Source organism: Serratia sp. FGI94, assembly GCF_000330865.1.
Lineage (GTDB): Bacteria > Pseudomonadota > Gammaproteobacteria > Enterobacterales > Enterobacteriaceae > Serratia_B > Serratia_B rubidaea.
This window is the reverse complement of sequence record NC_020064.1, coordinates 1,666,040-1,781,382: the sequence shown is the minus strand read 5'-3', so window position 1 is coordinate 1,781,382 and position 115,343 is coordinate 1,666,040. Positions and strand designations below refer to the sequence as shown.

At 58.4% G+C, this 115,343-nt stretch carries 91 protein-coding genes and 1 tRNA gene (2 of these 92 running past the window's edge); 32 read left to right on the top strand and 60 right to left on the bottom strand.

What is annotated here, in order from left to right; all coding sequences use genetic code 11:
- The 15 genes from D781_RS08125 to D781_RS08055 form a co-directional block, all read right to left on the bottom strand.
- Positions 1-47: the 5' portion of a PAAR domain-containing protein gene (locus tag D781_RS08125; protein WP_015671830.1), read on the bottom strand. The gene continues 211 nt to the left of window position 1, outside the view; the window shows 47 of its 258 coding nt (coding positions 1-47); it begins with the start codon at positions 45-47; its stop codon lies off the left edge, out of view.
- Between the two features lie 13 nt (positions 48-60).
- Positions 61-2,502, bottom strand: coding sequence for a DUF2235 domain-containing protein (locus D781_RS08120; RefSeq protein WP_015671829.1), 2,442 nt, complete (start codon positions 2,500-2,502; stop codon positions 61-63).
- The gene (gene tli1 / locus D781_RS08115; protein WP_015671828.1) at positions 2,490-3,017 is read right to left on the bottom strand and encodes a T6SS immunity phospholipase A1-binding lipoprotein Tli1-KP; all 528 of its coding nucleotides are present in this window, start codon (positions 3,015-3,017) and stop codon (positions 2,490-2,492) included. Before tli1 (D781_RS08115) ends, D781_RS08120 begins: the two co-directional genes overlap by 13 nt.
- A gap of 71 nt (positions 3,018-3,088) precedes the next feature.
- Complete coding sequence (tli1, locus tag D781_RS08110) at positions 3,089-3,616, bottom strand: T6SS immunity phospholipase A1-binding lipoprotein Tli1-KP (protein WP_015671827.1); 528 nt, start codon at positions 3,614-3,616, stop codon at positions 3,089-3,091.
- 71 nt (positions 3,617-3,687) lie between these two features.
- Positions 3,688-4,215: a DUF3304 domain-containing protein gene (locus tag D781_RS08105; RefSeq protein WP_015671826.1), complete on the bottom strand. Its 528-nt coding sequence runs from the start codon at positions 4,213-4,215 to the stop codon at positions 3,688-3,690.
- Between the two features lie 78 nt (positions 4,216-4,293).
- Entirely contained in the window at positions 4,294-5,058 is a 765-nt protein-coding gene (locus D781_RS08100) for a DUF4123 domain-containing protein (protein ID WP_015671825.1), read from the bottom strand.
- Positions 5,059-7,437 carry a type VI secretion system Vgr family protein gene (vgrG, locus tag D781_RS08095; protein ID WP_015671824.1) on the bottom strand — a complete coding sequence of 793 codons (2,379 nt, stop codon included), beginning with the start codon at positions 7,435-7,437 and terminating at the stop codon, positions 5,059-5,061.
- A gap of 2 nt (positions 7,438-7,439) precedes the next feature.
- Positions 7,440-10,079, bottom strand: coding sequence for a type VI secretion system ATPase TssH (tssH, locus tag D781_RS08090; RefSeq protein ID WP_015671823.1), 2,640 nt, complete (start codon positions 10,077-10,079; stop codon positions 7,440-7,442).
- 273 nt (positions 10,080-10,352) lie between these two features.
- Positions 10,353-10,844, bottom strand: coding sequence for a type VI secretion system effector Hcp (gene hcp, locus D781_RS08085; protein WP_015671822.1), 492 nt, complete (start codon positions 10,842-10,844; stop codon positions 10,353-10,355).
- A gap of 1 nt (position 10,845) precedes the next feature.
- On the bottom strand, positions 10,846-12,558 hold the full coding sequence (locus tag D781_RS08080) for an OmpA family protein (protein ID WP_015671821.1): 1,713 nt from the start codon (positions 12,556-12,558) through the stop codon (positions 10,846-10,848).
- Positions 12,555-13,229: a type VI secretion system protein TssL, short form gene (tssL, locus tag D781_RS08075; protein WP_015671820.1), complete on the bottom strand. Its 675-nt coding sequence runs from the start codon at positions 13,227-13,229 to the stop codon at positions 12,555-12,557. Before tssL ends, D781_RS08080 begins: the two co-directional genes overlap by 4 nt.
- Positions 13,226-14,566: a type VI secretion system baseplate subunit TssK gene (gene tssK, locus D781_RS08070; RefSeq protein ID WP_015671819.1), complete on the bottom strand. Its 1,341-nt coding sequence runs from the start codon at positions 14,564-14,566 to the stop codon at positions 13,226-13,228. The genes tssL and tssK overlap by 4 nt, the downstream gene beginning before the upstream one ends.
- A 12-nt stretch (positions 14,567-14,578) precedes the next feature.
- Positions 14,579-16,126 carry a type VI secretion system contractile sheath large subunit gene (gene tssC, locus D781_RS08065; protein WP_015671818.1) on the bottom strand — a complete coding sequence of 516 codons (1,548 nt, stop codon included), beginning with the start codon at positions 16,124-16,126 and terminating at the stop codon, positions 14,579-14,581.
- Between the two features lie 33 nt (positions 16,127-16,159).
- Positions 16,160-16,657 carry a type VI secretion system contractile sheath small subunit gene (gene tssB / locus D781_RS08060; protein ID WP_015671817.1) on the bottom strand — a complete coding sequence of 166 codons (498 nt, stop codon included), beginning with the start codon at positions 16,655-16,657 and terminating at the stop codon, positions 16,160-16,162.
- An 825-nt stretch (positions 16,658-17,482) separates the two neighbouring features.
- Positions 17,483-17,570, bottom strand: a tRNA-Ser gene (locus D781_RS08055).
- A 227-nt stretch (positions 17,571-17,797) separates the two neighbouring features.
- On the opposite strand from D781_RS08055, the gene yccA reads away from it, so the two are divergent.
- Complete coding sequence (gene yccA / locus D781_RS08050; RefSeq protein WP_015671816.1) at positions 17,798-18,454, top strand: FtsH protease modulator YccA; 657 nt, start codon at positions 17,798-17,800, stop codon at positions 18,452-18,454.
- 70 nt (positions 18,455-18,524) lie between these two features.
- Here yccA and D781_RS08045 read toward each other — a convergent pair whose 3' ends face one another.
- On the bottom strand, positions 18,525-19,610 hold the full coding sequence (locus D781_RS08045) for an NAD(P)-dependent alcohol dehydrogenase (protein WP_015671815.1): 1,086 nt from the start codon (positions 19,608-19,610) through the stop codon (positions 18,525-18,527).
- Positions 19,611-19,785: 175 nt separating this feature from the next.
- On the opposite strand from D781_RS08045, the gene tusE reads away from it, so the two are divergent.
- On the top strand, positions 19,786-20,115 hold the full coding sequence (gene tusE, locus D781_RS08040) for a sulfurtransferase TusE (RefSeq protein ID WP_015671814.1): 330 nt from the start codon (positions 19,786-19,788) through the stop codon (positions 20,113-20,115).
- A gap of 11 nt (positions 20,116-20,126) precedes the next feature.
- On the opposite strand, the gene yccX is transcribed toward tusE, so the two are convergent.
- Positions 20,127-20,405 carry an acylphosphatase gene (gene yccX / locus D781_RS08035; RefSeq protein WP_015671813.1) on the bottom strand — a complete coding sequence of 93 codons (279 nt, stop codon included), beginning with the start codon at positions 20,403-20,405 and terminating at the stop codon, positions 20,127-20,129.
- Positions 20,406-20,643: 238 nt separating this feature from the next.
- On the opposite strand from yccX, the gene rlmI reads away from it, so the two are divergent.
- Positions 20,644-21,834 (top strand): 23S rRNA (cytosine(1962)-C(5))-methyltransferase RlmI, encoded by a 1,191-nt coding sequence (gene rlmI / locus D781_RS08030; RefSeq protein WP_199557154.1) that lies wholly within the window; start codon positions 20,644-20,646, stop codon positions 21,832-21,834.
- Positions 21,835-21,911: 77 nt separating this feature from the next.
- On the top strand, positions 21,912-22,229 hold the full coding sequence (hspQ, locus tag D781_RS08025; protein WP_015671811.1) for a heat shock protein HspQ: 318 nt from the start codon (positions 21,912-21,914) through the stop codon (positions 22,227-22,229).
- A 54-nt stretch (positions 22,230-22,283) separates the two neighbouring features.
- On the opposite strand, the gene D781_RS08020 is transcribed toward hspQ, so the two are convergent.
- Positions 22,284-22,697 carry a CoA-binding protein gene (locus tag D781_RS08020; protein WP_015671810.1) on the bottom strand — a complete coding sequence of 138 codons (414 nt, stop codon included), beginning with the start codon at positions 22,695-22,697 and terminating at the stop codon, positions 22,284-22,286.
- A 292-nt stretch (positions 22,698-22,989) separates the two neighbouring features.
- Here D781_RS08020 and D781_RS08015 point away from each other — a divergent pair, with 292 nt between their 5' ends.
- Together D781_RS08015 and D781_RS08010 are read left to right on the top strand one after the other, a co-directional pair.
- A complete protein-coding gene (locus tag D781_RS08015) occupies positions 22,990-23,544 on the top strand; it encodes a DUF2057 family protein (RefSeq protein WP_015671808.1) in 555 nt (184 codons plus the stop codon).
- 128 nt (positions 23,545-23,672) lie between these two features.
- Complete coding sequence (locus D781_RS08010) at positions 23,673-24,131, top strand: methylglyoxal synthase (protein ID WP_015671807.1); 459 nt, start codon at positions 23,673-23,675, stop codon at positions 24,129-24,131.
- A gap of 35 nt (positions 24,132-24,166) precedes the next feature.
- Here the strand turns inward: D781_RS08010 and helD are convergent, their stop codons facing one another.
- Positions 24,167-26,221 (bottom strand): DNA helicase IV, encoded by a 2,055-nt coding sequence (helD, locus tag D781_RS08005; RefSeq protein ID WP_015671806.1) that lies wholly within the window; start codon positions 26,219-26,221, stop codon positions 24,167-24,169.
- A 159-nt stretch (positions 26,222-26,380) separates the two neighbouring features.
- Here helD and D781_RS08000 point away from each other — a divergent pair, with 159 nt between their 5' ends.
- Both D781_RS08000 and yccS read left to right on the top strand, forming a co-directional pair.
- Positions 26,381-26,833, top strand: coding sequence for a YccF domain-containing protein (locus D781_RS08000; RefSeq protein WP_015671805.1), 453 nt, complete (start codon positions 26,381-26,383; stop codon positions 26,831-26,833).
- Between the two features lie 26 nt (positions 26,834-26,859).
- Positions 26,860-28,995 carry a YccS family putative transporter gene (gene yccS, locus D781_RS07995; RefSeq protein ID WP_015671804.1) on the top strand — a complete coding sequence of 712 codons (2,136 nt, stop codon included), beginning with the start codon at positions 26,860-26,862 and terminating at the stop codon, positions 28,993-28,995.
- Between the two features lie 44 nt (positions 28,996-29,039).
- Here yccS and D781_RS07990 read toward each other — a convergent pair whose 3' ends face one another.
- Positions 29,040-29,645, bottom strand: a complete 606-nt coding sequence (locus D781_RS07990) for a TfoX/Sxy family DNA transformation protein (RefSeq protein WP_015671803.1) — start codon at positions 29,643-29,645, stop codon at positions 29,040-29,042.
- 230 nt (positions 29,646-29,875) lie between these two features.
- Between D781_RS07990 and sulA the strand changes: the two genes are divergently transcribed.
- The gene (gene sulA, locus D781_RS07985) at positions 29,876-30,388 is read left to right on the top strand and encodes an SOS-induced cell division inhibitor SulA (RefSeq protein WP_015671802.1); all 513 of its coding nucleotides are present in this window, start codon (positions 29,876-29,878) and stop codon (positions 30,386-30,388) included.
- Positions 30,389-30,749: 361 nt separating this feature from the next.
- Entirely contained in the window at positions 30,750-31,817 is a 1,068-nt protein-coding gene (gene ompA / locus D781_RS07980; RefSeq protein WP_015671801.1) for a porin OmpA, read from the top strand.
- 111 nt (positions 31,818-31,928) lie between these two features.
- Here ompA and matP read toward each other — a convergent pair whose 3' ends face one another.
- Positions 31,929-32,387 (bottom strand): macrodomain Ter protein MatP, encoded by a 459-nt coding sequence (gene matP / locus D781_RS07975; RefSeq protein WP_015671800.1) that lies wholly within the window; start codon positions 32,385-32,387, stop codon positions 31,929-31,931.
- A gap of 208 nt (positions 32,388-32,595) precedes the next feature.
- Here matP and D781_RS07970 point away from each other — a divergent pair, with 208 nt between their 5' ends.
- Positions 32,596-34,344 carry a Lon protease family protein gene (locus D781_RS07970; RefSeq protein WP_071823823.1) on the top strand — a complete coding sequence of 583 codons (1,749 nt, stop codon included), beginning with the start codon at positions 32,596-32,598 and terminating at the stop codon, positions 34,342-34,344.
- Positions 34,345-34,412: 68 nt separating this feature from the next.
- Positions 34,413-34,931, top strand: coding sequence for a bifunctional 3-hydroxydecanoyl-ACP dehydratase/trans-2-decenoyl-ACP isomerase (gene fabA, locus D781_RS07965; RefSeq protein WP_015671798.1), 519 nt, complete (start codon positions 34,413-34,415; stop codon positions 34,929-34,931).
- A 92-nt stretch (positions 34,932-35,023) separates the two neighbouring features.
- On the opposite strand, the gene D781_RS07960 is transcribed toward fabA, so the two are convergent.
- The 7 genes from D781_RS07960 to rlmKL form a co-directional block, all read right to left on the bottom strand.
- Positions 35,024-35,512 (bottom strand): hypothetical protein, encoded by a 489-nt coding sequence (locus D781_RS07960; RefSeq protein WP_015671797.1) that lies wholly within the window; start codon positions 35,510-35,512, stop codon positions 35,024-35,026.
- A gap of 392 nt (positions 35,513-35,904) precedes the next feature.
- A complete protein-coding gene (rmf, locus tag D781_RS22605) occupies positions 35,905-36,072 on the bottom strand; it encodes a ribosome modulation factor (RefSeq protein ID WP_004964703.1) in 168 nt (55 codons plus the stop codon).
- A 274-nt stretch (positions 36,073-36,346) separates the two neighbouring features.
- Complete coding sequence (gene pqiC / locus D781_RS07955) at positions 36,347-36,907, bottom strand: membrane integrity-associated transporter subunit PqiC (RefSeq protein ID WP_015671796.1); 561 nt, start codon at positions 36,905-36,907, stop codon at positions 36,347-36,349.
- Positions 36,904-38,550 carry an intermembrane transport protein PqiB gene (pqiB, locus tag D781_RS07950; RefSeq protein WP_015671795.1) on the bottom strand — a complete coding sequence of 549 codons (1,647 nt, stop codon included), beginning with the start codon at positions 38,548-38,550 and terminating at the stop codon, positions 36,904-36,906. The genes pqiC and pqiB overlap by 4 nt, the downstream gene beginning before the upstream one ends.
- The gene (gene pqiA, locus D781_RS07945) at positions 38,537-39,850 is read right to left on the bottom strand and encodes a membrane integrity-associated transporter subunit PqiA (RefSeq protein ID WP_015671794.1); all 1,314 of its coding nucleotides are present in this window, start codon (positions 39,848-39,850) and stop codon (positions 38,537-38,539) included. The genes pqiB and pqiA overlap by 14 nt, the downstream gene beginning before the upstream one ends.
- Before the next feature lie 74 nt (positions 39,851-39,924).
- A complete protein-coding gene (locus D781_RS07940) occupies positions 39,925-41,829 on the bottom strand; it encodes an ABC transporter ATP-binding protein (protein WP_015671793.1) in 1,905 nt (634 codons plus the stop codon).
- Between the two features lie 5 nt (positions 41,830-41,834).
- On the bottom strand, positions 41,835-43,955 hold the full coding sequence (gene rlmKL / locus D781_RS07935; protein WP_102025006.1) for a bifunctional 23S rRNA (guanine(2069)-N(7))-methyltransferase RlmK/23S rRNA (guanine(2445)-N(2))-methyltransferase RlmL: 2,121 nt from the start codon (positions 43,953-43,955) through the stop codon (positions 41,835-41,837).
- 103 nt (positions 43,956-44,058) lie between these two features.
- Between rlmKL and D781_RS07930 the strand changes: the two genes are divergently transcribed.
- A complete protein-coding gene (locus D781_RS07930; RefSeq protein WP_015671791.1) occupies positions 44,059-45,162 on the top strand; it encodes a YcbX family protein in 1,104 nt (367 codons plus the stop codon).
- Positions 45,163-45,164: 2 nt separating this feature from the next.
- On the opposite strand, the gene D781_RS07925 is transcribed toward D781_RS07930, so the two are convergent.
- Together D781_RS07925 and pyrD are read right to left on the bottom strand one after the other, a co-directional pair.
- Positions 45,165-45,713: a cell division protein ZapC gene (locus tag D781_RS07925; protein ID WP_015671790.1), complete on the bottom strand. Its 549-nt coding sequence runs from the start codon at positions 45,711-45,713 to the stop codon at positions 45,165-45,167.
- Between the two features lie 235 nt (positions 45,714-45,948).
- The gene (gene pyrD / locus D781_RS07920; protein WP_015671789.1) at positions 45,949-46,959 is read right to left on the bottom strand and encodes a quinone-dependent dihydroorotate dehydrogenase; all 1,011 of its coding nucleotides are present in this window, start codon (positions 46,957-46,959) and stop codon (positions 45,949-45,951) included.
- A gap of 310 nt (positions 46,960-47,269) precedes the next feature.
- Here pyrD and ssuE point away from each other — a divergent pair, with 310 nt between their 5' ends.
- Genes ssuE through ssuB form a run of 5 tightly spaced genes read left to right on the top strand, consistent with a single transcriptional unit; the run spans position 47,270 to position 51,586 of the window.
- On the top strand, positions 47,270-47,842 hold the full coding sequence (gene ssuE / locus D781_RS07915) for an NADPH-dependent FMN reductase (protein WP_015671788.1): 573 nt from the start codon (positions 47,270-47,272) through the stop codon (positions 47,840-47,842).
- 35 nt (positions 47,843-47,877) lie between these two features.
- Complete coding sequence (locus tag D781_RS07910) at positions 47,878-48,846, top strand: sulfonate ABC transporter substrate-binding protein (RefSeq protein ID WP_015671787.1); 969 nt, start codon at positions 47,878-47,880, stop codon at positions 48,844-48,846.
- A 16-nt stretch (positions 48,847-48,862) separates the two neighbouring features.
- Entirely contained in the window at positions 48,863-50,011 is a 1,149-nt protein-coding gene (ssuD, locus tag D781_RS07905) for an FMNH2-dependent alkanesulfonate monooxygenase (protein ID WP_015671786.1), read from the top strand.
- A gap of 10 nt (positions 50,012-50,021) precedes the next feature.
- Positions 50,022-50,816, top strand: coding sequence for an aliphatic sulfonate ABC transporter permease SsuC (gene ssuC, locus D781_RS07900; protein ID WP_015671785.1), 795 nt, complete (start codon positions 50,022-50,024; stop codon positions 50,814-50,816).
- Positions 50,813-51,586, top strand: coding sequence for an aliphatic sulfonates ABC transporter ATP-binding protein (gene ssuB / locus D781_RS07895; RefSeq protein ID WP_015671784.1), 774 nt, complete (start codon positions 50,813-50,815; stop codon positions 51,584-51,586). Before ssuC ends, ssuB begins: the two co-directional genes overlap by 4 nt.
- Positions 51,587-51,665: 79 nt before the next feature.
- Here the strand turns inward: ssuB and pepN are convergent, their stop codons facing one another.
- On the bottom strand, positions 51,666-54,281 hold the full coding sequence (pepN, locus tag D781_RS07890; RefSeq protein ID WP_015671783.1) for an aminopeptidase N: 2,616 nt from the start codon (positions 54,279-54,281) through the stop codon (positions 51,666-51,668).
- A gap of 422 nt (positions 54,282-54,703) precedes the next feature.
- Here pepN and D781_RS07885 point away from each other — a divergent pair, with 422 nt between their 5' ends.
- The 5 genes from D781_RS07885 to D781_RS07865 all read left to right on the top strand — a co-directional run bounded on the left by D781_RS07885 (position 54,704) and on the right by D781_RS07865 (position 62,311).
- Positions 54,704-56,404, top strand: coding sequence for a GGDEF domain-containing protein (locus D781_RS07885; protein ID WP_015671782.1), 1,701 nt, complete (start codon positions 54,704-54,706; stop codon positions 56,402-56,404).
- A 258-nt stretch (positions 56,405-56,662) separates the two neighbouring features.
- Positions 56,663-57,868 carry a nicotinate phosphoribosyltransferase gene (gene pncB / locus D781_RS07880; RefSeq protein ID WP_015671781.1) on the top strand — a complete coding sequence of 402 codons (1,206 nt, stop codon included), beginning with the start codon at positions 56,663-56,665 and terminating at the stop codon, positions 57,866-57,868.
- Between the two features lie 205 nt (positions 57,869-58,073).
- Positions 58,074-59,474: an asparagine--tRNA ligase gene (gene asnS / locus D781_RS07875; RefSeq protein ID WP_015671780.1), complete on the top strand. Its 1,401-nt coding sequence runs from the start codon at positions 58,074-58,076 to the stop codon at positions 59,472-59,474.
- Positions 59,475-59,776: 302 nt separating this feature from the next.
- Positions 59,777-60,874 carry a porin OmpF gene (gene ompF / locus D781_RS07870; RefSeq protein WP_015671779.1) on the top strand — a complete coding sequence of 366 codons (1,098 nt, stop codon included), beginning with the start codon at positions 59,777-59,779 and terminating at the stop codon, positions 60,872-60,874.
- A 246-nt stretch (positions 60,875-61,120) separates the two neighbouring features.
- On the top strand, positions 61,121-62,311 hold the full coding sequence (locus tag D781_RS07865; RefSeq protein WP_015671778.1) for an amino acid aminotransferase: 1,191 nt from the start codon (positions 61,121-61,123) through the stop codon (positions 62,309-62,311).
- Between the two features lie 75 nt (positions 62,312-62,386).
- Here D781_RS07865 and D781_RS07860 read toward each other — a convergent pair whose 3' ends face one another.
- The 7 genes from D781_RS07860 to cmoM form a co-directional block, all read right to left on the bottom strand.
- On the bottom strand, positions 62,387-63,034 hold the full coding sequence (locus tag D781_RS07860) for an MBL fold metallo-hydrolase (protein WP_015671777.1): 648 nt from the start codon (positions 63,032-63,034) through the stop codon (positions 62,387-62,389).
- A gap of 65 nt (positions 63,035-63,099) precedes the next feature.
- The gene (locus D781_RS07855) at positions 63,100-63,648 is read right to left on the bottom strand and encodes a YcbK family protein (protein WP_015671776.1); all 549 of its coding nucleotides are present in this window, start codon (positions 63,646-63,648) and stop codon (positions 63,100-63,102) included.
- A gap of 185 nt (positions 63,649-63,833) precedes the next feature.
- On the bottom strand, positions 63,834-65,645 hold the full coding sequence (gene ldtD / locus D781_RS07850) for a L,D-transpeptidase (RefSeq protein ID WP_015671775.1): 1,812 nt from the start codon (positions 65,643-65,645) through the stop codon (positions 63,834-63,836).
- A 211-nt stretch (positions 65,646-65,856) separates the two neighbouring features.
- Positions 65,857-70,311: a chromosome partition protein MukB gene (gene mukB / locus D781_RS07845; protein ID WP_015671774.1), complete on the bottom strand. Its 4,455-nt coding sequence runs from the start codon at positions 70,309-70,311 to the stop codon at positions 65,857-65,859.
- Positions 70,308-71,036, bottom strand: coding sequence for a chromosome partition protein MukE (gene mukE / locus D781_RS07840; RefSeq protein ID WP_015671773.1), 729 nt, complete (start codon positions 71,034-71,036; stop codon positions 70,308-70,310). The genes mukB and mukE overlap by 4 nt, the downstream gene beginning before the upstream one ends.
- Positions 71,017-72,339: a chromosome partition protein MukF gene (gene mukF / locus D781_RS07835; protein ID WP_015671772.1), complete on the bottom strand. Its 1,323-nt coding sequence runs from the start codon at positions 72,337-72,339 to the stop codon at positions 71,017-71,019. Before mukF ends, mukE begins: the two co-directional genes overlap by 20 nt.
- The gene (gene cmoM, locus D781_RS07830; RefSeq protein ID WP_015671771.1) at positions 72,336-73,121 is read right to left on the bottom strand and encodes a tRNA uridine 5-oxyacetic acid(34) methyltransferase CmoM; all 786 of its coding nucleotides are present in this window, start codon (positions 73,119-73,121) and stop codon (positions 72,336-72,338) included. The genes mukF and cmoM overlap by 4 nt, the downstream gene beginning before the upstream one ends.
- A gap of 151 nt (positions 73,122-73,272) precedes the next feature.
- Between cmoM and elyC the strand changes: the two genes are divergently transcribed.
- Positions 73,273-74,040 carry an envelope biogenesis factor ElyC gene (gene elyC / locus D781_RS07825; protein WP_015671770.1) on the top strand — a complete coding sequence of 256 codons (768 nt, stop codon included), beginning with the start codon at positions 73,273-73,275 and terminating at the stop codon, positions 74,038-74,040.
- A gap of 80 nt (positions 74,041-74,120) precedes the next feature.
- Here the strand turns inward: elyC and kdsB are convergent, their stop codons facing one another.
- The 5 genes from kdsB to D781_RS07800 form a co-directional block, all read right to left on the bottom strand.
- The gene (kdsB, locus tag D781_RS07820) at positions 74,121-74,870 is read right to left on the bottom strand and encodes a 3-deoxy-manno-octulosonate cytidylyltransferase (RefSeq protein WP_015671769.1); all 750 of its coding nucleotides are present in this window, start codon (positions 74,868-74,870) and stop codon (positions 74,121-74,123) included.
- Positions 74,867-75,049 carry a Trm112 family protein gene (locus D781_RS07815; RefSeq protein WP_015671768.1) on the bottom strand — a complete coding sequence of 61 codons (183 nt, stop codon included), beginning with the start codon at positions 75,047-75,049 and terminating at the stop codon, positions 74,867-74,869. Before D781_RS07815 ends, kdsB begins: the two co-directional genes overlap by 4 nt.
- Positions 75,050-75,353: 304 nt before the next feature.
- Positions 75,354-76,580: a winged helix-turn-helix domain-containing protein gene (locus D781_RS07810; RefSeq protein WP_015671767.1), complete on the bottom strand. Its 1,227-nt coding sequence runs from the start codon at positions 76,578-76,580 to the stop codon at positions 75,354-75,356.
- 217 nt (positions 76,581-76,797) lie between these two features.
- Complete coding sequence (locus D781_RS07805; protein WP_015671766.1) at positions 76,798-77,019, bottom strand: cold shock domain-containing protein; 222 nt, start codon at positions 77,017-77,019, stop codon at positions 76,798-76,800.
- Between the two features lie 221 nt (positions 77,020-77,240).
- Complete coding sequence (locus D781_RS07800) at positions 77,241-77,450, bottom strand: cold-shock protein (protein ID WP_015671765.1); 210 nt, start codon at positions 77,448-77,450, stop codon at positions 77,241-77,243.
- Between the two features lie 546 nt (positions 77,451-77,996).
- Between D781_RS07800 and D781_RS07795 the strand changes: the two genes are divergently transcribed.
- Positions 77,997-79,403, top strand: a complete 1,407-nt coding sequence (locus D781_RS07795; protein WP_015671764.1) for a VOC family protein — start codon at positions 77,997-77,999, stop codon at positions 79,401-79,403.
- Between the two features lies 1 nt (position 79,404).
- On the opposite strand, the gene lpxK is transcribed toward D781_RS07795, so the two are convergent.
- The 10 genes from lpxK to D781_RS07745 all read right to left on the bottom strand — a co-directional run bounded on the left by lpxK (position 79,405) and on the right by D781_RS07745 (position 94,398).
- Positions 79,405-80,385, bottom strand: coding sequence for a tetraacyldisaccharide 4'-kinase (gene lpxK, locus D781_RS07790; protein ID WP_015671763.1), 981 nt, complete (start codon positions 80,383-80,385; stop codon positions 79,405-79,407).
- Positions 80,385-82,133 carry a lipid A ABC transporter ATP-binding protein/permease MsbA gene (gene msbA, locus D781_RS07785; protein ID WP_015671762.1) on the bottom strand — a complete coding sequence of 583 codons (1,749 nt, stop codon included), beginning with the start codon at positions 82,131-82,133 and terminating at the stop codon, positions 80,385-80,387. Before msbA ends, lpxK begins: the two co-directional genes overlap by 1 nt.
- Before the next feature lie 35 nt (positions 82,134-82,168).
- The gene (locus tag D781_RS07780; RefSeq protein ID WP_015671761.1) at positions 82,169-84,424 is read right to left on the bottom strand and encodes a ComEC family protein; all 2,256 of its coding nucleotides are present in this window, start codon (positions 84,422-84,424) and stop codon (positions 82,169-82,171) included.
- Positions 84,425-84,713: 289 nt separating this feature from the next.
- A complete protein-coding gene (ihfB, locus tag D781_RS22600; RefSeq protein ID WP_015671760.1) occupies positions 84,714-84,998 on the bottom strand; it encodes an integration host factor subunit beta in 285 nt (94 codons plus the stop codon).
- Positions 84,999-85,061: 63 nt separating this feature from the next.
- Positions 85,062-86,735, bottom strand: coding sequence for a 30S ribosomal protein S1 (gene rpsA / locus D781_RS07770; RefSeq protein ID WP_041411759.1), 1,674 nt, complete (start codon positions 86,733-86,735; stop codon positions 85,062-85,064).
- 192 nt (positions 86,736-86,927) lie between these two features.
- Positions 86,928-87,617 carry a (d)CMP kinase gene (cmk, locus tag D781_RS07765; protein WP_015671758.1) on the bottom strand — a complete coding sequence of 230 codons (690 nt, stop codon included), beginning with the start codon at positions 87,615-87,617 and terminating at the stop codon, positions 86,928-86,930.
- 265 nt (positions 87,618-87,882) lie between these two features.
- A complete protein-coding gene (aroA, locus tag D781_RS07760) occupies positions 87,883-89,169 on the bottom strand; it encodes a 3-phosphoshikimate 1-carboxyvinyltransferase (protein WP_015671757.1) in 1,287 nt (428 codons plus the stop codon).
- A 110-nt stretch (positions 89,170-89,279) separates the two neighbouring features.
- Positions 89,280-90,365 (bottom strand): 3-phosphoserine/phosphohydroxythreonine transaminase, encoded by a 1,086-nt coding sequence (serC, locus tag D781_RS07755; protein WP_015671756.1) that lies wholly within the window; start codon positions 90,363-90,365, stop codon positions 89,280-89,282.
- A 341-nt stretch (positions 90,366-90,706) separates the two neighbouring features.
- Positions 90,707-91,753: an L-asparaginase 2 gene (gene ansB / locus D781_RS07750; protein WP_041411758.1), complete on the bottom strand. Its 1,047-nt coding sequence runs from the start codon at positions 91,751-91,753 to the stop codon at positions 90,707-90,709.
- Positions 91,754-91,980: 227 nt separating this feature from the next.
- Positions 91,981-94,398, bottom strand: a complete 2,418-nt coding sequence (locus D781_RS07745; protein ID WP_015671754.1) for a membrane-bound PQQ-dependent dehydrogenase, glucose/quinate/shikimate family — start codon at positions 94,396-94,398, stop codon at positions 91,981-91,983.
- A gap of 528 nt (positions 94,399-94,926) precedes the next feature.
- On the opposite strand from D781_RS07745, the gene ycaO reads away from it, so the two are divergent.
- The 4 genes from ycaO to pflA all read left to right on the top strand — a co-directional run bounded on the left by ycaO (position 94,927) and on the right by pflA (position 101,331).
- Positions 94,927-96,690, top strand: coding sequence for a 30S ribosomal protein S12 methylthiotransferase accessory factor YcaO (gene ycaO, locus D781_RS07740; RefSeq protein ID WP_015671753.1), 1,764 nt, complete (start codon positions 94,927-94,929; stop codon positions 96,688-96,690).
- Between the two features lie 423 nt (positions 96,691-97,113).
- Positions 97,114-97,971: a formate transporter FocA gene (gene focA / locus D781_RS07735; protein ID WP_015671752.1), complete on the top strand. Its 858-nt coding sequence runs from the start codon at positions 97,114-97,116 to the stop codon at positions 97,969-97,971.
- Positions 97,972-98,022: 51 nt separating this feature from the next.
- Positions 98,023-100,305: a formate C-acetyltransferase gene (gene pflB / locus D781_RS07730; RefSeq protein ID WP_015671751.1), complete on the top strand. Its 2,283-nt coding sequence runs from the start codon at positions 98,023-98,025 to the stop codon at positions 100,303-100,305.
- A gap of 285 nt (positions 100,306-100,590) precedes the next feature.
- On the top strand, positions 100,591-101,331 hold the full coding sequence (gene pflA, locus D781_RS07725; protein WP_015671750.1) for a pyruvate formate lyase 1-activating protein: 741 nt from the start codon (positions 100,591-100,593) through the stop codon (positions 101,329-101,331).
- Positions 101,332-101,383: 52 nt separating this feature from the next.
- Here pflA and D781_RS07720 read toward each other — a convergent pair whose 3' ends face one another.
- The 7 genes from D781_RS07720 to lrp form a co-directional block, all read right to left on the bottom strand.
- Positions 101,384-102,535 carry an MFS transporter gene (locus tag D781_RS07720; protein WP_015671749.1) on the bottom strand — a complete coding sequence of 384 codons (1,152 nt, stop codon included), beginning with the start codon at positions 102,533-102,535 and terminating at the stop codon, positions 101,384-101,386.
- Between the two features lie 262 nt (positions 102,536-102,797).
- On the bottom strand, positions 102,798-103,214 hold the full coding sequence (locus tag D781_RS07715; RefSeq protein ID WP_015671748.1) for an NUDIX domain-containing protein: 417 nt from the start codon (positions 103,212-103,214) through the stop codon (positions 102,798-102,800).
- 268 nt (positions 103,215-103,482) lie between these two features.
- Positions 103,483-104,775, bottom strand: coding sequence for a serine--tRNA ligase (serS, locus tag D781_RS07710; RefSeq protein WP_015671747.1), 1,293 nt, complete (start codon positions 104,773-104,775; stop codon positions 103,483-103,485).
- A 109-nt stretch (positions 104,776-104,884) separates the two neighbouring features.
- Positions 104,885-106,171, bottom strand: a complete 1,287-nt coding sequence (locus D781_RS07705; RefSeq protein ID WP_051032620.1) for a replication-associated recombination protein A — start codon at positions 106,169-106,171, stop codon at positions 104,885-104,887.
- Between the two features lie 67 nt (positions 106,172-106,238).
- Complete coding sequence (lolA, locus tag D781_RS07700; RefSeq protein WP_015671745.1) at positions 106,239-106,850, bottom strand: outer membrane lipoprotein chaperone LolA; 612 nt, start codon at positions 106,848-106,850, stop codon at positions 106,239-106,241.
- Positions 106,851-107,038: 188 nt separating this feature from the next.
- Positions 107,039-110,665: a DNA translocase FtsK 4TM domain-containing protein gene (locus D781_RS07695; protein WP_015671744.1), complete on the bottom strand. Its 3,627-nt coding sequence runs from the start codon at positions 110,663-110,665 to the stop codon at positions 107,039-107,041.
- Between the two features lie 120 nt (positions 110,666-110,785).
- Positions 110,786-111,280, bottom strand: coding sequence for a leucine-responsive transcriptional regulator Lrp (gene lrp / locus D781_RS07690; protein WP_004928318.1), 495 nt, complete (start codon positions 111,278-111,280; stop codon positions 110,786-110,788).
- Positions 111,281-111,944: 664 nt separating this feature from the next.
- Here lrp and trxB point away from each other — a divergent pair.
- From trxB to cydC, 3 genes are all read left to right on the top strand, one after another.
- Positions 111,945-112,916, top strand: a complete 972-nt coding sequence (gene trxB / locus D781_RS07685) for a thioredoxin-disulfide reductase (RefSeq protein WP_015671743.1) — start codon at positions 111,945-111,947, stop codon at positions 112,914-112,916.
- A 188-nt stretch (positions 112,917-113,104) separates the two neighbouring features.
- Complete coding sequence (gene cydD, locus D781_RS07680; protein WP_015671742.1) at positions 113,105-114,871, top strand: cysteine/glutathione ABC transporter permease/ATP-binding protein CydD; 1,767 nt, start codon at positions 113,105-113,107, stop codon at positions 114,869-114,871.
- A gap of 2 nt (positions 114,872-114,873) precedes the next feature.
- Positions 114,874-115,343, top strand: partial view of a cysteine/glutathione ABC transporter ATP-binding protein/permease CydC gene (gene cydC, locus D781_RS07675; protein ID WP_015671741.1) — the start only. The gene runs 1,267 nt beyond the window's last position; only the first 470 of its 1,737 coding nucleotides appear in the window; the start codon lies at positions 114,874-114,876; its stop codon lies beyond the right edge, outside the window.

The following is a 115,343-nucleotide window of genomic DNA, read 5'->3' as shown; positions in this document are numbered from 1 at the left end:
CCGCCGTATTCCCGCAGCCGGTCCCCTTTACGGATGACTTTATTCATCGACAGCTCCTTCTCAGGCGATCGAGGTCAGGACTTGCTCAAGCCAACTGGCCGGGATCGCGGCCTGCGCCCGCGCCAGCTGCTGTTCCGCCACCAGTGCTTTTTGCTGGGCGACCACGACGCCCGGCTCCCGGGTAAATGCCCGCAGCCGTTCCCCGCCCGGCAGCTGCGGCACGGGTTCCCGGGTGATCCGATCCAGTACTTCAACCTGCAGCGCCCGCACAGCCCCGGTTGCCGCCAGTCCTGACAGTTTGCCGCTCAGGCTCTTTTGTTTGAAGCTCAGCACCACGCCGGTGGTCAGGGTGGCAAACCCTACCAGGTTGCCGGCGATCACCAGCGGCGACAGCGACTTATTACACTTGTCGCTGAAGTAAATCATGCGGTAGCGGAAGTAGCCGCCCCACATCTCGCGCGAACCCAGCGCGGCGTGCATAAACCAGGCGCGCGAGTCATGCACCTGATCGTCAAACAGCGCCCTGACCAGCCCGGCAGGCTGCTCCGCGTTGCTGGCCTCACCGGCTTCGGGGAACAGGATAGCCACGCGGGCCTCCCCGGCTGCCTTCATCCGCCGGTATTCCTGCGGCTCATCATCGGTATTGAGCACAAAAATCATCGGCTGCAGCACGGTATCCAGCACCGCCTGCGCCAGATTCTCCGGAATGCGGTAACCGTCAAAGTAATCCTTGCCAAACTCCTTCGCCGCTTCAAACAGCTGGGTCTGCGCTATGTCCGGGTCGAAATCCTTGACGCCCGGATAGAGCACCAGATCGTCCATCTGGTCGGCGGGCTGTTTTGCAATCTGATCGTTGCGTAATTCAATAATATCTTGCTGTTTTTTATTCCGTGCCTTTTCAGCCGCCTTACGTACGGCAGGCAACGCTTCGCTGTTCGTGGCGCGCTGGTAAAATGGCGTTTTCAGCATCGTTCCTCTGGCATAGCGGTCGATACGCCAGGCGGTGAGCCAGGCAATCTGGTTTTCGACCAGGCTTTCCAGACTGCCGCTGGCGCGCGGCGGATCGTAGCTGGCGGCCTCTTCAGGGGAGACTTTTTCTGGCGTGGTCAGATTCAGGGTGAGTTCGCGCCAGGCATTGAAGCGTTTAATTAGAATTTCATCAATAAAGAATTCGTCCAGTAAATCTAATGGCATTTTCCGCCAAAAATCTCTTTTAAAATCATCAGGAAAAAAGTCTTGAGGCACTTTTAATGGTGCTCCAGCACCAAACGCAGCGGCATACATATCATTCAGAGGGATCTGTGATAGCAATAAAGCATCATCTTTCCCTCTAGCCTTCCCTTGATCACCTGGCGGATAGCCCCCTCCCAGATCCGAGTGCATCCCCGGGTACACCACTTCGGTAGCATAAGGCGGGTACTTGCCGTTACCCCGGCGCACCGAGTCCATCGGAAAGCAGAGGCGCTGTTCATGGCCGGACACCAGATGCAGGCATTTTTTTATCAGCCCCGGGTAGGTTTCATCGCTCGGCAGCTCCATCGTGCCGTCCGCCCAGGACATATGCCCCTCGGCAATCGGCACCACGTGCGCCACCCCGACCGAGGCCACGGTGTCCAGCAGCCCGAGAAACTCCACGCTGATGGGCAGCTGCATTTCACCAATCTGCAGACACTGCGGGGGATTTTCCCCTGCCGCCGCCGGCGGCGGCAGCAGCTCGCTCAGCCAGCGCACAAAGGCGCGCGCCGCCGCCGCGCCGCGGGAAAAACCATAGACGTACAGCTTGATCCCTAACAGCTTCGGTTTGCCCGGCTCCGGCTGGGTCAGCAATGGCCTCAGCTGCGGGGCTAGCTCATTCAGTAAACGACAAAACTCCTCGTAGCGGTTATGGCTGCCGCCAAACCATAGACGGTCCCAGCTGGTGCCCATGTTGCTGATAGACCGGCGACTCTCCGCAGTGGTCAGCCATTTTTCAGTGGCAGTAAACTTCAGCACATCAATAATACGCAGCAACGCCCAGTTAATGCGCTCTTCCCCCTTGGTTGCGGCCACCAGCCCGAAGAGGGAATAATCCGGGTCGTTCACTTCCGGGAACGGGGTGCCCACGCCGGGCATATAGAACTTAAAATATTTCCCCTCACCGTCTTGCGCCCCATCCAACAGCGCGTGCTGATCGTCGAGCGGCACTCCGCCAGCCGTACCGGTCCCGATAGTGGCGCGAAACAGACGGGCAATATTGGTCGGATGCTTGGGATCAGACAGAAGCAGGTCATTATTCAGGTTATTGCCGGTGCCGTCGAAAAACAGGCTGATATGCAGCGTTTTACAGCACGGCGGCTCCACGCGTCGTGCTGTGGACAGACACAACTCCTGCCGGTAGAGCCGTTCGGCGCTGTTCTGCTGATGGCAGTTCTGCCCGACCTGCAGCGCCTGGGTCGGCAGGCGTCCCTGCGCCGGAAACGGCGGCGGCACCCAGGCCAGATCGATTTCTGTTACCTCGGACATACTTTCGGCTCCTTCATCCTGATGGGCTCTTTTATCGGGTAGTTGGCATTTCTCGGTGACCAGCAACTGGTCGTCACCTTCACCTCGTCGCACGGCAAAAAGTGCACAGTAATACCGCAGACATCCTGGCCGTTATAGTCGGGAACCGGCACGGTTTTGCTGTGTTGGCGCTTTTGCGCATCAATGTTTTTTTTCCAGGCAAGATATTTTTTCCTGTCCTGATAGCCAGGAAAATCCATGGAATACCCCACTCCAGTTTCCCAGTCAATACGCACCGTCATGCCCGGCGTCCAGCGGGCGGGTACGCTGTAGCAGCAGCCGCCACCGCCGCCCTGATACGGACCGATAATGTCGATGCCCGACTGGTGATTGACGCTGAAGTGGTTAATCGCCCATTTGGTATGGTTGATGGCGTCAATGGTGCCGCCCCCGCCGCCGGCCTGCGCGGCGGGCTGTGAGCAGCCGGTTAACAGCAGCAGACCCGCCAGCAGCGGGCTTAACAGTGAATGTTTCATCTGACTTTCCTTGTATCACGCGTGCAGTCACGCTGAAATGAAGACGGACGCCCAGTCCGGAGCAGTTTCCGTTACCTCGGACAGACTTTCGGCTCCTTCATCCTGATGGGCGCTTTTATCGGGTAGTTGGCATTTCTCGGTGACCAGCAACTGGTCGTCACCTTCACCTCGTCGCAGGGCAAAAAGTGCACCGTAATACCGCAGACATCCTGGCCGTTATAGTCGGGAACCGGCACGGTTTTGCTGTGTTGTTTGTTGTTTTTTTTCAACTTGTCCCTCCATTCCCTATATTTTTTTGAATCAGAAAACCCAGGGAAACCTTCAGTCGATGCCTCCCCGCTTTCCCAGTCAATACGCACCGTCATGCCCGGCGTCCAGCGGGCGGGTACGCTGTAGCAGCAGCCGCCACCGCCGCCCTGAAACGGGCCGATAATGTCGATGCCCGACTGGTGATTGACGCTGAAGTGGTTAATCGCCCATTTGGTGTGGTTGATGGCTTTGATGGTGCCGCCCCCGCCGCCGGCCTGCGCGGCGGGCTGTGAGCAGCCGGTTAACAGCAGCAGACCCGCCAGCAGCGGGCTTAACAGTGAATGTTTCATCTGACTTTCCTTGTATCACGCGTGCAGTCACGCTGAAATGGGGGGAGATTCCCAGTCCGGAGCAGTTTCCGTTACCGCGGACAGACTTTCGGCTCCTTCATCCTGATGGGCGCTTTTATCGGGTAAGCGGGGCTGCCGTAGATGTAGCAACTGGTTGTCACCTTCACCTCGTCGCAGGGCAAAAAGTGCACCGTAATACCGCAGACATCCTGGCCGTTATAGTCGGGAACCGGCACGGTTTTGCTGTGTTGGCGCTTTTGCGCATCAATGTTTTTTTTCCAGGCAAGATATTTTTTCCTGTCCTGATAGCCAGGAAAATCCATGGAATACCCCACTCCAGTTTCCCAGTCAATACGCACCGTCATGCCCGGCGTCCAGCGGGCGGGTACGCTGTAGCAGCAGCCGCCACCGCCGCCCTGATACGGACCGATAATGTCGATGCCCGACTGGTGATTGACGCTGAAGTGGTTAATCGCCCATTTGGTATGGTTGATGGCGTCAATGGTGCCGCCCCCGCCGCCGGCCTGCGCGGCGGGCTGTGAGCAGCCGGTTAACAGCAGCAGACCCGCCAGCAGCGGGCTTAACAGTGAATGTTTCATCTGACTTTCCTTGTATCACGCGGGCAGTCACGCTGAAATGGAGACGGACGCCCAGTCCGGAGCGGCTTCCCTTCGCCATCAGGCCGTTTCTGCTGCACCAAGCCATTTTTGCATCACCCAGGCTTCACGCGCATCATCCAGAATAATGCCCTGATTGGTAGCCTCCACCATGCCCTGGTAGCAATCAGAAAACAGCGCCTGCCGCGATGCATAAACGCCCGCTGGCGGTGCGCGGTGCGCCAACAACACCATGACATCACAGACGCACATCAGGTACTCCAGTTGGCGATCGCTGAGATCGATTTTATGGTTTTTTTCATCGCGAGCCTGAGGCGTGCCGCAACCTTTTATGCCCCTCGGGTGACCATCCATATCCTGCCATGCCCAGAACAGGGCCGGGCGCAACAAAGGCTGCTGTTGCTCCTCACTGAGGATGTGTGTAAAAAGCAGGGGAAATATCCGCGTATCGTAAAATCGCAAAATGCCGCCCCTTCCCTCCTGCAACACGTCCATGCACTGTGTTAACCAGGCCGTCAGGGCAGAGAACGGCCAGGGTGAACATAGCAGCAGCAACGGTGCCTGTACGGCAACCTGCCGGCTAATTTCCAGCAGCCACTGCTGCTGCTGGACATTATCAAGCGTTATGCGCGCAATCAGCGGAGCATCATCGACAATAAACGCTTCCGGCAGCCCACGGTACAGCGATTGCCACTCTACCGACAGCGCGTTCAGTGCCGGGATAACACTAAAATCCAGCCCGGCCTGATCAATGATCATATCCAGATAATCGGTTCCGGATGCCCGACAGGCAGCGGCTACTTCCTCAATCCATGGCGTAGTCATTTATGCCTCCCTTGGCACGAAGCCCTGCGCCAGCTGCTGCGCTTTTTTCAGACACTCTTTACACACCGATGCCGGGAGCTCAGGCAGGGGAAACGTCTCACTGGCTGGCCCCTGCAGATCGTGCTGACCTTTCAGGCTGATTAATCCCGGACCGTGAATTTCCACCACGCCCTGCGGCGTGAGGCGAATATAAGCCCCGCCGCAGCCCAGAGTGATGCCATTTTTAGCCGTCAATTGCAGGTGTCCCTGCGTAGACTGGACGGTAATCTCTTTCAGGGAGGTCAGCGATAAGATATCGCCATGTGACTCCATCTCCAACGGGCCCTTGGCGGATACCAGCCGCATACCCTCGCTCTGCGCCAGCAGCGAGACGGCCTGACTGGCGTTTGCCGACAGGCGCTGTGCGCTGGTGAGGTTTACTTCGCCAAGGCTCTGCATATACAAACCGTTACCGCTGTGCAGCAACATCGTTTCAGGGGTCATGGCGCCCAGCCCTTTCGGCGCGCTCATTAGCAGTAACGGATCTTTCAGTTTGTCTGCGCTGTCCGCCAACTGTTTCAGTCCGCTGACCGCAGGGCTGTGGCTACGGTGGATCTGCGTAATACTGCCCCACTCGGCGACCTGATGCAGCGCGCCTTTCAGCAGGCTAATCACAGGCTGCATCGCCAGCACTTCGCCCTGCGCCTTTGGCTGGCCGTCGGCGCTGATGAACAGCCCCTTCTGCGCCCGGATGGCGCCCCAGCTGTCGGTGCGCAGCTCAAAGCCCTCGCCGCGCTGCTGCTTTTCCGCATCGACCAAATGACCGAGGTTCAGCTGGCTCTTGCCGCCGTACTCGGTGGAGACCTTGATATGCTCCTGGCCCCGGCTGTCGTCCAGGCGGATTTTGTTGTTCGCCGGCGTGCGCAGCACGTTGCGTTTGTAGTTGCGGATGGTGACCGGGTCCGGGTGCGCCGAATCATGCAGCACGCCGGCAATGTACGGCCGGTCCGGGTTGCCGTCCTCAAAGCCGATCGCCACCTCGGTGCCCGCCAGCAGCGGCAGGTGCAGGCCGTAGGTCTCCCCGGCGTAGGGCCGCGACTGGCGCACCCACAGGCTTTCAAAGCCGGTTTCCCAACCCGCCCGGTCAAACAGCATGTTGACCCGGTAGCGGCCGTCGCGGTCGATATGCCCGTAGCTGTCGTTCTCGGTGGTGCTGGTGACCCGCGCCGGCAGCGTGCCGGCCATCACCGGCCGCAGCGGCGCGACCGGTCGGTAGGCATAGTCCGCATCGTCCGGGATCGCCTCAAAGCCGATTTCCAGGCTCTTGTCGCGCCGCGCCGTGCTGATCGTCCGGACGATCGCCACGCCCCGGCGGAATACCTCCGCCACCTCCGCGCCGCCGCTCACCCTGATGACTTCGCCCGGCACCAGCGCGACGCTGCTGCTGACGCCGAACAGCCGGGTCTGACGGTTCAGGTAGCGTTCATGGCGGATGCGGGCATAAAACGCGCCGCTCTCTGCGGCCGGGGTACGCCCGTCGCCGCTGCCGGCCGTCAGGTAGTTATCCGCATAATGATAGGCATCGCCATAGGTGGTGCCGTCGCCGGCGCCAATCTCCGCCTGCGCATCCATCGCCTCCAGCGCCTGCCGGTAGTTGTAATCCCGCAGGCTGACCTGTTTTTCCACCACCTGATGGCGGCTCTCCAGCCCCCAGCACGACTCTACGCCCTCGTCATGCTGGCCGGAGGGCGGCACCGACGGCAGCGTCAGCCCCGCGCCGTAGCCCTGACGACCGTCGCAAAACTCCACCACGTCGATATTCAGCCGGGTGTCGGCGGTAAAGCGGAACCAGATGCCCAGCTCCCCCAGCAGCCGGGTGATAAAACGCAGGTCGTCCTCACCGTACTGCATCACCTGCTCGCGCCGCGGGTAGTCCTGCGTCAGCGAGAACAGGAAATCCTGACCGCGCATGCCGTGGCGCTCGCGCAGGATTTTCTCCACGATCTGCGGCGCAGACATATCCTGATAGATGGCGTTCTGCCGGCTGTGGGCCAGCAGCGCCAGCCGCGGCGACAGGGTCAGCGCGTAGCGACTCTCATCGTTGGTCGTTCCCAGACGCTCGAAGCCGGTGACTACGCCCTGGATCACCCGCAGCGGCTGCTGCAGTTTAATCGCGGCGCCCTGATTGAACGGCGCCTGCAGCGTCAGCGACGCCGCCTTCATCAGCATCGCCTGCCGATGAATACCGTGATCGGCGCTGGTAAATTCAATCCGGTAGCTGAACGGTTTACTTAGTTCCTCCTGCCCCTCAAAGGCCAGCACGTCCAGCAGCGCGTTGCAGTCCGCCACCTGCAGCAGGTGGTGGCTGTGGCTGAAAATCACCGCAAGCGGATTTGCCATCATCACTCTCCCTTGTTGTTATCAAACGCCAACACAATCCCTTCCTCGTCATGCCAGTCGAGGGTCAGAGCCTGCGGTTTCCGCTTCGCCGCCATCTGGCTTAACAGCTGCTGGCTGAGCACCGGCAGCAGCTGCTGGTTAAGCAGGCTGTCGACGTTGCGCGCGCCGGTATCCGGCAGCAGGCAGGCGGCGGTCAGCGCGTCGTACAGGCCGTCGCCGATCTGGGTGGCGAGACCGTAGTGGCGCTGCAGCCGCCGGCTGACCTGCTCCAGCTTCATCTGCACGATGGTGCGCATCGCCTCCGCCGCCAGCGGCCGGTAAATCACCGTCTGGAAACGGGCCAGCAGCGCCGGCTGGAAGTGGTCGCGCAGCAGCGGCCGCAGCAGCTCCTGCAGATCCGCCTCCGTGGCCTGCGGCTGTTCGTCCAGCAGCTGCATAATGTGGTCGCTGCCGAGGTTGGAGGTCATCAGGATCACGGTGTTGCGGAAGTCGATTTCGCGTCCCTCGCCGTCGCGCATAAAGCCGCGGTCGAACACCTGATAGAACAGGTTCATCACGTCGCGGTGCGCCTTTTCCACCTCATCCAGCAGCACCACGCTGTACGGCCGCTTGCGCACCGCCTCGGTCAGAATACCGCCCTGGCCGTAGCCGACGTAGCCCGGCGGCGAGCCTTTCAGTTGGGAAACGGTGTGCGGTTCCTGATATTCGGAGAGGTTGATGGCGATCAGCGATTTTTCACCGCCGTACAGGCAGTCGGCCAGCGTGAGTGCGGTTTCGGTTTTACCGGTGCCGCTCGGTCCCACCAGCAGGAACACGCCCTGCGGCCCATTTTCGCTGGTCAGGCCGGTTTTGGCGGCGCGCAGCCGCTGGGCAATGGCGTACAGCGCCGCATCCTGCCCGACCACCCGCCGGCCGATTTCCGTCTCCAGACTCAGCAGTTCGTTCTGCTCGTCCTTCATTAAGGAAGAGAGCGGCACCCCGGTCCAGTCGGCGATCACGTTGGCCACGCTGCGGGCGTCAACGTCCGCCGTGAGCAGCGCCTGCTCGAGGGGCAGCGCCGCCAGCGCCTGCTGGACAGTCGCGATCTCCGCCTGACGCGCGCCGTCCGTACGGCACGCCAGCAGTTGACCAATCAGTTCCTGCTCCTGACGGTACTGGCCTTCCAGCTGCGCCAGACGCTGGTTCAGTTCCGCGGTCTGGGCGGCGATGGCCGCCAGCCGTCCTTCTTCTGCCGGGTTGCCGACGGCGATATCCGCCAGCAACGCCTGCTCTTCCAGCGCCAGCGCGGTAACGGCGGCCTGTGCGTGGACGATCGCTTCCGGCACGGTGTCCAGGCTCATGCGCACCCGCGCGCTGGCGGTATCCAACAGATCCACCGCCTTATCCGGCAGCTGGCGGCCGGTGAGATAGCGGCGGGAGAGCGTGACGGCGGTGCGCACCGCCTCATCGGTGATATGTACGCCGTGGTGCTGCGCATAGCGGGATTTCAGGCCGCGCAGCATCAGGCAGGCGATGGCGTCGTCCGGTTCGTCCACTTTCACCATCTGGAAACGACGCTCCAGCGCCGCGTCGCGCTCGAAGTACTGTTTGTATTCGCTCCAGGTGGTGGCGGCGATGGTGCGCAGTTCGCCGCGCGCCAGCGCCGGCTTCAGCAGGTTGGCGGCATCGGCGCCGCCGGCCTGATTACCGGCGCCGATAATGGTGTGGGCCTCGTCGATAAACAGCAGCACCGGCGTCGGCGACTGCTGCACCGCATCGATAATGTTTTTCAGCCGCTGTTCAAACTCGCCCTTCACGCCGGCGCCGGCCTGCAGCAGCCCGAGATCCAGCGTACGCAGGGTGACCGGCTGCAGGCTGGCCGGTACGTTGCCCTCGGCAATGCGCAGCGCCAGCCCTTCCACCAGCGCGGTTTTCCCCACGCCCGGTTCGCCCACCAGGATCGGGTTGTTTTTACGCCGGCGGGAGAGAATGTCCACCATCTGGCGGATCTCGGTATCGCGGCCGAACACCGGGTCGATCGCGCCGGCCCGCGCCTTGGCGGTGACGTCGAGGGTGAATTTATCCAGCGCACCCTGTAGCGCCGGGGAGAGTTCGCCCGCCTTTAGCTCGGCGTCCGCCGCAGGCTCCGCCACCTCGGCGCAAGTCTGCGCCAGCCCGGCCTCCTGCTGCACCTCCGGACGCTCTTCCGACTGCGCATCCAGCAGCGGACGCAGGCGCTCCAGCTGGCTCTGTCCCAGCGTTAGCAGCGGCCACAGGCCGTCGCAGCGCGCCAGCGCGGGCTTGCCTACCAGCGCCGTCAGCAGGTGAACGCTGCGGATCTGCGTCTCGCCGGCCAGCGAGGCCAGCAGCCAGGCCTCCTGCAACAGCGTCAGCAGGCTGTCCGCCAGTTCCGGCCGCCCACGCACCGAGCGCGGCAGGCCGTCCAGCCAGTTCAGCAGCGCCTGCCAGATCTCATCCATATTCCATTCGTAACGCCGCGCCAGTACCGTCAGATCTCCCTCGCCCTGCTCCAGCAGCTTCAGCAGCCAGTGCTCCGGCAGGATCTGCGCATGGGCGCGGGTCTGACACAGCGACGCCGCCCCTTCCAGGGCGCGGGCGCAATAAGGATTAAGACGGCGTAACAGGACGGCTGAATTTTCCATAATTCTCTCTCTTGATTAATCGGTTCCCGGGCACGCTACCGCCCATCGCTATTCCTGGTGGTCAGGAGCCAAAGCGCATCAGGTCAGATTGCCGGATTGTGATCTCTTTGCTGAACGCCCGGATGCCGGATGCTCAGGAAAAAAGCGGACAGGAAACCTGTCCGCACAGGCTGTTAGCCTCATCATTCCTGTCGCAGGAGACGGTAGGTTTACCCTGTGACCGGAGTCAGCAAACGCTGTCAGTACGCCTGCGGCGCGAAGTATGACGGGGCATTACGCGGTAGCGCGTTCGTTCCAAGAGTCGGAATGAATGATGTTGCCGTCTTTGTAGGTCCAGGTGATTTTTTCGTAACGCAGCTCGATCTGCTCGAGGTGGTTATGCTTTTCAAACGACGGATCCTTGATGTCATGCATCAGCGGATTCACTTTCACCACCTTCACGTTCTCCAGTTTGGTGTTGAAGTACTCCACTTCCTGACCGGCATCGTTAATGCGGTACCATTTGAACTCCGCCGACTTCAGGGTCTGGCCGGTGGTGACCGCCTTGTACAGGTACGGGCTGGAGGCATCGATTTCCTTGGTAAACAGGAACGGCGTATGGATACGGGTGCCGGTCAGCTTGCCGGTGTTGTTATCGGTCGGGATGTACAGGTTATGTTCCTGCGCCACCACTTCGATGCTGCCGTCGCGATCTTGAACGTCCACCGACCCTTTGATGTCCGCGCCGCCGTCGTCTTTCAGCCAAAGATAAACAGGAATTGCCATTTCATTTTCTCCACTCGTTGTTATCAACGCCGTCACCTTCCAATGATGACGGCGGGGTTGCGTCCGGCAGCCGGCAGGCGTCCGCCTGCGGCACCAGACTGATTTCGACACGTCGGTTAAGCGCACGGCCTTCCGACGTATCGTTGTCGGCGACAGGGCGGCTTGCGCCGTAGCCCTGCACCGCAAAACAGCTTTCCGGCACGTCGCCGGTATCGCGCATCCAGTTGCGCACCGCCTCGGCGCGCTGCAGCGACAGCCGCTGGTTCAGCGGCGCCTTGCCGGTGTTGTCGGTATGGCCGCTGACCACAATCAGCCAGCCCGGTTTGGCCTTGATGCCCACCAGCGAATTGACCAGCATTTTGGTCGAGCCGGCTTTCAGCTCCGCCTTGCCGGAGTCAAACAGCGACATGCTGTCGAGGCGGACAATTTTCGGCACCGGCGCCTGCGGTTTGACTTCTGGCGGCGGTGGCGGGACATATGACCGAATGGCATCCAGCAGCGGTGCACGCAGGCGTTCGCCCCGATACAGCCCCAGCCCCAAACGCTGCGGTTCGCCGTTGCGCGCATAGTCGTCCAGCCGTGCGGCGTTCAGACGCAGCCTGGTTACCGCCTCCGCCTTCGGCCCGTAATCGTCCATAGCGATGCGGTGATAGTGGCGGATATCAAAAGCCAGGCGCTTGAGCAGCAGCGCGTTATTCCAGGCGCTGCCGCACAGCGCGACGGCCGCCGCCAGGGTAAAAATCGTCAGTCCGCTGCGCCATGCCCGCTGACGCGGCGTTAATCCCTCGCCCGCAGGCAGTAAAGGCAGAATAAAATCGGGCAGTGGCATGCGCACCGGCTCCGCGGCTGCCGCAGGCTGCCAGCCGTCGACCTGGCTTAGCGCCGTATGGCGGCGTAACCACTCGCCCCACAGCGATGCCGGCAGCGCGCCGTCAACCGACGGCCCCAGCCCCCATAAGACAGCCATCGGCGTAACGGCGGGCGCGTCCGGGTTTTCATGGGTAAATACCGCCGTCACAGACTGTTCAAACCACGCCATCAGGCTGTTGAGTACAATCTGCTGCCGCGCCGCCATCTCACCGCCGTTGTTCATCCAGGCGGCAACCGCAACGGGCGCCGACGATTCCCGCCATACGCGAACGGGCTCACCCGTCATTGCCGCCTGCCAGAGCGGCTCGGGCGACATGACGCAACCAGCCTGCGCATGCAGCACCAGCGGTATGGTATGGCGGGTCTGTTTGCGCAGTTGGCTTATCTGCCAGCGCAGCGCCAGCAAATGACTGGTCAGGCGTTCCGCATCGTTATGCCGCTGCGGGCACAGGGTAACCATCACCGCAAGCTGACGCCCCCAGGCCGGCCGCATCTGCAACAGCAGGCGGGCGGTCTGCAGCAGCTCCTGATGCGACTCAATCCGGATCCAGCAGCCTTCCGCCATCGTCAGCACCGCTGATGCTGCCGGCCATTGCCGGGGCAGATCGCCGCACACCAGCACCACCGGATGCCGCCAGCTCGCCTCGGGCAGATTCTCCAGCGAAGCGGCGATCTCCGGCGGCGAATGACGACGCGTCAGCCAGAGCGCCAACAGCAGGACGCCGCCGACCAGCAACGTCAGCAGGAGCGCGACCGGCCAGGAGACGGGTAAAAAGACCAGGCTCACGATCGCGGTCAGCAGTACGCACCACAGCGCCAGCCCCCGCCGTAGCGCGGAACTCATTGCACCGCTCCCGGCAGCAGCGTGGTCAGCAGCGTATCCAGCCAGTGGTCAAGCCCCCACCACAGTACGGCCAGCGCCAGCTGCGCGCAGCCGATGCGCACCGGCCAGGCGGCGAACCAGTCGCTCATCCTGCGGCCGCCTTTAACCCCGGCCAACACCGGCGCCGTCTGCGGATAGCCAAACGGCGGGACACGATCGTGCAGCGCCTGCAGCAGCTTCTCCCGCTCGGGATCGTTCAGCGAACGGTATCCGCCAAGGAACCCCAGCAGCATCACCCGGTGGAAACAGGTCAGCACCGCGCTGTCAGGCGCTGGCTCACGCAGCACATCGCGCATCCGGTCGCACAGCGTGTCGCCGGCATCGATGGTGCCGAGAAAATGCCCCTGCAGCGGCATGTCATACCACTGTACGCACGCATCATCCTGCACGCCGCGCCCTTTAACTGCCTCATCAATCAACGCGCACTGGGCATAGAGAATATGCCGGCGGCTGGCCTCGTCGCAGCCGGCCTCACGCAACGCCTGCTGCACCTGCTCCACGTCCGCCACGCAATGCTCCCACAGCACGCGGCCGTCCCCATCGTTAAACGCCGGTCCATGGCGCAGGCTGATGACCTGCAGCCAGCTGTTCTGCAACAGCGCATCGATGTCGCACTCTTGTTTTTCACTCATGTTCTCAGCACCGCAAACAGTTCAAGCTCAGGCTCGCCCAGCGTGCCCGGGACGTAAAACATACAGCTGCCGCTGGCCAGCATCTCCTGCGCTGCGGGATGAGCCAGATCGAGCGAGAAGTACTGGTTCTCCAGCCGCAACGGGATAGCCGCCGGCACATGACTCAGCGGTTTCAGCGGGATCCCCTGACGGGAGCTATTTACCAGGCTGGTCACATAATCGGGGCTGCCCACTTTGCACTGCCGCGGAAACTGCTCCTGCAGCTGCGCCGCCGGCAGTGGCGAACGCACGGAAAGGTAGTAATCCGCCCCTTCATGCAGACGCGGCTCCTGCAAGCGCGCCTGCCACTGGCGCAGCCGTTTGTCGTGCGTCAGCGCAATCGCCATCACCCGCGATGGCAGGCTGGCTTCCAGCAGCTCGCCGAGCAGCGCGAACAGCGGCGGAAACACCTCATTCAGCTGTTCATGCCGCCAGGCAGGAATGGCGCTGAGCTGATGATCCAGAGAAAAAGTCAGCAGGCTGCCGGCCAGGCGCGCCAGCTCCGGATAAAGTCGCTCCGGCGCGCTCTGTGGGAAATGCTGAAACTGCCCCAACACCGGTTCCGCGCTGTTCAGGGCATTGAGCAGCCAGAACAGCGAGACGTCCGCCACGGCAAAATCCGCCATGCGCTCGTTACTCTCCCGACGCATGGCCATCAGGCGGGTCAGACGGGCACGTAATTGCGTCATCAGCAGTTCCAGTTGGGTCATCAACCAGCGGCTGCCCCGCATCGCTAACAGCGGCGGCAGATACGCTTCGTCAATTACCCAGTTTCCCTGCGAATCCTGCAACAGGCGCGCCACCGGGCAGGTCAGGTAATCGCCGTTGTTCTGATGGGCGAAGCGCAGAGTAAGCTCCGCCTGCATCACGGCGATCTGGCGATCGTCATCACCATATTGGTTACGCACGTCACGCCAGCGCTGGCGGTAGCGCACCGGGCGCTCCGCCGTCTCATCGGGCTTCAGGCAATTGCCGCCATTGGCGCGCAGCAGCGGCAGAGCCAGCACCACCACCACGTCCTGACGTTCGCCGTCAAGCGTAAGCGCCGGCGGCAGCGGATCGGCATGCGCCGTGTCAACCAGCGTGCCGTCCTGAAAACGTACGTGTAAATGCTGGGCCTGCAGGCGGCCCAGCTTCAGCATATCCGCGTCGAATGCGGCCTCGAACACCCCCCATGGGTGATTCAGCCCCATCTGAGCAATACTTTCAGCGCTCCAGGCCGCATGCGCCGCCTGCTGTTGAAAATGCTGGGGCGAGATCATGATCCCCCGCCCCCATAGCGGCTGTTCAATCTTCACCGGTTAACCGCCTTATGCTTTCGCCTTCGGCATCTGGGATACCAGCGACAGGTTGACGTCCATCCCTTCCACCTGGAAGTGCGGCACCGCATACAACTTCACGCGGAAGAAGCCCGGGTTGTCTTCGATATCTTCCACCGCCACCCTGGCGTCGCGCAGCGGGTGCGAGGCCTGCAGCTCGTCGCCCGGATCGGTCATTTCGGTCACCAGGCTGCGCACCCAGGTGTTCAGCTCCAGCTCCAGCAGGCGGCGATCCTTGGTGGTGCCGATGTTTTCACGCTGGATCAGCTTCAGGTAGTGCGCGATGCGCGACAGCAGGAAGATGTACGGCAGACGCGCGTTGATGCGGCTGTTGGCGGTTGCGTCCGCGGTGTCGTACAGCGCCGGCTTCTGGGCGGAGTTGGCGGAGAAGAAGCACGCATAGTCGCGGTTTTTGTAGTACGACAGCGGGATAAAGCCCAGGTTGGCGAACTCAAACTCACGGGTTTCCGGGATCATCACTTCCGACGGGATTTTCACCTGGTTGCCGGTGCCGAGATCGTAGAGATGGATCGGCAGGCCCTGCACCGCGCCGCCCGCCTGCGGGCCGCGGATCTGCACGCACCAGCCGTTGTTGATAAAGCTGCGCACCATATTGGCGGCGAACGCGAAGGAGGCGTTGGTCCACAGGTATTTATCGTGGTCCGGGCCTTTGACCTCTTCCACATAGTTAAAGCTGCGCACCGGCACGGTGTCCGGGCCATACGGCAAGCGGCCCAGCACGCGCGGCATCACCAGGCCGATATAGCGCGCGTCATCAGTTTCGCGGAAGGCTTTCCATTTAATGTATTCGGCGCGGTCAAAGTAATTGCCGATATCCTTAATGGCGGCGACGTCTTCCATGTTGTCTTTCAGGAAGAACTTCGGCCCGGCGGAGCCGATAAACGGCATGTGCGCCGCGGCGGACACCTTGGAAATATTGCGCAGCAGCGCGATATCCTGCGCGGAGGCGTCGAACTCATAGGCGGAGATCAGCGCGCCGATCGGCTCGCAGCCCGGGGTGTCGTATTCGGCAACGTAGGTCTGCAGGTAGAGGCCGCTTTGCACGATTTCCGGCGCGTCCTCAAAATCCTGCCGCAGGTCGTCCTTCGACAGATCCAGCAGCTCGATTTTGACGTTCTGACGGAAATCGGTTTTGTCCACCAGCGACTTCATGCCGCGCCACAGGGATTCAACGCGTTGGAAATCCTCGTGGTGCATCACCGCGTCCAACTGGCGGCTGATCTGATGGTCCAGTTCGGCAATGTGGTGATCCAGCAGGGTCTTGTCGAGTTTTTCCACCTTGTCGCCCGACTGCTTCAGACGCTCCAGGAAGATCTGCATCGCGGCGGTGACGCGTTCGTCCGCCGTGGCGTCGGACATCGTCTGGTTATCCTGCCAGCTGTCCAGCGCGCTCAGCGACGCCACCGGGTTCAGGTTGATTTTTTCAAACAGGGAAGCATACACACCGCCCGCCTGCGGACACTCCAGCACCACGCTCTCGCCGCCGGCGGCATTCTCATTTTTTACAGACATCAGCATTTTCTCTCGTTAATCCGTTAAATATCGCGGCCGTTACGGCTGCGCCGGCGCCAGGGCGGACAGTTCATCGCGCAGTTCAGCGCTCAGGGCGGGATCCAGCAGAATTTTCTCCAGCTCTTTACGGAACGTCTGGTTGTCCAGCAGGTTGGCCTTCAGGTCGCGCAGCAGGTTGCGCATGGCCAGCATGGCTTTCAGCTGCGGGATCTGGCGGGCAACCTGTTCCGGGGTGAAATCGTTCATCTCGCGGAACGTCAGGCTGACGTTTTCCTCGCTGCCGTCGCCGGCCAGAGTGTTTTCCACCGCCAGGTTGACCGACGGAGAGAATTCGGCCAGTACGCTGTCAAAATTGTTTTTGTTAACGTTGATCTTCTCGCGCTCGGACAGCGGGCGTTGTTCACTGCCGTTGCTGTAATCCCCCACCACCATCAGCTTGAGGGGCAGTTCGACTTTTTTCTGGGCGCCGCCGGTATGCAGGTCCAGCTTGATATTGACGCGGGCCTTGGGGATCTCGGACTGGTATGAGTTAGACATTGGCTATCCCTGTTCTATGCAATAAATAGAAACGCTCAATGCCGTTGATGAATAAAAACAGAAAGGCTGAGTTGCCAATACGGCACATCCCTGTTCACGTCCTCCGACGTAAATAAATAACCGGGGTCACAGCAAGCGCTTTTATCCATTAGCGACATGACACGGTATCCTAGGTTTTTTCTGAAAAATAAAAATTCAGATAATTACCTATAGCTGGGAGTTTAAAAACGTTAATGGCATGATTGAAAATCAATATATGTAACAAAATATTTCTTTTTTTACCATCACAAAAAAAATGAAGCATCGAGTTGATTTACAAGAAAAATCCTAACGATACCCACCAAAGCCCTGTGGGATAAGGGCGCACATAAAACGATCGGCGAATCCTAATCTCATAGATTGATCAAAATACGCCTAATAAAAAAGAAATGTCCTAAGGTTTATTTTTTATTAAAAATGAGACGTCTGTCGCCATTCAGCCATGCGCGATCAACAAAAAGAAATGGCGTGCATTTAAATACCGGAGAGTTGTGCGGCGTTATTTAACAGGATTAATCACTTTGGATACACAGCAGGCTTATTATTGCCGTGCGATACGCTTAACTCTGCCCGAAATGACCATGCCATTTCAGGCCGGTTAACGTCAGGAGGATGGAAACGGCGGACTTCGCCAAAGGAAGTGTTACGACGTGAGGAACGGACAGAGGTACAAGAGGGAATGAATACGCGGTATGAAACGTCGCAGTGCAGATGCGCCCTACAGACTTATACCGCCGCCCATAACGAAAAACCCCGGGCTTATCGCTAAGCCCGGGGTTCATAATATGGCGGAGGAGCAGAGATTCGAACTCTGGAACGGTTGCCCGTCGACGGTTTTCAAGACCGTTGCCTTCAGCCACTCGGCCACCCCTCCGTAATGAGGCGAACTATAAACACAGCGCGTGGGCTTGTAAAGACCACGGCCGTTCAACCGCGCGAAAAACCAGCACGGCCGCGCCACTCGCCGAATAAAGCAGCAAATCGCACGCCATTGCGCCAATGATACTAAGGGTAAAGATTGGTAAACAAACTTTAATCAAGCGCTTGCGCTCTCTATCATCGTAACTAATTTTGTGATGACCTGATAAGAGAGATCATTCTATGGACCGCACTGTCGTCTCATCCTCGCGCGATTCGCTGCTCAGCACCCACAAGGTGTTGCGCAATACCTATTTCCTGCTTTCCCTGACGCTGGGCTTCTCCGCACTGACCGCTACCGCCAGCACCATGCTGGGGCTGCCGGCGCCGGGGCTGCTGCTGATGCTGGTCGGTTTCTACGGCCTGATGTTCCTGACCCACAAGCTGGCCAACAGCCCGGCGGGCATCCTGGCCGCCTTCGCACTGACCGGCTTTATGGGCTATACCCTCGGCCCGATCCTCAGCTCGTTCCTGAATGCTGGCGCCGGCGACCTGATTATGCTGGCGCTGGGCGGCACCGCGCTGGTGTTCTTCTGCTGCTCGGCCTACGTGCTGACCACCCGTAAGGATATGTCATTCCTGTCCGGGATGATGATGGCGGGCTTTGTGGTGCTGCTGGTGGCGGTGATCGCCAACCTGTTCCTGCAGATCCCTGCCCTGCACCTGGCAATCAGCGCGCTGTTTATTCTGTTCTCCGCCGGTGCCATCCTGTGGGAAACCAGCAACATTATCCACGGCGGCGAAACCAACTACATCCGCGCCACCGTTGGCCTGTATGTCTCGCTGTACAACATGTTTATCAGCCTGCTGAGCATTCTGGGCTTCGCCCGCAGCAACTGATTTATCACCGGCAGGATGATGATGAAAGCCCCCGCCCACGCGGGGGCTTTTTTGCGTTTAACGGCCGGCGTCAGGCGCTAATCGCCAGCTTAATCACGCCGTCGCGTTTTTCCGCAAACAGCCCATAGGCGTCAACGATCTCATCAAGCGAGAAACGATGGGTGATGAGCGGCGTCAAGTCCAGACCGCCATGCTGTACCACGCTCATCATTCTGCGCATCCGCTCTTTACCGCCGGGGCACAGCGCGGTGCGAATGGTGTGGTCTCCCAATCCGTTAGCGACAGCGCTAACCGGTAATTGCAAATCCTCGCTGTATACGCCGAGGCTGGAAAGCGTGCCGCCCGGTTTCAGTACCCGCAGCGCCTGATTAAAGGTGTGCTGCGTGCCCAAGCACTCGATGCTGGCGTCCACGCCGCGTCCACCGGTGATCTTCATGATCTCATCCACCACGTCGACCTGTTTGTAATTGAGCAGCACGTTGGCTCCCATCCGGCCGGCCATCGCCAGCTTCTCCGGCGCGCTGCTGACGGCGATCACCAGACTGGCACCGCGCAGACGCGCGCCAGCGGTCGCACATAGACCGATCGGCCCCTGAGCAAACACAGCCACCACATCGCCAATCTTGATGCCGGCGTTTTCCGCCCCCTTAAAGCCGGTGGGCATCACATCCGGGCACATCAGCACCTGTTCATCGGACAGGCCGTCGGGGATTGGCGCCAGGTTCGCTTCGGCATCCGGCACCAGCACGTACTCCGCTTGAGTGCCATCAATCACATTACCAAAACGCCAACCAGCGGCGGCCTTATAACCATGGCAGCCGCAACCGGACAGATGAGAGCCGTCCTGCGCGGGGTAGCCGTCCTGGCAGGCATAAGAGGTGAACGAGGGGCAAATGGCGCCGGCCAGCGCCCGCTGTCCTTCCCGGTACCCCTTAACGTTACTGCCCAGCTTTTCAATAATGCCGACCGGCTCATGGCCCACGGTCAGCATCCTGGATACCGGGTACTCCCCTTTCAGAATATGAATATCCGTGCCGCAAATGGTGGTGGTGGTAATCTTCAGCAACGCATCATTGGGGCCGGGGGCTGGAATCGGCTTATCAACAAGCTCAATACGCCCTTTTTCAATAAATGCGGCGGCTTTCATCATACTCATATCAGCGTCCTTAATACTCTGGTTGATGAGGCGAAACTCGGGGCATAAATGCCCCATCAGAGTGTAGTCAACGCCGTCGACGGATGCCGTCTCCCTGCGCCAGCAGCCTGGTGTTTGCCGCCGCTAAAATTTGTTAGACTGCGCAACGTGATCAGTTACCCGTTATTGAGGCAGTATGTTGGAGTTTGAAGGTCAGATTATTGATACCGATGCGCAGGGCTACCTGAAAAACAGCGCCGACTGGCATGAAAGCCTGGCACCGCTGTTGGCGGCGCAGGAAGAGATTGTCCTGACGGACGCCCATTGGGAAGTGGTGCGTTTTGTGCGTAATTTTTATCAGGAATTTAATACCTCACCGGCAATCCGCATGCTGGTGAAAGCCATGGCGCAGAAGTACGGTGAAGAAAAAGGCAACAGCCGCTATTTATACCGCTTATTCCCGAAAGGCCCGGCCAAACAGGCAACCAAGATCGCCGGTCTGCCCAAGCCGGTCAAATGTATCTAAGCCGCCGACGCTCAATAGCGAATCGTAAATCCCTGTAGGGCCTGCGCGCCCCTTGGCTCCACCAGCACGCGATCAACGCGCGCGCTGCGTGGGCCGCCCTGCTGCAGCCAGTCGATCAGCGCCTCAACCTGCTGCGCTTCCCCGCACGCCAACACTTCCACGCTGCCGTCATCCAGGTTGCGCGCATAGCCGTTCAGGCCCAACGCCGTCGCCTTAATCTGCGTGTTGTAACGAAAACCCACGCCCTGCACCAGGCCGTAGACATAGGCCACCTTACACATCTGCGCCATCACCGCCCCCTCTTTATTGCCACTCCACCACGCCGTTTCCTGCCGCCGACGACGGAATACCACAACGCAGTCGGATTATTTTAACAAATCACGTAAACTAGCCCGACGTGATGGCCGCTGCGCCATCCAGTGGACACCCATCCCACATCGGCGGCCGAGGTCCTCACCCGCCGATGATGATGGTGTCATTTTGACTGATAATGACCAATCCGTCGTCATCCACCGTATTGAAAGAGTAATTATAATGCGCCTGTTTCTCGCTAAAGGACGTGAAAAGTCCTTGCTTCGTCGTCATCCCTGGGTCTTCTCCGGCGCGGTCCAACGCATCGAAGGCAAACCGCTTTCCGGCGAAACCATTGATATCCACGACTGTCAGGGAAAATGGCTGGCCCGCGGCGCCTATTCGCCGGAGTCGCAAATCCGCGCGCGCGTCTGGACCTTCCAACAGGATGAGGCGATTGATAGCGCGTTCTTTATCCGCCGCTTACAGCAGGCGCAAAGCTGGCGTGACTGGGTCGCCAAACGCGACGGCCTGAACGGCTACCGCCTGATCGCCGGCGAATCTGACGGCATGCCGGGCATTACCATTGACCGCTTCCAGAATTTCCTGGTGCTGCAGCTGCTGTCTGCCGGCGCTGAACATCAACGCGCGGCGCTGATTACCGCCCTGCAGCACTGCTACCCGGAATGTGCGATTTACGATCGCTCCGACGTGGCGGTGCGTAAAAAAGAGGGCCTGCCGCTGACGCAGGGCCCGGTGCTGGGCGAGCTGCCGCCGGCGCTGTTGCCGATTACCGAGCACGGCATGCAGCTGCTGGTCGATATTCAGCAGGGGCACAAAACCGGTTTCTATCTCGATCAGCGTGACAGCCGCCTGGCGGCGCGTAATTTTGCCGCCGGTCGCCGCGTGCTGAACTGCTTCTCCTATACCGGCGCTTTCGCCGTCTCGGCCCTGATGGGCGGCTGCAGCCAGGTGATCAGCGTTGATACCTCGCAGGCGGCGCTGGACGTGGCCCGCCAGAACGTTGAACTCAACCGGCTGGATGTCAGCAAGGCCGAGTTCGTGCGGGACGATGTGTTCCAGCTGCTGCGCAACTATCGCAATCAGGGGGAGAAGTTCGACCTGATCATTATGGATCCGCCGAAGTTCGTCGAAAATAAAAACCAGCTGGCCAGCGCCTGTCGGGGCTATAAAGATATCAATATGCTGGCGCTGCAGCTGCTCAATCCCGGCGGGATCTTGCTGAGCTTCTCCTGCTCCGGGCTGATGGCGACCGATTTGTTCCAAAAAATCCTGGCCGACGCCGCTGTCGATGCCGGTTGTGATATACAATTTATAGAGCAGTATCGGCAGGCCGCCGATCACCCGGTAATCGCCACCTATCCGGAAGGGTTGTATCTGAAAGGGTTTGCGTGTCGGGTGATGTAACTTGAAATAGGCCGTTTTGCCCCCATATCCAAGGTATGCAAAGGATCGGGCAAAAAACTGTTTCTCAGGAGGTCACCATGATTGCCAGTAAATTCGGTATCGGACAACAGGTTCGTCATAAACTGCTGGGGTATCTGGGCGTCGTGATTGATATCGACCCGGAATACTCTTTGGAACAGCCCCAGGCTGACGAAATCGCCGCCAACGATGATTTACGTTCCGCACCGTGGTACCACGTCGTGATGGAAGACGAAGAGGGCCAGCCGGTGCATACCTATCTGGCAGAGGCGCAACTGGCCGGGGAAGAGCAAGATGCACACCCGGAACAGCCGTCGCTCGATGAACTGGCGGAGTCCATCCGCAGCCAGCTGCAGGCTCCTCGTCTGCGCAACTGAGCATCACGTCTGAGAAACCCGCAGGGCCCGACGCTACGCCGGGCCCTGCGCTTTTTATCGCTCCAGCCCCAGACGCGGGATTTCGATTTTCGGGCAGCGATCCATCACCACCTTGAGTCCGGCAGCCTGTGCCAGCTCTTCCGCCTGGCTATTAATCACGCCAATCTGCAGCCAAAGCACCTTGGCGCCGATGGCGATCGCCTCCTGCGCTACGCCGTAGGCCGCTTCCGAATGACGAAAAACATCGACCATATCAATGGAATGGGGAATGTCATCCAGACTGGCGTACACCTGCTGACCCAGCAGCGTCTGTCCGGCCAGCTTCGGGCTGACCGGCGTCACCTGATAGCCCTGCGACAGCAGGTAGGCCATCACGCCATAGCTCGCGCGCGCGGGCTTATCGCTGGCGCCGACCAGCGCAATAGTTTTCACCTGCCGCAGCACCTCGGCAATTTCACGATCGTCCATCTCGCTCTCCTGATTATTGGCGGGTAATACCTGCCGTTTAGTCTATACCCAAACGCGCCCTCTGGCAGGCAATAAACCTGCGTCGGTAAGTCTCGGATAAAAATAACAAACGCTGCAACCCTGCAGCATTTTTGCGGTCTGAAGGAATCAACCGCCCGGCGACGGCTGATTGTATGTCGAATAATTAATAAAGATGACAAAATGTAAACCGTAACGGTTGATGGAAAAGTTTTGACACATAGTGTCTGCTCCCCAACAATAGAAAGCATGCCTGCAGATAAGGAGATAACGAATGAAATTTGGTCTGGTGGTTACGGGATTGCTCGGCGTGTGTCTGAGCCTGCCTGCCGTAGCTACGACCCTGAAACTCTCCCCGGATATCGAACTGTTGGTCGTTGACGGCAAGCAGATGACCGGCTCGCTGTTAAAAGGCGCTGACAGTCTCGAATTAAACGGCGGGCAGCATCAACTTCTGTTTAAAGTCAGTAAACCCCTGCACGCAGCAACTCAGCCGCCCGCATTATACACCTCGCCGCTGATGCTGGTGGCATTCAACACGCATAACGTCAGTACGGTGGCGATCCAGCTCCCCCCGATCGACAGCCAGCAGGATGGCCAGCGCTTTGAGCAGCAGCAAAACTATCAGGTGATCGATAAACAGGGGAAAGCATTGCCGGCAAAACGCGACATTCTGCGCCTTCCCCCACCGTATGCCCATGAGCTGCTGGAGAAAACCGTCGCCGCCTATAACCGCCAGCCGCGTCCGGCCGCCGTTCCGGCCTTTGCGCGCCAGAGCGCCGACGATCGGGAAAACCTATCCGGCGGTAAACCCTGGCATACGCCATAATGCCCTCGACAGCGGGCCAAAAGCCGGCGGATATCACTTAATGATGATTTTCAATGCGTAAACGCTAGGCAGAAAAACGCGGTTTCAGTAATCTGCTGAGTATGAATCGGTAAGCCAAGGATATTGCAATGGAAGTGACTACCCGCACGATTGCGGAACGTAAACATATCGCCCTGGTGGCGCACGATCACCGTAAACAGGATTTGCTGCACTGGGTTGAAGAGCATAAAACGGCGCTGGCCCAGCACCAGCTGTACGCCACCGGCACCACCGGCAATCTGATCCAGCGCGCCAGCGGTATTCCGGTACAAAGTATGCTAAGCGGCCCGATGGGCGGCGATCAGCAGGTCGGCGCGCTGATCTCGGAAGGCAAGATCGATATGCTGATTTTCTTCTGGGACCCGCTCAATGCCGTGCCGCATGACCCCGACGTCAAAGCGCTGCTGCGTCTGGCGACGGTGTGGAACATTCCGGTGGCCACCAACCGCGCCACCGCCGATTTCCTGATTGGCTCCCCCCTGTTCACACAGGCCGTGGACATCACCATTCCCGACTATCAGCGCTATCTGCAAGCACGCCTGAAATAACCGCCGATGCCGGGCCGGCTGCCGCAGCCCGGCGATTATGGTTTTTTCTGCAGCGGCACGCCCAACTCATGCAGCTGTTCGACAAATACCGACGGCCGTTCGCGATCCTGCAGCAACCACACCTGATGTTTGGCGCGCGTCAGCGCCACATACAGCAACCGCCGCTCTTCCGCATCCGGGAAATCTTCCGGCTGCGGCAGCAGCACGTCTTCCAGCACCGATTCGCGCGCTACCGCCGGGAAACCGTCGTTGCCGTCATGCAGTCCGACGATAATGACATACTCCGCCTGCTGCCCCTTGCTGGCATGGATGGTCATAAAGTCGAGATTCAGCTTCGGCCAGCGGGTGGCAGCCTTCTGCAACAGCTCCGGCTTTAAGTGGTGGTAACGCGCCAGCAGCAAGATGCGTTCGTCGGGTTTAGCGTAACCGCTGAGCTTATCCAGCAGATTCTCCAACTGCTCCTGCGGCAGAATCGCCACCGACTTCTTGTTGCCTTTGCTCAGGCTGTTAAGCGGCTTTTTCAGCTGATGCGGGTTCTGTTGCACAAAACGGTTGGCAATATCGCCGATGCGTTCGTTGAAGCGATAGGTGGTATCCAGCGCGCACTGCGCCCCGGCGCCGAAGTTCTCGGCAAACGCGGTGGTCAGGCTGAGCTCCGCCCCGCTGAAACGATAAATAGCCTGCCAGTCGTCGCCGACGGCAAACAGGCAGGTCTGGGTATTCTGCTTGCGCAATGCGGCCAGCAGCTGCGCGCGCTGCGGTGAAATATCCTGGAACTCGTCCACCAGAATATGTTTCCAGGGGCTGACAAAGCGCCCTTTTTCCAGAATGTTGACCGCCTGATGAATCAGACCGGAGAAGTCGACCGCCCCCTCCTCCTTCAGCGCGCTTTTCCACGCCTTCAGCAGCGGCGCCATCAGCCGGATACGTTTGGAGAACAGATCGCGGCTCTCGTCATCCGCCTGCTCAATCATCTCCGCCTGGCTGCCGCCGTGCATGCGCATCAGGCCCAGCCAGCGCTCCAGACGCCCCGCCAGGCGCGACGCCAGCCGCCGATCCTGCCAGAAGTCCCCTTCGGGCACTTCCCACGCCAGCTCATCCGTCAGCCACTGACGCCAGCCTTTCGCCTGCGCCTTTTTCTCGGCGCACTGCTGCTGCCAGTTGGCAATCAGTAAGTCACGCCGGGCCTTGCTGTCGGTTTCCAGCTTACTGATGACGGGAACTTTACGGCTGCCCTGCTGGATAATCTGCAGCGCCAGCGCGTGAAAGGTTTTCGCCTGAATCGCGCTGACGCCCAGGCGTTCTTCTATCCGCTGGTTCATCTCTTCGGCCGCCTGCCGGCCGAACGCCAGCAGCAGGATCTGTTCCGGCGCCGCCTCCTGCCGGCGCAGCAGCCATCCGGCGCGCGCCACCAGCACGGACGTTTTACCGCTGCCGGCGCCGGCCAGCACCAGCACCGAGTCTTCACCATTGACCACCGCCCGGCTTTGCGAATCGTTCAGCGGCGAGGTTTCTACCGTCCGGAAGAAATCGTCATGCTCCGCCAGCATCCGCTCCGTCCACTGCCGGTTGCGCTCGGCGACGCTGTGCGGCCCGTGCTGCAGCCACTGCAGGCAGAGGCGGTAATCATCGCGGCAGTTGTCAAAACTTTCCAGACGTGCCGCCGGCATCGGCAATGCGCCGAAGGCGTCGCGGATCTGCTGCTGCAGCTTGCCCAGCGCCGACCGCTTGAACCATTTGTCCTGCTGCTCAATGCTCCGGATGTTTTCCACCTGCTGCTGCAGCACGCCGGTGCTGATCTCGCTCATTTCGGCGCTCCAGCGCTGCCACGCCTGCAGCATATAATGGTAGAAACGCTGTGTTTCCTGCCATTCGGTGCCGTGCAGACGCACCACTTTTTCGTCCGGCAGTTCGAACTCCAGTTCACCCCAGACGATGCCGCGCTTACAGCGGACCTCGATCAGCTGATTGAACGGAATCAGGTATTCATGCTTTTCACCGCTGACCTCAACGCCGGCATGCAACAGTCGTACTCTGTTATAAGGATGCTGAGCCAGGTGTTTTCCCAGCGATGTCGCTTTAAGTTCCATATCGGCGTGCCATGACTCTATTGAGATTGGAGAGTTGCCAGTTTACCTGCGATAAGCAGTGGCACTCTAGCGCTAAAAAAAGGGTAGAATAGTTTCTACGTTTTGATAGCAAACGCAACCGCCCTGCGGTTTGACCATGATTAGAGCAGAGTCCCAACTATGCGTACTGTACTGAATATTCTGAATTTTGTGTTAGGCGGTTTTTTCACGACCCTGGCGTGGCTGTTTGCCACCCTGGTCAGTATCGTCTTAATCTTTACCCTGCCGTTAACTCGCTCCTGCTGGGAAATCACCAAACTCTCCTTCCTGCCTTACGGCAATGAAGCAATCAGCGTCAACGAACTGTACCCGGAAAAAAGCAATGCCCTGCTTTCTGCCGGCGGTTCGCTGCTCAATGTGTTCTGGCTGATCTTCTTCGGCTGGTGGCTGTGCCTGTCGCACATTGCCGCCGGCATCACCCAGTGCATCAGCATTATCGGCATCCCGGTAGGTATCGCCAACTTTAAAATCGCCGCCATTGCGCTGTGGCCGGTCGGACGCCGGGTGGTTTCCGTCGAAATGGCTCAGCAGGCCAGAAGTGAAAATGCGCGTCGCCAATACCAACAACGTTAACTTTTTCTCCGTCTGAGGAGTTTTTTGTGCTTGCTTTTGCACCGGCGCTGCGTCGTTATGCCTACAACAGCAGTCTGCTTTACAACCTGCGTATTTTTATCGCTCTGGTCGGCACCACCGCCGTTCCCTGGTGGCTGGGCGTTGCTAAGCTCACCATTCCGCTGACGCTGGGGGTGGTCGCCGCCGCCCTCACCGATCTGGATGACCGGCTCGCCGGCAGGCTGCGTAATCTGCTGATTACGCTGGTCTGCTTCTTTATTGCTTCCGCGTCGATCGAACTGCTGTTCCCCTACCCGTGGCTGTTTATCCTGGGCCTGGCGCTGTCTACCTGCGGCTTTATTCTGCTGGGCGCCCTGGGTCAGCGCTATGCCACCATCGCGTTTGGCGCGCTGCTGATTGCGGTGTACGCCATGCTCGGCACCTCGATGTATGACGTCTGGTATCAGCAACCGATTCTGCTGATCGTCGGCGCGGTCTGGTATAATTTGCTGACGCTGATCGGCCACCTGCTGTTCCCTATCCGCCCGCTGCAGGAGAACCTGGCGCGTTGCTACCAGCAACTGGCCAATTATCTGGACGCCAAGGCCAATCTGTTCGACCCGGACGCCGAAAAGGACGCCGACCTGCCGTGGATGGATGTCGCCATGGCCAACAGCAGCCTGGTCAGCACGCTGAACCAGACTAAAATGTCGCTGCTGACCCGCCTGAAAGGCGATCGCGGCCAGCGCGGCACCCGCCGCACCCTGCATTACTACTTTGTCGCGCAGGACATCCATGAACGCGCCAGCTCTTCACACGTGCAGTATCAGGCGTTGAGCAAACAGTTCCGCCACAGCGATATTCTGTTCCGCTTCCAGCGGTTGCTCAGTAAACAGGCCCGCGCCTGCCAACAGCTGGCGCAGTCAATCCTGCTACGGCAGAAATATCAGCACAACAGCCGCTTTGAACCGGCGTTTACCCGTATCGAAGAGGCGCTGGCGCGCATCGCCGTCAATGCGGATAACCGCGAGCTGACCAAGGCGTTGTCCCATCTGCTGAAAAACCTGCGGGCGATTGATGCTCAACTGGCAAATATTGAATCGGAACAGGCGCTGGCCAACGGTCAGGAAGAAGAGAACAGCCTGTCAGACGACCGGCTCACCGGCTGGAGCGATATCCGCCTGCGCATCAGCCGCCACCTGACGCCGCAATCGGCGCTGTTCCGCCATGCCATCCGCATGTCGGTAGTGCTGTGCATCGGCTATGCGTTTATTCAACTGACCGGCATGCGGCACGGTTACTGGATCCTGCTCACCAGCCTGTTTGTCTGCCAGCCTAACTACAACGCCACCCGCCGGCGGCTGGCGCTGCGGATTATCGGCACCCTGGCGGGCATTCTGATCGGCCTGCCGATCCTGTACTTCGTCCCGTCGACCGAAGGCCAGCTGGTGTTGATCGTGATCAGCGGCGTGCTGTTCTTCGCCTTCCGTACGGTGCAGTACGCTCACGCCACCATGTTTATCACCCTGCTGGTGCTGCTGTGCTTCAACCTGCTGGGTGAGGGTTTCGAAGTCGCCGCCCCGCGCGTTTACGACACGCTGCTGGGCTGCGCCATCGCCTGGGCGGCCGTGACCTTTATCTGGCCGGACTGGCGCTTCCGTCAGCTTTCCGCCGTCGTCAGCAAAACGCTGGATGCCGACTGTCGCTACCTGGACGCCATTTTGGTGCAGTATCACGAAGGGAAGAATAACGGCCTGCCTTACCGTATCGCCCGCCGCGACGCCCATAACAGCGATGCGGAACTGGCGTCAGTAATTTCAAATATGTCTGCCGACCCCAAAGCCGATAAGACGACGCAGGAAGCAGCATTCCGGCTGCTGTGCCTCAACCATACGCTGCTGAGTTACATTTCGGCATTGGGGGCTCATCGCGAACGGCTGACCAATATCGACGTGTTCAACGTGCTGAACGACGCCGTTTGCTACGTAGACGGCGCGTTGCAACACGACGCGGCCGATGCTCAGCGCATTAATCTGGCTCTGGAAAAACTGTCCGCGCGCATCGCGCAACTGACGCCAGAGCCAGAAAGCAAAGAGCAGTTAGTTCTGCAGCAAATAGGGCTGGTTGTAGAGCTGCTGCCGGAGCTGACGTCGTTAAACGCGCAGATTGGGCAATCACAATGAGCCTGTAGACAGATAAGGCGCGTTAAAGCGGTTAACGCGCCTTACTACGGCAATTGTTGATTAAACCAGGCGCTCAGTTCTCCGCGAATCTCATCGGGCAACGCGGCGTGATGGTAGCCGGCAATCGCGCCGGCCAACGACAGCAGCGCCTTCAATCCCAGGTTTTTTTGCTGCAGCATCAGTTTCTGAAAAGAGCCCTTGGCCCCCTGCAGACGCAGATCATACACGTCGCGGATCCCCACCCGCCACAGTAACCTCTCCAGGCCAGCGTCGATATTGGGCAATCCCTTCAACCGCCGGCTGCCGCGGCTGCGGCTCTGTATCTCTTTGTTCGCCTCGCGCTTTGCCTGCCAGGCCAGCGCAAACAGCACCTGCGGTTCGCCCCACAGCTGATGGTCCACCCAGTAATAGCGCATAATGATCGGCACGCCACGCTTTGAGTACACCATGTTGACCATGCCGCGTGCGCGAAACTCCGATTCCAGACTCTTTGTGGCACGCAAATACATTTCGCCGTCGGCAACAACGGCGAACATCACGCCGTCTGCCAGTAATCCATAACCGCCGAACTGTGAACGGGTAGTAATAGTGCCCAATGTGCCAAAACAGGCTTTTGCCTGTGCGACTCTTGCTATTGTTCTTCCATGCATAACGTTCTCCTCTGTGGATTCTCAGTCAATCATAATTAAAATCAATAAGATAAAACTTACGAGAACACGTAATAGAAAAATACGCATTAATGTCTGCACTGCCAATCACAATTCAGATATGTACAAAAAACGTTCACAATTATGCGAGGCGTGACGAAAAATTGGCTTGATCTCGGGAGATATTGCGGATACTGTATATGCATACAGTACAACTACAGGCGGGATATCACATGCGTACTCAATCACTTCACAAAGCCCATCGCAGCCATAACGCGTTTACCCTGAACGGTACGCCGGACGCTTCTGCGGGCAGCGCCAGCGAAAATGGCCTGATCGGTGAATTTGTTTACAACGAGCATCAGCCCGCGGTCACTCAGCTTCTATTATTACCGCTGTTACAGCAGTTAGCCACCCAGTCTCGCTGGCTGTTATGGCTAACGCCGCAGCAAAAACTCAGCAAGCTGTGGCTGCAACGCTCTGGCCTGCCTGCAGATAAAGTCGTACAATTAAGCCAAATCAGCCCGATCAATACGGTCGATGCGATGGAAAAAGCGTTGCTGACGGGGAACTACAGCGCCGTTCTCGGCTGGTTGCCCGAGCTAACCGCGGAAGATCGTCTAAAATTACAGCGGGCGGCAGAACAGGGTCATGCTTACGGTTTTATTATGCGTCCTCAGCGTGACACAATCCCGGCTCAGGGACAGTTTCCGACCCTAAAAATTCACTCTTCTTTGTATCATTAAGTAAATTTAGGATTTTTCCCATCATTTTTATCCCCCGAAAACGGAACCTTTGGGGGATCATGGACAAAGCGAGAGCAGCCGCGGTTCCACGCCCCCAGTCGAACAAAAAATCGGCTAAAAATACGCCTGAATTTGTTAGCAAATATGACTATTTCTGCGTTTTTTTTTAGAGCTTTATCACATCACACTTGTAACTTTCGCGCCACGTTGTAGACTTTACATCGCCAAGGTTGCTCTATAACGCCAGTAAAAAACTGGAGAGTAACAAACGAGGGCACAAACCTTGGCGAAGGAATTTAACCAAGGGCTTAAAAATCAGCTTTAAAGCTCATTGCCTATTTGGATGATAACGAGGCGCAAAATGAAAAAGACAGCTATCGCATTAGCAGTGGCACTGGCCGGTTTCGCTACCGTAGCGCAAGCCGCCCCAAAAGATAACACCTGGTACACCGGTGCTAAACTGGGCTGGTCCCAGTATCATGACGTAGGTTTCTATGGCAACGGCTACACCGGTACCGGTAACGGCCCAATCCATGAAAACCAATTGGGTGCTGGTGCGTTCCTGGGTTACCAGGCGAACCAATACCTGGGCTTCGAGCTGGGCTATGACTGGCTGGGCCGTATGCCTTACAAAGGCAGCGTAAACAACGGTGCTTTCAAGGCGCAGGGCGTTCAGCTGGCAGCTAAACTGAGCTACCCAATCGCTGACGACCTGGACATCTACACCCGTCTGGGTGGTATGGTATGGCGTGCAGATTCCAAAGCTAACTTTGGCAATGGCACCCGCATCAGCAACCACGACACCGGCGTTTCTCCGCTGGCTGCAATTGGTGTTGAATACGCACTGACCAAAAACTGGGCTACCCGCCTGGATTATCAGTTCGTTAGCAACATCGGCGACGCAGGCACCGTGGGCGCGCGTCCAGACAACACCATGCTGAGCCTGGGCGTTTCTTACCGTTTCGGTCAGGACGAAGCTGCTCCAGCACCAGCGCCAGCTCCAGCGCCAGTTGTTGAAACCAAGCGTTTCACCCTGAAGTCTGACGTTCTGTTCAACTTCGGCAAAGCTACTCTGAAACCAGAAGGCCAGCAGGCTCTGGATCAGCTGTACTCCCAGCTGAGCTCTATGGATCCTAAAGACGGTTCCGTAGTTGTTCTGGGCTACACTGACCCAGTTGGTAAAGATGCAGCCAACCAGCGTCTGTCTGAAAACCGCGCTCGCAGCGTAGTTGACTACCTGGTTTCTAAAGGCATCCCTGCAGACAAAATCTCTGCACGTGGCATGGGCGAAGCTAACCAAGTTACCGATAGCTGCGGTTACAAAAACGGCCGTGCTACCAAAGCACAGATCGAGTGCCTGGCACCGAACCGCCGTGTAGAAATCGAAGTTAAAGGCGTTAAAGACGTTGTAACTCAGCCTCAGGCTTAAGTTACCGCTTCTTAATAAAAAACCCCGCGCTGCGGGGTTTTTTTTCGCCTTCTGCCCATTGCCGCCATAAAAAACCGGCGCGCGGCCGGCTTTATCATGGGCTGCCCATCCCTACTCTTCGTCTTTGCCCAGAATCGCTTGCAGATCTTGTTTCAGCGATGACATCTGGCTGGCGTATTTCTCTTTACGCTCAGCATCTTCAATCAGCTGCACCACCGTTTCCGACAGCGTCACACCGCGACGACGGGCTAACGCCGCCAGCCGCTGCCACACTAAAAACTCCAGATCGATGGATTTTTTACGCGTATGCTGGTGCTCGGAGTTAAAATGGCGTTTACGCCTGGCGCGAATGGTCTGTTTCATCCGGTTATCAAGCGCAGGGTTCATATGGGCATGAATCCATGCCAGAACTTTAACCGGTTCATTTTCCAATTTTAGCAGCTCGTCAACCGCATCCTGCGCAGCGCTGTTTTCAATGTAGCGGGTGATAAGTTCCCCTTCCCGGTGCTTCTTCACCAGGTATTTCCATTTCCAACCGCTCTCCAGATTTTCCAGTTGCTGATATTTCATCGTGAGCTCTTCAGTGACCGCGTAACTTCAATAAGCATAACAGCTTTACGCCGAATTTCCCCGGCAATTAAAACCTCTGACAGACTGTTTTTTGCACAGTCGTCGCCCGATGTCAAACTCCCGGACATCAAGCGGCACTCCACTGTATCAAGCTGACGTTATTCTTGTATAATCGCTGTTTCACTTTTTGATAACTGCATCTAACACTTTGACCAATAACCGACTTGAATGGCAATCCTTGTTGCCTGCCGTTGCGCCTTATCAGGCGATATTCGATTCTGCTGCTCAGTTGGCGCCCGTCACCTTTGCTGCGCTGCAGCCCCGGCTGGATAATGCCCTGACGTTATTCTGCCACCCACGTTCTCAACCCCGTTTTATGCTGCTTAAGGCGCAGGAAAACCGCGAATATCTGGCATTAATTGCGAATGCGGTCACACAGCGTCAGCCGCAGCAGCCTGGCTGCACCGGCAGCCATTACACCGTGCACAACGGTCAGGTTCAGGTTGAGCCGGCCAGCCAGGGCGATGAGCCGTTTGCCGCCGCCGGCGCCTGCATTTTCCAAGAATGGGTTGAACCTGAACAGCTGTTTGGCTGTGTACGCCAGCTGCAGGGCAACGTTACGCTGGCGCCGGGGTTAATACACCGCGCCAACGGCGGCGTGCTGATTCTCTCCGCACGCACCTTGCTGGCACAGCCTCTGATGTGGCTGCGCCTGAAGCAGATGATCGAACAGCGCCAATTCCAGTGGTTCTCCCCGGATGAAACGCGCCCGCTGCCGGTCACCATCCCGCCGATGCCTCTGGAGCTACGACTGATTGTGGTGGGCGACCGCCTTGGGCTGGCCGACTTCCACGAGATGGAGCCGGAAATCAGCGAGCTGGCGATGTATGGCGAGTACGAAGAAGAACTGCAGCTCGCCGACGATGAAGATATGGCGCTATGGTGCGGCCATGTGAATACCCTGGCGGCCGAACGCCAGTTGCCGGCGCTGGCAGCCGACGCCTGGCCCCCGCTGCTGACGCAGGCGGTGCGCTACAGCGGTGACCGCGCCAGCCTGCCGCTCTCACCAACCTGGCTGGGCCAACAGCTGTCCGAGGCGTCGCTCTATGCCGAAGAAGGCCAGATTACCGCCAAGGCGCTGGACGCCGCCCTGACCACCCGCCAATGGCGCGAAGGCTACCTGACGGAGCGAATGCAGGATGATATCGAACTCGGCCAGATTCTGATCCAGACCGAAGGTGAAGTCGTCGGCCAGATTAACGGCCTGTCGGTGCTGGATTATCCCGGTCATCCGGGCAGCGTCGGCGAGCCTTCCCGCATCAGCTGCGTGGTGCACCTCGGCGACGGAGAATTTACCGACGTCGAACGCAAAGCAGAGCTGGGCGGCAATCTGCACGCCAAAGGCATGATGATTATGCAGGCGTTTTTGATTTCCGAACTGGAATTGGATCAACAGCTGCCGTTTTCCGCCTCAATGGTGTTTGAGCAATCGTATGGTGAAGTCGACGGCGACAGCGCCACGCTGGCCGAACTGTGCGTACTGATCAGCGCCCTGTCGCAACAGCCGATCAACCAGCAGATTGCCGTCACCGGCTCCGTCGACCAATTTGGTAACGTACAGCCCATTGGCGGCGTTAACGAAAAAATCGAAGGATTCTTCGAGGTCTGCCAGCGCCGGGGCCTGACGGGCCAGCAGGGCGTTATTTTGCCGGCGACCAACGTACGCCATCTGTGTCTGCGCCAGGACGTGGTCGATGCGGTGCGTGAAGGACAATTCCATCTGTGGGCGGTGGACAGCGTGGCGGAAACCTTGCCATTATTAACGGGTTGCCTCTATACCGATGAACAGCAACCTAACCTGCTGTCGGCGATTCAGGAACGGATAGCGCAGGTGAACCCGCAGGAACGGCAACGTCCATGGTGCTTACGCTGGCTTAACTGGTTTAACCACGGCTGATCGGACTTGTTCAGCGTACACGTGTTCGCTAATCTTCGTCCTTCATTAAAATAAGGTTTACTGAGAACATGGTAGATAAACGCGACTCCTATACGAAAGAAGACCTCGAAGCATCCGGCCGCGGCGAGCTGTTCGGCGCCGGTGGCCCGCCGTTGCCGGCAGGTAACATGTTGATGATGGACCGCGTGGTCAAAATGACAGAAGAAGGCGGCACGCACGGTAAAGGCTACGTTGAGGCAGAGCTGGATATCAATCCGGATCTGTGGTTCTTCGGCTGCCACTTTATCGGCGATCCGGTGATGCCTGGCTGTCTGGGTCTGGACGCCATGTGGCAGCTGGTAGGCTTCTACCTCGGCTGGCTGGGCGGCGAAGGCAAAGGCCGCGCGCTGGGCGTCGGCGAAGTGAAATTCACCGGTCAGGTTCTACCGACCGCGAAAAAGGTCACCTACCGCATCAACTTCAAGCGCGTTATCACCCGTAAATTGATTATGGGCGTCGCCGATGGCGAAGTGCTGGTCGACGGCGAAGTGATTTACACCGCTACCGACCTAAAAGTGGGCCTGTTCAAGGATACCACAGCGTTCTGATAACTGACGGTGGCTTAGCCAAACGCCGCCACGGATCGCTGAATAGCAGAAAGCCTCGCCAAGCGAGGCTTTTTTAATGCGGTATTTCCGCGTTACCAGTCGCTGCCGTAGTTGAACGCAATCCGCGCCTCAACCGGTCCCGGCTTCACCTGGTCATGTAACGCCACCAGCATCGCTTCAAACACCAGCATATCGCCAACCAGCGGGAAACGCTGTCCCTGCTCCGGGAGAATAGGCTTGCCGATGCAAGAAAGACGAATGCCGATATCCGGATGCGACGTGGCAAACAGCGCTTCGTCGCCCGGCGCGCTCGCGCCGCTAAAATAGCCCACCATCGCCTTGCACGCCTGATTGAGCACTACCCGCCCCTGCATGGCCGCCGCGCTGCTGCCGGCCACGCTGAATACCGAGACAGAGACTGTCGCCATCATGATCTCTACGTCGGCCGGTTCTGCAGCGGCGCGCACGCTCGGTTCAGAGACCGGCGGCGTCGCCAGCGGCAGCAGGCCGCCGCCCAGTTCAGGCACGGTCAACGGACTATCAACAACTTCCGAGCTAAAACGAATCGATTTACTCGCCATATTGTTTCCTTATATTCCCTTTCATTGGTAAACCCGCTTGCGCCAGGCTTTACACGCTTCTCCACACAGGATAGTTACGAGTACGTCGCCACCTTGCAGCAACGTCTCTGACGTCGCCAACCTCCCGCTACGGATTATCACTTCAGCAGATAAAACCATTACGACAATTCACCACGCAAATCATTGTTATACAATGAATTTTCCAATAATGTTAATAACACAAACAGGGAATTAATAAAGAAAAATTAATCAAATAATCAGGCATTTTTTTGCGGGGAAGCATGGAAACTGGCGGTTCAGGTAACTTCGATGACAATAACGTTATACAGGCCCAAAAATGAAAACCTCCGCGCACCGGCGGAGGTCATTCCTTCTTCATGACAGGGAGCCGCTTAAGCGGTCACAGCCCTGTCCTCCATGGCTTGTCGCCAACCTCCCAGCCAATTGGCCCGGGCGTCTAAAGACTGGTAGGGACAAAGTTCCCTGGAACGCCCTGAAAGACCTGCTTGGTAACCACGGGACTGTGCCCGCTCCAGACGATCTCGCTTCTGTCTCTTCATGCCTCGTTTCCCTCATTTTTGGTCTGCTGGAAAGAAAACAGCGGCCACTTTTTGTGCAGCCACGAATAATCAATAGCGCGAATCGCAGTGAAGATCAATGCGCAAATTTCACGCCAGTGTCATATTTGTGAGCTATACACGCAGAAATCGCTAAGTGGCTGATAACGCGAGATTCAAAATAATAGATTGAAATATAACAATAAAAAACGCCGGCGCATCATGGCTCCATGACGCGCCGGCGTTCGCTTAGGCCATTTAGGCCCCGCTTATAGCATCAGAAACCGCCAAGCTGGGCGGCGATAGCCTGCGCCTCCTGCTGCCAGCCCGTCGCCAGCGTGCGCACCAACGCATCATAACCGTCTTCGCTCTGCGTCAGCGCCAGGCTGAACGGCCGCTTGATCATCTGCCCCTGACGGTTCAGCACCCACTCGCCGCGAATAATCGCCTTGCCGTCGTAGCGCCCGTGGAAGCCGGTGATCGTCACGTTAAGCACATCCTGATCGCTGCTCATCGGCTGCGAAGACACCAGCCAGCCCGGCAACGCATTGCTCAGGTTGGTGACCAGCGACTGCTGCAGCTGCTGATCCAGCGGGCTGGCCCACAGGTTGTTCTGACCAATCACGTACTGCACATCGTTGGTCTGATACACCACGCCGTTCTGCGCCAGATAATCCGCCACGCTGACGTGTTCCAGCCACAGCTGATGCGACGCCGAGGCGGCGCTCCCCTGCTGCGCCGGCGCACTCATCGCCGGCAGCTGATAGTAGGTTTTCTGTGGCGTACTGCTACAGGCGCTGAGCAACAGCGCCAGAGTTACCGGAATCCATTTCATCATTGTTTGGCCTTCTTCGGCTGAGGATCGTCGCTGCTCTTGGCTTCAAACACCAATGCATTGCTCTTTTCATTCAGGGTGCGCAGCACCGGCTGCAGTTCGCGCAGTACCTGATCCAGACGCTGCATGTCACCCACCATTTTATTGTAGGCAGGCGAACCTGGCTGGAAGCCTTTCATACTGCGGTTCAGCTCCTGCAGCGTTTTCTGCATATCCTGCGGCAGATCTTTCATCGCCTTGCTGGACATAATCTCATTCAGCGACTTCATGGTTTCCTGCGTTTCACGCATGGTGCGTTGGCTTTCCGCCAGCGTTTTAGTCGCCTCGTTAAGCATCGGGTTCAGCGGCATCGCATTGATCTTATCCAGCGTCTGCATCAGTTTCTGCTGAATCTGCGCCAGGCCGCCGCTAGTGGTCGGCAACAGCGGATAGCCGAACATTTTACGCGGCCCTTCCCAGCCTTTCTGCTGCGGATAGAAGTCCAGATCGATATACAGCGAACCGGTCAGCAGGTTGGCGGACTTCAGCGACGCGCGCAAGCCACGTGACTCGGCGTCCTTCAGATGCTGTTCCATATCGAAGTCTTTACCCAGCTGTTTCTGGAAGCGGTCCGGCTCAATGCGGATAAGCACCGGAATACGATACTCACTGTTCAGACTCTGCTCCAGGCCCTCTTTATAGAACGGCACCTGCGCAACGGTCCCCAGTCGGATGCCGCGGAACTCAACCGGCGCGCCAGGCTGCAGGCCGCGTACGGAGTCCGAGAAGAACATCAGGTAATCTTTATGTACGGTATACAGCGAATCCTGAATACTGCGCTGGTTCTCATACAGTTCGTACACGGATTTCTCTTTCGCTTGCGCGCCGCGCTCCCAGCCCTGCGGGACGTCAAAGCTGACGCCGCCGCTGAACAAGGTAGTCAGCGAGCCCATCTCAACCCGCATGCCCTGCGCCGACATATCGAACGTCACCCCGCTGTCTTTCCAGAAGCGGACGTTGGTGGTAACCAGTTGGTCGTAAGGGGCGGAAATAAACAGCTGGTAGCGCATGGCGCGGATTTTCGGGTCAAAGTAGCTGGTTTCCACCGAGCCGACGCGATAGCCGCGGAACAGCACCGGATCGCCGGCGTTCAGCTGGCCGGATTTATCGCTGTCGAGCACCACGCGCAGCCCTTTGGCGTCCGGCGAGGCCAGCGGCGGCGCATCCAGCAGCTGGTACTCCTCTTTGCCCTTCTCGCCTTTGCTGCCGGGCTGCAGCTCAATATAGGCGCCGGACAGCAAGGTGCCCAGACCGGTCACCCCTTCACGGCCGATCTGCGGCTTCACCACCCAGAAGGCGGAGTCCTGACGCAGCAGCTTATTCATGCCGGCGTTGAGTCGCGCCGTCACCAGCACCTTGTTCAGGTCGTCGCTCAGCGTCACGCTCTCGACGGTGCCGACGTCCACGCTGCGGCTTTTGATTTTGGTTTTACCCGCCTCAAGCCCTTCCGCCGTCGTGGTATATAAGGTCACCACCGGCCCCTGATGGCTGAAATGGTAAAACAGGATCCATGCGCCGATCAGCGCCGTGACGATCGGGATAATCCACACCGGCGACCAGCGCTTAATCTTTTCAACATCCGCGACGCTATGATTACTTTCCGTCACCTTGCGGCTCCTTCTTTATTGTTTCACTTACGCGATCCCAACTCAGGCGGGGATCAAACGTCATGGCGGCAAACATCGTGAGGATCACCACCAGGGCGAACAGCAGCGCGCCGGTCGCCGGATAGATACTCATCAACTGTCCCATTCGTACCAACGCCGACAGTACGGCGATCACAAACACGTCAATCATTGACCAACGGCCGACAAACTCGACAACTTCATAAATCAGATGCATGCGCTCACTGTCCGCACGCTGCTTCCCTTTCACGTTGGCGTCCCAGCACAGCCAGCCGATGGCCAGCATTTTCAGGCTCGGCACCATAATACTGGCGATAAAAATCACCATGGCGACCGGATAGGAGCCATCACTCCACAGCAGAATCACCCCGGCCATCACGGTGGAGGGCATTTTATTGCCCAGCGCCTCCGTCACCATAATCGGCAGCAGCATCGCGGGGATATACAAAATAAATGAGGTGATCAGCAGCGCCATGGTCCACTGCAGGCTGTTGTGGCGTCGCACATGGCCATGACTGTGACAGCGCGGACAGCGCAACTGTTCCGCCGGCAGAATGGCGGTGCAGCAGCGGCAGGAACGCAGCCCCTGGCGTATGCCGGTCGTACCGACCATGACCGGCTGTTCGATCGGCGGCGCAGCGGCGATGTCGCGCCACAGCCAGCGGCGATCGACACACTGGAAGGCACGCACCTGCAGCAGACAGAACAGGCAGTAAGGGATAAAGCTGGTGCCGATGCCGATATCGCCGTAGGCCATCAGCTTGACGAAGCTGACCAACACCCCCGCCAGGAAAATCTCCACCATGCACCAGGTTTTGAACTGGAACAGCACTTTCGCCATCCACACCTTCAGCCCCTGCGGCAGCCTCACCCGGCCGCACAGCAGAATGATCGCCAGCATGCAAAACGTCGGGATCAGTTGGACAAACACCATAAACAGCGTCGCCATGCTGGCGTAATCTTCCGCCACCATCACTTCGGGGATCTGGATAAGTTTGATTTCGCTGACGATGCCGGCCACGCGCATATTGACGAACGGGAACAGGTTGGCCACCAGCAGCATAAACAGGGCGCTGAGCGCGTAGCCAATCGGCCGTTTGCGCGGTTCATCCCAGCGGGCGCTGAGCTGGGTCTTGCAGCGCGGGCATACCGCCTTGCTGCCATAGGCCAGAGGCGGCATCGCCACCAGCATGTCGCATTGCGGACACAAAATCAGGCCATCTTGCTGCTCGCCGTGCAACGAATGGCTATGCTGCTGGTGATTGTCGTGGGAACACACCATTTTCCTCCTTAACAACATCAACGCTCAATGCTGTAATCCGGCCCGCAGCAGCACGCGGGCCGGGTCTGAGCCAATCAGCCGTTTTTCATTGCTTCCAGTTCTTCCCAGCGGGCAAATGCGCTTTCCAGCGCCTGCTCGGCGGCGGCCAGATCGCCCAGCACCTTTTGCGTCTCCTCATGGGGACGCGAGAAGAAATCGGCGTCGCTCACTTCGGCCTGTAACGTCTCAATGTCCGTCTCCAGCTGTTCTAGGCGCTGCGGCAATTGTTCCAGCTCACGCGTCAGGTTATAGCTTAGTTTGGTCGCTGGCTTCTTCGGCTGCTCGGTTTTTTTCTCCACCGGTTTGCTCTGGGCCGCCGGCGCGGTCTGGCGGATCGGTTTGGCGGTGGCGCGCTGATGGTGGGCGTCATAGTAACCGCCGACAAAAGCGTTAATCACGCCGTTGCCTTCAAAAATCCAGCACTCGGTCACCGAGTTGTCAACAAACTGACGATCGTGGCTCACCAGCAGCACGGTGCCCTGATAGCCGTCGATCAGCTCTTCCAGCAGCTCCAGCGTTTCAACGTCCAGATCGTTGGTCGGTTCATCGAGAATCAGCAGGTTGCTGGGTTTCAGGAATAACCGTGCCAGCAGCAGGCGGTTGCGTTCACCGCCCGACAGCGCCTTCACCGGCGTCATCGCGCGTTTCGGATGGAACAGGAAGTCCTGCAGATAGCCGAGCACGTGGCGTGAACGGCCGTTGACCATCACTTCCTGTTTGCCTTCCGCCAGGTTGTCCATCACCGTACGCTCTGGATCCAGCTCCGCACGGTGCTGATCGAAATAGGCCACCTCCAGCTTGGTGCCGCAGTGCACGCGGCCGCTGTCGGCCTGCAGCTGGCCGAGCATCAGCTTCAGCAGCGTGGTTTTGCCGCAGCCGTTCGGCCCGACCAGCGCAATTTTGTCGCCGCGCTGCACCTGGGCGGAAAAATCACGCACCAGCACTTTATCGCCGACCTGATAGTTGACGTTTTCCAGCTCGAAGACGATTTTGCCGGAGCGCGTCGCTTCTTCCACCTGCATCTTGGCGGTACCCATCACTTCACGGCGTTCGGCACGCTCCATCCGCAGCGCTTTCAGCGCGCGCACGCGCCCCTCATTACGGGTACGGCGCGCCTTGATGCCCTGACGGATCCACACCTCTTCCTGCGCCAGTTTGCGGTCGAATTCGGCGTTTTGCAGCTCTTCCACCCGCAGCGCTTCCTCTTTACCCAACAAATACTGATCGTAGTTGCCCGGCCAGGACACCAGTTTACCGCGGTCCAGATCGATGATGCGCGTCGCCATGTTGCGGATAAACGAACGGTCGTGGGAGATAAAGATAATGCTGCCCTGGAACTCCTTCAGGAAGCCTTCCAGCCAGTCGATGGTTTCAATATCCAGGTGGTTGGTCGGTTCGTCCAGCAGCAGTACGCGCGGCGAGCTGACCAGCGCACGTCCCAGCGCCGCCTTACGCAGCCAGCCGCCGGAAAGCGATGACAGCTGCGCTTCGCCGTTCAGGCCCAGCTGCGCCAGCACTTCGGCGATCCGGCTATCCAGCTGCCACAGCCCGTGGTGATCGAGGATCTCCATGACCTTCGCCATCTTCGCCAGGTTTTTCTCGCTGGGATCCTGCTCCACCTCGTGGGAGATCGCGTGATAGGCCTTCAGGTGTTCGGCCTGTTCGGCCACCCCTTCCGCGACAAAATCAAACACCGTGCCGCCGATATTGCGCGGCGGATCCTGCTGCAGGCGTGCAACGATCAGATCCTGTTCGTAAATCACCCGGCCGTCATCCAGCGGCTGCTCCTTGCCGAGAATTTTCAGCAGGGTGGATTTACCGGCGCCGTTGCGCCCGACCAGACAAACGCGCTCGTTGTCTTCGATATGAATTTCGGTGTTGTCCAGAAGCGGCGCATCGCTGAAAGAGAGCCAGGCGCCGGACATGCTAATTAACGACATAGTTATTACTTTCCTTCGCCGGCATGGCTGACCAGCCAGCAGTTGTGAATCTGACGGTTACGGGCAAAGTCCTGCGACAGCGTCTGATTGGTGATCTCTTTCGCTTCCAGACCCAGGGCCTGCAACCCGGCCAGATCCATGCGGAAACCGCGCTTGTTGTTCGAGAACATAATGGTGCCGTTACGGCGCAGCAGCCGTTTTAAATCCGTCATCAGCGCCAGATGGTCGCGCTGCACGTCAAAGGTGTTCTCCATCCGCTTGGAGTTGGAGAAAGTCGGCGGATCGATAAAGATCACGTCGAACTGTTCGGCGGCATTATGCAGCCATGACAGGCAATCCGCCTGTATCAATCGGTGCTGTCGGCCGGTCAGGCCGTTAGCGCGCAGGTTTTTCTCCGCCCATTCCAGATAGGTGCGCGACATATCGACCGTGGTGGTGGAGCGCGCACCGCCCAGGCCGGCATGCACGCTGGCGCTGCCGGTATAGGCGAACAGGTTGAGGAAATCTTTCCCTTTGCTCATCTCGCCCAGCATACGGCGCGCGATGCGGTGATCCAGAAACAGGCCGGTATCCAGGTAGTCGGTCAGGTTGACCCACAGCTTGGCGTTAAACTCTTCCACCAGCAGGAACTCGCCCTTCTGCGCCAGTTTCTCATACTGGTTTTTCCCCTTCTGCCGCTCGCGGGTCTTCAGCACCAGCTGGTTGGACGGCAGCTCCAGCACCGCCAGCGTGGCGTTGATCACGTCAAACAGCCGCTGACGCGCCTTTTGCGCATCGACCGTTTTCGGCGGCGCGTACTCCTGCACCACCACTTTGCTGCCGTAGCGATCCACCGCAACGTTATACTCCGGCAGGTCGGCGTCATACAGGCGATAGCACTCAATCCCCTGCTGCTTCGCCCACTTATCCAGCTTTTTAACGTTCTTACGCAGCCGGTTGGCGAAATCTTCCGCTACCTGAATGCCGCCGCTGCCCTGCGGGTTTTCCGCCAGCTGATAGTTTTTCTGTACGCAGTCCAGCGGGCCGTTTTTGGCCTTGTACTGGCGCTCGGCGCGCAGCTGCAGACAGCTCAGCAGCTCCGGCGAAGCGCTGAACAGCGACAGCTGCCAGCCGCCGAACGCGCTCTTCATAATGCGCCCCAGCATGTTGTGCAGCGCAATCAGCGCCGGTTCGCTTTCCAGGCGTTCGCCATACGGCGGGTTGCTGAGTACGGTGCCCGTCGGGCCTTCCGGCAGCGGATTGCTCAGCTTGCTGACGTCATTGACGTTAAAGGTAATCAGTTCGGCGACGCCGGCGCGGCGGGCGTTGGCGCGCGCCATATCAATCACCCGGCGGTCAATATCCGAGCCGAAGAAGCGCGAGGTGGTTTCCTGCAGCCCGCGGCGGGCGCGCACCTGCGCTTCGGTCACCACTTCACGCCACAGCTCGGCGTTGTGGCCGTTCCAGGCGCTGAAGCCCCAGTGCTGGCGATGCAGCCCCGGCGCGCGATCGGCGGCGATCATCGCCGCTTCAATCAGTAAGGTACCGGACCCGCACATCGGATCCAGCATCGGCGTGCCCGGCTGCCAGCCGGAGCGCTGTACGATCGCCGCCGCCAGAGTCTCTTTCAGCGGCGCCTGGCCGGTCAGATCGCGGTAGCCGCGCTGGTGCAGGCCCTCGCCGCTCAGGTCGAGCGCCACGCTGGCCATATCGCGCTGCAGGAAGACGTTGATGCGGATATCCGGCTGCTGTTTCGCCACGGTCGGGCGCTGGTCGATTTTGCGGGTAAAGCTGTCGACGATGGCGTCTTTCACTTTCAACGCGCCGTACTGGCTGTTGCGAATCTCTTCGTTCACGCCGCTGAAGTGCACGGCGAAGGTTTTATCCACGCCGAAAATCGACGTCCAGTCGATCGCCTGCACGCCAAGGTAGAGATCCAGATCGCTGTGCACGCGGAATTCATTCAGCGGCAGCAAAATGCGTGAAGCCAGGCGGCTCCACAGCAGACTTTGGTACAGAAGACGATCGTCGCCTTGAAAATGTACCCCGCCCTGCACGACTTTACAGGCGTGGGCGCCAAGCCGCTCCAGTTCGCTTTTTAACAGTTCTTCCAATCCACGCGCTGTGCTAGCAAACAAAGAGTTCATATCGTACTTATCACCAAAAAGAAAATTGTTGCGCATTATAGCTAATCCGCACCGCTTGTCATAAAGTTGCTCCTCTCTATTTACAAAACCCACGGAGGCAAGGGTGATCACGCTTTCTCGGCTTTACGTCCATCCGGTGAAATCTTTACGCGGCTTGCAGCTTTCCCACGCCCAGGTGGCGAACCACGGACTGGCGTTCGATCGCAGCTTTATGATCACCAGCCCCGACGGCACCTTTATTACCGCACGGCAATATCCGCAGATGGTGCTGTTCACGCCGGCGCTGCTGGCGGACGGCCTGTATCTGACGGCGCCCGACGGCGACAGCGCGACCATCCGTTTTGACGACTTTGCCGCCGAGCAGCAGCCGACCGAAGTGTGGGGCAACCATTTCACCGCCCGGGTGGCGCCGGCGGCCATCAACCAGTGGCTGAGCGGCTATTTCCAGCGCGACGTCCAGCTGCGCTGGCTCGGGCCGGCGCTGAGCCGCCGCGTGAAAAAACACCCGGAGGTGCCGCTCTCCTTTGCCGACGGCTATCCGTTCCTGCTGATCAATGAGGCCTCGTTCCGCGATCTGCAGCAGCGTTGCCCTGCCGGCGTCAAACTGGAGCAGTTCCGCCCTAACCTGGTGGTAACCGGCGCCGCGCCCTGGGCCGAAGACGGCTGGCAGGTGATCCGCGTGGGCGAGGTGATGTTCGATCTGGTCAAACCGTGCAGCCGCTGCGTGCTGACCACCGTCAGCACCGAACGCGGACGCAAACACCCGAGCGGCGAGCCGCTGACGACGCTGCAAAGTTTCCGCACGGCGGATAACGGCGATGTGGATTTTGGTCAGAATATGATTGCCCGCAACAGCGGAATTATCCGCGTTGGCGATACGGTGGAGGTGCTGTCGAACAAACCGCCGCGCCCGTACCACGCCGGCAAGGTAACCGAAAAGGTGCAGGCGCCGCAAAACCAGACGCAAAGCCTTACCATCGACTATCAGGGCCAGGTGTTTAACGGCAACAATCAGCAGATTTTACTGGAGCAATTAGAGCAGCAGGGCATCCGCGTACCCTACTCCTGCCGGGCGGGGATCTGCGGAACCTGCCAAATGACGCTGGTCAACGGCGAAGTGGCGCCGCTGACAAAAAGCGCAGTGGCGAATGACGGCACGATTCTGTCTTGCAGCTGTATACCTAAAAGCGACCTGACATTACGTTAGGCTCAGACCGCTCTGTCATACGCCGGGGCGGTATCGGCATCGTGCGCATAGGGCTTCAGGCGGTCGTGCATCACCTTGATGGCGTCGCCGAACACCATGGTGCGCCCCGCTACCGTCAGCTGTCCCTGCGCCAATAAGCACAGGCTGGCGTTATCGCCGGCTTCCACCACCAGCAGCCGCGCATCCTGTCCGCTGTCCATCACCTTGACCGCCGCCAGCTCGCCGTTTTTCGGCTGCAGCGGGAAATGCTGCTGGGCAAAGTGCCAACTCTTCGGCATCAGCGGCTTGAGGAAGCGGTAGGCCACCAGCGCGTTCAGCACCAGCTCCGCACGCTGCTCGTGGCTGAGTTTGGTGCGTTTGCACTGTTCTTCATAGGTAAAGTACAGCGCGGCATCCTCGACGCAAAACGCGCATTCGTTAAAAGCGTCCGGCGTCAGCATCTTGGCCGGAAAACGCGAACGAAAGATCATCCCGTTGGCCAAATCAAGCATCAGCCGGTCGTGTTCGGCGTCAAAATACCAACGCCAATTATCGTCAGGTTTTATCTTCATCGTTTGTCCTTTATCGCCACTCGCCAACGAATATATCCGGCATAAAAAGAAGCCGCGCTCGCGGTGCGCCGCTGCTCAAACCGGTCATATAATTTACCCCAAAGGGTGAGTTTACCACCGAAAATCTGGTCTAAACATCGGATAATTCCGCGAACGATATTTAGCCTAATGGACAAAATATAGACGAGCCGGGGGAATAAATAAACCCCCGACAAGGTCTGAAAGGAAAAAAATATCAGATGTGGTTAACGATATCTTTAATCAAACGCGGACCGTGGTAGATAAAGCCGGAATAAATTTGCACCAGCGTCGCCCCCGCCGCTATTTTTTCACGCGCGGCGGTCAGGGAATCAATTCCGCCGACGCCGATAATCGGCAGTTTGCCCTGCAGCTCCTGCGACAGACGACGGATCACCTCGGTGCTGAGCGACTGAACGGGACGGCCGCTCAGGCCGCCGGCCTGCTCGCAGTAATTTAATCCCTGCACCAGTTTACGATCCAGCGTGGTATTGGTGGCGATGACCCCATCAATATTATGGCGAACCAAACTGTCGGCAATTTGGATCAACTCTTCTTCAGAAAGATCCGGCGCGATCTTTACCGCGACCGGCACATATTTGTGATGGCGCTCATGTAACTCCGCCTGCTTATTTTTAACCGCCGCCAAAAGATCGTCCAGCGCTTCACCATACTGCAGGGATCTTAATCCCGGGGTATTCGGCGATGAGATGTTGATCGCAATATAACCGGCATACGGATAAACTTTATCCATGCAGATCAGATAATCGTCTTTGCCCTCTTCAACCGGCGTATCTTTATTCTTGCCGATATTAATCCCCAGGATGCCGCCAAAGTGGGATTTTTTGACGTTCTCAACCAGGTTATCCACGCCGTGGTTATTAAAGCCCATGCGGTTGATAATGCCTTCCGCTTCAACAATGCGGAACAGGCGCGGCTTATCGTTGCCCGGCTGCGGACGCGGCGTCACGGTGCCGATTTCAATAAAGCCGAAGCCCATCGCACCTAGCGCATCGATGCATTCGCCGTTTTTATCCAGACCGGCGGCCAGCCCCAGCGGGTTCTTAAAAGACAGCCCCATGCAGGTAACCGGTTTGGTCGGCACCGACTGGCGCACCAGAAATTCGAAAGGGGTGCCGGTGACACGGCGCAGTTGCTGGAAGGTCAATTCATGCGCGCGCTCTGGATCGAGCTGGAACAACGCTTTCCTGATGAGGGGGTAGTACATGTACTCTCCTGATTTCCCGGTTATCCCCAGAATGCGGAAGTGGCCGCCGCATCCCGAACGCTATTGGGTTAGTTACAAACCGGGGGCGTATTATCCGGGATCCCCGGCATAATTGGAATTGATTCCGCGCAAAAAAGGCGTTTTTTACGCAAACGTTTTCCCGCTAATCCCGTCGCGCACCGCCAATCCGCATTTGCGCATAACCAAAGCCAAAAATGAGATTTAAAAAACCGGCCGCTTTGCTGTTAGCTTTAAAACACTTACTCATCTTTTACTCATTAAACCTAACTTTTAGTTATAAGGATTGGTTATGCGCGTTATAACTCTGGCCGGCAGCCCGCGTCTCCCCTCCCGCTCCGCGGGGTTACTGAATATTGCCCAGTCATGGCTGCAGCGGCGCGGCGTTGAGGTGGAGCCTTACACCCTGTACGACTTCGACGCCGAAGATCTGCTGCGCGCCAATTTCAACAGCCCGGCGATTAAAACCTTCGCCGCCCGCCTGGCGCAGGCCGACGGGCTGTTGATCGCCACCCCGGTGTATAAGGCGTCATTTTCCGGCGCGCTCAAAACCCTGCTGGATCTGCTACCCGAGCGCGCGCTGGAACACAAAGTGGTGCTGCCGCTGGCTACCGGCGGCTCCGTCGGCCACATGCTGGCGGTGGATTACGCCTTAAAACCGGTGCTATCGGCGTTAAAAGCCCAGGAAGTGCTGCACGGCGTCTTTGCCGATGACGGTCAACTCACCACGCAGGGCGAGCGGTTAACCCCCAGCGACGCCGTGGCGCTGCGGCTGGAGGAGGCGCTGAACAGCCTTTATTTGGCGCTGAGCCGTCGCCAGCCTGCGCCCGCCTCCGCAGAGGCGTTGTTACAGACGCAACCCTGAACCCGCCGATAAACACCACCGATAAGGAAATAATGATGACGCGACTCTCTTCCTGGCGCCGCTGGCTGCAGACCGCATCGCTGACGGCCGCTCTGACGCTGGGCGCTGCCCACGGCGCCGCGGCCGATCCCGGCCCTCAGCAGCTGCGCATCGGCTACCAAAAAGGCTCCGTCAGTCTGGTGCTGGCGAAAAGTCATCGTCTGCTGGAACAGCGTTTCCCGCAGACCAAAATCAGCTGGACCGAATTCCCCGCCGGGCCGCAGATGCTGGAGGCGCTGAACGTCGGCAGTATTGATGTCGGCAGCACCGGTGATATTCCGCCGATCTTTGCCCAGGCCGCCGGCGCCGATTTGCTGTACGTCGGCGTAGAGCCGCCCAAGCCCAAGGCGGAAGTGATTCTGGTGCCGGAAAACAGCCCGATCCATGACGTTGCCGAGCTGAAGGGACACAAGGTCGCCTTCCAGAAAGGCTCCAGTTCGCACAATCTGCTGCTGCGCGCCCTGCAGCAGGCCGGCCTGAAATTTACCGACATCAAGCCGGTGTATCTGACCCCGGCCGACGCCCGCGCCGCCTTCCAGCAGGGCAACGTCGACGCCTGGGCGATTTGGGATCCCTACTACTCGGCGGCGCTGCTGCAGGGCGGCGTACGGGTGCTGAGCGACGGCAGCAAGCTCAACCAGACCGGTTCGTTTTATCTGGCCGCCCGGCCGTATACCGAGGCCAACGGCGCGTTTATTCAACAGGTGCTGAAGGTGCTGACGCAGGCTGACGCGCTGTCCCGCAGCGACCGCGAGCAGAGCATCGCCCTGCTGGCCAAAACCATCGGCCTGCCGCAGCCGGTGATCGCCGCCTACCTGGATCACCGGCCGGTCACCACCATTACGCCGCTCAGCGCCGACACCATCAAAGCCCAGCAGCAAACCGCCGATCTGTTCTACGCCAATCATCTGGTGCCGGTGAAGCTGGATATTTCCCAACGCGTCTGGCAGCCCAGCGCCCAATAATTGAGGAGAACTTATTATGAGCCTGAATATCTTTTGGTTCTTACCCACCCACGGCGACGGTCACTATCTGGGATCGAGCGAAGGGGCACGCAGCGTCGATCACGGCTATCTGCAACAAATTGCGCAGGCGGCCGACCGCCTGGGATTCGGCGGCGTGCTGATCCCGACCGGACGCTCCTGCGAAGACTCCTGGCTGGTGGCCGCATCCCTGATCCCCGTTACGCAGCGGCTGAAATTCCTGGTGGCGCTGCGCCCCGGCATTATCTCCCCGACGCTGGCGGCGCGGCAGGCGGCAACGCTGGATCGTCTCTCCAATGGCCGCGCGCTGTTTAATCTGGTCACCGGCGGCGACCCGGACGAACTGGCAGCCGAAGGGCTGCACCTTAACCATGAAGAGCGCTATGAAGCCTCGGCGGAGTTTACCCACGTCTGGCGCCGGGTGCTGGAAGGGGAAACCGTCGATTTCAGCGGTAAGCATATTCAGGTCAAAGGCGCCAAACTGCTGTTCCCGCCGGTTCAGCAGCCGCGGCCGCCACTCTACTTCGGCGGCTCGTCGGCCGCCGCGCAGGATCTGGCCGCCGACCAGGTAGAGCTGTATCTGACCTGGGGCGAGCCGCCGGCGCAGGTGAAACAGAAGCTGGACGAAGTACGCGCCAAAGCCGCCGCCAAGGGCCGTAAGGTGCGCTTCGGCATCCGGCTGCACGTGATCGTGCGTGAAACCAACGACGAAGCCTGGCGCGCCGCCGACCGCCTGATTGCCAATCTGGACGATAAAACTATCGCCGACGCGCAGCAGGCGTTCGCCCGCTTTGATTCGGTCGGCCAGCAGCGCATGGCGGCGCTGCACGGCGGCAAGAAAGATAACCTCGAGATCAGCCCTAATCTATGGGCGGGCGTCGGCCTGGTGCGCGGCGGCGCCGGCACCGCGCTGGTGGGCGACGGCCCGACGGTGGCGCAACGCATCCGGGAGTACGCCGATTTAGGCATCGACACCTTTATTCTTTCCGGCTACCCGCATCTGGAAGAGGCCTATCGCGTTGGTGAACTGCTGTTCCCTCATCTGGATGTCGCGCAACACGCCGCGCCGACGCCGCTGCGTCCGGTCGCGCCTCAGGGGGAAGTCATCGCCAATATCTATGCGCCGCAGCGGGCGTCGCAAAGCTAAGGAGCCAGTTATGAGCCATCGCACACAGCGCCTGCTGCACCGTTTAGCGCCCTGGATCCTGCCGATCGCCCTGCTGGTTTTCTGGCAGATCGCCGTTGAGGCCGGCTGGCTCTCCAGCCGCATTTTGCCGGCCCCCAGCGCCGTTGCGACGGCGTTCTGGACGCTGACGCAAAGCGGTGAACTTTGGCAGCACCTCACCATCAGCAGCTGGCGCGCGCTGATCGGTTTTGGCATCGGCGGCAGCCTTGGCTTGCTGCTGGGCCTGATCAGCGGCCTGTCCCGCTGGGGTGAACGCCTGCTGGACAGCTCGGTGCAGATGCTGCGCAACATTCCGCATCTGGCGCTGATCCCGCTGGTGATCCTGTGGTTCGGCATTGATGAATCGGCCAAAATCTTCCTGGTGGCGCTCGGCACCCTGTTCCCGATTTATCTCAATACCTATCACGGCATCAAAAATATCGACCGCGGGCTGCTGGAAATGGCGCGCAGCTATGGCCTGAGCGGTTTCCGCCTGTTTACCCAGGTGGTGCTGCCCGGCGCGCTGCCTTCCATCATGGTCGGCGTGCGCTTTGCACTGGGGCTGATGTGGCTGACGCTGATCGTCGCCGAAACCATTTCGGCCAATTCCGGCATCGGCTATCTGGCGATGAACGCCCGCGAATTTCTGCAAACCGACATTGTGGTGGTGGCCATCGTGCTCTACGCCCTGCTCGGCAAACTGGCGGACGTCAGCGCACAGTGGCTGGAACGCCTGTGGCTGCGCTGGCACCCGGCTTATCAACTGAAACAAGGGGAAGCATCATGACGACTCCGACCCGTATTCCCCAGGGGACGCCCGTCACCCTGGAGTCCATCGCTAAGCGCTACGGCAACCGCACGGTGCTGGATAATCTGCAGCTACGTATTACCTCCGGCCAGTTTGTCGCCGTGGTCGGCCGCAGCGGCTGCGGCAAAAGCACCCTGCTGCGCCTGCTGGCCGGGCTGGAAAACGCCAGCAGCGGCGCGTTGCTCAGCGGCAGCGCGCCATTAAGCAGCGTGAAAGAAGACACCCGGCTGATGTTTCAGGATGCGCGCCTGCTACCGTGGAAAAAGGTGATTGATAACGTCGGCCTGGGTCTGCGCGGCGACTGGCGTGACGCGGCGCGTCAGGCACTGGCGGCGGTCGGCCTGGAGGAGCGGGCCGACGAATGGCCGGCGGCGCTGTCCGGCGGCCAGAAGCAGCGGGTCGCTCTGGCGCGCGCGCTGATCCACCGGCCGCGTCTGCTGCTGCTGGACGAACCGCTGGGCGCGTTGGATGCGCTGACGCGCATCGATATGCAGGGGCTGATTGAAAACCTGTGGCAACAGCATGGCTTTACCGTACTGCTGGTTACCCACGACGTCAGCGAAGCGATCGCCCTGGCGGACCGCGTGATACTGATTGAGCAGGGACGCATCGGCCTGGATATGGCGATCGACCTGCCGCGGCCGCGCCGCAAAGGCTCGGCCAGGCTGGCCGAACTGGAGGCACAGATCCTGGAACGGGTGCTGTCGCCGGCTGCAACCGCGGAACCGGCGCGCCAGGTGGCGAACTGATTCCCCTGACGCTAAAAAAAACGCCCGATGAACACATCGGGCGTTTTTTATCATATCAGGCAAAAACAGCGTATGTGGATCAGGCCGCTAACGCCTTGCTAATCTTCTCAAACAGATCGCCGGACAGATTCTCCAGCCCCTTCAGTTGCTCCAGCGCTTTACGCATCAGCGCCTGACGGCCGGCGTCATAGCGCTTCAGACGGATCAGCGGTTCAATCAGGCGCGCCGCCACCTGCGGGTTGCGCGTGTTGAGATCGCTGAGGATCTCCGCCAGGAACTGGTAACCGCTGCCGTCAGGCGCATGGAACGCCGACGGGTTCGCCGAGGCAAACGCCCCCACCAGCGAACGGGTGCGGTTCGGGTTGCTCAGGCTGAATGAGCGATGCTGCAGCAAACCGCGCACCGTGTTCAGCACGTCGGCCGCCGGGCTGGTGGCCTGCAGCACAAACCACTTGTCCATCACCAGTCCGTCCTGATGCCAGCGCTCGTCGAACGCCGTCATCAGTGCATCGCGGCAAGGCAGCTGTGCGGCCACCGCCGCCGCCAGCGCCGCCAACGAGTCGGTCATATTATCCGCCTGGCGGAACTGCTCAGCCACCAGCGTATCGGCCTGCTGCGCATCGCCGAAGGCCAGATAGTGCAGGCAGGTATTACGCAGTGCGCGTTTGGCGATATCGCCATGTTCAACGCGGTAGCCGTCAGTGCGGTTGGCGCGGTATACCGCCAGCCACTCGTCGGCCATTTCCTGCGCCAGACAGCGGGTGATTGCGTCGTGCACCGCGGCGATCGCTTCCGGATCGATTTCGGCAAACAGTTCGGCCATCTCATTTTCCGTCGGCAGCGTCAGGATCTGCGCGGCCAGGGCCGGATCCAGTTTTTCATCCAGCAAGACCGCCCGGAACGCATCCACCACGTGCAGCGGCAGCGACAGCGGCTGTTTCTGCTGGTGCTTGGCGACGTTCAGCTTGATGTAGGTCGCCAGCAGGCTTTGCGCGGCATCCCAGCGGGCAAAGTCGTTGCGCGCGTGCTGCATCAGGAAGGTCAGTTGCCCGTCGCTGTACGGATAGTCCAGCTTCACCGGTGCGGAGAACTCACGCAGCAGTGACGGCACCGGGCGCTGCGCAACGCCGTCAAAAATAAAGGTCTGCTCCGCTTCGGTCACGTTCAGCACGTTATTAACCGGCAGGCCGTCCTTCTGCAGCGCAATCACGTTGCCTTCCGAATCGTACAGTTCAATATCCAGCGGGATATGCAGCGGCTGTTTCTGCGGCTGATCGGCGGTCGGCGCGGTATGCTGGCTGACCTGCAGGCGGTACTGCTGCTGCTCGGCGTCATAATCATCGCGCACCGTCAGCACCGGCGTGCCGGACTGGCTGTACCAGCGGCGGAACAGGGACAGATCGACATTGGAAGCATCTTCCATCGCCTGCACAAAGTCGTCACAGGTCGCCGCGCTGCCGTCATGGCGTTCAAAATAGAGCTGGATCCCCTTCTGGAAGTTCTCCTCGCCCAGCAGCGTATGCATCATGCGGATCACTTCAGAACCCTTCTCATACACCGTCAGGGTGTAGAAGTTGTTCATTTCGATCACTTTGTCCGGACGAATCGCGTGCGCCATCGGGCTGGCGTCTTCCGCAAACTGCGCGCCGCGCATCACGCGGACATTATCAATACGGTTAACCGCGCGCGACCCCAGATCCGAGCTGAACTCCTGGTCGCGGAACACCGTCAGGCCCTCTTTCAGGCTGAGCTGGAACCAGTCGCGACAGGTGACGCGGTTGCCGGTCCAGTTATGGAAATACTCATGCCCGATCACCGCTTCAATATTCAGGTAATCCTTGTCGGTCGCGGTTTCCGCCTTAGCCAGCACGTATTTGGAGTTAAAGATATTTAACCCTTTGTTTTCCATCGCGCCCATATTAAAGAAGTCCACCGCGACGATCATATAGATGTCGAGGTCATACTCCAGGCCGAAGCGGGTTTCATCCCATTTCATCGAATTCTTCAGCGAGGTCATCGCCCAGTCGGCGCGATCCAGGTTGCCGCGGTCAACAAACAGTTCCAGCGCCACTTTGCGCCCTGAGCGGGTCACAAAGCTGTCGCGCAGCACGTCGAAATCACCGGCGACCAGCGCAAACAGATAGCTCGGCTTCGGGAACGGATCCTGCCACTGCACCCAGTGACGGCCGTCGTCCAGTTCGCCTTCGGCAATGCGGTTGCCGTTGGACAGCAGGAACGGATAACGCTGTTTATCCGCCGTGATGCGGGTCGTGAAGCGCGCCAGCACGTCCGGACGGTCCAGATAGTAGGTAATATGACGGAAGCCTTCCGCCTCACACTGGGTGCACAGCGCCTCACCGGACAGGTACAAACCCTCCAGCGCGCTGTTCTGCGCCGGATGAATATCGTTGACGATGGTGACAGTAAATTGTTCCGGCAAACCATCAATGATCAGCTGGTTATCCTGTTGGCGGTACGCCTCCCAGGGCTGACCGTCAATCTGCAGACTCACCAGCGTCACATCCTCACCGTCCAGCACCAGCGGTGCGCCGGCGGCGCCCTGACGTTTCACTTTGCTGACGGCGGTGACGCGCGTCGTGTCGGCGTGCAGATCAAAATCCAAATCAATGTCGGTGATGGTGTAATCCGGCGCGCGATAATCATGGCGATATTTCGCCTGTGGCTGTTGTGTCATACAAACCCTTTGACGTCTCAGTGAGTAACGGATAACGGGCCGCGATGTCCTGCACGGCACGGCGCACTGGCGCTCAGCGCCGCCGCGACCCGGATTGTAAATAAACTGTATCACAGCCACGGAAAAAACCCAGAGACCACCGCATCCGCAGCAGAGAAATGCGCTGCGGATCATCCTCTGCCTGCCATTGTTCAGCGACCACAGGGCACGTAAAGGCAAAAACAGCACGATATGCCAATAAAGCAACAATGAGCAGCAATTTATCCAGACAAACCCGCCAACCTGCAGGTCATCATTGTGCCAACCTCGCCGGCTGATTATTTACTTGTATTATTTCCTGACGTCGATCATTAAGATGGTTAAACCTACGCGCCACGGCGGTGGTATCATTCCGGCTTCAGGCATGAGGACGCGCGGTTGTTATGAAAGTTAAATACCTTATTTATTTTTTTACCTTTTTATTAGCCGCCTCGTTCACTATTGCAATTTGCGATGAGTGGGCGGAAGCCAAAAAGCAATATAACGACAGCGCCTGGAACCTGAATAAGACCCAACACTCGAAAGACGTGTCCTCGGCGTTTCAAAATAGCCTGCGGCTGCATACGGTAAAGCGCCTGAGCCTGGTTAACCCGGAGCTGAAACCTGCGCTCTGGCAGGAAAGCGAACGGGAAACGCGTAACAACATTCGGCAGATACGCCGCCACGTCAACTCGGACGCCCTGCAACACTTAACCACCCAGCAAAAAATCGACATTCGCTCCATGCTTAACCTGCTGGAGAAAATGCTGGATAACGATACGCAGCAACTGGCACCGATGAATAATGCCATCCGTAATTTATTCAATATCAACAGTGCGTATTACATCACCCAATCCAGCATGGATTATTACAGCTACACCTATGAAAGCCGAATTCTGAATGCCGACGCCTTTTTATTCCTCGAGTCGATCCGCCTGAATAACCAGCTTAATATCACCCTCACCGAGATTATCGATCAGCTGGTGGATATTAAGCTCAACGGCCAGAATGACAAAGAGTCCTACCTCAAAACCATCCAGTTGACCGGCGTGCTGAACGTGCTGAGTTCACGCCTGCTGTTTATGGAAATGGTTTATCGCGACCCGCAAATCAGCCGCATTATCAACCAACTGCTGGAAAATCTGTCCCCGCGGCAAACCGACGGCCTGGCCGGCGAGCTGTACGATTCGATGGCCCATGGCAAAGCGTTCGACGCCACCCGCATTTACGCCTATGTCAAAGTGATGGACCGGCTGTCGCAACAACTTTTCCAGCGCAGCTTTGAGCTGGAGATCGCCAAATGCCACAAGCAAATGTACCAGAGCCAGACGGCGATTAACGGCCTGTTTGCTTTTGCCTGGCTGCTCGCCCTGTTTCTGCTGATGCCGTCCCTGATTTTCTGTTCCAGCATCAGCCGTTGGCTGACCAAAACGCAAAGCAATATTCAACGCCTTTCGCACGGCGATATGACGATCGATGCGCCGGAGGTGTTTTACAGCCAGGAGTTGATTGCCATCACCGACGCCATCAATCAGCTCAAACAGTATCATTTGGAAAAGGTGCGGCTGGAGCAGGAGAAACATTCGCTGATTACCGAGTTGGAGGCATCCTCCTATCTCGACCCGCTCACCAACATTTACAACCGTCGCCGTTTCTTCCGTGACGCCGAACAGTTGCCTGCCGCCAGCTACCCGCTGGCCTTCTGCCTGATCGATATCGATAACTTCAAGGCGCTTAACGACACCTACGGCCACAATATCGGCGACCTGGCCCTGGTAGCCTTTGCCGATCTGCTACGCCACGCCTTCCGCGCCGAGGACATCTTTTGCCGTTACGGCGGCGAGGAGTTCGCCATTCTGCTGCACCACTGCGCGCTGCCGGACGCCAGAATGGCGCTGGAGAAGCTGCGTCATAAGGTTCAGCGGCTGCAGTTACCGGTTCCCGACGGACAGCCGGTGCGTTATACCATCAGCTGCGGCATCGCCGCGGTGACGTCCCCGCGTCAGCTGCAAACCGCCATTAAACTGGCCGATGAGGCACTCTACTTCTGCAAGAAAAACGGTAAGGATCGGGTGGCGGTCAACGACGGTTCAAGCTGCCGCTAAAAGCGCTGTTTAAAATAATTAACCTTATAATTTTTATCGCTAATTAGACTAAGTGATTCACTTTTCTTGGTTTATCCGCCTTTTCATTTCAGCGCCGCGCCGCGGCGGCGCATAAGCGCACGTTTAATCCTCGACCCGTTCCCCCGATTTATGGTGTGATGACGCTTCAATAACAGGATAATCCGGGTATACTCCCCCATCTTTTTATGATTACCCGGATTTTGGAGACGCGCCCTGACGAGGATGCTGTAACGCGCTATGACTCAATACGCTTCCCCGATTTTGACATCACTGCTGGATACCGACGCTTACAAGCTTCATATGCAGCAGGCAGTGTTCCATCGCTATCCCGCGATCGACGTCGCGGCAGAGTTCCGTTGCCGCGGCGACGAGCTGCTGGGCGAGTACGCCGACGAAATCCGCGCGCAGGTCGCGCTGATGGGACAGTTGGCGCTGACCGAGGCTGAATATCAGTATCTCTCCGGTCTGCCTTTCTTTCGGCAGGATTACCTTAACTGGCTGCGCGATTTCCGTTATAACCCGCAGCAGGTCGCCATCGACAATCAGGATGGCAGACTGCAGATCCGCATCGCCGGACCGTGGCGTGAAGTGATCATGTGGGAAGTGCCGCTGCTGGCGGTCATCAGCGAGGTGGTGCATCGCCACCGCTCACCGGAGGTCACGCCCGCGATGGCGGTCGCGCAGCTGCGCAGCAAACTGGCGCAGTTCCGGCAACTGACGCAGGATATCGATATTTCGCGCTTCAAGCTGATGGACTTCGGCACCCGCCGCCGCTTCTCGCAGCCGGTGCAACAGGCGATCGTCAGCACGCTGCAGCAGGAGTTTCCTTATCTGGTCGGCACCAGCAACTACGATCTGGCCCACCAGCTGGGGCTGACGCCGGTCGGCACCCAGGCGCATGAATGGTTCCAGGCGCACCAGCAGATCAGCCCGGTGCTGGCCAGCAGTCAGCGCGCCGCCCTGCAGGCCTGGCTGGATGAGTACCCGGATCAGCTCGGCATCGCCCTGACCGACTGCATTACCATGGACGCCTTCCTGCGTGATTTCGGCCTGCAGTTCGCCGAACGCTATCAGGGGCTGCGCCATGATTCCGGCGACCCGTTCGAATGGGGCGAAAAAGCCATCGCCCACTACCAGACGCTGGGCATCGACCCGATGAGCAAGACGCTGGTGTTCTCCGATAACCTCGATCTGGAGAAAGCGCTGGCGCTGTACCGCCGTTTCGATCGCCGCATTAATCTGGTCTTCGGCATCGGCACGCGCCTGACCTGCGATATCCCCGGCGTCAAGCCGCTGAATATTGTGATCAAACTGGTGGAGTGCAAAGGCAAACCGGTGGCGAAACTCTCCGACAGCCCGGGAAAAACCATCTGCCAGGACCAGGCGTTTGTCAAAGCGTTGCGCAAGGCGTTTGACCTGCCGCTGGTGAAAAAAGCCAGCTAAGCGTCGGCAAGCCGGGTGAGTTTTCAGCCGGCTTTTCTCTTCTTTATTACCCTTCCCGCCCTAACTCGCCACGGCAAGACAGAAATGTTGCGCCAATCTGGCGATTTCTGCTTGTGCTCTGCACCGCGGCAAGTAACATAGCAAGACCCCCATTGTCTTGGGTTGTAAGCTATTTCTTTATCAAATCAATTTAAGAGAGAAATTTATGAGCGTAGTGCCTGTATGCGACGTGCTGCAAGGGCGTGCTGCGGTTGACAGTGAAGTCACCGTGCGCGGCTGGGTGCGTACCCGAAGAGATTCTAAAGCTGGTATCTCCTTCCTCGCCGTTTATGACGGCTCCTGCTTTAATCCGTTACAGGCCGTCGTTAATAATTCTCTGCCGAATTATCAGGATGAAGTGCTGCACCTGACCACCGGCTGCTCGGTTGAAGTGACCGGCAAAGTCGTTGCCTCACCTGGCGAAGGCCAGAGTTTTGAGCTGCAGGCGACTGAAATCAACGTGGTCGGCTGGGTCGACGATCCGGATACCTATCCGATGGCCGCCAAGCGTCACAGCATCGAATACCTGCGTGAAGTGGCGCACCTGCGTCCGCGCACCAACCTGATCGGCGCCGTGGCGCGCGTGCGTCATACGCTGGCGCAGGCGATCCACCGCTTCTTCCATGAAAACGGCTACTTCTGGGTTTCCACCCCGCTGATCACCGCGTCCGATACCGAAGGCGCCGGCGAAATGTTCCGCGTGTCCACGCTGGATCTGGAAAACCTGCCGCGCGACGATAAAGGCGCGGTCGACTTCAGCGAAGACTTCTTCGGCAAGGAAGCGTTCCTGACCGTGTCCGGCCAGTTGAACGGTGAAACTTACGCCTGTGCGTTATCAAAAGTTTACACCTTCGGCCCGACATTCCGGGCGGAAAATTCCAACACCAGCCGCCACCTTGCGGAGTTCTGGATGATTGAGCCGGAAGTCGCCTTCGCGACGCTGGATGATTCCGCGGCGCTGGCCGAAAGCATGCTGAAATATGTGTTCCAGGCGGTGCTGGATGAGCGCGCCGACGATCTGCAGTTCTTTGCCGAGCGCGTAGATAAAGACGCCGTTGAACGTCTGAAACGCTTTGTCTCTTCCGACTTCGCCCAGGTGGACTACACCGATGCCATAGATATCCTGCTGGCTTCCGGTCAGACCTTCGAGAACCCGGTGTCCTGGGGTATCGATCTGTCTTCTGAGCATGAGCGTTATCTGGCGGAGAAACACTTCAAGGCGCCGGTCGTCGTCAAGAACTATCCGAAAGACATCAAGGCGTTCTATATGCGCATGAACGACGACGGCAAAACCGTTGCCGCCATGGACGTGCTGGCGCCGGGCATCGGCGAGATCATCGGCGGTTCTCAGCGTGAAGAGCGTCTCGACGTGCTGGATCAGCGCCTGGCGGAAATGGGGCTGAATAAAGAAGACTACTGGTGGTACCGCGACCTGCGTCGTTACGGCACCGTGCCACACTCCGGCTTTGGCCTCGGATTTGAGCGTTTAATCGCCTATGTGACCGGTGTACAAAACGTGCGTGATGTAATTCCGTTCCCACGCACTCCGCGTAACGCAAGCTTTTAATTAGCAACGCTAAACAAACTCACTACCATTTTGTTACAAAACAAAGGCCAGCTCTGCTGGCCTTTCGCATTTTTTATTCTTGACGAAGCTCACAAAGTTCCGTTTCATTAATATTTAGTTACACATATTTTCTTTGTGAAACGTTTTTACGACATTAGTAGCATCTTAACCCTAGATTAACCCTGCGCTGAATGGAACACTGCGTTCAGACACAGGACGACACCAATCTATCAACAATAGTTCCCTAAAGAATTATTGGCGGCAGTGGCAAAGGTGTCCGAATAACACCAATGAGGGTAATAATGATGAAGCGCAACATTCTTGCAGTGGTAATTCCTGCGCTGCTGGCTGCTGGTGCAGCAAACGCAGCGGAAATCTATAATAAAGACGGCAACAAGCTGGATCTGTACGGTAAAGTTGACGGCCTGCACTACTTCTCCGATAGCAAAAGCGATGATGGCGACCAGTCTTATGTCCGCTTCGGCTTCAAAGGTGAAACCCAGATCAATGACCAACTGACCGGTTACGGCCAGTGGGAATACAACATCCAAGCCAACAACAGCGAAGGCGGCGACGACGCGCAAAACGGCAACAAGACCCGTCTGGGCTTCGCCGGTCTGAAATTCGCCGAGTACGGCTCTCTGGACTACGGCCGTAACTACGGCATCGTTTACGACCCAATGGGTTGGACCGATATGCTGCCTGAATTCGGCGGCGACTCTGCCGGCAGCGACAACTTTATGGTTGGCCGTTCTACCGGTCTGCTGACCTACCGCAACAACGACTTCTTTGGTCTGGTTGACGGCCTGAACTTCGGCCTGCAGTACCAGGGCAAAAACGACCGTGAAGATATCAAACGTTCTAACGGCGACGGCTGGGGTATCTCCACCACTTATGAGCTGCCGGTTGGCGTAGGCTTCTCCGCCGCATACGCGTCTTCTGACCGTACCGACCGTCAGACCAACGCAGGTTACGCCCGTGGCGAAGGCCGCGCCGAGCAGTGGGCTGCCGCAGTGAAATACGACGCCAACAACGTCTACCTGGCGGCAATGTACGGTGAAACCCGTAACGCCACCTACATCAAAAACGATAAAGCCGGCAGCCTCAACTACGGCACCACCGGCTTCGCTAACAAAGCGCAAAACTTCGAACTGGTTGCTCAGTACCAATTCGACTTCGGCCTGCGTCCGTCCATCGCCTACGTACAGTCTAAAGGCAAGGACATCGAAGGCATCGGCGATGCTGACCTGATCAAATACGTTGATGTCGGTGCGACTTACTACTTCAACAAAAACATGTCCACCTACGTTGATTACAAAATCAACCAGCTGAACGACAACAACCCACTGGGCCTGAACACCGACGACATCGTTGCCGTTGGTTTGGTTTACCAGTTCTAATTGTTGCTTCACCTGCCGGCTATCAACCACCGGCACCGTTGAAAAACAGGGCTTCGGCCCTGTTTTTGTTTTTCCCTATCGTCAGCTTTTTATGCTGCCTGCCGCCCCTTTACCGTCATTTTTTGTGCTGAATCTGCCTTCCTCACAAGTTCGATGTGTTTTTCTCGCAAACGGTTGGCAAAGCGCACAACTGGCGCTACCCTGATGCCTCTGTCCGCTTAATGCTAAGCTATGGAACCATCTGACATGTTTGAAAAAATCGCTGCTGCACCTGCCGATCCGATTCTGGGTCTGACCGACATTTTCCGCGCGGACGCCCGTCCGAACAAAATCAACCTGGGTATCGGCGTCTACAAAGACGAAACCGGCAAAACGCCGGTGCTGACCAGTGTGAAAAAAGCGGAGCAATACCTGCTGGAAAATGAGACCACCAAAAACTACCTCGGTATTGAGGGGATCCCTGCATTTGCCAGCTGCACCCAAGAACTGCTGTTCGGCAAAAACAGCCCTATCATCACCGACAAGCGTGCGCGCACCGCGCAAACGCCTGGTGGTACCGGTGCCCTGCGCGTAGCCGCCGACTTTATCGCCAATCAGACTGACGCCAAGCGCGTTTGGGTCAGCAACCCAAGCTGGCCGAACCATAAAAACGTCTTCGCCGCCGCCGGTCTGGAAGTGGTGGAATATAACTACTATGACGCCGCCAACCACGCGCTGGACTTCGACGGGCTGCTGAACAGCCTGCAACAGGCGCAGGCCGGTGATGTTATCGTGTTCCATGGCTGCTGCCACAACCCGACCGGCATCGACCCGACGCCGGAGCAGTGGAGCCAGTTGGCCGAGCTGTCGGTCAGCAAAGGCTGGCTGCCGCTGTTTGATTTCGCCTACCAGGGCTTCGCCAAAGGTCTGGAAGAAGATGCACAGGGCCTGCGTATTTTTGCCGCCAAGCATCAGGAACTGATCGTCGCCAGCTCCTACTCGAAAAACTTCGGCCTGTACAACGAGCGCGTCGGCGCCTGCACCGTAGTGGCGGCCGACGCCGAAACCGCAGACCGCGCCTTCAGCCAGGTTAAAGCGGCGATCCGCGCCAACTACTCCAACCCGCCGTCACACGGTGCGGCCGTCGTTGCCACCATCCTGAGCAACGATGCGCTGCGTGCGATCTGGGAGCAAGAGCTGGCCGATATGCGTCAGCGCATCCACCGCATGCGTCAGCTGTTTGTGAATACCCTGCAGGAAAAAGGCGCACAGCAGGACTTCAGCTTTATTATCAACCAGAACGGCATGTTCTCGTTCAGCGGCCTGACCAAAGAGCAGGTGCTGCGTCTGCGTGAAGAGTTTGGCGTTTACGCGGTCAACTCCGGCCGCGTTAACGTCGCGGGCATGACGCCGGACAACATGGCACCGCTGTGCGAAGCCATCGTCGCCGTGCTATAAGCCACACTCATCAGATGTAATAAAGGGGCGCGCTGCGCCCCTTTTGCTGTTCTTTTCGCCGGAAAATACGGCTATTTACCACGCTTCAGGCTGCTCACGCAAGAACGGGTTGGTCTGCCGTTCATGACCGAAGGTCGACATCGGTCCATGCCCCGGAATAAAGCCCATATCATCGCCCAACGGCAGGAGTTTGTTGCGAATGGAGGCAATCAGCGCCTGATGATCGCCGCGCGGGAAATCGCTGCGCCCCACTCCGCCGTTGAACAGCACGTCGCCAACCAGCGCCAGGCGCGCTTTATCGTTGATAAACACTATGTGTCCCGGCGTATGCCCCGGACAGTGCAGCACGTTCAGCGTCATCTCGCCCACCTGCACGCTGTCGCCTTCGGCCAGCCACTGGGTCGGGGTTAACGGCGCGCACTCCTCCAGCCCGAACATCCGGCTTTGCGCCGGCAGGCCGTCGAGCCAGAACGCATCCTCTTTGTCCGGCCCGATAATCGGCACCTGATAGTGTTCCGCCAGCTCCGCCGCCGCGCCGACGTGGTCAAGATGCCCATGCGTCAGCAAGATTTTCGTCAGCTGCACGCCCGCATCCTGCACCGCCGCCTTTAGCTTTGCCGCCTCACCGCCGGGATCCACCAGCGCGGCCTGCCCGCTCTGCTCGCACCAGATCAGCGTACAATTTTGGCTAAACGCCGTGACGGGAATAATTTGGTATTTCATAACGCTCCAACGACAACGGCGCCGGACCTTACGGCCGGCGCTCTCTCAACCCAGAGGCACAGCGATTACCAGGTACGCACCGGCCCGGTATCGATGTGAACAAAATTGCTACGCGGATAATAACCTACGCCGCCGGCGCGCATTTTCAACGCCGCCTTGCGGATATTGCTCAGCTGAATGCCTTCGATATGGAAGTCCATCGCCTGGCCTTTGGTATGGTAGCTGTGCTTGGCAACGCCACGGCTGCGCGCGCGCAGATCGTTGTTCGTTCCCAGCGAGCGGTAGCCGGAAATCAGCTGTACCGGCTTGGTGGTGCCCAGCATCCCCTGCAAACGATAAAGATGATCAAACAGCTGAGGATCGATCGATTTCACTTTATTCGCGCGAAAATCGCGGAACAAATGATTTAAACGCACCAATTCTTCTTTATTATAATTTTTACCGTCAAAGAATTCGGCTTTCAGTGATTCGCCTGTATGCAGGTTATTTACTACAAGAATACGAGGACGAGAAGTAGAAAGGCTGGAAAATGCTTGACCCGGAAGTAAAGCCATGCCCATCGCGGCGCCACCCAACGCCAGCCATTTACGGCGGTGAAGATCAATTTTGTCCATGTTTCTATCAGACCCGGCAAGAATATCAAAAAAATATGCACAAAAAAGCGCACTGCCTGAACCTTAACCGCCTGCGCCGCCTGAGTCAACCCATGATGCGGCGCGGCCTGCAGGCGCTCTGGGAACGAGCGCCTGCGTCTGGTCCAAATAGTCTGACCGTTATTTATTTAAAAATGCTGCATTTATTACAGCAATTTCTCCGCCCGGGCCAAAATTTGTGCGCCCGATCGCACGGTATTATCATAATTGTAAATATCTGTACGGAATTGTGGCTGTCCGTCATCGGCAACCCACGCCGTTAAATAATACAATTTAACCGGAATACGCCCACGTACATTCACGAAAGTAGTATTCCCCTGCTTCAGGGTGGAGGAAACACGGCTGTCGTTCCAACCGGCATCCTGCAACAGCATATTGGCTAAGACGGACGCTTTATTTACCCGTACGCAACCGGAACTGAGCGCACGAATATCTTTTTTGAACAGGCTGTGGTTCGGCGTATCATGCAGATAAATAGCATCCGAGCTTGGCATATTAAATTTAAAACGCCCCAGCGAGTTGGTTGCTCCCGGCGCCTGACGGATGCGATACGGGAAATTACGGGCGGAAATAGAACTCCAGTCAATCGTTGACGGATCAATCACCTGCGCATCGTTGCTCCAGCCAGACAAAAGCGTATAGCCGTGTTTCTGGAAATAATTAATATCGCGCATTGCCTTCGGCACAATATCTTCACGCACCAGCGTCGTCGGCACGTTCCACGGCGGATTAACCACCACGTTATTCAGCGCGCTGCTCATCAACGGCGTTTTACGGCTTGGGCGGCCGACAATCACCCGTGACGACAGCACTTCATTACCATCGCGGTAATAAACCAGCGAGTAGTTGGGAATATTCACCATAATGCCGTTATTCACCCGCCCCGGCAGAATGCGCAAGCGCTGAATATTCAGCGCCAGCAACGCAGCGCGGGTTTGCGGCGACACATTCAGCCACTCGCGCGTACGTACGCCGATCAGGCCGTCCGCACTCAGCCCCTGCCATTTTTGGAAGCGCTTGACGCCTTCAACCAGATCGTCGCTGTACAGGTTATCGCCGCTCGCGGCAGACTGCAGCATGCCCCCCTCTTCCGACGTCACCGACGCCGACGACGGGCTGACCACCGCAGCACGGTTCTCACGCAGCTTTTCTTCATCGACCGACTGATCATCATCCACCACCGGCGCGTTGCTATTCACCATCGCCGGCTCCTGACTCTGCTGCATGCCGGCATCGCTGGCGGACAACATGCCAGTGCGCTGCAGAATCTCACGCAGCGCGGGAATATCGCTGCTGGTCTGTCCCGGACGCAGCGTCGGGCCGCTGGCCAGGCGCGGCCAAGGGCGGCTGTCGGTCAGCAGGTCGCGCAGCGCCTGATGCATTTTTGCGTATTGCGGATGCTGCGGCGCCAGCGATTCAATATAGGGCAGCGTTTTACTCTGACGCACCGCCAGCTGCCACTGATTAATCACGGTGGCCGGCGGCGTCGCCAATTTATAAGGGATATTGCTGTATAGCCAATTATTGCCGTTGGCGCTGATGGAGGAGACAAACTGCAGGTAGCCCAGCATCGCATCCGACAGCACGATGTCGCGCCCCATGTCGCTGATTGCCGGGTCGGTCAGCTGCTTCACCCACTGATTAAACTGCGGCTGAACACCGGAAATAGCCAGCTCGGCCAGCTGCTGCTGGAACTGCTGCACCGTTTCACGGTCCTGCCACATCGGTTGCATACGGTTGGCCGCGTACAGCGGAGCCAGCGTGGCAAGGTAGTGCGGCGTAACGCCCTGCGGCAGCGCCGACATCAGCTCGGCGCGGCTTTGCGCCACCGTCGTCGCTGAGGAGCCGGCGGACACTCCAGGCGTCGTTGCCCATACAGGTAACGACGCAGCGAGACCACATGCGATAGCGCAGCTCAGCGCCAGACGTCGAACCTTGTTACTTTCTCTAAGCAACATCCCTGCCCCCTCTCTGCTCACAAAAAATACGACAAAAATTACTGATTAATTTAAGTATATACCGAAAATAAATGGAGTTGCACCCGGCCGACAAAAGCGTCCGCCGGACGCGACCGCCTCCGGAAGGCCAACGCGAGAAACCGCACTATCATCCATAGCCAATAAAAAATAGCCACCCTGGGGTGGCTATTTTCAGATTTTTAGGAGGGTTTTAAACCTGCGGCATCTCTGCCTGGCTGGCCCCCAGCGCCGGCGGCTCATTGGCAAAGCCGCGCAACCCCACCACGTGCACATGCTCCTGATTCTGGAACACCTTACGCACCAGTTTATAGGTGGTGCCTTTTTCCGGGCTGATATTCTCCGGCGCCGCGATGATCAGCTGCATTTCCAGACGGTCGCACAGCTCAAACAGGGTAGCGATGGATTTGGCATCCAGACGCGCCGCTTCATCGAGGAACAGCAGACGACACGGAGAAATATCCTTGCCGCGCAGGCGACGGGACTCTTCTTCCCAGCTCTGCACCACCATCACCAGGATCGACATACCGGTACCGATCGCTTCACCGGTGGACAATGCGCCGCTTTCCGCACGCAGCCAACCGTCGGAGCCACGGAATACTTCGACTTCCAGTTCCAGGTAATTACGGTAATCCAGCAGTTCCTCGCCGATAGTCTGCGGCGTACGCTGGCCCATATCGATCTGCGGGTTCAGGCGCTGATACAGCTTGGCCAGCGCTTCGGAGAAGCTCAGGCGGTTGCTGTTGAACAGATCCTGATGCTGCTCCTGCTGTTCGGACAGCACATCCAGCAGCGTCGCATGCGCTTCACGCACGTTGACGTTCAGACGCACGCTCTTCACCTGACCGAAGGAAACGGCCTGCAGCCCCTGGTTCAGCATGCGGATGCGGTTCTGCTCACGCTGAATGGTTTTGCGGATGATATTCGCCACGCTCTTGGAGCTGATGGCCAGCTTCTGCTCACGGCCGGTCAGCTCTTCGGTCAGACGGCTCAGCTCGATCTCCATCTGTTCGATGGCCTCGATCGGATCGTCGGTGCGGATAATATCCTGGCGGATGCGCTCACGTAGGTGCTGATACACCGCGATATAGAACTGAATCTTGCGTTCCGGACGTTTCGGGTCTTCCGACAGGCGCAGCACGTCGCGCAGGTGTTCGTTATCCGCCACCGCCAGACGCAGCGCACCCAATGCCTTATCCGACATCGAACGCAGCTCGTCGCCGTCCATATAGGCCAGCTCGCGGCGGTGCAGGCGGCGTTCAACGCCGTTATCTTTCACCATACGCATCACCGCGCACCAGCCCGCCTTGGCGGTCACCACCTGCTCACGCAGCTGATGGTAATCGCGCTCCAGCTTGCGCAGCTTTTTCTGCAGGCTGTCCATTTCCGCTTCGCAGAAGGTCAGCTGCTTCTCCAGCTGATTACGACGCGCGCGGTTGTTGCTCAGCGCCGCATGCAGCTCGTCGCGACGCTGACGCGCGCGCGCCTCGGCGTTGGCATCGGCCTGGACGCCGATATCCACTAGCTCCTGGCTCAGCTCTTTGAGCATATCGCGCTTGGCTTCATAAGAGCTTTTCAGCGAGGCCAATACCTGGCTGTACTGCGTAAACTGGCTCTGATACTGACGCAGCTGCTCACGGGCGCTGCTGCGCTCCGCTTCCGCCTGCTCCAGACGACGGCGCAGTTTGTCGTTAAGATCGTTATTGGCGTTCTGCATACCGGCCGAGTCGGTATAGCTAAAGTGCGCGCGGCGCTGCACCACCTCGATCAACGCAAAGGCCTGCTGCTTCGCCTGGCGCTGGGTATTCTGCGCCTGCTGATAGTCCTGCTGCAGCTGTTCATGCTGCTCAGGGTCGTTTTGCAGCACCGACACCATCGGCTCCAGTTTATTCAGAGCAACGCCATGCTGCTGCAGGTAGCGCGCGGCCTCCTGTGCTTCGTCCAGCTCGTCCTGAATCTCCTCCACCCGGTCCTGCAGGGTGTCGTCATTCAGCAGTGAAACCAGCGGCGTCAGGCGGTGCAGCGCCGAGAGGCCCTCTTTCGCCTGATCGTACTGCTGGCGCTGCTGCTGGTTCTGCGCTTCATGGTTGTTCAGCGCACGTTCGATCTCCGTGCGGCGCGCGTTCAGCGTACGGATTTCCGCTTCCGGGTCGGTATCGAAAGCAACGCCCAGATGGCTGCCGATAAAGCGGCTGAATGCCTGATGAGAGCGCTGAATTTTCTGTACGTCAAACGACAGCGTCGCGTAGCGCTCCGCCAGCGTTTCACGTTCGGCATGCAGCACTTCCAGCCGTTTTTCACGCGCGGCGCGGCCAAACAGCGGCACCTCAGGGAAGCGGGAGTAGCGCCACTGGCGGTCGGCGATTTTCACCACCACCGCCTTTTCCTGTTCTTCTACCGCAAAAACGCTGTCATCGAACGACTGCGGATCCCCTTCGATCAGATAGAGATCTTCCGGGCAATCCTCCAGCCCTTCCAGCATTTCGCGCACCAGCGACAGATCCGGCACCACGATCGCGTGGCGGGACGGGCCATACAGCGCGGAGAAGTAAGGCGCATCGTCGATGGTGACGTCGTCGTAAATTTCCGACAGCAGCACGCCGCCAAAACGTTCGGCCAGCGTCACTAGACGCTGATCTTCCGCACCGCTCGGCTGGCTCAGCCGCTCGATCTGCGCGTCAACTTCGCGTTTGCGGGCCGCCACTTCGTCACGCTCAACCGTGGTTTCACGCTCGCGCTCCAGCAGCTGCTGCATATATTCAGTAACCTGCTGGCTGCTTTCCAGCGGTTCGCCGCTTTGTTCGCTCAGCTGGCTGAGCGAGTCCTGCGCCGTCAGCCACACCGGCGCGCGGGCGGTCAGTTCGCGAATGCGCTGCTGGAGATGCTCCAGCTCCTGGCGCATCTCCATCCGCCGCTCGCCGGCTACGCTGACGTTTTGCGACAGCGATTCCAACCGCTCTTCCAGCTCCTGCTGCAGCGCGTCCAAATCATCAGCCTGATAATCCTGTCCCTGACGTTTGCAGAACTCCTGCAGCAAACGCTCGGCGTCCTGCTGGGAGCGCAAACGCTGCTCCAGCTCGCTCAGACGCATGCGCAGCGGCTGCACGCGCTCTGCCTGGTGCTGCTGCGACGGCCAGTCGCGCAGCACGTCGCGCGCGGTCTGCCACGCTTCGCTGCGGCTGACTTCACCGGCGATTTTGCATACCAGCTGGTAGGCCTGCTCAAAACGGCCGTGCGCGGCATCGGCCACGCTCAGCTTCTGTTCCAGCATCAGCAGCGCTTCGGTGGCTTCCTGTTCGCGCGCCTGGAAGGTTTCCAGCCACTGCTCGGCATTTTCCGCGCTCAGATCCGGCAGCTGGCACAGGGAACGCGCACGCTCCAACGCCTGCAGCGCCTGTTGATACTGAATGGCGCGGGTCTGCTGCACGTCGAGCGCCTGCTGGTAGTCGGCCAGTTGGCTTTTCAGCTCATCCACTTCCAGCTCGGCCGCCTCGGCGCGCGCGCTGTACTCTTCCTGCTGTTCGCCGGCTTCGGCCACCACTTCATTCTGTTCTTCCAGACGGTAGGTCAGCTCTTCCAGATCGGCTTCGTAGCGCTCGATCTTCTCCTGCTGACGCATCGCGGTCTGCACCAGGTTCAGGTGATCGCTGGCCGCCTGATAATCGGTTTCCAGATCGGATTCGGCGCCGCTCTGTTCTGCCAGCTCACGCGCCATTTCAACGTGACGGTACTGCTCGGCCGCCAGCTGTTTCCGGCTGCCGAACAGATCGTTGCGCAGCACCAGCGTGCTGTCCAGATGGATGCGGCGCTCGTTGGCATGGCGCATGTAGTCCGCCGCCACATAGGAAGTGGCTTCGGAAATCAGGTGTTTAAACAGATCGCGGTCGGACTGGGTGACGCGAATCGCCTCCAGCGTCATGCGGTTTTCCCGCAGCGCGGCTTCCATATCCTGGAACGCCTTGCGCACGCCGCTGTTTTCCGGCAGCAGGTAGTCGCGCAGCGAGCGAGTAATGGCGCTGGAAATCCCCCCGTACAGCGAGGCTTCAATCAGACGGTAGAACTTGCTGCGGTCGGCGGCGGAGCGCAGACGTTTCGGGATAATCCCCAGATCAAACATCAGCGAGTGATAGTCGGTGATGGAGTTGAACTGCTTGAACTGCACCCCCTCAATCTCTTCCAGCCGCTCTTTCAGCTCCGGCAGCGACAGCACGCGCGCCTGACGCTCGCCCACCGTCTGCGTCAGAATCTCCGTCGGCTGCACCGAGGTCGGCAGCCCCTGAATGGTGAACGGCTTGATGTCGACCTTGCGATCGCGGCCGGCCACCTGCTGCAGGCGTACGCCGACCACCACGCGCTGATGGCGCGAGTTGACCACGTCGAGCGTCGAGTAACACACCCCGGCGCGCAATTTGCCGTGCAGGCCTTTATCGCGCGAGCCGCTGGTCGCACCGGCTTCGGTGGTGTTACGGAAGTGCAGCAGCGTCAGATCGGGGATCAGCGCGGTGACGAAGGCCGCCATGGTGGTGGATTTCCCCGCCCCGTTACCGCCGGACAGCGTGGTGACCAGCTCATCCAGATCAAAGGTACGGGCAAAGAAGCCGTTCCAGTTAACCAACGTTAGCGAGCGAAATTTACCGCGTTCAATCATTCCTGTTCATCCTCTGCGCTGTCCGGCGTGCTATCTGCCGTCTGCTCTTCGCCTTCCTGCTCATCATTCAGCAACAGGCTGTTTTCAATCGGCATGGCCTCGCCGTCGCGGATCATGCGCAGCTGCGCCTCACGCGGATCGTCACCGCTGCGCACGTCTGCGCCGAAGCGGAACACCGCCTCGGTGATGCGGAATTTACTGCTGTCGCCGCCCATAAAGTAGACCATGCCCAAGCGGCGCAGGCGGTTCAAGGAGGTGCGCACCTTTTCGTGCAGCTTCTGCCGGTCAAGGTCGGAGCCGGTGGAGCGCTGGTTAACGAACTTCAGCAGTTTGTTTTCATCCGCCAGGCTCAGCAGCTCGTCGTACAGCTCTTGATGGCTGAAAATACCCTCGTGCGCCAGGCGCTCCGGGCTCAGGTAGAGGTAACAGAGTATTTTACCTACCATCATATCCAGCTCGGACAGCACCGAACGCGGGATCAGCGTCGTAGAACGCGGACGCAGGTAGAAAAAGCCTTCCGGCGCGCGCAGCAGTTCGACGCTGTAGCGGGCGTAGAACTCTTCCAGCTCGTCCTGAAAGTCCATCAGAAACGCATGGTTGTCCAGTTCGTCAATGCCGATATGGCGCCCTGCGCGCAGTTGGCTGTCCAGCGCCGGAAACAGCGGATTGGACAATGCCTTCGCCAGTTTCACTGGCATGATGTGTTCAATATTTGTCGATGACATGGGCCTGTACCTTGGCTCCGTAATCATTGATTGCCTGCCATTCGGCCGGCAACCCTGAAAAATCAGCTTCAGCCACACCGAGGCGCACCGCCTGGTCGACCACTAAACGCGCCACGTCAAAGTGACGAGCGCGCGGATATTGCGCCAGATAATCGCGCATTACCGCCCCTAAATTGAGCGGCAACTGTTGTTCCTGATACTTCTTCAGCGCCTGTTCGATCATCGCCGCCAGCTGTTCGCGGATCTCGCTGAACTCTTCATATTCCAGATCCGGCGGCAGTTCCCCGGTCACCTCATCGCTGCGCAGCGCCAGTTCTTCATCGCGCATATCCAGCAGACGATCGGCGCTGGCGTGCGTCAGCGCCCACGGGTTGTCGAAATAGTTTTGCACCGACTGGCGCAGACGCTGCGCGAACACACGGTTTTTATCCATGTCGATCGCGGTACGAATGAATTTGTGCACGTGGCGGTCATAGCCGATCCACAGGTCGATCGCCTGTTGGCCCCAGCTGACGATGCGGTCCAGCTTGCTTTGCAGGTCAAACACCAGCTTGTCGACAAAGGCCAGTTCAACATCGCCCAGCGTAGCTTCCTGGATGCGCAGCAAATTCGCCTGCAGCTTATCGCCGGCGGCATCCAGCGTATCCTGCAGTTCGCGCAGCGTACCGGAGGTTTCCGACAGCAGCATCTCACAGCTGGAGATCGCGGCGCGCCAGTCCTGGTTCAGCAACGCGGCGATATCTTCTTTCACCCCCTGCTGCTGTTCATCCATCACGCGCTGGGTCATGTCGATGCTGTCGAAAATCTCCGCCACCGAGTACTTCAGCGGTGCGAAGACGTTGCGATGCCAGTGGAAATCATCACCGCCCTCTTCGGCGGCGTCCGCCGCGCGTTTCAATTCCTGCGCGACGATCGACAGCTGCATCGACAGGCGCAACGTTGAGAATTCACGCTGACGAATATAGTAGTCGGTAATGCCGATGCCCAGCGGCGTCAGGCGGTAAATGGCATTGCCGTCCGCCAATTCGCTGGTAAAACGGTTCAACAGGCGCTGGCGCACCATGTCGTTAATCGCATTGTTGGCGCGGATCGCCACCGTTTCATGCGTCTGTTCGAAACCCTTGCTGACATGGCGAAATGCATCAACCAGCTCACCTTCGCTCATCTCGCCGTCCAGCCGCTCGCCGTTTAAGGTGGCGATCGCAAGCAGAAACGCAAGACGCTCCGTAGGGAGCGAAATAGAGAAATCATTTTTCCGTGCCCAGGCGACCAGTTCGGGTACAGTCTGGGAAAATTCACTCATAGTTCGTCCTTCAGGTTTGGTTTATGCGCCATGACGTGAATATAGCGCCCCAAACTCACGTACGGCTCCTGCCGACAATAGTGCTGTTCAAGCGCCAATAACTCTTCAAATTTTTGTGTCTGCAGCTGCCTGCTTTGCAGGTAGTCATGAAATACGCGCACGCCGGTTTTACCGCTGATGCGCATGCCCAGCTGCTCCAGCCAGCCATAGACCAACGGCGGACTATGCGGGTACTGCGGCGACAGTGAACGCTTGCGGCGCCTTCTCACTTCGGGATTGACCAATTGGAAATTACCCAATACCACGTTACGCATCAACAGGCCGTTGGCGTTGAAAAACATCAGCGACAGCGCGCCGCCGGGCCGCAGACAGTCATACAGCGCCTGCAATGCCGCCTGCGGCTCTGCGATCCATTCAAGCACTGCATGGAACAATATCAGATCGACCGGCTGTTCCAAATGCTGACCAATCTCCTGAGCCGAACTTTGTATAAATTGCATGTTCTGGCTCACACCTTTCTGCTGCGCCAACTGCGCGGCGCGTTGGATCATCTCACCAGACAGATCGCACAACAACACCTGATGTCCTAATTCCGCCAGCTGGCAGGCCATATGGCCTTCGCCGCCGCCGGCATCAAGTATACGCAATGGACGCTGCGGCAGTTGCGCCAGCAGCGTATTCAGATCCTGCCAAACCACCGCCTGGCGGATTTTGCCTTTCGTGGTGCCGTAAATATTACGCGCAAACTTTTCCGCAATATCGTCAAAATTGCGATCCTGCATTGGACTACGGCTCCGTTGATCTTATCCTGCCGGGGGGCAACACGCTCCCCACCAAACCTGCTATTTTGGCACAGACTGGCATAGAATAAATCTTCTTACGGCCGGAATGTGCCCGGATGTCGTTTTTTCGCCCAAAAGGACCGGATTTTTCATGCTGTTCAACCTGAAAAAGTTTATTGGCGGCATCATGATGCCGCTGCCCGCCCTGCTGTTGCTGATGGCGCTGGCGCTGTTGCTGCTGTGGTTCACCCGCTGGCAGAGAAGCGGGAAAGTGATTCTCAGCCTGAGCTGGCTGTTTTTGCTGCTTTTGAGCCTGCAGCCGGTCGCCGATCGGCTGCTGCGGCCGATAGAAGCCACCTACGCCACCTATCGCGGTCACGACCCGGTCAATTATATCGTGGTTTTAGGCGGTGGTTACACTTTCAATCCGGACTGGGCGCCCAGCTCGAACCTGATCGGCAACAGCCTGCCGCGGGTTACCGAAGGAGTGCGGCTGTATCTTGCACATCCCGGGGCGAAAATGGTGTTTACCGGCGCACGCGGGGCCAACACCCTGAGCAATGCGGAAACCGCAGCACGGGTGGCGGAAAGCCTGGGCGTGCCGCGCAGTGATATTGTGGTGCTGGATCGCCCGGTGGATACCGAGCAAGAGGCGGCGCAGGTCGCCAAACTGATCGGCCGGCAGCCGTTTTTGCTGGTAACCTCCGCCAACCACCTGCCGCGCGCCATGCGCTTTTTCGAGGCGCAGGGATTGCAGCCCATCCCGGCGCCGGCCAACCAGCTGGCCATCACTTCGCCGCTGAATATCTGGGATCGCGTGCTCCCTTCCGCCATGTTTCTTGGCCATAGCGAGCGCGCCTGGTATGAAACCCTGGGCAGCCTGTGGCAGCGGTTGAAGGGGGATGGCGTCAAAGCGTGACCTCTTAGCACTGGGCGCAGGGACGCTGACACGGTGAATACGCTTACCGGCGCGAGACGGCCGGTAAGCCATAAGAAAACTTAAGCGCTAAGGCTGTCGCGCACGCGCTGTAAATCTTCCGCGGTATCCACGCCGACGCTCGGGATGGCCTTCGCCACCGCAACGTGGATTTTTTCGCCGTACCACAGCACCCGCAGCTGCTCCAGCAGTTCGATTTTTTCCAGCGGGCTTGGCGCCCAGCTGACATAGCGGCGGACAAAACCGGCGCGGTAAGCATAAATGCCCAGGTGACGCAGCAGGTTATCGCCAATCTCACGTTTAGACCGCGCGAAACGCTCACGGTCCCAAGGGATGGTGGCGCGGGAGAAATAGAGCGCATAGCCTTCGGCATCCATCACCACTTTCACCGCATTCGGGTTAAACGCCTCTTCCGCCGTTTCAATCGGCGCAGCCAGCGTGGCCATGCCGGCGCTGCTCGCCGCCAGATTGTCCGCCACCTGGCGAACGATCACCGGCGGCACCAGCGGTTCATCCCCCTGCACATTGACAATGATCTGATCGTCGGCAAAGCCGTAATGCTCGATTACTTCGGCCAAACGCTCGGTGCCGGACTCATGATCCTCTCGGGTCATGCATACCTCACCGCCGGCGGCCTCAACCGCACGAGCGACGTCGGAATGATCGGTGGCGACGATAACCCGCGCCGCGCCGGACTCACGCGCGCGCTCCATCACATGCACCACCATCGGTTTCCCGTGGATATCCGCCAGCGGCTTACCCGGCAGACGGGTCGATGCATAACGAGCCGGAATTATGGCGATGAAACTCATGCTTGCTTCTCATCCGGCGACAGCGTGCGCGCCTCGTTTTCCAGCAGCACCGGGATACCGTCGCGCAGCGGATACGCCAGGCCGTCCAGCTTACAGACCAATTCCTGATTTTCTTTATCAAAGTACAGTTTTCCGTTGCAGACCGGGCAAGCAACAATTTCAAGCAAACGGTGATCCATGCTTCCTCCATGGGGAGAGATATGACTGTGGGGAATGTGCGTGAGAATAACATAACGCGCCATCCCAGGTTAATCATTGCGGGTTTTACTGCTGTGCTTTTCGCCAAAGTAGCGCGGGGGTTGTGTTACCCGCCAAGCAGGCGTAACATTTGTGATGTAAGTCACACAATTATGCAAGCACCTGCCAATGATGAAACGTATCAATAAAATTATCGCCCTGTTCGCTAACTTCAGCGCCTAAAGGGCCAAGCTTGTAACGAACGGCGATGTCACTCGTTTTACCCCCCAGAAACAACGCCGTTCGTTATCCCAATTGCCACACCTCGCCATATTGTTCACGCAATGCTTCCGGTACGGCTTTCAGCCTGACCTGCGACGCGCCGTGCCATTGCGCCATACGGCTGATGGCCTGAAAAAGATCCTGGCGGCGCTGTTTGCCCATGCGCACATCAGGTTCCAAATGGAAGCTGATTACCTCAAACTCTCCGACCCGCCGATGCATTTTTGCATCGATACGCCCAATCAGCTCGCCGCGGTTGAGCACCGGCAGCGTAAAATAACCGTACTGGCGCTTTGGTTTCGGCGTATAACACTCCAGCCGATAGTCGAAATTAAACAATTCCAGCGCCCGGCGGCGATCCCACACCACGGGATCAAACGGTGAAAGCAGCGTGGTAACCCGCGAGCGCAGCGTGTTCTGTTCGGCCAGCGGCAGTAATTCTGCCAACGAATGATGCAGATAAAAATCGCCCGGCAGCTGCGCAACTTTTAGCGGCACGATCTCCCCCTGCTGCTGTAGCTGCCGGAGTAAATTGTTAGGCGCCACGCGTTTCAAACGATAATAATCAGCCAGCCACTCCGCCTTAAAAATCCCCAGATAGCGGCAGGTGCGCGCCAGCATATCCCAGCGTGCCTGCTCCTCGGACAGTGCATGTCTGGCATCGTCCCACTCCGGCAGCAAACGCTCGGTCAAATCGTACACCCGGTGGAAATTGCGCCGTTCGGCAACCATCAACTTGCCGGCGGTGAACAGCGTCTCAAGGTGACGCTTTTCCGGCTTCCACTCCCACCAGCCGTTGTTCCCCTTCTTCTGCGCATTGAAATCCGCCGAGCGCTGCGGCCCATGTGCGGCGATATGATGCAATACGCCGTTAATCGCCTCCTGATGCTCTTCCACCCACGCCTGCGAATATTTCCAGCCCATCTTCTGCGGATTCAGCATACGGTGGCGCAACAGACCGAAGTCTTCAATCGGCAGAAAGCAGGCTTCATGCGCCCAGTACTCAAACAGCTGGCGGCTGGCCAGCGCCTGCTCCAGCCACTGCGGCGCATAATCCCCCAACCGGCTGAACAGCACCAGATAAGGGCTGCGGGCGACGACGCTGATGGTGTCTATTTGCAGCAGGCCCATGCGTTGGATCGCGGCGGGCACATCTTCTGCTCTGGCCTTGCGTTTCGCCGGCGTCAGCAGCCCCTGGGCCGCCAGATGCAGCGCGCGGGCTGCGGTCAGTGAGATAACCGGAACGGACATAGAAAAGCTCAGGTGATTAATCAATCGCTTGAGAATAGTGGAAGTTCAGGCATTTTTCTTCAACGCATTAGATGCGGGATAACGAAAATGTCAGCGTTGGGCGAGCATGATGGCGTCTGTTACATCATCATATCGCTGATAGATAAGGGGGGATTTGCGGGTTCTTCGCCAGTGCGAGGGGGTGGCGACACCGGCACTGGCGAGGAAGGATAATGCCTTAGAACGCGATAACGTCCGCGGCGGACAGCCCGTGGGAGCTGCGACAGATCGAGAACTCGACGTTCTGACCTTCATTTAATGACTTGTTCTTCGTATTGGCAATAGCGCGACGGCTGACATAAATCTCATCGCTGCCGTCAACCGGTAAAATCACACCGTAGCCTGCGGCCTGGTCATACCATTTTACACGGCCCATTTTTAACATTGTATTTTTAAACATAATTATTTCCTTTCTTTCGGGCATCCGTAACAACGCTCTTTGTTATTATTGTCTGGATGCTAACCGCCCATCCTAAAGTTTTTCGTAACAAACCTCTCATGAGCAACAAATAAAAAACCCGCACAACGGCGGGCTTATTGAACTTAATATCTTCCGCATGACTCGGCTCAACGCCTCATCAAGGTTGTATCAAGATCTCTATACGCTATTTCCTGTAAAACTTACAGGGCAACAACGTTGGCGGCAGCCGGCCCGCGCGGGCTGTCTTCAATGGTATACTCAACGCGCTGGCCTTCAGCCAGGGTCTTGAAACCATCGGTCATGATTGCGGAGAAGTGTACGAATACATCTTTGCCGCCGTCTTGCTGTTCAATGAAACCAAAACCTTTACTCTCATTGAACCACTTAACCTGACCGGTCTTCTTAGACATTACATTTACCTTTTAAATATTTACAAAACCTGCCATAAGGCAATTTTGGCCATTGCAGAATCATTACTTATGGGAGGTACTTAGAAGGTTCGTCTTTGAAGCGGAATCGAATGATAACGTTTATGGAGGAACTGCTTAGCTTAGTAACTTACTACCTAAGCTTCTAAATCTTGTCTCGTACATAAATAGGTCTGAATCACAGGCCGAATTCATTTACTCATAAAAGCCCTGATTGCACAAGAGGGTTTTCACACTATTTTTATCCCGGCGTGCCATTTAATTTTATATCTATGATTAGTATTGAGTTATTTTTTGCAAAGTACGGTAAAGAAAACCTGCTCCAGCGTTTTTTTGACGCCTGCGTCGCGATCCAGACGCGGCAAATGAGAGCTAACGCATAAAAATCCAATATGGTTAAGCAACATATAACAAATCCATAGCTCGATGGCTAAACTTGGGTTGATAACAAGGTGAGAGGCACGATCGGCAGCACTTTTACCGGAAACGTCATTTTTTCAGATAAAACTGAACAAAGGAGCTATGCGCATGACTGCTCAGCAGTTCGTTTCACCCAATGAAATCCGCAGCCGGTTTTCTCTGGCGATGTCGGAGATGTATCAAAAAGAGGTGCCGCTCTATGGCGAGCTGTTAGCACTGGTGGCGGAAACCAACCGCCAGGTGCTAAGCAGCGACAGCGCATTGGCGCACCAGTTGCAAATCACCGGTGAAATAGAACGTCTGGCGATGGAGCGCCATGGCGCCATCCGCGTCGGCACCGCCGAAGAGCTGGCGACGCTACGCCGGCTGTTCAACGTAATGGGCATGTCGCCGGTCGGCTATTACGACCTGGCGCCGGCGGGCGTGCCGGTACACTCCACCGCCTTTCGCGCCGTCCACGAGCAGGATCTGCAGGCCAGCCCTTTCCGCGTATTCACCTCGCTGTTACGGCTGGAGTTGATCGAACAGCCGGAACTGCGCGCGTTAGCGCAACGTCTGCTGGAGCGCCGCCGTATTTTCACCCCCAAAGCGCTGGCGCTGATCGCGCAGCATGAAAACCAGGGCGGGCTGAGCGCACAACAGGCGGACGAATTTGTTGAGCAGGCGCTGGAAACCTTCCGCTGGCACAGTCAGGCCACCGTCAGCGCTGCCGAATACCGGCAACTGCACGATCAACACCGACTGATCGCCGATGTCGTGGCATTTAAAGGGCCGCACATTAACCACCTGACGCCGCGCACGTTGGATATTGACGCAGCGCAGAACGCCATGCCGCAACGGGGCATCACGCCCAAAGCGGTGATCGAAGGCCCACCGCGCCGCCGCTGCCCGATTCTGCTGCGGCAAACCAGCTTTAAAGCGCTGGTGGAACAGGTGGCTTTTGTCGAAAGCGACGGTGCTGCGGTGATGGGACAACACACGGCGCGCTTTGGCGAAATAGAGCAACGCGGCGTCGCGCTGACGCCGGAAGGCCGCGCCCTGTACGATCGCCTGCTGCAAGCCACCAACGACGCGCTGCAGGCCACGCCAAACGAAGGCAATGCCGCGCATTATTATCAGCTGTTGCAGGATAACTTCCGCGCCTTCCCGGATGACTATCCGACGCTGCGCGAGCAACGGCTGGCCTGGTTCCGCTATTTCCCGACGGAACTGGGGCTGGCGGCCAAGGATAATCTGGATGAAAGCTGGACGCTGGAGCGCTTAATCGCCGAGGAGTATATTCGTTTCCAGCCGTTGGTATACGAGGATTTTCTGCCGGTCAGCGCCGCCGGTATTTTCCAGTCGAATCTGGGAGACAATGCGCAGGCGCATTACAACGCCGCCTCCAGCCGCAGCGCGTTCGAACAGGCGCTAGGCACGGAAGTGGTGGATGAATTGGCGCTGTACCGACAGACGCAGCAGCGTTCGCTGCAGGCCTGCGCGCAAGCGCTGGGGCTTGGCGCGCTGGAAGCCTGATTTACTTCTTCAGATGGGATTCAATGCGTTGCAGCAATGATGCCGCCTGTTCAGCGGGAAAGACGGCATCAACCGGCAGATACCACCAGTTATCCTGCGCAAAGGCGCGGCATTTGACCGCGTCTTTTTCCGTCATCAACAGCGTTTGCCCCGGCGCGGTCAGCGCTTGCAGTTGCTCTGCGCTATAGTCCTGATGGTCGGCGAACGCCACTTCCTGTACGACGTTAACGCCCAGCTTTTCCAGCGTGGCGAAAAAGCGCGGAGGATGACCAATGCCGGCCATCGCGACAGCCTGCGGCAGCTGCGCCGCCGGCAACCGCTCACCCGTAGCGATATTTACCGCATCACGCGCCTGCAGTTTCATGGCGATCTCACCCGGCTGCGCCACGCCGCCATTGGTAATGCAGGCGTCAACGCTGCGCAGGCGATCGGCGCGTTCGCGCATCGGCCCGGCCGGCAACCACCAGCCATTGCCAAAACGCCGCACGCCGTCAATGACCACCAGCTCAACGTCACGCTGCAGCGCATAGTGCTGCAGGCCGTCATCGGTAATCACCAGGTCAAGATCGTGCTGCGCCAGCAGCGCCTGCACCGCTTCCGTTCGCTTGGGCGATACTGCCACCGGCGCCGCGGTGCGCTGATAGATCAGCACCGGCTCATCCCCGGCCTGCCGGGTGGTCGTCTGCGCATTCAGCACCAGCGGATAAACCGCCGACTTGCCGCCATAACCGCGGGAAACCACACCGACCCGGTAGCCACGCTGCTGCAGCTGTTCGACCAGCCAGATAACCGTCGGCGTTTTACCATTGCCGCCGGCGGTCAGGTTGCCCACCACCACCACCGGCACCGGCGCACGCCAGCTCTTACGCCAGCCGAGCCGGTAGCTCAGACGAATAAGCCCGCTCACCAGGCCATACAGCCAGGAGAGCGGCAGTAACAACAGGTAGAGCAGCGAACTGCCGGACCAGATACGCTCGATCATTATTCACCAAACTGCATGCGGTGCAGCTGTGCATAAGCACCCTGCTTCGCGAGCAAGTCAGCGTGCTCGCCACGCTCAACGATACGGCCGTCCTCAACCACTAAAATCTCATCCGCTTTTTCAATGGTAGACAGGCGGTGAGCAATAACCAGCGAGGTACGGTTCTTCTGCAACTCGTCCAGCGCCGCCTGGATCGCCCGTTCAGATTCCGTATCCAGCGCCGAGGTGGCTTCATCCAGGATCAGGATCGGGCAATCACGCAGCAGCGCACGGGCAATGGCGATACGCTGACGCTGACCACCGGAAAGCATCACGCCGTTTTCACCGATCACCGTATCCAACCCTTGATCCATTTTCTCGATAAAGTCCATGGCATAAGCCATCCGCGCCGCTTTTTCAATATCTTCACGGCTATAACGATCCTCGCGGGCATAGGCGATATTATTGGCGATGGTATCGTTAAACAGGTGGACGTTCTGCGACACCAGAGCCACCTGATCGCGCAGCGACGCCAGCGTATATTCACGCAGGTCGTGCCCATCCATCAGGATCTCACCTTCCTGAATGTCATAGAAGCGGGTCAACAGGTTGGCTATCGTCGATTTACCCGAGCCGGAACGTCCGACCAGGGCCACCGTCTTACCTTCCTCAATCGTCAGGTTGATATCACGCAGCGCCGGTGTATCTTTCCCCGGATAGTAGAAGGTGACATTGCGCAGCTCGACGTCCCCTTTGGCGCGCTTGATTTCGCGCGTACCGGTATCTTTTTCCTGTTCCATATCCAGGATGGAGAACAGCGTCTGGCAGGCCGCCATACCGCGCTGGAACTGGGCATTGACGTTGGTCAGCGATTTCAGCGGACGCATCAGCGCAATCATCGAGGAGAACACTACGGTAATGGTACCCGCCGTCAGGGTCTCCATCACGCTTGGGAAGCTGGCAGCAAACAGGACAAAGGCCAGCGCCAGCGAGGCAATCAGCTGAATAATCGGATCGGAGATGGATGAGGCGGAAACCAGTTTCATCCCCTGTTGGCGCATGCGGTTGCTGACGGTGTTGAAACGTTCGGTCTCCACCTGCTGCCCGCCGAAAATCAGAACTTCCTTATGCCCTTTCAGCATCTGTTCGGCACTGGTGGTCACCTGCCCCATCGTATTTTGCATGCTTTTGCTGATATTACGGAAACGCTTGGAAACCATGCGGATAGCGATAGAAACAATCGGCGCCAGTACGATCAAGATAAGCGACAGCTGCCAGCTGTAGTAAAACATCATGATAAACAGGCCGATGATCGAAGCGCCCTCACGCACCACGGTCACCAGCGCGCCGGACGATGATGAAGCTACCTGTTCGGAATCATACGTAATGCGCGACAGCAGCGTACCGGTAGACTGCTGATCAAAGAAAGAGACCGGCATACGCATCATATGGCCAAACAAGCGCCGACGCATCTGCATCACGACCATGCCCGATACCCAGGAAATACAATAGCTTGAAATGAAGCTGGTTACGCCGCGCATCAGCATCAGCCCGATCACGGCCAGCGGCATCCATACCAGAACGCTGCTGTCTGCTTTACCAAAGCCGTCATCCAACAGCGGTTTGAGCAAGGATAACATCAGGGTATCGCCTGCTGCGTTTAACACCAGCGCAATAGCAGCGACAACTAACCCTGCTTTGAAAGGGGTGATCATCGGCCATAGTCGACGGAAGGTCTGCCAGGTCGAGAGATCTTTATCATTCATCATGCAAATACCAGCATCGGAAGAAATAGCGGCCCATTTTACTCATTATCCCCCCTTTCTCCAAACCGCTGATGATACCAACGGGGCATTAATTGCTCACGAAAGCCTTTAATTTGCCAATCATTGTCGAAAAATAGCACGCTTAACTGTCCGGAGCGTGAAGTGTCATGCCATGCAATGCGATAGGAACGGTAACGCTTGATGATTTTTTCCGCAGGCAGACGCCACTGATTGTAGCGGGATGCCGAGGCTAACGCCGCGGCCGGCGCCACCGCCCGTAAAAATGGCGGCGTGGATGAGGTCTTGCTGCCGTGATGCGGCACCTGCAGCAAGGTAGAGGGTAGCTCAGCGCGCAGTTTCAGCAGCGCCGACTCCCCGCGGGCCTCCAAATCGCCGGTTAACAACAGGCTGAACCTGCCATCATCGACGCGGATAGTGCAGGAATCATCATTGCCTACCTGCTTCAGGCGCTGCGGTGGCCACAGCACGCGGAAATTGAGCCCGTGCCATTGCCACTGCTGCCCTCGTACGCAGGCATAATGCCCGGCGGCATACAGAGGAGAATACACCACCGCCTGTGGAAAGGCCCGTTGCACCGTACTCAGCCCGCCCATATGGTCCTGATGGCTGTGGCTGATGATAATCTTTTCCAGTTCAAGACCGCGCCAGTGCAGATAAGGCAGGATCTCCCGCTCGGCCATGCTGCCGCTTGCCCAGCGGGCACCGGTGTCGTACATCACCGCCTTGCCGTCACGTTCGATCACCACCGCCAGGCCATGCCCCACGTCCAACATATCGACGCGCCAACGATAGTCCGGCTGACGTTCGCGCCACGTCAGGCAGCAGAGCAACACGGCAATACAACTGCAGGGTGAAAAAGCCCAGCAACGCAAGCGCCAGCCAACCACCGCCAGCCAGCCCAGTACGCTGAACGGCAGCAGCGCGCTGCCAACGCGTAGCCATCCCTGTTCCAGCCACGGCAGCGGCCACATCGCCCAGGTCAACGACAGGTCGGCCCAGCGCCAAAACCCGCCGGCCACTATGCTCCCGGCGCCGCTGATAATGGCAAACAAAATCAGCGGCACGCTGAGCAATGACACAATCGGCACCGCCCAGAGATTGGCCGGCAGCGAGGTCCAGGTCACGCCGTGAAACAGTCCAAACTGCATCGGCATCAGCAACAGCGTCATCCCCAACTGGATATGCAGCCAACGCAGCGGCGCCCAATACCAGCCGGCGCTGAAGCGGGACGGCAGTGCCGCCCATTCAAACCAGAAGATCAGCGCCGCCACCGCCAGTACCGACAGCCAGAAACTGTCGGACAGCACTGCCAACGGATCGCTGAGCAGAATCAGGCACACGCACCACAGCCAAATCTGCCAGGAGGTGCAACAGATTCCCCGTAAGCGTATCAGCGTCCACAGCGTCAACGCCAGCAGCGCCCGTACCGCCGGCGGCTGGGCCCCCGCCAGCCAGACATATCCCAACGCCGCCAACAGGCTGGCAATCAGAGGTCCGCGGTAGCCAATCCTGCCCACCGGTAACGTAAACTGCATCAGACGCAACAGGCACCACGCGACCATAGCCGCCAGAGAAATATGCAGGCCGGAGATCGCCATTAAATGCGCAATGCCCGTTTTCAGAAACAGATTCCGCTCCCCCTGGCTCAGCAGAGTACGCTCGCCAAACGCCAGCGCCAGCAGAGTGCCCTGGTGAGGTAAACCTTCCGTACGCCGCTGCGCCGCGCTGACAATACGCTGGCGCCAGCTGCAGCCCGCATCGATCGGCGTTGCGGACTGCACATACCCGCTTAAGGGCTGACGGCGCGCTATTGCCCAGCGCTGGCTGTCAAAACCGCCCTGATTCAGCCGACTGTGTACCGGGCGCAGGCGCGCTTTGAGTTGCCACTGTTGTCCGGCGCACCATGGGCCATACTTCCAGTAGGCGCTGAAAGACAACGCCGGGAATAGCCAGCGGCCGTTAACCTGCTCAACGCGCAGTAGCACCTTGCCCGGCTCATGGTTAGCCAAGGCCACGCTGGCAACGCTGACCGTCAGATGCAGCGGCTTACCGCTTAATACGGCGATCTGCCGCGTAATCTGCTGCGCACTGCCGCAGGCCAACACCAGCCCGCACAGCAGCCAGGCGGCATACTGGCAATACGCCGAGGTCGTGCGGCGCCAGCAGATCACCATCGCCAACGCCAATCCCCCGATCAGCATAAGCGACGGCAACTGCGGTAAAAACAGCAGCGGCAACATGCCCAGCACCAAGGCAACGGCGGCGATATCCACGGAAATTTTGATAATGCTCTCCCGGTGAGCGGTTCACGATTGCGGGGAGAGTATGATGATAGTCAGGCCGGTTACCCGCCCTAAAAGCGAGTAACGGAAAGCAGCACGCAAACTTGCTTTTGGCTTAACACGCCTTACGCCAAGCGTGCGCAACAGCGCGCAACATCATGAGGAAAGTGCGGCAAACGCAGGCGGTATTTCCCCCATCATGCGCTGGCGCCACAGACAAAAAAAACGGCGCCAGAAGGCGCCGTTTTATATTCTTTACAAGCAACAACGCTATGATCAATTAACCATAGATATTGGCGCGATCGCGCAACTCTTTGCCCGGTTTGAAGTGAGGAACGTACTTGCCGTCCAGCTCAACCTTGTCACCGGTTTTTGGGTTACGACCAACGCGCGGGGCACGGTAGTGAAGAGAAAAACTGCCGAATCCGCGGATCTCGATGCGCTCACCATCAGCCAATGTCGCAGCCATATGTTCTAGCATCTCTTTCACTGCATCCTCAACGGCCTTCGCCGGGATATGAGATTGCTGACCAGCAAGTCTTTCAATAAGTTCAGACTTGGTCATAGTTCCTCCAAGCTTTGCAGCTAAACTACCGTATCGGGGGCGGGAAACGCCGCCCCCCCGTCATTACTCGCCTTTAGCCGCTTTGAAAGCTTCAGCCATTGCGTTAGAGAAGTTGCCTTCTTCCTGTTTGTTGTTAACAGTCGCGATAGCATCTTTCTCGTCAGCTTCGTCCTTAGCACGTACGGACAGGCTTACAACGCGGTTCTTACGGTCAACGCCGGTGAATTTAGCTTCAACGTCGTCGCCTACGTTCAGAACCAGAGTTGCATCTTCAACGCGGTCGCGAGAGGCTTCAGATGCACGCAGGTAACCTTCTACGCCGCCTGCTAATTCAACTGTAGCACCTTTAGCGTCAACTGCGGTGACTTTACCAGTAACAATAGCACCTTTCTTGTTCATAGACAGGTAGTTATTGAACGGGTCTTCAGCCAGCTGCTTAACGCCCAGGGAGATACGCTCGCGCTCTGCGTCAACCTGCAGAACAACCGCTGCGATTTCGTCGCCTTTCTTGTATTCACGTACTGCTTCTTCGCCTGCAACGTTCCAGGAGATGTCAGACAGGTGAACCAGGCCGTCGATGCCGCCGTCCAGGCCGATGAAGATACCGAAGTCAGTGATAGACTTGATTTTACCTTCAACACGGTCGCCCTTGTTGTGGGTTTCCGCGAACTGCTGCCATGGGTTGGATTTGCACTGCTTCAGGCCCAGGGAGATACGACGACGTTCTTCATCGATGTCCAGAACCATAACTTCCACAACGTCGCCCACGTTAACAACTTTGGACGGATGGATGTTTTTGTTGGTCCAATCCATTTCAGAAACGTGTACCAGACCTTCAACGCCTTCTTCGATTTCTACGAAGCAGCCGTAATCAGTCAGGTTGGTAACACGACCAGTCAGCTTGGTGCCTTCTGGGTAACGTTTCGCGATAGCAACCCATGGATCTTCGCCCAGCTGTTTCAGGCCCAGGGAAACACGAGTACGTTCGCGGTCGAACTTCAGTACCTTAACGGTGATTTCATCACCCACGTTGACGATTTCGCTTGGGTGCTTAACGCGTTTCCAAGCCATGTCAGTGATGTGCAGCAGGCCGTCAACGCCGCCCAGATCAACGAATGCACCGTAGTCAGTGAGGTTCTTAACGATACCTTTAACTTCCATGCCTTCCTGCAGGTTTTCCAGCAGCTGATCGCGCTCTGCGCTGTTCTCGGATTCGATGACCGCACGGCGAGAAACAACAACGTTGTTGCGTTTCTGATCCAGCTTGATCACTTTGAATTCAAGCTCTTTGCCTTCCAGGTGCAGCGTGTCGCGTACCGGACGCACGTCAACCAGGGAACCTGGCAGGAACGCGCGGATGCCGTTCAGCTCAACAGTGAAACCACCTTTAACTTTGCCGTTGATAACACCGGTCACAGTTTCAGCGTCTTCGTAAGCTTTTTCCAGCGTGATCCAAGCTTCGTGACGTTTAGCTTTCTCACGGGACAGCAGGGTTTCACCGAAGCCGTCTTCTACTGCATCCAGAGCAACGTCAACTTCGTCACCAACCTGGATTTCCAGTTCGCCCTGGGCGTTTTTGAATTGCTCAGCCGGGATGGCAGACTCAGATTTCAGACCGGCGTCTACCAGTACTACGTCTTTGTCGATAGCAACAACAACGCCGCGCACGATGGAACCTGGGCGGGTTTCGATTGATTTCAGGGATTCTTCAAAAAGTTGAGCGAAAGATTCAGTCATGTTGATAATCTTCAGGGTTCTTTGATTTAACGTCCATTTAGCGTCCCGCCGAATGGGGTTGTTTAACATACCCCGCCATTGGCTCCATGCCGACAGGGTTTAAGGTTACAGGGGTAAAATTTTACCCGATATATCATGATACTGCTATGTCAATCAGATGACAAATGTACAAATAACACTACGCCGCCGCGCTTATTGCTGCGGCAACGCCAGTGTTTCCTGCGCATATGCCAGCGCCTGCCGGATAACTTCGTCGATCGACATGCTGGTCGAATCCAGCACCAGAGCGTCGGCAGCCGGCACCAGCGGCGCTATCGGCCGATTACGGTCACGGTCGTCCCGTTCCTTTATCTCGGCTAAAAGACGTTCAAAGTTAACATTAAAGCCCTTCGCCTGCAACTGAAGCATACGGCGCTGCGCGCGCTCCTGCGAGCTGGCGTCGAGGAAAATTTTAACCGGCGCATCGGGGAAAACCACCGTGCCCATATCGCGGCCGTCGGCGATCAGGCCTGGCGCCTCGCGAAACGCGCGCTGCCGGCGCAGCAGCGCCTCGCGCACTCGCGGGAATGCCGCCGCCTGAGAAGCCGTGTTGCCAACGGTTTCGGTGCGGATCTCATTACTGACGTCCTCACCTTCCAAAATCACCTGCAGCTTGCCGTTTTCTGCGACAAACCGGACGTCAAGATGTGCGGCCAGCGGAACCAGCGCCTCCTCTGACGTGATATCAACCTGATGATGCAGCGCAGCCAGGGCCAGTACGCGGTAAATCGCGCCTGAGTCCAGCAAACGCCAGCCAAGCGATTCGGCCAGGGCCTGGCACAGCGTGCCTTTGCCTGCGCCGCTTGGTCCATCAACGGTAATCACCGGGGCTGTAGCCGTCATGTTGCGTTCTCCTTCGGGTAAAAAACCTCGCAGAGTCCGGGCCGCCGCCACTGCCGTAACACGGGCCGACGCCGGACCAATCTGCTACCCAGCCCAGTCGGGGCGGGTTCGGTGGCGTATTATACGCTGCAACGGCCCGAACTGTTACCCTGCATGCGAGCGGTTGCCGAAAATAAGGCCACCAATGCGCAAAAAGTATAGAAGAAACGCCGGGTTTCGCCGCCGTTAAACACAAGAAAGGCCCCGAACGGGGCCTTGACAGGGATTACGCCAATTGGCTGATGCTCGCCAGCCGTTCGAAATAATCGGGGAAGGTTTTCGCAGTGCATTTCGGATCGAGAATGGTCACCGGGGTATCCGACAGCGCCACCAGGGAGAAGCACATCGCCATACGGTGATCGTTATACGTGCCGATCTCGGCGAACTGCAGCTTGGCCGGCGGCACGACGTGAATATAGTCTTCGCCTTCGTCTACCGTCGCGCCGACTTTGCGCAGCTCGGTGGCCATCGCCGCCAGCCGGTCGGTCTCCTTCACCCGCCAGTTATAGATATTGCGGATGGTGGTCGGGCCGTCGGCAAACAGCGCAGCGGTCGCGATGGTCATCGCCGCATCCGGGATATGATTCATGTCCATATCAATGCCTTTCAGCACGCCGCGCCGGCACTCGATATAATCGTCCGCCCAGGTGATGTGCGCGCCCATTTTCTCCAGCACGTCGGCAAACTTGGTATCGCCCTGCACGCTGTTGCGGCCGATCCCGGTCACGCGCACCGTACCGCCCTTGATCGCCGCCGCCGCCAGGAAATAGGAGGCCGAAGAGGCATCCCCTTCCACCAGATAGTCTCCCGGCGAGCGGTAGGTCTGGCCGCCGGCGATATGGAACACGCGGTAGTCATCATGGCTGACGTCAACGCCGAAGGTTTTCATCAGGTGCAGCGTAATATCAATGTACGGTTTGGAGACCAGCTCGCCTTTAATATGAATATGCGTATCCTGCTGCGCCAGCGGCGCGGTCATCAGCAGCGCGGTGAGAAACTGGCTGGAGACGCTGCCGTCAACGGTGACATCACCGCCGCAGAAGCCGCCGCGCAGGCGCACCGGCGGATAATCCGTCTGTTCCAGATAGTCAATCTGCGCGCCGCCCTGCCGCAGCGCATCCACCAGATGGCCAATCGGCCGCTCTTTCATGCGCGGTTCGCCCGTCAGCACCACGTCTCCGGCGCCCAGACACAGCGCGGCGGCCAGCGGACGCATGGCGGTGCCGGCATTGCCGAGAAACAGCTCCAGCGGCTGCGCGGCCTGCAGCGGCCCGGCCACGCCGGTGACCGTGCACTCTGTGCGGTCGGCGGAGAGCTGATAGCTGACACCCAGCGCCTGCAGCGCGTTCAACATATGCCGGACATCATCGCTGTCCAGCAGGTTGGTTAAGCGGGTCGTACCCTGCGCCACTGCCGCCAACAGCAGAGCCCGATTGGATACGCTCTTGGAGCCGGGTAAGTTGACGGTGCCATTGACCAGGGCAACCGGTTGTAACGTCAGGGAATCCACCATGTGAAAAAATACTCTCCAGATCTGATAAACGAAACGGCCCCGGTAATCATGCCGGAGCCGCTTTAATGCAACAACAGCCAATGTTCCCCCGTCGGAGCGGGAAACGGCGATTAACCGTGGCGACGCTCGAAGTCCGCCATAAAGTCGGTCAATGCCTGTACGCCGGCCAGCGGCATCGCATTATAGATAGAGGCACGCATGCCACCAACAACGCGGTGCCCCTTCAGCGCCTGCAGGCCGAGTTCCTCGGCTTCGCGGAGGAACTCGCCGTCCAGCGCGCCGTCGGCCAGCTGGAATGGAACGTTCATCCAGGAACGGTTGGACGGTGCCACCCGGCTGCGATAGAAGTCGGAATTGTCGATAGCGGCGTACAGCAGTTCGGCCTTGGCCTGGTTGCGTTTTTGCATTTCGATCAGGCCGCCCTGCTCTTTCAGCCATTTGAACACCAGGCCGGACAGATACCAGGCAAACGTCGGCGGGGTGTTGAACATCGAGCCGTTCTCGGCCAGTACGGTGTAATCCAGAATGGACGGCACTTCACGCCGCGCTTTGCCCAGCAGGTCTTCACGCACGATCACCAGCGTCAGCCCCGCCGGACCGATGTTTTTCTGCGCGCCGGCGTAGATAACGCCAAAGCGGCTGACGTTCAGCGGACGGGAAAGAATGGTGGAGGAGTAGTCGCCGATCACCACTTTATCGCCGAAGTCCGGCGTTTCATCGATGGCGATGCCGTCGATGGTTTCATTCGGGCAGTAATGCACGTAGGCCGCATCGTCGCTCAGCTGCCATTCGCTCATCGGCAAAATGGCGGACAGGCCGTCGACCTCGGTCTTCACATCAATCGCATTCGGCGTACAGTATTTCTGCGCTTCTTTAATCGCGCTCTGCGCCCAGTAGCCGCCGTCGATGTAGTCGGCGCTGGCGTTGTCGCCCAGCAGGTTCAGCGGCAGCGCGGCGAACTGCGCGCGCGCGCCGCCGTGGCAAAACAGCACTTTGTAGTTCGAGGGGATATTCAGCAGGTCACGCAGATCCTGTTCGGACTGCTCGGCAACTGCGATAAACTCCTTACTGCGGTGACTGATTTCCATCACCGATGTTCCGAGGCCGTGCCAGTTACAGAGTTCCTGTTCCGCGCGACGCAAAACTTCCACCGGCAGCATTGCCGGGCCAGAACTAAAATTATAAACCTGAGTCATTTCCCCTCACCACATTCACTTATTTCGCCAGGTTAGCCTGGCTGACCGAATACGCCCGACGCCGGATAAGTGTGACATCCAGCACATCGGTTTTATCACTCGCGCCCCGCGGCTGCAACGCTTATTCTGCCGCGCAAAGAAAATGGCTGACGCCCTGCTCCGCGCCGTCGCCCTGCGAACCACTTTTTTTAGCTCAAAAATCAATGACGGCGGCTAATTCAGCGGGTTATAGCAGATTTTTGTGCTGCATTTTCGTCTCAGGCAGGCTCATTTATTAGCCGCCCGACGCGGCCGTCAAACGGCGAAAAAAGGGCCGTCACGGCCCTTATGCACCACGGCTGTCAGTACTGATTAAACATCTGCTGAATCTGCACCGCATCCCGGGTCTGCGTCAGCGCCAGCTGCAGCAGAATACGCGCTTTCTGCGGGTTCAGGGTGCCGGCGGCGACAAAACCGTATTTGGCGTCGTCAATCTCCGCATCCTCCGTAGTGGCGCCGGTCGGCACGCGGGAAGAGCGCACAACGGCCACGCCCTGGTGCGCCGCGGTCGCCAGCGTATCGAACAGCGTTTTATACAGGTTGCCGTTACCGACGCCGGCGCTGACGATGCCCTGATAGCCGTCCTCGATCAGCGCTTTGGCCGGCGCATCCGACGCGTTGGCATAGCTGTAGACGATGCCGACCTTCGGCAGAGCGTCCAGTTTACTGACGTCAAACGGCGTGGCGCGGGTATGCTTGCGCTGCGGCATGCGTTGATAATCAACCTTGCCGTTGTGGATAGAGCCCAGCGGGCCATAGTTCGGCGACTGGAAGGTCTGCACCGCCGTGGTGCTGGTTTTGGTCACGTCGCGCGCGTCCAGCACGCTGTCATTCATCGCCACCAGCACGCCGCGTCCGGCCGACTGCTTGTCCGCCGCGGTCACCACCGCGTTGTAAAGGTTGAACGGCCCGTCGGCGCTCATCGCCGTCGCCGGACGCATCGCGCCCACCATCACCACCGGTTTGTCGCACTTCACCGTCAGATCGAGAAAATAGGCGGTTTCTTCCAGCGTGTCGGTGCCATGAGTAATCACAAAGCCATCGGTTTTGCCGCAGTCGGCATTAATTTTCTTTGCCAACGTCAGCCAGACCTCATCGTTCATATCCTGCGAACCGATATTAACGATCTGTTCCCCCTGAACGTCCGCCACTTCTTTCAGCTGCGGCACGGCGCTGACCAGCGCCTCTACGCCCAACTGGCCCGCCTGATAATTGGATTTGGTGGCCGACTCGCCGCCGCCGGCAATGGTGCCGCCGGTCGCCAGAATCGTGACCGACGGCAGCGCCAGCGCAGAACCGCTGACGCCGGCCAGCAACAGCGCCAAGAAACTCCGTTTGCATGTTTTCATGATATCCCCCGTATTAATTAGCCCGCTGAATTATCATCTTTCTCATAATAAAAACCGTGATAGCGACGGCGCTTTGTAAAGACATCATTCGCACCCTGCGGCAAGTTTAGTCTGACAGGTGAGAAGAAACGGACGGGATTATGCGGCATAGTGACCGCGGGCATACGGCAGTGATAACAAAGAAAAACCGCCAAACGCAGAGGCGTTCGGCGGTGGGTGGCGGCTAATTAACGCTGCGGCAGCGCGTAGGCAATAATGTAATCGCCCACGTCCGGCGAGTGGCTGCTGCCCCCGGCGGAGATCACCACATACTGTTTACCGGTTTTCGGCGACTGATAAATCAGCGGTGCGGCGACGGCGCCGACCGGCAGCCGTGCTTTCCACAGCTCTTTGCCGGTTGCCGAATCCAATGCGCGCAGATAGTAATCCTGCGTGCCAGCAAAGAACACCAGTCCGGAGGCGGTGGACGTCGGGCCGCCCAGCGTCGGCATCCCCAGCGGGATCGGCATATGGGTTTTCATCCCCAGCGGACCGGTATCCTGCACCGAGCCCATCGGCACCTGCCACACCAGCTTTTTGCTGTGCAAATCGATGGCGGTCATGGTGCCGAACGGCGGCGTATTGCACGGCACGCCCAGCGCAGACTGCAGAATATCAATGCGCACGCCGCCGTATGGCCCGGCGATTTGCGGACGCACCGTGCCCATAAAGCCGGGCACTTCGTCGGTGGAAATTTTATATTTCGCGACGTCCTCTTTGCGGACCAGCGACATGCGCAGCGGCATGCGCATATCGTTGACGAACATCAGCCCGCTGCGCTCGTCGACCGAGATGCCGCCCCAGTTCATTCCACCGAGCAGGCTCGGCCACTCGATATACGGCTTCTCGGACGGCGGCGTGTACATGCCATGATAGGCAGACTCTTTAAAGCTGACCCGGCACAGCAGCTGATCAAAGGACGACACGCCCCACATCGATTTTTCCGTCAGCGGCTCGACGCCGATTTGCGGCATCCCGACCGAGAACGGCTGCGTGGCGGACAACCGCTCGCCTTCGGCCACCCCTTCCTGCGCCACCGCGCGCTCTTCCACCTGCGTGACCGGTTTGCCGGTGCGGCGGTCCAGCACGAAGATCTGGCCGGTTTTGGTGGTCTGAATCAGCGCCGGGATAGTTTCCCCCTGCGCATTCTTCACATCAAACAGCACCGGCTGTGACGGCAAGTCGTAGTCCCAGACGTCGTGATGCACGGTCTGGTATACCCATTTGGTCTGGCCGGTGCCGGCATCAACCGCCACAATGGCGGAACCGTACTTCTCTTTCGCCCCGTTACGGTCGCCGCCCCAATAGTCCGGCGGGCCGTTGCCGGTCGGCAGATAGACCAGGTTCAGCGCCTTATCAAAGCTTGGGATCGTCCAGACGTTCGGCGTTTCCAGCGTATAGGCGCGCCCCTTCACCGGATCGGTGACATTTTCCGGCTGGCCGACGTCCCAGGCCCAGGCCACGTCGCCGGTACGTACGTCAAACGCGCGCACCACGCCGGAAGGCTCGCCGTGCACAATATCACGCACCCAGCCGCCGATGATGGCAATATGCCCCATCACGACCGGCGCCGCCGTCGGGTGATAGCGTTTGCTGTTTTCGGTATCGCCCATGCCCTGCTTCAGGTCGACGCTGCCGTTATCGCCAAATCCCGGGCACAGTTCGCCGGTTCGGGCATTCAGCGCCATAAAACGCGCGTCAACGGTGGAAACCAGGATACGCTGCGGACACTGCTGCAGCGCCGGCGCGCTCTTTTCATCCGCGCTCAGGCTATCGTCTTTATTGACGTCGTAATAGCCGACGCCGCGGCAGGTGACATGCTCTGCCGTTTTTGCCTGCGGGTCGAACTTCCACAGCGCTTTACCGCTGTCCGCGTCCAGCGCGGTAATCAGGTTCTCCGGCGTGCAGGAATAAAGTACGTTGCCCACCTGCAGCGGCGTATTTTCATCCACGCCGATAGCGCTGCCGGTGGTGCGGCGGCCGGTATGGTAAACCCAGGCTACGTCGAGGTCCTTAACGTTTTCCGGCGTGATTTGCGTATACGGCGCAAAACGCGTGCCGGACGCGCTACGCCCGAAGAATTCCCAGTTATCCTCGCCCGTGGCCGGCGCAGCTTTGGCGTCCGGCGCTTGCAGCGCAACCTCGTTGCGAATCACGTTATGCGGATAAAACGCCGCCGCCAGCGTCGCCAGCAGCACCGCGAAAATACCAAGGCCGCCCCAGTTCGCCAGACGGCGGCGGCCGTTGCCGGTCTGCGGCAACGTCGGGATCAGCCACAGGCTGAGCATCAGCAGCAGCGCCGGCACCACCAGTCGCGGCACCAGTCCCCAATAGTTGAACTGTACTTCATACAGCGCCCAGCAGAGCGTGAGGAAGAAGGTGATGAGAGAAAGCCAGAAGGCATGTTTACTGCGGACGAGGAAACAGATGGCGATAATCAGATAGGCCAGGCCGCCAAGCAGGTAATAGGCGCTGCCGCCTAACGAAACCAGTTTTCCTCCCCAGATAACAAAAAACAGACCGATACAAAAACTGAGTATGACAAAGAGCAGGCGATAAGCGTTAAAGAACCAACGCTTACCGGCGCTCTGCTGTGGAGCGGACATTTTTCTTTCCTTATTACCAACATCGAGTAACCGTCAATTTCGCTCACAATGTTATGAGGAAATTAACACTCACGGCGCATACCATGAGCAATTTGTAATACAATTATACATAGTTGTTATTTTTGTGTAAATTTATTTGTATTACAAATAAGCAGCGTAAAACCAGACGGTTAGCGTTGCGGCAGATAGTGAACAAGCGCCGTGCGCCATGGCGAAACGAAAAAAAAACCTCCCAGCAGGCTGACCGCCGTCGCTGACGAAAAAAATGCCCGGCCGGCGGTTATAAATTCAATAACATAAAAATATTGCCGCGACTGAGCCTACCCTTTGCTCCCCGACGTATGAGAAGATAACGCCTTATGCTCCAAGGCGCCGGCGTGTACGCCGCCTTGCCGTAACCTCGCACGCTGTTGCACGGATGCGAGTCTCGGAAAACAGTGACATCAGGCACGTCTCCAGCGGTTCGTTGCCGGCTGACAGAGACATGCTTAACATCGCCTGCTATCCCCAAACATTTAAGTGAAGACAATGACGCAAACTTTTATCCCCGGTAAAGACGCCGCGCTGGAAGATTCCATCAGCCGTTTCCAACAGAAATTGAGCGATCTGGGTTTCAATATTGAAGAGGCCTCCTGGCTCAACCCGGTGCCACACGTCTGGTCGGTGCATATCCGCGACCGCGACTGCCCACTGTGCTTCACCAACGGCAAAGGCGCCAGCAAGAAAGCGGCGCTGGCCTCGGCGCTGGGCGAATACTTCGAACGTCTGTCGACCAACTATTTCTTTGCCGACTTCTATCTGGGCCAACAGATCGCCAACGGCGATTTCGTCCACTACCCGAACGAGAAGTGGTTCCCGATCCCGGCGGACGACTCACTGCCGGCGGGCATCCTCGATCCGCGCCTGCACGCCTTCTACGATCCGGAGCAGGAGCTGAGCGCCGGCGATCTGATCGACCTGCAGTCCGGCAACGGCGATCGCGGCATCTGCGCCCTGCCGTTCACCCGTCAGTCGGATCAGGAAACGGTTTATATTCCGATGAACATTATCGGCAACCTGTACGTGTCCAACGGCATGTCAGCCGGCAACACCGCGAACGAAGCGCGCGTGCAGGGGCTGTCTGAAGTGTTTGAGCGCTATGTGAAGAACCGCATCATCGCCGAATCCATCAGCCTGCCGGAAATCCCGGCCGAGGTGCTGAACCGCTACCCTGGCGTGGTTGAAGCCATCGCCAAGCTGGAAGAGGAAGGCTTCCCGATCCTCTCCTACGACGCCTCGCTGGGCGGTAAGTACCCGGTGATCTGCGTGGTGCTGTTTAACCCGGCCAACGGCACCTGCTTCGCCTCCTTCGGCGCCCACCCGGACTTCGGCGTCGCGCTGGAGCGTACGGTGACCGAACTGCTGCAGGGCCGCAGCCTGAAGGATCTGGACGTGTTCACCGCGCCAACCTTCGACGATGAAGAAGTGGCGGAGCACGCCAACCTGGAAACCCACTTTATCGATTCCAGCGGCCTGATCTCCTGGGATATGTTCAAGCAGGACGCCGACTACCCGTTCGCCGACTGGAGCTTCAGCGGCAGCACGCAGGAAGAGTTCGCCACGCTGATGGCCATCTTCCAGCAGGAAGACGCCGAAGTGTACATCGCCGATTACGAGCACCTGGGCGTTTACGCCTGCCGCATCATCGTGCCGGGCATGTCCGATATCTACCCGGCGGAAGATCTGCTGCTGGCCAACAACAGCATGGGCGCCCATTTGCGCGACACCCTGCTGGCGCTGCCGGACAGCGACTGGCAGCCGGAAGAGTACCTGGCGCTGCTGCAGCAGTTGGACGATGAAGGGCTGGACGACTTCACCCGCGTGCGTGAGCTGCTGGGCATTGCCTCCGGCAAGGATAACGCCTGGTACACCCTGCGCGTCGGCGAGCTGAAGTCCATGCTGGCGCTGGCCGGCGGCGATATGGAGCAAGCGCTGATCTGGGCGGAATGGACGCAGGAGTTTAACGCGTCGGTGTTTACCCCACAGCGCAGCAACTACTACCGCTGCCTGCAAACCCTGCTGCTGCTCGCGCAGGAGCCGGAACGCGATCCGGCGCAGTACCACAGCGCATTTGTCAAAATGTACGGTCAGGACGCCGTCGATGCCGCCTCCGCTGCCATGAGCGGTGAAGAGCGTTTCAACGGGCTGTTCGCCATCGACAGCGATCTGCAGGCGCTGCCAGCGCATCAGGCGCTGCTGGCGGCCTATGAGAAGCTGCAGCAGGCCAAACGCCGCCACTGGGCGAACGCCTAACGCGTCTGTCGGGCGGCATCAGCGCCGCCCGGCTATTTTTCCGCTCACGATTGATCGTTGCCCTGAATAACGCCAGGCATTTTCTTCTCTGCATGAGACGCCAATACAAGAGTACGGCGGCAGATTTGTTGCATTAAGATGAAATAATCATTGGTGCCCATTGATTAACTCTCCATTCCGCCTCTATTTAATGAAATTGTTTAACCGGCCGATAACCTGTCCGACGCGTTGATTAAAAAATAATTGCAAAACTTAAAAAATATTTTTTGTATTAATTTCAAATACATAACCACAAAAACCACGTAAATCATACGCCTTTACGCCGTTTTACTTCGGCGCCCCATGATCCAAATCAACTTTTACCCGATACCGCTTTGCTAGTATCTCATTGCGTTGTTATAACCCTTTTGAGCGAGAACTGGCGTGAAAGCTGACAACCCCTTTGATTTGCTGTTACCTGCCGCGATGGCGAAAGTCGCCGAAGACGCCGGCATCTATAAAGCGACCAAACATCCGCTAAAAACGTTTTATTTAGCGATCACCGCCGGCGTTTTCATCTCTATCGCATTCGTGTTCTATATCACCGCCACCACCGGCACCGCCGACGTCCCGTTCGGCCTGGCCAAACTGGTCGGCGGCATCTGTTTCTCGCTCGGGCTGATGCTGGTCGTCGTCTGCGGCGCCGACCTGTTCACCTCCACCGTGCTGATCGTTATTGCCAAGGCCAGCGGCCGCATCACCTGGCGGCAATTGGCGGCCAATTGGCTTAACGTCTATATTGGTAACCTGATCGGCGCACTGTTCTTCGTCGCCCTGATCTGGTTCTCCGGCGAATATATGACGGCCAACGGCCTGTGGGGGCTGAACGTATTACAAACCGCCGACCACAAGCTGCACCACACATTTATCGAGGCCGTCTGCCTCGGCATTCTGGCTAACCTGATGGTCTGCCTGGCAGTCTGGATGAGCTACTCCGGCCGCAGCCTGATGGACAAGATGTTCGCCATGGTTCTGCCGGTCGCCATGTTCGTCGCCAGCGGTTTCGAACACAGCATCGCCAATATGTTTATGATCCCTATGGGCATTGTGGTTAAACACTTCGCCACGCCGGAATTCTGGCAGGCCGTAGGGACAGCACCCGAGCATTTCGCTCATCTGACCGTAAGCAACTTTATCTTCGACAACCTGATCCCCGTCACCCTCGGCAACATTATCGGCGGCGGTCTGTTGGTTGGTTTGACTTACTGGGTAATTTATCTGCGTGGCGACAAGCAACCTTAAGCCGCACCGCCACGCCGGATCCGAACTCCACAATTAGAAGGTAGGTGTAACATGACCGAACTTAACGAGAAATTAGCCCAAGCCTGGGAAGGTTTCAGCAACGGTGACTGGCAGAACGAAGTCAACGTCCGTGACTTCATCCAGAAAAACTACACGCCGTATGAAGGCGATGAGTCCTTCCTGGCCGGCGCTACGCAGGCGACCACCACGCTGTGGGACAAGGTCATGGAAGGAATCAAACTGGAAAACCGCACCCACGCGCCGGTTGATTTCGATACCAACGTCGCCTCTACCATTACCTCCCACGACGCCGGTTACATCAATAAAGATCTGGAAACCATCGTCGGTCTGCAGACCGAAGCGCCATTAAAACGCGCGCTGATCCCGTTCGGCGGCATCAAAATGGTTGAAGGTTCCTGTAAGGTCTACGGCCGCGAGCTGGATCCGCAGCTGAAAAAAGTCTTTACCGAATACCGTAAAACCCACAACCAGGGCGTATTTGACGTCTACACCAAAGACATCCTGAAGTGCCGTAAATCCGGCGTGCTGACCGGTCTGCCGGATGCTTACGGCCGCGGCCGCATCATCGGCGACTACCGCCGCGTAGCGCTGTACGGCATCGACTTCCTGATGGCGGACAAATTAAACCAGTTCAACTCCCTGCAGGAGAAGCTGGAAAACGGCGAAGATCTGGAAATGACCATCCAGCTGCGCGAAGAGATCTCTGAACAGCACCGCGCGCTGGGCCAGATTAAAGAGATGGCCGCCAAATACGGTTACGATATCTCCGCGCCGGCGAAAAACGCCCAGGAAGCGGTGCAGTGGACCTACTTCGGCTACCTGGCCGCGGTGAAATCACAAAACGGCGCCGCTATGTCCTTCGGCCGCGTCTCCACCTTCCTGGATGTCTACATTGAACGTGACATCAAGGCCGGCAAACTGACCGAAGAGCAGGCGCAGGAACTGATCGACCACCTGGTGATGAAACTGCGCATGGTGCGCTTCCTGCGTACCCCTGAGTATGACGAGCTGTTCTCCGGCGACCCAATCTGGGCCACCGAATCGCTGGCCGGTATGGGCGTCGACGGCCGTACGCTGGTCACCAAAAACAGCTTCCGTTTCCTGAACACCCTGTACACCATGGGGCCGTCTCCGGAACCGAACATGACCATTCTGTGGTCGGAAAAACTGCCGCTCAACTTCAAAAAATACGCGGCGAAAGTGTCTATCGACACCTCTTCCGTACAGTATGAAAACGACGACCTGATGCGTCCTGACTTCAACAGCGATGACTACGCCATCGCCTGCTGCGTCAGCCCGATGGTGGTCGGTAAGCAGATGCAGTTCTTCGGCGCGCGCGCCAACCTGGCGAAAACCATGCTGTACGCCATCAACGGCGGCGTTGACGAAAAACTGAAAATGCAGGTCGGCCCGAAAGAAGCGCCGATGATGGACGAGGTGCTGGACTATGACAAAGTCATGGACCGTATGGACCACTTTATGGACTGGCTGGCGAAGCAGTACGTCACCGCGCTGAACATCATCCACTACATGCATGACAAGTACAGCTATGAAGCGGCGCTGATGGCCCTGCACGACCGTGACGTCTACCGCACCATGGCCTGCGGCATCGCCGGTCTGTCCGTGGCGGCCGACTCCCTGTCTGCCATCAAGTACGCGAAAGTCTCCACCATCCGCGACGAAGACGGCCTGGCGGTGGACTTCAAGGTTGAAGGGGAATATCCGCAGTTCGGTAACAACGACCCGCGCGTCGATGACATCGCCTGCGACCTGGTGGAACGTTTCATGAAGAAAATTCAGAAACTGCGCACCTACCGCAATGCGGTGCCGACCCAGTCCGTGCTGACCATCACCTCCAACGTGGTGTACGGCAAGAAAACCGGTAACACGCCGGACGGCCGCCGCGCCGGCGCGCCATTCGGCCCGGGCGCCAACCCGATGCACGGCCGCGACCAGAAAGGCGCCGTCGCCTCTCTGACCTCGGTGGCAAAACTGCCGTTCGCCTATGCGAAAGACGGTATTTCCTATACCTTCTCCATCGTACCGAACGCGCTGGGTAAAGATGATGACGTGCGTAAAACCAACCTGGCGGGCCTGATGGACGGTTACTTCCATCATGAAGCCGCTATCGAGGGCGGGCAGCACCTGAACGTTAACGTGATGAACCGTGAAATGCTGCTGGATGCGATGGATAACCCTGAGAAATATCCTCAGCTGACCATCCGCGTATCCGGCTATGCGGTACGTTTCAACTCGCTGACCAAAGAGCAGCAGCAGGACGTTATCACCCGTACCTTCACGCAGACCATGTAACACCTTGCCGATGCCGGGCTGCACAGCCCGGCCAAATGAGCAACCGGGGGCCGGGATAACCGGCCCTTTTAACACGCAATGTTCCTGACTCCCGCGAGTCTGTTTTGCCAGGTATCTATACTCAGTGGACATCCGGCAAAACAGTGATCCGGCACACGGCCGGTCAACAGGCATCTCTCCCCTCCGGCAGTCGGGCTTTTCCGCTGCTGCATCGCTGATACCTGACCGACGGCCGTACGCCCATTTTTAGACTGCGCTTGACAGTCAATATTGGAGAAACCCGCAATGCCAGTAACTGGTCGTATCCACTCTTTCGAATCCTGCGGCACCGTTGACGGCCCGGGCATTCGTTTTATCGTCTTTTTCCAGGGCTGCCTGATGCGTTGCCTGTATTGCCATAACCGCGACACCTGGGATACGCACGGCGGCAAGGAAGTGACCGTGGAAGAGCTGATGAGGGACGCCGTCTCCTACCGTCACTTTATGAACGCGTCCGGCGGCGGCGTAACGGCCTCCGGCGGCGAGGCGATTCTGCAGGCGGAGTTCGTACGCGACTGGTTCCGCGCCTGCCATCAGGAAGGCATCAATACCTGTCTGGATACTAACGGCTTCGTGCGCCGCTACGATCCGGTGATTGACGAGCTGCTGGACGTTACCGATCTGGTGATGCTCGATCTGAAGCAGATGAATGACGATATTCACCAGAACCTGGTGGGCGTCTCCAACCACCGTACGCTGGAATTCGCCCGCTATCTGGCCAAGCGCAACCAGCGCACCTGGATCCGCTATGTGGTGGTGCCGGGCTGGTCAGACGACGATAAGTCCGCCCATCTGCTGGGCGAATTCACCAAAGATATGAAGAATATTGAAAAGATTGAGCTGCTGCCCTATCACGAGCTGGGCAAACATAAATGGGTCGCCATGGGCGAAGAGTACAAGCTGGACGGCGTGCATCCGCCCAAGGCCGAGACCATGGATCGGGTCAAAGGCATTCTGGAAGGCTACGGCCATAAAGTGATCTACTGATTACGTACGGCAACATGAAAAAACCCGGCGCTCCTGGCCGGGTTTTTCGCTTTCAGACCGCGGCGAACGGCGTGTGATGATGGTCCGGCTTCTGTTTTTTCAGCAGCATCACCAGATAGACCAGCGCCACTGCGGCAATCATCACGAACAGCAGCTGGTCGGAATAGTTCTGCATCAGCATCGCCGTCATCGACGGGCCGAGCAGGCTGCCGATGGTGTAACTCATCAACAGCGCCTGGTTCATCGCCACCAGCTCATGGGACTGCACCTTCTCGCACGCCCAGGACATCGCCACCGGATACAGCGTAAAGCCGGCGCAGCCCAGAATAAACAGCGAAGGCGCCATGGCATAGCCCCCCAGCATCGCCATGCTGGCGATAATCACCACGAAGACCTGCACGCGCAGCACCAGCAGTCGCCCGTAGCGGTCGGCCATTTTACCGACCGGCCACTGGCCGATAATGCCGGAGCTGACCAACAGCGCCATCCAGTAGCCGACGTCCGCATCGCTGAAGCCCTGATGGGACAAATAAAGCGGCATCAGACCATACAGCGAGCCGAGCACAATGCCGGAAATCACGCAGCCGTTAATGCCCAGGCGGGCGCTGCGGCGTTTCAGCATCGGCAATACCGCCGCCTGCTGCGGCTCATCATCGGCGCGATTGACCCGGGCAAACAGCATCGGCAGCATGGCGGTAATCACGATCGCCGTCACCCACGGCAGCACGTTCAGCAATTCGGCAGAGACCATGCCGAGCAGCAGCTGGCCGACCACCGTCCCCAGGTAATACACCGTCATATAGGCCGCCAGCAGCTGACCGCGATTGGTCTGGTTACCGCTGCGCAGCAGCGCGCTCTCAACGATCACCCAAATCCAGGCGCAGCCGATGCCGGCCATGAAGCGCCACCCCAGCCAGCTCCAGAAGTCGAGCGACAGCGCCATGCCGGCCGTCGCGACGGCAAACAGCAGGCAGGAGAGATGGTAGCTGCGGGTAAAACCGATGCGCTTAATCAGCTTGCCGGCCAGCATGGTGCCGAGCAGGTTGCCGGTAAAGTAGGAAGAGCCGATCATTCCCACCTGCCAGGTTGACAGCTGAGCATGAGTTAACCAAAGAGGGACTAACGTATTCAGTACGGCAATAGAAACCGTGAGCAACAACAAGCCGCAGAGCAAGAGAAGCACTGGGCGGGAGTATGCGTACATAGTGAACTTGAGACCGAGCAAGCAATGAGAGTGCGCGCATCATGCCACTGGCGATAAAAAAGTCAATCGGCAGTAAGCGATCGATCGCACGATTTGTTTTCAGCGGCGGCCTCGCGGCCTGAAATCAGCGCCGGGAAGCGGTGAAATTCGGTAAATCAGGCGGGTAAAACTTAGACGCAAACGTACTTCGCCCGCCCCTCACGGTCCGCAGCAACAGCGTTGTGTTTTTAACGTGCCGGTCGCCATCGCATACGCCAGCGAGTCAGTCGATCAGCTGCATCTCTTTTAACGCATTCAGCACCTGCACCGAGACCACAGAGCAACGGTGACGATCCGCATATGTGAGCCAGGCGATCTCTTCAATCTCGGCATTAGCTTTCAGCTCGCCGCTAAAGTCGGCGGTAAAACAGCGTATGTTCACTACCACGCCCTGCGCCTTACCGTCGGCCTGCCCGCTGAACTCGCCAAACAGAACGATGCTGTCATGCATTAAATCAACGGAGAGTTCTTCATTAATCTCCCGGACCAACGCCGCCTGGTCACTTTCTCCGGCTTCTCGCTTCCCGCCGGGAATATAAAAAGTAGATTTATTATATGAACGCGCCATCAGAATTTTTTTGTTCTGAATATAAATCCAACCCAACTTATCAATATTTTTGGCTACAACATTGTTATTCATTTTCCTGGCCTCTCAATCCAGCTCGGATACCGATTCAAACCACGGTGGCGATTCCAGCGCAGAGCAACGAACACCACGCTCATCACCATGGCAGCGACAACAGAGGAAGCACCGCAAAAATGCCGTACATGATGAAAACAAACTCAATATAGTCTGTTTATTCGTAAACAAGGGTTCATGCCCGGAAGACATGAACCCTTGTTAAATTAGCCGGTCAGACGAAATATCAGCGCCGGAGAGTCACCTCAGGCGCCTTTCAGTTCCGCTATCAGCCGATAAATTCCAGACCGCCCATATACGGACGCAGCACTTCCGGCACCTGAATGCGGCCGTCAGCCTGCTGGTAGTTTTCCAGTACCGCAACCAGCGTACGGCCAACCGCCAGGCCTGAGCCGTTCAGCGTGTGCACCAGACGCGGCTTTTTCTCGGTCTTGCTGCGGCTGCGCGCCTGCATGCGACGCGCCTGGAAATCCCACATGTTGGAGCATGAGGAGATCTCGCGGTAGGTGTCCTGCGCCGGCAGCCACACTTCCAGATCGTAGGTCTTGCAGGCGCCGAAGCCCATGTCGCCGGTGCACAGCAGCACTTTGCGGTACGGCAGGTTCAACAGCTGCAGCACTTTCTCCGCGTGGCCGGTCAGCTCTTCCAACGCATTCATCGAGTCTTCCGGACGTACGATTTGCACCATCTCAACCTTGTCGAACTGGTGCATGCGGATCAGACCGCGGGTATCACGGCCATAAGAGCCCGCCTCGGCGCGGAAGCACGGCGTATGCGCGGTCATTTTCAGCGGCAGCGCTTCCTCTTCCAGAATCTCATCGCGCACCAGGTTGGTCAGCGGCACTTCCGCCGTTGGGATCAGCGCGTAGTTGCTGCTGTCGGACTCTTCTTCCAGCGGTTTGGTGTGGAACAGGTCGTCACCAAACTTTGGCAGCTGGCCGGTGCCGTACAGCGTTGCGTGGTTCACCAGATAAGGCACGTAAGCCTCCAGGTAACCGTGCTGCTCGGTGTGCAGATCCAGCATAAACTGCGCCAGGGCGCGGTGCATGCGGGCAATCTGCCCTTTCATCACCACAAAGCGGGAACCGGTCAGTTTTACCGCTGCGGCAAAGTCCAGACCGCCGGCCATTTCACCCAGGTCAACGTGGTCGCGTACCGGGAAATCATAAGCGCGTGGTTCACCCCAGCGGCTGACTTCCTGGTTTTCGCTGTCGTCTTTGCCGTTAGGCACGGCGTCGTCCGGCAGGTTCGGCAGCGTCAGCGCATAATCGCGAATGTCGTTCTGCAGCTTGTCCAGCTCCGCCTTGGCGGCATCCAGCTTGTCACCCAACTCGCTCACTTCGCGACGCAGCGGCTCGATGTCTTCCCCACGCGCTTTCGCTGCGCCGATGGATTTCGATCGGGAGTTACGTTCTGCCTGCAGCGCTTCTGTTTCTACTTGCAGAACCTTGCGGCACTCTTCCTGCGAACGCAGCAAATCCAGATCGAGTTTAAAACCACGGCGAGCCAGTTTTTCGGCGACTGCGTCTAGCTCATTACGCAGCAGATTGGGATCGAGCATGCTAATCCTGTGCTTGTTGTTATTGAAAGAAAATTTGTTGTCTTATGCGGCTGATTGGGCGCCGCATAAAAGGAAAGTGATACCCGCTAACCTTACCGCAACGGCAACGCTAGCGGTAGCGTTTTGTCGGGCTATTTTGATCCTGCTCCGTAAGCCACGCCAACTTTTCACCAATTTTACCTTCCAGCCCGCGACTGGTCGGCCGGTAGTAGCGCGTATTGGCCATTTGCGGCGGGAAATAGTTCTCGCCGGCGGCGTAGGCGTTGGGTTCGTCGTGGGCGTAGCGGTACTCCGCCCCCAGCCCCATCTCCTTCATCAGCTTGGTCGGCGCGTTGCGCAGATGTTCCGGCACGTCATAGTCCGCCATCTCTTTTGCATCGCGCATCGCGGCTTTAAAGGCGGTATAAACCGCGTTGCTCTTCGGCGCGCAGGCCAGGTAAACGATCGCCTGGGCGATGGCGCGTTCGCCTTCCGCCGGCCCGACGCGGGTAAAACAGTCCCAGGCGGCGATCGCCACCTGCATGCCGCGCGGGTCGGCATTGCCGACGTCTTCCGAGGCGATCGCCAATAAACGGCGCGCCACGTACAGCGGATCGCCGCCGGCGGTAATAATGCGCGCATACCAGTAGAGCGCCGCATCCGGCGCCGAACCGCGCACCGACTTATGCAGCGCGGAAATCAGATCGTAAAAGCGGTCGCCCTTATTATCAAAGCGCGCGCTGCGTTCGCCGGATACCTCTTTCAGCAGTTCAGGAGTGAGTACACGCACGCCTTTGGCATTGATTTCCGCCATGTCGGCCATCATTTCCAGGCTGTTCAGCGCCCGCCGGGCATCCCCGCCGACCAGTTCAGACAGCACGTGCCGCGTCTCGTCCGGCAACTCGATATTCTGGCCGCCAAAACCACGCTCTTTGTCGTTCATCGCCTGATCCAGCACCTGGCCGATATCATCAGCGGTCAGCGCCTTAAGCAGGTACACCCGCGCCCGCGACAGCAGCGCCGAGTTCAGCTCAAACGAGGGGTTTTCGGTGGTGGCGCCGATAAAGGTGATGGTGCCGTCTTCAATATGCGGCAGGAAGGCATCCTGCTGGCTCTTGTTGAAACGGTGCACCTCATCGACAAACAAAATGGTGCGGCGGCCGGCATCGCGGTTCTGCCGCGCGCGCTCAATCGCCTCGCGGATCTCTTTAATGCCGGAGGTGACGGCGGAAATGCGTTCGACATCGGCCTGCCCGTAGCGGCCAATCAGCTCTGCCAGCGTCGTTTTCCCCGTTCCCGGCGGTCCCCACAGGATCATCGAGTGCAGCTGCCCCGCCTCAATGGCGCGCGGCAGCGGCTTACCCGGCGCCAGCAGATGCTGTTGGCCGATATACTGCGCCAGCGTGGTTGGCCGCATGCGCGCGGCCAGAGGCTGGAACTCATTCTGGGAAAAATCGAGCGACAAATTATTACTCACGCTTACCTCACTGGCGCTGGTCGTCCAGCGTCACCCCCTTCGGCGGGGTAAATTTAAACTTACCGGCGTCAACCGCGGTATTTTGCTGGCTTTTCAGCGTATAGGCGCTGCGCTGGCCATCCTGCTCCACGGCGGCGAAGCTGTTGATGGTGCCGCTGTTGGTCACGGAGATCGCAAACTGCTTCAGGTTACCGCTGCTGCTTTTCGGCGTCAGTTCGAAATCATCGCCTTTCTGCTTAATGTTGTACTGCTTCCAATCGCTTGGGTTGTTGCGGGTGATCAACATAAACGGCGTATTGCCGGTGGCGCTTTTCAGCCAGGTCGCCGTCACCTGCTCAACAAACGGATTATAGAACCACAGCGTTTCGCCATCGGAAACCAGCACGCTTTCATCAGGCGACGTCATATGCCAGTTGAACAGATTAGGGCGCTTCACCCACAGCTCGCCTTCTCCCTGCTGCACGGCGGAACCATCACCGCCGGTGACGGTCTGGCTGAAGCTGGCGTGGAAGCTATTTACTTTCGCCAGGCGGCTCTGCAGGTCGTGCGCCGCGTCGGCCAGCACGGAAGTGGATGCGAATCCAGAAAGCAGGCAACAAGCAACTAACAGTTTTTTCATTATTCCAGATACCTTTTCAAATGCGTTGACCGCCAAACGGCGTCAGCGGGGAAACAGATCGCGTCTTCACTTTACCGCAAGCCTGCGGCGGGCAGAACGCGCAAAATTCCGAGAACCGACGGGTTTACCCTTCTTTGCACAAGGGCCGCAGAGCGGCCCTTGGATTTCTTACTGTATCTGTTCGACGATCATTCGTGCCGCGGCGGGGCCAGCACCTCACGGTTGCCGTTATGCCCCTGCTCGCTGACGATGCCCTGCGCTTCCATCTGTTCGATGATGCGCGCCGCGCGGTTATAGCCGATACGGAACTGGCGCTGCACGCCGGAGATCGACGCGCGGCGTTTATCCACCACAAACTCGACCGCCTGATCGAACAGCGGATCCAGCTCTTCGTCACCGTCGAGACCGCCGCCGCCTTCGCCATCGTCACCGCCGCTGATAATGCCGTCCTTATATTGCGGCCGCTCGCGCGCTTTCCAATCCTTGACCACCGCGTGCACTTCCTGATCGCGCACAAAGGCGCCGTGCACGCGCACCGGGATCGACGAGTTCGGCGCCAGATACAGCATATCACCCATCCCCAGCAGCGATTCCGCACCGCCTTGATCGAGGATGGTGCGGGAGTCGATCTTGCTCGATACGGTAAAGGCGATACGCGTCGGGATGTTGGCCTTAATCAGGCCGGTAATCACATCCACCGACGGACGCTGGGTCGCCAGCACCAGGTGGATCCCTGCCGCACGCGCTTTCTGCGCCAGGCGGGCGATCAGCTCTTCGACCTTTTTGCCGACGGTCATGATCAGATCGGCAAATTCGTCGACCATCACCACGATGTACGGCTCTTTCTCCAGCACCGGCGGCGTGATGTCCATGCTGTCGGTCGGTTTCCAGAACGGATCCGGAATCGGACGTCCCATGGCTTCCGCCTGATCGACGCGCTCGTTATAACCGGCGATGTTACGCACGCCCAGTGCGGACATCAGCTTATAGCGACGCTCCATCTCCGCCACGCACCAGCGCAGGGCGTTGGCCGCGTCTTTCATGTCGGTCACCACGTCGGTCAGCAGGTGTGGAATACCTTCATATACCGACAGCTCCAGCATTTTCGGGTCGATCATGATAAAGCGCACGTCTTTCGGCGTGGCCTTATACAGAATACTCAGGATCATGGCGTTAACGCCGACCGATTTACCGGAACCGGTAGTACCGGCGACCAGCAGGTGCGGCATTTTACCCAGATCGGCCACCACCGGCTCACCGGAGATATCCTTGCCCAGCACGATGGACAGCGGCGACGGATTGTCGCGGAACGCCGGGCAGTCCAGCACTTCACGCAGATAAACCGTCTGGCGCTTGGCGTTCGGCAGCTCCAGGCCGACATACGGCTTGCCCGGAATCACTTCCACCACGCGCACCGCCGGCGTAGACAGCGAACGCGCCAGGTCGCGCGACAGGTTGGAAATACGCGCGGCCTTCACGCCCGGCGCCAGATCCAGTTCGAAACGGGTGATCACCGGCCCCGGCAGAATATCCACCACTTCGGCCTTCACGCGGTAATCCGCCAGGCTGGCTTCCACCAGACGCGCCTTCTGCTCCAGCGCAAACGTATCCACCGGCTCGATATCTTTCGGTGCTTCGGTCAGCAGTTCCAGCGTCGGCAGCGGTGTGGTCGGTTTCTCCAGCGGCTGGTCGTTACGCATCAGGAACGGGTGGATCAGGCTGTCCATCGCCGGCTGCTGCGGCGCGGCCGGCTGGGCCGGTGGCTGCTGCGGCTGTTGATACGGCTGCGCAGGCGGTTGCTGTTGAGCCTGATAAGGTTGCTGTGACGTCTGCTGGCCCCGGTACGGCTGCTGCGGCGCCTGGGGCTGCGGGTAAGCCGGCTGCTGAGCCTGATATGGCTGCTCTTGCTGTGCAGGCGGCTGCGCCGCCTTGTCGTCCTCTGGCCACGGCGCTGCGGGTTCTTCATGCGGCGACAGGGTAAACAGCGGCTCATCCGGGCCGTTATCCACCAGATCGTCAACCGGCGAGAAGCTAAACGCATTGCTGGTTTCTACCGGCTGCGGGGCAACCGGCGCGGCCGGCTGAGGCTCGGCGCCATAGCGCGCCTGCTGTTGCTCGGCAAACGCCTTGCGCAGCGCCTCTTCCTGCATGGCGTCCTCATCATCTGCGCCTACCGTAGGTTCAGCATGGTCATGCTGGTACTCTGCGCCGTAACGCTGGCTCTGCTGCGCAGCGAACGCCTGACGCAGCGCTTCTTCCTGCATCGCCTCATCATCCTGAGACGCCACGGCGCTATTCGGCGCAGGTTCCGCAGTCTGTTGTCCGCGCTGCTCCTGCTCCGCCATCCGCTGCGAAGGCAGCTTGATGCCGTAAGAGGCCAGCTCGCGGCGCGTCGGGATACGCACCGGATTCGGGCGCGGCAGCTCGGGGCCAATCCCCTGCTTCACCTGGCTATTGCCTTCGCTGGTGGCGCTGAACGCCGGCATAAACGTATTAGCCGCAGCCGCGCCAGCCGCGGCAACGGCAGCGTTGTCCATCGCCGGTTTGGCGGCGGCGGCGGATGACAGCGCCCCGTCAATAACGTCGGGAGCCGCACGATGGTGTCCGCTATCTGCCTGCGCCGCAGAGAAATCAAACGGCGAAGCGGCAGGCTGCTGAGGCGCCGTCGCCCGGTTCCAGTCCCCCAGGCGCGGCTCATCATCCTCCTGGTGAGCCTCGGCCGGACGCGGGGTTTTCGGCGCCGGCGTCTCTTCAGGAATTTCAAATGAGTACAGCGGCGGCGCGTTATCTTCCGACGGCGCGCTCATCGGATGCTGGTTCACGGAGGCCGGCGCGGCGGGCGCGGTCGTCACCGCCGGGGCGGCCGCAGGCGTAGCCGGAGCTGCAGCCACAGGAGCCGTCGGGGCTGCCGCAGTAGCGGCCGCGTCTTCAGGCGCCGGCGCGACAGCGCTATCCGTCGCGTCCGCGCCATCGTCGTCGTGGCTGGCCCGCAGGCCGCTGAGCAGCGGATCCGCCGCTTCGTCGGCGGACGCCGTCTGCGCGTTCTCTTGCACCGAAGGCGCGCTGAACAGTACATCATCGGCATCGGCCGCATGCGCGGCAGCGGCTGCACTGGCGGCGGCCGCTGCGCCCTTGCCGCCTTTTTCCGGCGCGTCGGAGTATGCTTCATCTTCGTCGTCGCGATAGCGATCGTCACGACGGGAACGGTTGGTCATAAAGGTGGCGACGCCCAATACGGCCCCACCGATCTTCTCGGCAATCACCAGCCATGACCAGCCGGTGAACAGCGTCAGGCCCGCGGCCCACACGCACAGCAGCGCCAGCGTCGCGCCGATGCCGTTGAACCACGGCAGCATCGCGTTGCTAAGCAGGCTGCCGATCACGCCGCCGGAAGCAAAGTAATAGAGATCGTCAACGTTCAGCGCCGCCAGCCCGCACGAGGTGAGCACCAGCGCCAGCGTGCCGATCAGGCGCAGTGAAAGCGCGAAGTAGTCGATATAGTCGCTGGTACCGCGCTGCCGGTAGGCAACCCAGCACAGGATAAGCGCGATCGGCGGGATCGCGTAAGCGAGCACCCCGAAGGTGAAGAACAGCGTATCGGCCAGCCATGCGCCAACGCCGCCGCCAAGATTATGAATCGGCTCATGCCACGCCGTCTGCGACCAGCTGGGGTCAGACGGATTGAAGCTGACCAACGCGGCCATGAGGTAAACGGCAAAAATCGCCACCACGATCAACGCAGCTTCCAGCAACCGACGGCCGCTGCTGAGTTTCTTCAAGGTAACTTCTTTATCTTCTGTGTATTCCTGGCTCAAGAAAGGCTCTCCAGGTTCCTGTTAGCGGATAGAGTAACAGCGCCGAGTTGCTTCCCCGGCGCCAAAACTGTATGAATAAACAGGAGTGTAACGAATTTAATCAGGTTTTGCACCTGCACCTTACCGTGTTTTGATAACCAGACGGTTACTCTGTTTCACTTCTTCCATTACCACGTAAGTGCGGGTGTCGTTCACACCCGGCAAACGCAGTAAGGTTTCGCCAAGCAGCTTACGGTAAGCTGACATATCCGGTACGCGGGTTTTCAACAGATAGTCGAAATCACCGGACACCAGATGACACTCCTGAATCTCTTCAAGCTTCTGTACTGCCGAGTTAAACTGCTCAAACACATCCGGCGCGCCGCGGTTCAGCGTGATTTCCACGAAAACCAGCAGTGATGCATCCAGATAGTGCGGGTTCAGCAATGCAGTATAGCCATGAATGAACCCCTGACGTTCAAGACGACGTACGCGTTCCAAACACGGCGTCGGGGATAACCCCACGCGTTTTGAAAGCTCAACGTTCGAAATACGCCCATCCTTCTGTAACTCATTGAGGATGTTGCGATCGATACGGTCAAGATCTTTACCCGGGCGTTTCTTATTGTCTGCCATTATTATTGTCTCTCTTTTTTCTTCCTTACACTTGCCAAACCCTAGCCAACGTCACTGTGTAGGGACTTGTTTCAAGCGAAGACCCGATTTTTGTTATATGCAGTCGATTGCGCTGCGCAACCGATGCCGCACACAATGCTTCTTCACTATCCTCGTTTGCCGCGTCGCAGCCTGTCTGTCAAACCCTGCGCGCGGCGATAAAACGATCTTCATCGTTAAGAAAGAAGCGCGCCTGTTCAAAGACGCCCCCTGCCCTGCCTCCGCCTGATGATGAAAAGACGAACGATCGGCTGTGGCTGCGGGGATAATTTCTTCTTCCTCTGATGTTTTCGCAAATGCGCAGCGGATTGTCAAAGTAAAAGAAGCAAAATCAGAAGAACGTACCGTCGGGAAATGCGTTAACCCCTTTTTTAGTTATGAACCGCTGGCTTAAAAAGCGCCGCGGTCGCGGAAAGACGCAGGGAAAAGCGCCGCTTTTGGCATCCGGCCGCCGCGTCGTACGCCAAAGCGCGCTAACCACGCCAACATTTCTATCGCAAGACCTCAATTAATAGCCTGCAACTATCAGACAAATCGATAACAACCGTTACAGGTGCTTTTTTTACTTCACTATTTTCCCTACAATCGATGCCATTGTCCGCCATCGTGGGAAAAGAGGTTATTCATGGGCACGGCTAAACATAGCAAATTACTGATTCTGGGCTCCGGTCCGGCTGGCTACACCGCCGCGGTGTACGCTGCGCGTGCAAACCTGCAGCCGGTGTTGATCACCGGCGTGGAGCAAGGCGGTCAGCTGACCACCACCACCGAAGTGGAAAACTGGCCGGGCGACGCCAACGATCTGACCGGCCCGGCGCTGATGGAACGTATGCGCGAGCATGCGGAAAAGTTCCAGACCGAGATCGTGTTCGACCATATCAACGGCGTCGATCTGCAGCAGCGTCCGTTCCGCCTGACCGGCGACAGCGGCGAATACACCTGTGATGCGCTGATTATCGCCACCGGCGCCTCCGCGCGCTACCTGGGCCTGCCGAGCGAAGAAGCGTTCAAGGGTAAAGGCGTTTCCGCCTGCGCCACCTGCGACGGTTTCTTCTACCGTAATCAGAAAGTCGCGGTAGTCGGCGGCGGCAACACCGCCGTTGAAGAAGCGCTGTATCTGTCCAACATCGCCGCGGAAGTGCATCTGATTCACCGCCGCGACAGCTTCCGCTCAGAGAAGATCCTGATCGACCGGCTGATGGAGAAAGTGAAGAGCGGCAACATCGTACTGCATACCGATCATCAGCTCGACGAAGTGCTGGGCGATGAAATGGGCGTCACCGCCGTGCGCATCCGCAGCACCAAGCAGGAAAACGAAACCCAGGAACTGGCCGTTGCCGGCGTATTTATCGCCATCGGCCACAGCCCGAACACCGCTATCTTCGGCGATCAGCTGGCGTTGGAAAACGGCTATATCAAGGTGCAGTCCGGCATTCACGGCAACGCAACCCAGACCAGCATTCCAGGCGTGTTCGCCGCCGGCGACGTGATGGACCATATCTACCGTCAGGCGATCACCTCCGCCGGCACCGGCTGTATGGCGGCGCTGGATGCCGAGCGTTATCTCGACGGCATCGCGCAGGCGGAAGTCTGCTAATCCCGCGCCTTACCTGACCTTTATTGACAAATAAGGCGGCCTTTTGGCCGCCTTATTTCTTTTCAGCCTGCATGGTGACGAGGTAACATTGGACTTCGCTTGTGTGCTTCAACGTTGAAGAAAACACTTTTTTAACAGTATGTTAACCTAGCCTGTCTCATCAGGCGTCGGCGACGCAGATACTTCCAATGAAAAAAACCAGACAGCACCAGTTGACCCAATGGCTTAAAACGCAAAGCACGCTGGCCAAGCGCTGGCTGCGCCTCTCTATGCTGCTGGGGTTGTGCAGCGGCCTGTTAATCGTAGCCCAGGCCTGGCTGCTGGCCTCGCTGCTTCATGCCTTGATCATTGACCATACGCCCCGCGAACAGCTGACCGGCTCATTTATCGGGCTGGCCGCCGCCTTCGCCCTGCGCGCGCTGCTTAGCTGGCTGCGCGAGCGGGTGGGCTTTATTGGCGGTCAGGTGCTGCGGCGGGAAATGCGCCGGCAGGTGCTGGACAAACTGCAGCAGCTTGGCCCAGCCTGGGTGCAGGGCAAACCGGCCGGCAGCTGGGCGACGATTATCGTCGAGCAGATCGAAGATATGCAGGATTATTACTCGCGCTATCTGCCGCAGATGTATCTGGCGGTGTTTATTCCGCTGCTGATTCTGATCGCCGTCTTCCCGATTAACTGGGCCGCCGGGCTGATCCTGCTGGCCACCGCGCCGTTGATTCCGCTGTTTATGGCGCTGGTCGGCATGGGCGCCGCCGACGCCAACCGCCGTAACTTTGTCGCGCTGGCTCGCCTGAGCGGCAGCTTCCTTGACCGGCTGCGCGGGCTGGATACCTTACGCCTGTTCCATCGCGGCCAAGCAGAAACCGCGCAGATCGCCCGCTCTTCTGAAGATTTCCGTCGCCGCACCATGGAAGTGCTGCGCATGGCGTTTCTCTCCTCCGCGGTGCTGGAGTTTTTCGCCTCCCTGTCAATTGCCGTAGTCGCGGTCTATTTTGGCTTCTCTTACCTCGGGGATCTGAACTTCGGCAGCTATGGCGTGGGCGTGACGCTGTTCTCCGGTTTTCTGGTATTGGTGCTCGCGCCGGAATTTTTCCAGCCGCTGCGCGATCTGGGCGCCTTCTACCACGCCAAGGCGCAGGCCGTCGGCGCCGCAGAGGCGCTGGAGACCTTCCTGAACGCCGAGGGCGAGCAGATCGGCCAGGGCGCTCTGACGCTGGACGAGACGACGCCGCTGACGCTGGTGGCCGAACGGCTGGAAATCCTGTCGCCGCAGGGCGTCGTGCTGGCGGGGCCGCTGGACTTCACCCTGGCCGCCAATCAACGTATCGCGCTGGTGGGCCTCAGCGGCGCGGGCAAAAGCTCGCTGCTGAACCTGCTGCTGGGGTTCCTGCCCTATCGCGGATCGCTGACGGTAAACGGCAACGAGCTGCGTGAACTGAGCGCGGAGCACTGGCGGCAGCGGCTGGGTTGGGTCGGGCAAAACCCGCACCTGCCGGCGCAAACGCTGCGCGACAATATTTTACTCGGCAATCCGCAGGCCGATGAGCAGCAGCTACAGCAGGCGGTGGAACAGGCCTACGTCAGCGAATTCTTACCGCAGCTGCCGCAGGGGCTGCAGACGGAGCTCGGCGACGGCGCCGCACGCCTGTCGGTCGGTCAGGCGCAGCGGGTCGCCGTCGCCCGCGCGTTAATCAGCCCGCGCCGGCTGCTGCTGCTGGATGAACCGGCCGCCAGCCTGGACGCCCACAGCGAACGCCTGGTGATGCAGGCGCTGAATGCGGCGTCGCGGCAGCAGGCCACCCTGCTGGTGACCCACCAGTTGGAAGATACCGAAGATTTCGACCAGATTTGGGTGATGGACAACGGCAAGATCGTCCAGCAGGGCGACTACGCCAGCCTGAGCGCTCAGCCGGGGCTGTTCGCCACCTTAATCGCACACCGCAGCGGGGAGCTATAATCATGCGCGTTTTACTGCCGTTTCTGGCGCTATACCGCCGCCACGGGTTCCTGATTGCGCTGGGCATCGTGCTGGCGATCATCACCCTGCTGGCCAGCATCGGCCTGCTGACCCTGTCCGGCTGGTTCCTCGCCGCGTCGTCGCTGGCCGGACTGGCCGGCCTGCTGACCTTTAACTATATGCTGCCGGCCGCCGGCGTGCGCGGCGCGGCCATCTTCCGCACCGCCGGCCGCTATGCCGAACGTGTGGTCAGCCACGACGCCACCTTCCGGGTGCTGGCGCACCTGCGGGTCTTTACCTTCAGCAAGATTCTGCCGCTGTCACCCGGCGGCATCGCCCGCTTCCGCCAGGCCGAGGTGTTAAACCGTCTGGTGGCCGACGTTGATACGCTGGATCACCTGTATCTGCGGGTGATATCGCCGCTGGTCAGCGCGGCCGTGGTGATCGTGGTGGTCACCTTTGGCCTGAGCTT

Coding starts and splice junctions, on each gene's coding strand:
- D781_RS08120 (WP_015671829.1), bottom strand. CDS start 2,502: ATGTCCGAGGTAACAGAAATCGATCTGGCCTGGGTGCCGCCGCCGTTT.
- tli1 (WP_015671828.1), bottom strand. CDS start 3,017: ATGAAACATTCACTGTTAAGCCCGCTGCTGGCGGGTCTGCTGCTGTTA.
- tli1 (WP_015671827.1), bottom strand. CDS start 3,616: ATGAAACATTCACTGTTAAGCCCGCTGCTGGCGGGTCTGCTGCTGTTA.
- D781_RS08105 (WP_015671826.1), bottom strand. CDS start 4,215: ATGAAACATTCACTGTTAAGCCCGCTGCTGGCGGGTCTGCTGCTGTTA.
- D781_RS08100 (WP_015671825.1), bottom strand. CDS start 5,058: ATGACTACGCCATGGATTGAGGAAGTAGCCGCTGCCTGTCGGGCATCC.
- vgrG (WP_015671824.1), bottom strand. CDS start 7,437: ATGGCAAATCCGCTTGCGGTGATTTTCAGCCACAGCCACCACCTGCTG.
- tssH (WP_015671823.1), bottom strand. CDS start 10,079: ATGGAAAATTCAGCCGTCCTGTTACGCCGTCTTAATCCTTATTGCGCC.
- hcp (WP_015671822.1), bottom strand. CDS start 10,844: ATGGCAATTCCTGTTTATCTTTGGCTGAAAGACGACGGCGGCGCGGAC.
- D781_RS08080 (WP_015671821.1), bottom strand. CDS start 12,558: ATGAGTTCCGCGCTACGGCGGGGGCTGGCGCTGTGGTGCGTACTGCTG.
- tssL (WP_015671820.1), bottom strand. CDS start 13,229: ATGAGTGAAAAACAAGAGTGCGACATCGATGCGCTGTTGCAGAACAGC.
- tssC (WP_015671818.1), bottom strand. CDS start 16,126: ATGCTGATGTCTGTAAAAAATGAGAATGCCGCCGGCGGCGAGAGCGTG.
- tssB (WP_015671817.1), bottom strand. CDS start 16,657: ATGTCTAACTCATACCAGTCCGAGATCCCCAAGGCCCGCGTCAATATC.
- yccA (WP_015671816.1), top strand. CDS start 17,798: ATGGACCGCACTGTCGTCTCATCCTCGCGCGATTCGCTGCTCAGCACC.
- D781_RS08045 (WP_015671815.1), bottom strand. CDS start 19,610: ATGAGTATGATGAAAGCCGCCGCATTTATTGAAAAAGGGCGTATTGAG.
- tusE (WP_015671814.1), top strand. CDS start 19,786: ATGTTGGAGTTTGAAGGTCAGATTATTGATACCGATGCGCAGGGCTAC.
- yccX (WP_015671813.1), bottom strand. CDS start 20,405: ATGGCGCAGATGTGTAAGGTGGCCTATGTCTACGGCCTGGTGCAGGGC.
- hspQ (WP_015671811.1), top strand. CDS start 21,912: ATGATTGCCAGTAAATTCGGTATCGGACAACAGGTTCGTCATAAACTG.
- D781_RS08020 (WP_015671810.1), bottom strand. CDS start 22,697: ATGGACGATCGTGAAATTGCCGAGGTGCTGCGGCAGGTGAAAACTATT.
- D781_RS08015 (WP_015671808.1), top strand. CDS start 22,990: ATGAAATTTGGTCTGGTGGTTACGGGATTGCTCGGCGTGTGTCTGAGC.
- D781_RS08010 (WP_015671807.1), top strand. CDS start 23,673: ATGGAAGTGACTACCCGCACGATTGCGGAACGTAAACATATCGCCCTG.
- helD (WP_015671806.1), bottom strand. CDS start 26,221: ATGGAACTTAAAGCGACATCGCTGGGAAAACACCTGGCTCAGCATCCT.
- D781_RS08000 (WP_015671805.1), top strand. CDS start 26,381: ATGCGTACTGTACTGAATATTCTGAATTTTGTGTTAGGCGGTTTTTTC.
- D781_RS07990 (WP_015671803.1), bottom strand. CDS start 29,645: ATGCATGGAAGAACAATAGCAAGAGTCGCACAGGCAAAAGCCTGTTTT.
- sulA (WP_015671802.1), top strand. CDS start 29,876: ATGCGTACTCAATCACTTCACAAAGCCCATCGCAGCCATAACGCGTTT.
- ompA (WP_015671801.1), top strand. CDS start 30,750: ATGAAAAAGACAGCTATCGCATTAGCAGTGGCACTGGCCGGTTTCGCT.
- matP (WP_015671800.1), bottom strand. CDS start 32,387: ATGAAATATCAGCAACTGGAAAATCTGGAGAGCGGTTGGAAATGGAAA.
- fabA (WP_015671798.1), top strand. CDS start 34,413: ATGGTAGATAAACGCGACTCCTATACGAAAGAAGACCTCGAAGCATCC.
- D781_RS07960 (WP_015671797.1), bottom strand. CDS start 35,512: ATGGCGAGTAAATCGATTCGTTTTAGCTCGGAAGTTGTTGATAGTCCG.
- rmf (WP_004964703.1), bottom strand. CDS start 36,072: ATGAAGAGACAGAAGCGAGATCGTCTGGAGCGGGCACAGTCCCGTGGT.
- pqiC (WP_015671796.1), bottom strand. CDS start 36,907: ATGATGAAATGGATTCCGGTAACTCTGGCGCTGTTGCTCAGCGCCTGT.
- pqiA (WP_015671794.1), bottom strand. CDS start 39,850: ATGGTGTGTTCCCACGACAATCACCAGCAGCATAGCCATTCGTTGCAC.
- D781_RS07940 (WP_015671793.1), bottom strand. CDS start 41,829: ATGTCGTTAATTAGCATGTCCGGCGCCTGGCTCTCTTTCAGCGATGCG.
- rlmKL (WP_102025006.1), bottom strand. CDS start 43,955: ATGAACTCTTTGTTTGCTAGCACAGCGCGTGGATTGGAAGAACTGTTA.
- D781_RS07925 (WP_015671790.1), bottom strand. CDS start 45,713: ATGAAGATAAAACCTGACGATAATTGGCGTTGGTATTTTGACGCCGAA.
- pyrD (WP_015671789.1), bottom strand. CDS start 46,959: ATGTACTACCCCCTCATCAGGAAAGCGTTGTTCCAGCTCGATCCAGAG.
- ssuE (WP_015671788.1), top strand. CDS start 47,270: ATGCGCGTTATAACTCTGGCCGGCAGCCCGCGTCTCCCCTCCCGCTCC.
- D781_RS07910 (WP_015671787.1), top strand. CDS start 47,878: ATGACGCGACTCTCTTCCTGGCGCCGCTGGCTGCAGACCGCATCGCTG.
- ssuD (WP_015671786.1), top strand. CDS start 48,863: ATGAGCCTGAATATCTTTTGGTTCTTACCCACCCACGGCGACGGTCAC.
- ssuC (WP_015671785.1), top strand. CDS start 50,022: ATGAGCCATCGCACACAGCGCCTGCTGCACCGTTTAGCGCCCTGGATC.
- ssuB (WP_015671784.1), top strand. CDS start 50,813: ATGACGACTCCGACCCGTATTCCCCAGGGGACGCCCGTCACCCTGGAG.
- pepN (WP_015671783.1), bottom strand. CDS start 54,281: ATGACACAACAGCCACAGGCGAAATATCGCCATGATTATCGCGCGCCG.
- D781_RS07885 (WP_015671782.1), top strand. CDS start 54,704: ATGAAAGTTAAATACCTTATTTATTTTTTTACCTTTTTATTAGCCGCC.
- pncB (WP_015671781.1), top strand. CDS start 56,663: ATGACTCAATACGCTTCCCCGATTTTGACATCACTGCTGGATACCGAC.
- asnS (WP_015671780.1), top strand. CDS start 58,074: ATGAGCGTAGTGCCTGTATGCGACGTGCTGCAAGGGCGTGCTGCGGTT.
- ompF (WP_015671779.1), top strand. CDS start 59,777: ATGATGAAGCGCAACATTCTTGCAGTGGTAATTCCTGCGCTGCTGGCT.
- D781_RS07865 (WP_015671778.1), top strand. CDS start 61,121: ATGTTTGAAAAAATCGCTGCTGCACCTGCCGATCCGATTCTGGGTCTG.
- D781_RS07860 (WP_015671777.1), bottom strand. CDS start 63,034: ATGAAATACCAAATTATTCCCGTCACGGCGTTTAGCCAAAATTGTACG.
- D781_RS07855 (WP_015671776.1), bottom strand. CDS start 63,648: ATGGACAAAATTGATCTTCACCGCCGTAAATGGCTGGCGTTGGGTGGC.
- ldtD (WP_015671775.1), bottom strand. CDS start 65,645: ATGTTGCTTAGAGAAAGTAACAAGGTTCGACGTCTGGCGCTGAGCTGC.
- mukB (WP_015671774.1), bottom strand. CDS start 70,311: ATGATTGAACGCGGTAAATTTCGCTCGCTAACGTTGGTTAACTGGAAC.
- mukE (WP_015671773.1), bottom strand. CDS start 71,036: ATGTCATCGACAAATATTGAACACATCATGCCAGTGAAACTGGCGAAG.
- mukF (WP_015671772.1), bottom strand. CDS start 72,339: ATGAGTGAATTTTCCCAGACTGTACCCGAACTGGTCGCCTGGGCACGG.
- cmoM (WP_015671771.1), bottom strand. CDS start 73,121: ATGCAGGATCGCAATTTTGACGATATTGCGGAAAAGTTTGCGCGTAAT.
- elyC (WP_015671770.1), top strand. CDS start 73,273: ATGCTGTTCAACCTGAAAAAGTTTATTGGCGGCATCATGATGCCGCTG.
- kdsB (WP_015671769.1), bottom strand. CDS start 74,870: ATGAGTTTCATCGCCATAATTCCGGCTCGTTATGCATCGACCCGTCTG.
- D781_RS07815 (WP_015671768.1), bottom strand. CDS start 75,049: ATGGATCACCGTTTGCTTGAAATTGTTGCTTGCCCGGTCTGCAACGGA.
- D781_RS07810 (WP_015671767.1), bottom strand. CDS start 76,580: ATGTCCGTTCCGGTTATCTCACTGACCGCAGCCCGCGCGCTGCATCTG.
- D781_RS07805 (WP_015671766.1), bottom strand. CDS start 77,019: ATGTTTAAAAATACAATGTTAAAAATGGGCCGTGTAAAATGGTATGAC.
- D781_RS07800 (WP_015671765.1), bottom strand. CDS start 77,450: ATGTCTAAGAAGACCGGTCAGGTTAAGTGGTTCAATGAGAGTAAAGGT.
- D781_RS07795 (WP_015671764.1), top strand. CDS start 77,997: ATGACTGCTCAGCAGTTCGTTTCACCCAATGAAATCCGCAGCCGGTTT.
- lpxK (WP_015671763.1), bottom strand. CDS start 80,385: ATGATCGAGCGTATCTGGTCCGGCAGTTCGCTGCTCTACCTGTTGTTA.
- msbA (WP_015671762.1), bottom strand. CDS start 82,133: ATGATGAATGATAAAGATCTCTCGACCTGGCAGACCTTCCGTCGACTA.
- ihfB (WP_015671760.1), bottom strand. CDS start 84,998: ATGACCAAGTCTGAACTTATTGAAAGACTTGCTGGTCAGCAATCTCAT.
- rpsA (WP_041411759.1), bottom strand. CDS start 86,735: ATGACTGAATCTTTCGCTCAACTTTTTGAAGAATCCCTGAAATCAATC.
- cmk (WP_015671758.1), bottom strand. CDS start 87,617: ATGACGGCTACAGCCCCGGTGATTACCGTTGATGGACCAAGCGGCGCA.
- aroA (WP_015671757.1), bottom strand. CDS start 89,169: ATGGTGGATTCCCTGACGTTACAACCGGTTGCCCTGGTCAATGGCACC.
- serC (WP_015671756.1), bottom strand. CDS start 90,365: ATGACTCAGGTTTATAATTTTAGTTCTGGCCCGGCAATGCTGCCGGTG.
- ansB (WP_041411758.1), bottom strand. CDS start 91,753: ATGAAAACATGCAAACGGAGTTTCTTGGCGCTGTTGCTGGCCGGCGTC.
- D781_RS07745 (WP_015671754.1), bottom strand. CDS start 94,398: ATGTCCGCTCCACAGCAGAGCGCCGGTAAGCGTTGGTTCTTTAACGCT.
- ycaO (WP_015671753.1), top strand. CDS start 94,927: ATGACGCAAACTTTTATCCCCGGTAAAGACGCCGCGCTGGAAGATTCC.
- pflB (WP_015671751.1), top strand. CDS start 98,023: ATGACCGAACTTAACGAGAAATTAGCCCAAGCCTGGGAAGGTTTCAGC.
- pflA (WP_015671750.1), top strand. CDS start 100,591: ATGCCAGTAACTGGTCGTATCCACTCTTTCGAATCCTGCGGCACCGTT.
- D781_RS07720 (WP_015671749.1), bottom strand. CDS start 102,535: ATGTACGCATACTCCCGCCCAGTGCTTCTCTTGCTCTGCGGCTTGTTG.
- D781_RS07715 (WP_015671748.1), bottom strand. CDS start 103,214: ATGAATAACAATGTTGTAGCCAAAAATATTGATAAGTTGGGTTGGATT.
- serS (WP_015671747.1), bottom strand. CDS start 104,775: ATGCTCGATCCCAATCTGCTGCGTAATGAGCTAGACGCAGTCGCCGAA.
- D781_RS07705 (WP_051032620.1), bottom strand. CDS start 106,171: ATGCGGCCAACCACGCTGGCGCAGTATATCGGCCAACAGCATCTGCTG.
- lolA (WP_015671745.1), bottom strand. CDS start 106,850: ATGAAAAAACTGTTAGTTGCTTGTTGCCTGCTTTCTGGATTCGCATCC.
- lrp (WP_004928318.1), bottom strand. CDS start 111,280: ATGGCAGACAATAAGAAACGCCCGGGTAAAGATCTTGACCGTATCGAT.
- trxB (WP_015671743.1), top strand. CDS start 111,945: ATGGGCACGGCTAAACATAGCAAATTACTGATTCTGGGCTCCGGTCCG.
- cydD (WP_015671742.1), top strand. CDS start 113,105: ATGAAAAAAACCAGACAGCACCAGTTGACCCAATGGCTTAAAACGCAA.